Here is a 114080-nt window from a genome sequence, read left to right as displayed (position 1 = left end):
GCGTGTCGGCGCGCCTGCGCGACACCGCCATCGAGCACATCGACCAGACCCACGAAAGCGATGCGGCCTTTCTGCGCCGGCTGGGCAGGAAATACGACGCGGTGGCCACCGTCAAGAACGACACTTTGCTCTTCATCCCCATCAACCAGAGCCGCACGGCCAGCGGCAAGGCGCTGCCCGTCATCCCCATCACGCGCGCCCTGGGCGACGGCCACCGCTACCACAGCGCCGAGAGCGACGCTTACACTGGCGTGCGCGCCTTCTGGCACGACGAGCGCTACGCGCGCCGCCGCAGCGTGGTGGCGGGCGTGCCCGGCAACAGCAAGCGCCTGCGCACCACCTTCGCCAATGAAACGGACGCGCGTGCGGCGGCCGTGGCCGAATGGCAGCGCATCCTGCGCGGCCTGGCCACCTTTGAAATGAGCCTGGCCCTGGGCAACCCGACCGTGTTCCCGCAATCGCCCGTGACCGTACAAGGCTTCAAGCCCGAGATTGACGCCACCGAGTGGCTATCGGTCAAGGTTACGCACAACCTGGGCGGCAACGGTTTTACCACGCGCGTGGAGTTTGAAACGAAGACGGAAGCGGTCGAGGCCGAGCGCGAGGACGAAAAAGACCCGGATGAAGGCGTCACGGGCGTGGTGGCCAAATGGAAGGACGTGGCGGCGAAGAAGAAAAAGGCGGGACAGGAAATAGCCGGGGCCGCAGGCACTCTCAAGACGTTAGAGCATGTTTACAAGAGCAAGCAGGCCGCCAAACGGGCGGCCCTGCATGCGTGGAAGCATATAGAGGAGGTGCGGGAAATCATCCGCGAAAACCGCGAAGCACCTTAGAATCCAACGCAAGCCGGCGCAGAAGCCGCATGAAAGTGCGAAATTTTACTTCAGTTCATCAGTCGGGAAGTTCTTTGAATACATCGACATCCTATTTCCATCCAAAATTTAATGCGCGATCGAAAACTTTAATCTTATAAAATAAATCCTTTGAGTTTTTAAGAAAATTTTGATCCGCCTATTAAATACAAAATAAATTACACCAGCGACCACTGGTCGAATTAATTTCTGCCGATAGCAATCCAAACCAACACGAGCCTAAATCAATTTTTAATCTAACACCGTTTTAGGTCCCTATACAACTCTGGATCTCTCATTGCGTGCCGAATCAAGGACTGAGTGGTAATTCTTAAAAATTCATTGGCCCGCTTTTCGTCTTTCAATAACTGGTGGGCTCCCTTGAAATCCGGCTGCCCTCCGTGGGCAATCGCGCTACGATATGAATACAAGGTATTCCAAACTTTTTCTGACGACACATTTCCAAAAAAATCCTCATAAGGGAGAAATCTATCAAACCTTTTGGATAAAAATGGAATTTTAGATCGCATCTGATGTGTAATACTATCACCTCGATCCTCAAGCTTTGGGTTGTGTGTTATCAACATCTCAATAATTGCAAAATAGCCAATCACGTGAAAACTTGAATTCGGAGGAATAAGATCAAGTTCAGATAGCATGTGCAATGCACGATTAAGCTCTGGATACGGCTCTAAAGCCCCGACGCTACTGGAGTTCGACCGTTTAATCTCATACAACTCCGTTATCTCGTGTAAATTTTCGATCGTTACTATGGATGTAATTTTATGACCCTGGTAGGTATAAAGCCCAAGAATTCCATATGGGCTACAACTATGTCCAAAATTATGCAAGCAGATCGTTGATAAGTTAAGACAAGCTTCTGATATCAACCCCACCAAATGCAAATCATAATTTATAGAACCACCATCTGGCGATCGAACCACGTAATAACGCCAGTCCGGCTCATCCAAAGGAAATGAATCATGATAACCACTCCCATCCTCCCTACATTTCAGTTCCAATTCGTAAAATGAGAAAGGTCCAGATAACGCAGAATTCCCAACCACCTCATTAAGCATTTCTTTTATTCGGGCAATTTCACTCTTGGTAGCACGGTCAAATTCAACTCCAGGAGCAATTGAGAAAGGGAGTTGACGATCGTCCGAAAATCTTATCGGGTTCGCAACAAGTGCAATTGTTGAATGTGATGGCGGCAATACATTTTTTTCAATATCGATACTATTACCAGCGGAGGCATTGGGATCATTCATTTGAAGTCTTTCTCGCATTAAGAAAATTTCTTAAAATAAAACTTGAGAGCAGCTATGAGCAGTCAAGGTATAAAAATTTACCGAATCAAAAAAAATAAAAATCATTATTACCAATCACATATCGTCACACTTTTCCGTCAGTTCATTCTGTTGTCAATTTTCCGAGATTATTTTTTTAAAATCTGACTCCGCAATTACGTCGATCCCCATGGACTCCGCTTTGCTCAGTTGTACATGCCCTGCAAGCGGACCAGCGATCAAAATATCCACCGAAGTCCTAAAACCCTTGCGCACCTGCCAGCCTGCAGCCCTCGCCATTGCCTCTAATTCACAGCGCTTAGCATCCCGAAAACCTACAAAATATGCCACTGTATGTCGCCGCGTTCGATTGCCATTACCTTTTGGATAATCCTTGATACGAACCGGGGGACGAGCGATACCATCAATAGCATTTCGCTGATTTATACTGCGATGCCGTTCACTCGCCCACCTCCCAACGCTCTGAATTTCTCCAGTCGTCAACGAAGTCAACTTGCCACGAATACGCTGCAAAGAAAAGGTTCGCTTTCCCTGTCCTGCATGGCAAAAACCTTCCAAAGAATCCGCATCAACCGCCCAAACCGTGATACGCCGAGTTGCATAGCCAGTGCCATGGCGATTTGGGTACGAAAACTGAATTTCGTCATCGGTCACTGCTTCGCGTCGAAACTCTCTCTTGGATTTTTTCTTGGTGCGAGGCGGGGCTTGAGCGGCATGTACCTCAGCTGCGACTTGCTCGATTTGTGGAATATTTTCGCTTTTCAAATGCAATGGTTGTGGAGCGGCGATCCGCTCCACTAGGCATGAAGGCTTTCTCACCCTCGGGCCAGATATGCATCGTTGAATATGATGCCACCGAAAGCTGCTCGGCTCGCCCGCTTCAGGCGCTCGCTTCCGAAGATTCCAGCTGCTGAAAATTATGCAGACAAAACAAGCAGCAATTACAATAAGCATAAGAAGGTAAATCATTTGCAGACTATTTTTCCTTTTTTCGTCCGCTGCCGGCCACATTAAAAGTCTGCGGCCCAATGATATTCCCTACGAAATTTTGCCCAATTTTGCCGTGGGTTTCAACGTGTGCTGCATTCCCCACGGAAGATGCCGAGGGCGCAGGCAGGCGCATGCCGCCAATCATTCCAAGTACACCTGCTCGTCCACGCGCATCCAGGTTCCGGAAACCAGAAACTAGTTCACTTTCATCCGCACTGAGTACCGCAGCAGACACACTACCAGTCATCACATACCACACGTCTACGCCAATCTCTAACAGCGCACATAGGTAGACAGCATCCGGAGACCGCTCATCTTTTTCATATGAAATTTGAGCGCGTTTTTTTACCCCGCCAACAGCTGCGAAGTCGTCTTGGTTCATACCCAAACGTTGACGCTCTTGCTTTAATCTTTCACCAAACATGCTCATACTCACATCTTTTTGTTGACTAGTGCGCTTTTGGACACTATAGTTACGCCATCCTGTAGCGATTACACATCATAACATTATGAAAAACGTATCCAATGCCAGGCGTACTGCCAAAGGCATCACTTCTAAGCCGCTTGGCGTCCGTTTGACGTCTAGCGAGGTAGCCGAAGTCGAAGGCTACGCAGAGAAACTTGACCGGTCCCGCGCCTGGTTCCTCCGCTTCCTGATCCTGCGCGGCCTGGCTGACTACAAGCGCGAAATCGCTTCCCAATCCACCCACTAAGGACAACGTCATGTACCCCGATGCAAAACGTATCCGCAGCCATAAAGTCATGCTGCGCCTGGACGATTATGAGCACCAGCTCGTTTCCTCGATTGCCAACTACCAGGGCGAAGAAATAGCAGTACTGGTGCGCCAAATCGTCATGCGTGAAGCCCTTGCCGCCATTGCTGCAGACGACATCGACAGCGTACAGCGTCGCAGCGCTTAAACCGAGTCCCTGAATAGTAACTTTTGAGTAACTGAAAAGCTGCCGAACATGCCCGATCACGAAATTCATATCAACGACGAAGAACTTGCAGCGCTGGAAGTCGTTCGTCAACGGCAAGGGCTGGCAAGTATCGAGCAAGCGGCTGAATGGCTCGTCAAGTCGCGCTTACGCAAGCAGTCGAAAAATATGACAGGTCGCGGTCGCGCCCTGTACCAAGTGGAAAGAAAGCTGAAATGAGAGTCATCGGCCTGCCCTGCCCGCATTGCGAATACACCGTCCGCGCCGTCAAGAGCCGCACGATGTCCGCCATGTTCAAGGAAATCACCTACATGTGCCAGAACCCCGAATGCGGGCACTCTTTCGTGGCAGGCCTGGAAGTACTGCGCACCCTCTCGCTGTCCGCCATGCCCAAGCCGGATATCCGCATCCCGATGTCCCAGCATGCACGTACTGCGGCCACCAGCCAGCTGGCCCTCGACCTGACGGCGGGCTGCTGATGAACACCATGCCGATCCTCGCGCCGCCGTAGCCCGGCCGCCGTAACTCCCCTCTTTTGCTGTGCCCTGCTGCGCTCCTTTTTGAGCGTGCGGGATTCGTTCAACCTGAAATAAGGAAAACCGATGGAAAACACGCTGCACGCCGCCAGTCATGCCGACAAATCCATGGCATCAAGCACGATCCGCCCGACCTTGCAAAATTGCATTGTCCCCGTGGCACCAACGTGTTTTCTGCTGCAAGCCAGTGCGGGCATCGGCATCGCGGCGCTGACCGCCCGCATCCATGAGATCGCCAAGACCTACCACGCCTATGGCGCGGCCAATCTGACCTTCATCGTCAGCGATGCGCAAGCACTGGAGCGTGACGGCTTTTTCGCGCCAGCCAAGCAACGCGCCCTGATCGGCAAGCTGCCCATCGAGGTGAACTACATTTTTGCCACCGAAGCGGGTTCCCGGCACTGCTGCGGCACATCGCACACGCTCCCTTACTGGGCAGAACATTTTCTCAAGGCAGGGGCACGCTGATGCTGCGCCTGGCCAAAACCTGCGGCATCTGGCTGCTGTCGCTCCTGATCGTCATTACCCCTGACGTGCTGCGAGCCATCGGCGCCATCAAGGACTGAACCATGCCGGCGTCCCTTATCGACAACCACCTGTCCTTCCAGCCTGCCGCCGAAATTCTGGCCGCGCGCGACAAGGACATGCCGACGCCACCGGGCGCCGGGCATGCGCTGGCCGCCATCGCCGAGGCCAAGGCCCAGCTGCGCAGCATCAAGCCGCGCAATCTGGCGCCCTTCATGGCCCAAGCCTGGGGATTGTCGCCGCGTGGCGCGCGTCGCTCCGTGTTGATCGCCGCCGGCCTGGACGCCGACCGCTGGGAGTCGCCCATCCACTCCTTTACCGAGGAAGAGCGCATCGAACTGCGCGCTGCCACCTCTGCCGCTATCCGTGTCTACGAAAGACTGTTGAATGCAATCTAAACAAATCCTGCTGCCTACCCCGCAACGCCACGAAGCCTTCCTGCGCTCCGCCCGGTTCGCGCCCGAGCTGGCCCGCATCCCGTTCAAGTGGCGCAACCGCGTCATCACGGCCGCCATGGCAAAAATGGCCTGGTCGTCCTGGTACAAAGTCTATGAATCCGTCGCCACCGGCTTTGTGCGCGAATTCGCCGAACAGTACGTGCCGGCCGGCGTCGACCTGTCGCAAAGCGATGCGGACATCGTGGCCACCGCCGAGCGCGCGGCGGCCGGCGTGACCAAAATGCTGTGGATGGCCTTGTCCGACACGCACGCCCTGCAGATCATGGAAGACGAATGCGCCTCGTATGGCATTGAGCTGCCCGAGTTCGACACGCTGGCCGACACCATCGCCCGCCTGGTGGATGCCCGCTGGTGGCGCCGCCAGTTGCGCAAGAAGGTCAAGCGCGCCTTTGAAGCGGGCAATATCCGTCTGGGGTACGTGAACTATCGCGGCGAACCCTACGCCAGCAATGACGCCGTGCTGTCTCGCCTGGCGCAGAACCGCCGCAACGCGGCAGCGCTGGCCGCCACACTGGTGCAGAACGAGAACGGCCAGCAATTCAGCATCGCCGAGCTGGCCGAGAAAACGACCGCCAACAAGGCCATCCGGCGCGGCGAGCTGATGTTGCGCATCAACGGCTTTGAGCAGATCGCCCGCGAGTGCGGCGACCAGGGCATTTTCATCACCTGGACGTGCCCATCGCGCTTTCACGCCATGCAGCACAGCGGCAAGCCAAACGACAAGTTCGACGGTTCCACGCCGCGCGAGGCAAACGCCTACCTGGGCAAGATGACGTCGCTGTGCCGCTCCGCACTGGCGCGCCGTGGCATCGGCCTGTACGGCTTTCGCATCGCCGAGCCGCATCACGATGGCTGCCCGCACTGGCATTTGCTGCTGTTCGTGCGCCCCACGGCGAAATACAAGACGGCCCACCTGCAAGACGTGGCGGGCCGCGCCATCCGCATCATGAAGCGCTACGCCTGGCGCGCGGACCGTGGCGAGCCGGGCGCCTTCGCGCGCCGCCTGGACGTGAAACGCATCGACTGGGCCAAGGGCAGCGCCGCCGGCTACATCGCCAAGTACGTGGCCAAGAACATCGACGGCGTGGCCGAGCACAAGACGAAAGAAGGCTATGTCGTCACGGCCGACACCGAAGGCGATGTCGAGCTGACGCCATCGGCGCGCGTCGAGTCCTGGGCCGCGTGCTGGGGCATCCGTCAATTCCAACAATGGGGCGGCGCGCCCGTCACCGTCTGGCGCGAACTGCGCCGCATCGAGGAAAGCATGCTCAACGAAGCGCCGGCCGCCATGCGCCGCGCCTGGGACGCCGTGCAAAAGATCGACGGCGAAAAGCGCGCCTGCTGGGCCGAATACCTGCGCGCCCAGGGCGGTGCCCTGGTGCCGCGCAAGGAACTGGTCGTCACCCTGGCCAAGGACGAAAAGACCGTGATCGGCCGCTATGGCGAAACCCTGCGCACCACGCCCTACGGCGTGCGCTGCAGCGACCTGATCGGCGTGGTCTTCAAGTCCGTGCGCCATACGTGGACGCCGGTACAGGCCACAGGCGGGCGCGGGGTAGCTGTTGGGGTTGCCGTTCCTCGGACTCGTGTAAATAACTGTACGCACCCCGTCGACGTAATTCCAGCCACGCCCATTTCTGCGCCCCCATTCGTCTATAGCGACATCGACCAGAACGCGCTTTTGTGTTCCTGGGCGCACAACCTGGCCTGTCCGTTCCCCCGAATTCACGGAGACGAACAAAAAATCGCACTGATCCACGAAATGGCCGCAATAGGAGCGTGTCCATTCCCGCAGGTGATTGCCACAGACACAACACCAATGAAAGGAAATGGCACATGAGCACCTATGCCGTGATCGTTCGCACGCAAACCGAACGCTTTGAATACGCCGCGATTGCCGCTTCCAGCGGCGACGCGATCCAGGCCGCCCTCGACCACTTCGGCGTGTGCGGCGTTACCGCCAAACTGAAAGGAGCACCGCAATGCTGACCACCCTGACCGATTCACCGCGGCAAATCGCCCTGGGCGACCGCGTGACGTTCGATACCGACGAGGGCTACCAGGCCGGCACCGTCAACGACCTGCGCCGCGACGTGGGCAATGGCGAGCTGCATGCGTGGGTGGAGCTGGACCACCAGTGGCCGGGTATGTTCCGTGCGGTGCCGCTGGCGGCCATCGAGGCGGTCAAGAAGGCAACCGCGCCTGTCGGGTGCCCAGCATGACAGCGGAACGCTCATTACCTGCCGTGGCGGCCCTGTTCGTGCGCGCCAATTCGATCTACAAAACCATGCCGGCGGTGGACGCCTGGGATGCGGAGCGCGACGCCCGCGCCTGGCCTGGTGGCGTGCCGGTGGTGGCGCATCCGCCTTGCCGCTCCTGGGGTACGCTGCGCCACCTGGCCAAGCCGCGCCCGGACGAAAAGGAACTCGCGGTGTGGGCCGTCGCCCAGGTGCGCAAGTTCGGCGGCGTGCTCGAGCACCCGAAGCGCTCGACCCTCTGGCCACACTGCGGCTTGCCAGCGATCGGCGAGCGGGACAAATTTGGCGGCTGGACGCTGCCGATTTTCCAAAGCTCCTTTGGCCACCGCGCCGAAAAGGCCACCTTGCTGTACATCGTCGGCTGTGCGCCGGCGCAAATACCGGCCATGCCCATCGTCCTGGGCGACGCCTCGCATGTGATCGCCCCGTCCGGCCGCAACCGCGCCGGCGAGCGGCGCCGGAAAGGGGACCAGGGCTGGCGGCCGGAATGCGGTAAGGCGGAACGCGAGCACACGCCGCCCGAGCTGGCGCATTGGCTGGTCTCCCTGGCGCGACGCTGCATGGTGCCCGCATGAACAGCCCATTCCTGTTCGACGGCCCGGGCGTCATTTCGTTCAGCGGCGGCCGCACCAGCGGCATGATGCTGTGGATGACGATTCAGGCCTACGGCGGCACGCTGCCGGCCGACGTGGTGGTGTGCTTCGCCAACACCGGCAAGGAAGAGGAAGCGACCCTTGAATTCGTGCGCGACTGCGGCGACCGCTGGGGCGTTCCCATCGTCTGGATAGAAAACCGCCCTCGCAATGAAGCGCGCGGCAAGGAATTTGCCATCGTGGACTTTGCTACGGCCAGCCGCCGCGGCGAGCCGTTCGCCGATCTGCACGACGAAAAGAAATTCCTCCCGAACCCAGTCGCGCGCTTTTGCACGGCGGAACTCAAGGTACGCCCGATGCAGCGCTACTTGAAGTCGATAGGCCTGCTGGAGTGGACCACGTTTATCGGCATGCGCGCCGACGAGCCCATGCGCGTGGCGCGGCTGGCGAATCAGGATTATGGCAAGCACGAAGTGAAAGAGGCGCCCTTGGCGGCGGCCGGCCTAACCGTGGCCGATGTCAGCGCGTTTTGGGCAGCACAAGATTTTGACCTGGGCCTGCCGAATATGAACGGCAAGACGATGCACGGCAACTGCGATCTGTGCTTCCTGAAAGGCGGCAACCAGGTGCTATCCCTGATCCGGGAAAAGCCCAGTCGCGCCCTGTGGTGGATACAGCAGGAAAAGAACGCCCAGGCGTCCGGATCTGGTGCTGGCGGCTGGTTCCGCAAGGATAGGCCCAGTTACCAGGCGATGTATGACATGGCAATGAATCACGGGGAGCTGTTCCCCTTCGATGATGCCTTAACCGATTGTGGATGCACGGATTAGATGGAGATTACGAAAATGGACCAATACAAAGAATTTTGCCGCCTTCGTGACTATCGCAAGCACGGTGCAGAAGTCCCGCAGCGCACCGAGGCCGAAGCGTTCGCTTTGGTGATTGCCGGATACGCGGATCAGAAATACATGGCCCTGGCCGCGCGGCATGAGTCGGTACTCGATGGCGCAATTCTGATGGCTGAGGAATTTGCCGAAGCGCGCACCCCGGACGAGGGTGGCAACGCATTTCGAAACTATGCCGAAATCCTGCGTGCTTTAAAAAATGAGCATGCGCTGTTCGCCAGAGTTACAAAAGAACAACACCTTGTCACAGCATTGCCGAAGAACCTTACAACTATCACTGCCGGTACGGCGGCCAGGAGCACACAATGAATATGAACGAAACGGAATTCGTCGCCAAACTGGCTCTGGCCATCGATAAATTGCAGCGCCCCGCCATTCCGCTGGCGATTGACCTGTGGGACATCGCCACAATCGCGCAGTACTTAAAGCGGGAACCGGGAACCGTGCGGGAACGCATGGCGTGCCTTCCAAGCTTCCCGAAAGCCATCCGGCTGCCAACGTCGAAGGGGCATGCGCAGCCCCTGTATAATGCAAAGGAGGTGATCGCCTGGGCCGAATCGTACCGAGAAAAGAATTAATTTCGTTTACGCCAAAATTACGCCAACACCCCGGAAAGCCGCATTATTCAATAGGTTGAGTTTCCGGCTCCGGGCACCAGCGCACAGAATTCAGAAACATCAAAAAAACCATTTAACCTCAATAAATCAGCGGGTTAGTGGCTTTTTTTACGTCCGGGCATTTCTCTTAATCTCAATTAAACCCGACAAAAACCTCTAGCGGTTACGCCAGATTTACGCCGTGATTACGCGAGCGACGCCGGCGCCGGCGCCATCATGGTGGCCCTGCTCGCCTGGCTGTAAGTTCACCAGCTCGACCTGATGACCAATGAGAAAACGCGCAAGCACGGCATCGCCTTCAAGTTCGAATTCAACAACCGTGAAACAGTCGATATCTCGATCAAGCTGAACCTGACCGAGCGCATCGCGGTCAAACCGGCGAGGCCGGTTGCCTGGACATCCAGCATCCGGCCGAGATAAAGCACATGCCGCCCTACCGGGACAAGTTCTGACAGCAGTACGACGTCCCCCCTGCTGAAATGGGCCGCGCGGCACGCTGACAGCACGCCCGCCTAGTCGGTGCGGACCATGGGCGAACAGTTGATCGTCTTTTCCCGAGAGACCACCTAACGCGCGGCGTGATTACGCGGCGATGTATCCGCAAGCGTCTGAGGCACGCGAGTCCGACGACACTATCCACACGAAGCATTACCCCGACGGCGACGTGATGGAGTACGACCATGAGGACGACGCCCTGCCCCCTGCCCCGGCGTGATCGCCGCCATCACCGCCCACAGAGTGACGTCAAACGCTCTCTAGAAAAGCGGCTGACCATGGCCGTGCGGCGGCGATAAAAGCCAGCGAGGACGAGCTGGCGAGCACCATCAGCTTGTTCAAGCAGCCTCACGGCGGCGTCAAGGCCGGCGGTGCCATTCGAATCCAAAAAAATGAACCTAATTAGCTCTCTGCTGACTAATAGAGAGCCAATCTTAACAATCTATCAAAAAGAAAATTATATACAGTCACAGTTTCAAAAAACTGATGACGGAATGAAATTTAATTTAGCATCAAATTGTCAGATTGAGAAATTTACTCAGCCAATTAAGGAAGACGCACCGAAGCAACCAATAGAATCAGGCACCATTTCTTATACCGATGAAATACAAAAATACAAAAATACAAAAATACAAATTATCACACAATTTCATAAGCGCGTTTCGCACACTCTCACCTGCTCGACCTCATCGCCAGAGGAAAAAAATATTCGTAATGCTTAGGGATCTGTCCGCTTTCCAGCAAGAATCCTAAGCATGAATTCAAAGATGGTTCATACTGGAGAAATTATCATGCACAACAAAAATGTTTATTGGGACGAGACCATGATGCAGAACGATTTTCATCAGCCGTCAATATTGGCAATCGGCGACAGCTGGTTCTGGTATCCTCTTCCTGGTGGCTCATTATTAAGCAAATTAGGAAATTTGGTTGAAAAAAAGGAACATTACATTCTAGCTCACGGAAATAACGGTGCCGAAGCCTACGATTATGTTTACGGAACCTATAAAAGAAGAATCCAGACCGCATTACAACTACATGGGGATTCTTTGTCGGCTGTTTTCATAAGCGGTGGAGGGAACGACTTCGCCGGCCTATCCGATATGCGCCCGCTACTGCTAAAAGACTGCTCCGCCTGCACTTCGGCTGAAGCTTGCTACCGATCCGGTGATGACGAGCAAAGCCTGAACCGATTTTTAAATAAAGTTACGGGAAGCTTCATCGCTCTTATCGACAAGATAATTGGTGCAACTTGGAATACGACGCAAAATGCAACCGGACCAACGAAGATCTATTTACATAACTACGACTATGCTCGGCCAACAGGTATCGGCATCTTTGGTGCCGAAAGCAAATGGCTGCGAGCATCGCTAGTAGTCGCAAACGTGCCTACCCACCTGCAGGATTCCTGCATCCGTTTTTTGATCGACGAGTTCACTTTGCGGTTGAAGGGGTTGGTCGCTCGTTATCCCGGCCGCGTTCGTCTTGTCGATAGTCGCGGCACCTTAGGTGACGACGACTGGGCTAACGAGCTTCATCCAACGTCGACGGGTTTCGAAAAAATTGCGCACAATGTGTGGCTACCCATATTGCAAGGCGATGGACTTGCACCTAAGTGATAACTAGTTCAAGAAAGGTATGGAGGCTTCCTCAATTCCAGAAAATCCTCTTGTATCTTGCCCAATAGCATGTGCTGGCCGAGGTGCGGCATCTACGCGTAACTCTTCCTTGTCTGTAAATTCCGACACCTCCATCACCTCTACTTCTTCACCTTGCCGCGACTGTCATCACGATCAATTCCCACACCCGGGCTAACCTGCTCCCACTGACGTTTTTACAACACCCCGCCCCCCCTCTCCCTCCTCCAAAGCCCCCTACTGATATAATACTTACAATCAAGTAATATTCCGAAATGTGCGCCTCCAGGCTCCCGCAACCGTCTGTGTACTGCTAGCCCATGCGCTCTCTTTTCGACCACGAGATCATCAAACAGCTGCACAGCGGTGTCCGCTCACGGGTTTACCGTGCCAGGGCTGCCGATGGCACCGCGCTGATCGTCAAGCAACCCAATCAGCAGTTCCCCTCCTTTCAGCAACTGGCGCAATTCAAGCGCGAGTATGCGATCGCGCGCCGTTGCCGCCATCCTGGCGTGGCGCATCCGCTGGCGCTGCAGCTGCACGGCGGGTGCTGGACGATGATCGTGGAAGATTGCGGCGGCCAGGCGCTCGACCAGGTGTTGCGTGCGCAGGTGGCGGCGCGCAGGATGCCGTCGCAACCCGCCTTGGCGCTGGACGATTTTTTCGACATCGCGCTGCAACTGTGCGCGGCGCTGGACGAGGTTCATCGTCAGGGCGTGATCCACAAAGACATCAATCCCGCCAATCTGGTGTGGAATGGCGGCCGGCGCCTGCTGCAGCTGATCGACTTCGGCATCGCCTGCGAACTGCCGTACGAAAGCCATGGCATCGCCAATCTCCAGACGCTGGAAGGCACGCTGCGCTACATGGCGCCGGAACAGACCGGACGCATGAACCGGCGCGTCGATTGGCGCGCCGATTTCTATGCGCTGGGCGCCACCTTCTACGAGCTGCTGGCCGGCCAGGCGCCGTTCGAGACGGGCGACGAGATGGAACTCGTGCATTGCCACATTGCGCGCAGTCCCGACTGGTCGCACCCGGCGCTGGCAAGCTTGCCTGGCCAGCTGCTGCCGATCATCCAGCGGCTGCTGGAAAAAAATGCCGATCAGCGCTACCAGAGCTTGCAGGGCTTGCGCAGCGATCTCGAAGCATGCCGCGCGCAAAAGCCGGCGCAGACGCTCAAGCTGTCCGACCACAACGGCCATTTCCTCGTGCCGCAAACGCTGCACGGGCGCGAGGATGCCATCGCTGTGCTGCTGGCGGCATTTGAACGCAGCGCCGCGGGCAGGTGCGAGATGCTGCTGGTGGCCGGCCATTCGGGCATCGGCAAGTCGGCGGTCGTCAACGAAGTGCAAAAGCCCATCATCGCGCGGCGCGGCTGCTTCCTGTCCGGTAAATTTGACCAGCTCCAGCGCGACGTGCCGTATGCCCCGCTGATCCAGGCCTTCCAGGAGCTGGTGCGCCAGCTGCTCGGCCAACCCGAGGAAACGCTGCGGCAGTGGTCCGCCAAACTGCACGAGGTGCTGTGCAGCGGCATCGGCATGCTGATCGAACTGATTCCCCAACTGGCGCTGATCGTCGGCCCCACGGACGCAGTGCCCGCGTCGGACCCGGCACAGGCCCAGCTGCGCCTGGACCGCCTCTTCCCCCGCTTCGTTGAAGTGTTCGCCTGCGCCGGGCATCCGCTGGTGCTGTTCCTCGACGACCTGCAATGGGCCGATGCGGCCACGTTGCGAATGATCGAACTGCTGATGGTCTCCTGCGACAAGAGCTGCATGCTGTTCATCGGCGCGTATCGCGACAACGAGGTGAGCGCCGATCATCCGCTGATCGCGCTGCGCGACAAGCTGCTCGCCCGCGAGGTACGCCTGTCGACGCTGTTACTGAGCGCATTGACCGAGCCGCAGGTGGCGCAAATGGTCTCGGCCACCGTGCGCGTGGCAACCCACGATTGTGCGCCGTTGACCAGTATTTGCTACCGCAAGACGGCCGGCAATCCCTTTTTCCTCAACCAGTTCCTCGCTTCGCTCAATGAGACGGGCCATCTGCGCTATCGGGCCGCCGACGATTGCTGGGACTGGGACCTGCCCGCGATAGAACAGGCCAAATATACCGACAATGTGGTCGAGGTGCTGCTGGAAAAAATCCGCCGCCTGCCCACGGTGACGCAGCATCTGCTGCAACTGGCCGCCTCCTGCGGCAACCGCTTCACGCTCGATACGCTCGCGCTGGCAATGGACCGCGCTCACCGCAAAACGCAGCAAGACCTGTGGCCGGCGCTCAGGGCAGGCTTGATCCAGCCACTCGACGAACGCTATAAGTACGTCAGTGGCGACAGCGATGCGGCCAACAGCGGCGTCGCTTACCGCTTCCTGCACGACCGGGTGCAGCAGTCCGCCTACCTGGTCGCCGACGACGCTAAGCGCGTGGCCAACCATCTGCTCATCGGCCGCTTGCTCCTGCGGCATACGGCGCCGCAGCACCAGGACGCAACACTGTTTGAAATCGTCGAGCAGCTCAACGCCGGTCGCGCGCTGATCAAGGATGCGGACGAGCGCGTGCAGCTGGCGACGCTCAATCTCCAGGCCGGCGTCAAGGCACGGCGTTCCGCCGCGTTCCAGTCCACCCTGGAACACATGCGCATAGGTCTCGAGCTGCTGCCGGAGCACGCATGGAGCGTCCACGCCAGCCTTTGGCTCGACCTGCAGCTGGGCGCGGCCGAAGCGGCTTACCTGTGCGGCCAGTTCGATACGGCCGAGGCGATCTATCCACTGGTGCGCGCCCGCTCCCTGAGCTCCTTGCAGCAGGTGCGCTGCATTGCCATCCAGGCGCACCAGTATCAATTGCAGGGCCGCCTGCTCGACGCCATTGCCGTGCAGCGCGACGGTCTGGCGCTGCTGCACATCGACATCCCGCACGATGTGGCGCAGATGAAGGCGCGCTTCAGCGACATTCTCGCCGACATCGGACAGCAGCCTGGCGCGCACGCGCCCGACACCCTGCTGGCGGCCGATGACATGTGCGAGCCGGACGCCGTGGCCGCGATGCAGATGATGCAGGGCCTGTGGATGGCCAGCTACTACGCCGGCCAGCAGGATCTGAGCGCGCTGATGGTGGTGTCGATGACGCGGCTGTCGATGCAGCGGGGGAACAGCGATTTCAGCGCTGTCGCCTATGTCGGCTACGCGATGATGCTTGCGCTGTACAGCGGCGACATCGCGCGCGGCTACGCCTTCGGCGCGATGGCGATGGCGCTGGCCAGGCGCCGTGCCAACCTGCAGACGCGCACGCTCACGGGCCTGATGTTCGGCGCGCTCAGCAACCACTGGACGCAGCCGCTGCGCAGCTCCGACGCCCTGTACGAAGAAGCGTTTGGCTGGGCGCTGGAAATCGCCGACTTCGTGCAGGTCGGCGTGGTGGCGGCCGTGCGCGCCACCGACCGTATCATCCTCGGCGACTACCTGCCGCACCTGATGCACGACATCGAGCACGACCTGGCGCTGATGCGCGCCAACGGCCAGCAGGCGATGGCCGATTGCTGCGTCGCCGCCGCGGTCCAGCCGATCAAATGCCTGATGGGTCTCCTGCCCCGTCACGACAGCTACGACGATGGGGCCTTCAGCGAGGCGCGCTTCCTCGATCAGTATGGCGGCTCGCAGCTGTACCGCGCCTACTTCCTGCAGGGGAAAATACGCAACGCCTACCTGTTCGACAGCGCCGACGCCGAGCCGCTGGCCGGCCAGCTTGGCATCGTCACCCAGATCATGCGCGGCCAGGCCAAGGTTGCCGAGTGCAGCTTCTACGCCGCGCTGATCCTGATCCGCGCCTTGCGGCGCGATCCTGCGCGTGCCGATGCGGGCGATATGCTGGCCGTGGTCGGCACGCTGCAAACGAGCCTCGCCGAGTGGTCCAGGCAAGGCTCGGACAATAGCGACGCCAAGCATCTGCTGGTGATGGCCGAGATGGCACGCTACCGGAAAGACCTGCAGCTGGCCACGCGCTGCTACCAGCAGGCGATCGACGCGGCCGGCCTGGCGGGCTACGTCAACATACAAGCGCTGGGCAATGAACTGTGCGGCGAATGCTGGTTCGATCAGGGACAGGCGCGCGTGGCCGGCATCTTCATCCAGGACGCCATTGCGCACTACGGCCAGTGGGGCGCGCAGGGCAAGGTGGTGCAGCTGCAGGCGCGCCATGGCGCACTGCTGTCAAGGATGGATGGCCGCGGCGCACAACGTCATTCCGTCTCCCACACGCACGGCAGTTCAGCGCTCGACCTGGCGTCGCTGCTGAAAGCGTCGCAGATCCTGTCGAACGAAGTGGGCCTGCGCAGCGTGCTGACGCGCCTCATTACCATCGTGTGCGAAAACGCCGGCGCGCAGGTGGCGCGCCTGCTGCTGCTGTCCGAAGGCAACTATCAGCTGGAGGCCAATATCGATGGCGATGTCGTCACTGTCCTGCAATCGCGCCAGTTCGACCTGAACGCCGCCAGCGACCCGCAGTTCCCGCTGTCGCTGCTGCGCTACGTCATTCGCACCGGCGCCGAGGTGATCGAAGACTGCATCACGGGCGCCTCGCGCTTTGCCGCCGATCCGTACGTGCAGTTGCACCTGCCGCGCGCCGTCATGTGCCTGCCGATACGGCACGGCGGCCAGATCGGCGGCATCCTGTATTTCGAGAACCGGCTTGCAGAAGCCTCGTTCACGGAGGAACGCGTGGCGTTCCTGCGCATGCTCGGCGCCCAGGCGATGATCTCGATCTCCAGCGCCAGGCTGCATGACAGCCTTGAACGGCGCGTTGCCGAACGCACGGAACAGCTGGAAGACGCCAACCGCAAACTGGCGACCTTGTCCATCACCGACGGTCTGACCGGCCTGGCGAACCGGCGTCATTTCGACGACGTATTGCGTGCCGAATGTGCGCGTGCCACGCGCGTCGGCCGGCCGCTTGCCGTCATCATGCTCGATGTCGACTACTTCAAGCGCTTCAACGACAGTCACGGCCACCAGGCCGGCGACGCATGCCTGGTCCGGGTCGCGCATGCGCTGGCGGCCGGCATGCGGCGCGCGGGCGACCTGACGGCGCGCTATGGCGGCGAAGAGTTTTCGATCGTGCTGCCCAACACCGGCGCGGACGAGGCGCGCCAGATCGGCGAAGCACTGCGGCGGGCGATCGAAGATCTGGGTATCTCCCACGCGAACGCGGAGGCGCGGCAGGTGACGATCAGCGTCGGTATCGCGGTCCAGCCGGCACCGGGAGCCGCCGATCCGGACGCCCTGCTGCGCCTGGCCGATGCCGCGCTGTACCACGCCAAGGATGAGGGGCGCAATTGCGTGGTGCTCAGGGTGCTGCCGCCTGGCTGACCGGCAGCGCCGCGCACCGCATTCACGGCGCCGGCGGTGCCTCAATCGCTGCCATGGCTGTTCTCGCGCGCCTGCTCCCGCGCTTTTTCGCTTGACGCCAGCCCGTTGAAGAACAGATTGAGCAGCACGGCAACGATGGCGGCCAGCAGGATGCCGCTGTGCAGCAACGGCGACATGACTTTCGGCATGTGCTGCGCATATTGCTCGGCCACCAGCGGCAGCATGCCGAAGCCGATAGCCAGGGCCACGATGAACAGGTTGTTGCGGTTGCTCTTGTAGTCGACGCCGGCCAGAATGCGGATGCCCGTCGCGGCGACCATGCCGAACATCACCAGCCCCGCCCCGCCCAGCACGAACGCCGGCACGGCTTCGGCCGTCTGCGCGATCTTCGGGATCACACCCATGATGAGCAGGAGGATGCCGGCCGCCACGCAGACCCAGCGGCTGCGCACGCCCGTCACGCCCACCAGTCCCACGTTTTGCGAAAACGACGTGTACGGGAAGGTATTGAAGATACCGCCGATCAAGGTCCCCAGACCATCGACGCGCAAGCCGCGGCTGATGTCGGCCTGTTCGATACGCTTGCCCGTCATCTCGCCCAAGGCCAGGAACATACCGAGCGACTCGATCATGACGACGATCATCACCAGGCTCATGGTCACGATGGCAACCAGGTCGAAAGTCGGCATGCCGAACTGGAACGGCGTAACGATGGCGAAAGCCTTGGCGCTGGCCACCTTGGCGAAGTCGGCCTTGCCCAGCGCAAACGACAGGGCCGTGCCGGCGATGATGCCGATCAACACGGCGATATTCGACAGGAAACCACGGCCATACTTGGCCACCAGCAAGATGACGGCCAGCACGAAGAAGGCGATGCCCATGTTGTCCAGCGCGCCGTAGCCGGGGTTGGCGATCAGGGGCACGGGGCCAGGCGGCGCGGGCAAGCCGGCCGCCGTGGCGGCAGCGGCCATCTTGAGAAAAGCGGGATCGGCGATCTGCGCCATGGCGGGCGGCCCGCCCATGGCCCAGTTCACGCCCACGCGCATCAGCGACACGCCGATCACGGCGATGATGCTGCCCGTGACCACGGGCGGAAACAGGGCCAGCAGGCGGCTGATGAAGGGCGCGATCAGCATGGAAACGACGCCGGCGCCGATCACGGCGCCAAAGATGCCGGTGATGCCCAGGGCCGGATTGTTCGCCATGGCCAGCATGGGACTGACGGCGGCAAAGGTCACGCCCATCATGACGGGCAGACGGATGCCGAAATGCTTGCCGATTCCCAAGGACTGAATCAGGGTCACGAGGCCGCAGCAGAACAGGTCGGCACTGATCAGCGCCGCCACCTGCTCGGGCGGCAGCTTGAGCGCGCGGCCGACGATCAGCGGCACGGCGATGGCGCCCGCATACATGACGAGTACGTGCTGCAAGCCCAGGGTGAACAGTTTCCCGGCCGGCAGCACTTCATCGACGGGGGACGGAGCGGCAGGCGTGGTACCGGACACGCCGCGGTGGATGGATTTCAGACGGGGAGAGGCCATTTACGCTCCATTTCCTGGGTTACCGCGGCACGGATGGGTGCAGGTGAAAAGGAAAAGCAAGACAGAAACGGGACGACAGAAACACACCAGCGGCCGATGATGCATGCGAAGCTCCTTGGATGGAATGACCGAGGTAGCCATGCACGCTTCGTGCCAGGTGATTGTATACAGAGATTGTGCCGAAAGTCACCAGAAATCAGCTAATCAGGCGGTGAATGCACCGTTTTCTCGCATGCGGCCCCGCATCTGCACCAGAAGGCGGCGGCGCTGGCAGGCCACGGGTGAATGGGGACTGCTGCCTGGAACGCCTGTCAAAAACCAATGCGCATCGTCATTTGCGGCCGGCGATGCTCACTGCCTCGGCGGCACGCTGCTTCGTGCAGTGGCGTTTCTCGGGCCAGCGGGACGCCGGGCCTTCCTTGCGCCCGTCACGGTTTTGGTGGGCGCTATCAGGCGCAGTCAGGCGCAGTCAGGCGTTGTTAGCCGCCCGCACAGGCATCAAGCAGCGCTTCCAGCTGACGCACATGGGCAGCACGCAATTGCTCGCGCGCCAGCAAGGCTTGCACTTGCTCGAAGATGCCGTGGGCTGGCACCGCAGGCAAGGCGGGCGAGGCGGGGCGCGTGGCGATGCATGGCGCGCTCACCGGCCAAGCTTGCACCTGCGATGCTGGCCCCCATGCCGCACAGCCGGTCAACAAGCTTACCAGCAATAAACGGGCTAAACGGTTGGCGAGGCTGCCGGCATGCCTTCCGGCACGTTCGCCTGGCGACCTCATGGCATTTCTCTGGCGATCAAGGCCTCGGCGGCACGGCAGGCGTCGCCTTCGGGCGGCAGCGCGAGGATGCGCGCTGCCGCCGCTTGCGCCTCTGCCTGCCCGGTGTGCGCCGTGGCCAGCGCCTGGCGTACCCGCGCCGACCGGCGTGCGCCCTCTTCCCGCATCGTGTCGAGCGCCTGGCTCTGGCGCCGCAATACGGCTTGCACTTCGAGTACTTGCGCCGCGCACGCGGCACGGCCCGTTTCGCGGCCCCAGCGCTGGGCGCAAAACACGGCTGCCCCCAGCAACAGCAGCATGGCCACAATGCTCCAGGACGGCTTCATGCCAGCACCTTGCGCGCAGCCTGGTACAAGGCCAGGCGTTCGGCCAGGCCGTTCACGCCGCCGTTGATGCGGCGCGTCACCCGTTCCTGGTCACCCGCGTCGGCCAGGCGGTTCAAGCCGCGCGATTGCCAGAACCAGCCCGCCGAGCGGCACGCGAAAGTCGTCTGCTCCAGCAACTGCGGCGCCGCCAGCAAGTCGATATCCAGCGCCACGCCGCACGCCGCGTAGTTGGCGCGCCCCGTCACCTGCAGCAAGCCGCGCCCCTTGAAGCGCACGCCATCGCCAGCGACCACATTACCCAGGTCCACGCGTCCTTCATAGGCAGTGCCGCTGGCCAGCTCGCGCACATAACGCAACTGTCCCGATTCGTGCCCCACCTGCGCCAGAAACGCCGCCTGGCGCAGCGGCGTATCGATGCTGAACTCGCTCATCGCCGCATTCAGCGGAGCCAGGAACAGCGTAGCGCGGCGGCCGGCCAACGGCATGATCTGCATCAATTGCGCGCCTGTCACAGCATGCCCCGCACATCCTTGACGGCAGCGGCCGCATCGGCCGCCAGTTCGCCGATATCCTTGCCGCGCCGCTTGTCGAACCAGCGCACGCAGGCGCCCAGTACCCACCAGGCAGGCAAGCCGGCCGCCACCATCAGCGGCGCGGCGATAAATAAAAATCCCGTGGCCGGGTCGCCGCCATACAGGCCCGCCACGGTTTTCGCACTGTCGAACAGGCTGGGCCACCACGACAGCACGGCGGCCACCAGCACGGGGCCGAGAAAGGTGGAAATGATGATGCTGGAACAAAAACGAATAAATGCCTCCTTGGTGGTTTGGGGCCACATGAACATGAAGCCCAGCGACGTGGCGGCGGCGCCGGCCAGCACGGGCACGCCAAACAGTTTGATCAATGCGCCGCCGGCGGCGGTGGTTTCGAGGGCCATGGTTGCCTTTCAGGTGGTGGAAATGAAAAAACCCGCCGAAGCGGGTTTGTGGTGACGATGAATGATATGGACTAGGACGCCTCGAGCGCAGCAAGGCGCGCCTCTGTTCTGGAGATACGAGCCACGAGGCCACGGGCGATAAACAGATTGAGCTGATCGTTGCGCAGGGAATACAGACTACCTGCCTCCCTGATGACCACTTGCGTTGCCTCCACGGCCTCAGCTGCAGGAACAACGACATTCCCATCGGCATCGGTAAAAGCAGGCTGAGGGGGCACGGCCGGCAGATAACCCAGCTCCTCCTGCCACTGGTCGAAACAGATGAATCCGTATTCGAACGGATCGAGTCCATGCTGCTCCATGATGGCAATGATGCCCTGGACCGTGCCGCCGACGTGCCGGCGAGCATCCGCCCCTTTGGCCTGGATCGACTCCAACCACTTGTAAGTGCCGACACTTTCAGCGATGGTCTCCGCCGCACTGATCTCAGCGTCTGTCATTGGGCGGATAGGTGTCTTCATCCTGGCGTCCGAGGTATTGATGGCGCCTGTAACGGCATATACGGTGGTGTATCTGGATGCGGGCGCGCCAAGGGACAACACGCTATCTGACGTTGGGTACAACTGTTGCGGATTAATGGCGACGATATCGCTTAACACGCCACCTTTTCGCAACTGAAATGCGAACGTAGAATCCACGGCACTGTTATTGCATAACATCCGCCCACACAGGCCATTGGCGTTATACGAATCCCATATTGAGGGATTCAGGCCCGAGGCCTTCGCAGAGAAAACGCCGTATCCGTTTTGTCCCTGGGAGATAATTTCAGTTGACCCCCCGGATGTTACCGTCAACGTAGGAGAATTCATCGCTACTGAAACTAAATTGCTGAACGTCATCACCCCGGTATCCGCTACACGGAATCGCTCAACCGAATTTGTAATCATTGACAGTGTGCCTGCTACAGGCGAGTACAGGCCATACCCGCTGGCACCGATCAGGTACCCGACAGTCGACCGCACTGGTCCTGTGAATGAAGGGTTGGACTTCGGAGCCAGTAAATTCATTGCCTCCTGCTGGAGAATACTCACGGGTTTGTTAGCATCAGATGTATTGCTCACTTTATCCAGGGACGCTGCATTTGCCTTGAGGTCCAGCGCTTCCTGCTGCAAAAGGCTGATCGGTTTATTCGCGTCGGCTGTATTGTCCACTTTACTCAGGCCCACATCGTTTTTGCTGCCTGACGTGGCCACCGCCGCAAACTGTGGTTTACCAGTAATGCTGCCCCAGGTCGGCACATATGAGCCCGGCAGGGCGTCAGTAATGCCATAGCCAGCCAGCGTCGTCGCGCGTGCCGCTTTTTTGGTATCCAATTCGGCCAGAGCCGCCTGCACGTTTGTCGCAACGATGCCACCCGCCGGCGTGCTTGCAACTTGCGACGCCACGTTCGTCGGAATCGTCACCCAGGCGCCAGCCTGGAATACGCGCAGGCAGCCGCCGTTCAGCACCGTGTCCCAGTAGGTCGCGCCGGCCAGCAGCGCACCGCCATTATTGTCAACGTCCGGCGGAAGCGCCTTGGCGCCAAGATAGCGCACTTCAAGCGATTTGAGCGCTGCCTCCGCCTTTGAGGCAGCGATGGCAGCAGTACCATCCGACTCTGCCGCCGCAGCGGCTGCAGCCGCCGAAGCAGCAGCGCTCGCGGCCGCCGCCGCGGAATTCTGCGGGATATCAACAATATCCTTCGCCTTGGCCAACTGGTTCAGCTGATAGATCAGATCCTGCTGGCCGTATTTAAAAGCATCAGTCATTACAGCTCCTCGACTTCAATGGTAGTGGTATATGCCTGGAAAGATGGCGTGGTGATGGCGGCCAAGTTGGCCAGGCGCCCATACACCTGGTGAGTCTGCTCGAGCTCGACGTCGTCGCTGTCCGGAAACAGGCTGACAAATAGCGGATGCGACAGACCATTCCCGCGCACGATGCGCCACAGCTCGGCTCGATCCAGTGGCGTCATGTGGTCGAGAGAAATCGACAGTTTTCGGTACAACGCACCGCGCTCGACTTTCTGCTCGCCGGCGCCATTGCGGTACTGACTGCTGGTATCGCCTGGCGTGACGCCGGCGCCGTAAGATGCGTTCTGCTCGGGGCTCCACCAGGCGCCGGCCACCAGGCGCGCAGCCTCAATGTAGCCGGCGGGGTTGTCGGGGTCGACCAGGTCGATCACCAGTTTTTTGACGCTGCGCATCTGGAACCAGCTGCGGCCATACGTGCCACCTCCGTAGCTGAATGCATTCACACCGAGGGGCAGCGCCCCCCAGTTCCACATGCCCAGTCGCGCGTACTCGCATGCCGGCACGGTGCCGATATCGAAATCGGGTACGGCATCCCCTGGCTCGACGTAGCCGCGCACGCGAATCGTCGCCGTCGGCGTCAGGTTGCAAAATGGCAGAACCACGCCGCCGATGATCTCGGGCGTGGGCCAGGTGGCCGTAATGGTCAAGGCCTGACCGAGCGAACGCAGCACGTCATACTTGCCCTCGTGCTGCAGGTTGGCCGGCCCCAGCGCGCCAGCCTGGCTGGACGCGGTCAGCACCGCCCGGTCGCCGGCGTTGTCATGGATGATGCGCAAGTTGTTCATACGTCACTCCGCGCTGGCCAAACAATGGCCTCAAGTTCTTCAAAGGAATTCGCTGCCGCGATCTGCTGGCGCAAGTGAAGGCCAATGGCGAATGCCTCGGCAACTTGCGCCCCCAGAGCTGCGCCAACGGCGATCATGCCGGCAGCATCGAGCGTCAGGTGGGTGTTATTTGATAAGGTCCAGTCAATGCTGTATGGCCGGCCGGCAGCCTGCGCCATCAGGGCCAGCTGCGTCGCACCAACTATGCGATCCTTGTCTGCCTGGTACACGACGCCATCGCACGCGAAATCCGCAGCTTCAGCCATACAGCGTGCCGCCTTGATGCGATCCCAAGTGCGCGCTTTGACGCCATCCAGCGTTCTTGCATCTATCCACATGTCTGCCGCCACATCATATTCGTGATATTCGCTGGGCTGGGGCGGTATCGTTTTTCCTGTGCGCTCGTTTGTTTGAGTGCCGTCACTGTTAATAATTATTGTTCCCATTAAAAATTCCTTGCGATCACAATCGCCTGACATTGTTTAACATAAAGCTTGCCCATATTCGCAGCGGTAAGGTATGCATTGGTGCCGGAAACACCGAACTGCACGGTGTCACCCACGTTGATATCCAAGGTAAGTCCGTAGACCGTTGCGGCAGGAGCATCGCCATCCTGCCGCTCCTGGACTCCGCTCAACCAGAGCCAGTTCCCGCTATTGATGCGATACCAGATGCTCAGTTGATCGTCGACCACCGCCGTGCAAACGATTGAAAAAAAGACTCTGCCAGAGCGGATACGGAGCGCGGCAGGCCACCCTGGAGCGTTGTGCTTGAACAGCACTTCCAGATTCGTAAATACGGCAGCAGAATTGAGCGACGAAGCTTCAACAAATACTCCGGATGCGGACGATTGCAGGGAAATCGATGGATAACCGGGTTCGAAAAATGCCGTTGCAGCGGAGGCAGTGCCAACAGACACACGTGCAGACGAAAGATCGCCAGAGAATGTACCTTTCACAGCGTCCAGCTCACCGGAAAATTTTCCTTTGGCTGCATCCAACACACCGGCAAAGCTGCCCTTCGCCGCTTTTAACTCACCGGTGAAGCTCCCATCGACACTGTCCAGATTGCCGCTGAAAACGGCGCGGCCATTAATGATGGAAAAGCCAGGCGCATAGATATTGCCTGCCGCATCGATCTGCACATACTTTCCCAGGCCCGGATTGCCAAACAGCAATCCACTCTCGCTCAGATGAAAACCGCTACCGCCATTGCTTGGCCATGCATAGGCATTGTTGGGATAACCACTACCGCCGTGCAGCGTCGCGCTGTAAATATCGCCGGCAGTAACTTTGCCGAGATCGGCGGAAATCGCACTCAACTGCCCCACCTTCAGCGCATTCAGATACGGCGCCGCCCACTTGGTCGTGCCGCTGGCCGGATTGAAAATACCATCGGACCGGTACAACGATTCACCTGCGCCAAACAGCGGCGGCGAACCCTCCCACACCGTGCCGGCGCCCCAGGTGTCAATTGGCGGGAAAGATGCATCGCCCTGCGTGCTGAGCGTCACCGGGGCGCTGGCCAGCGACAGCAGCGTAGTCTTGCTGTAGGCAACGCGAGCAGAATTGCCCGTCACGCCATCGAAAATCTTGCTCACCGTCTGGCTGGCCGTGTAGGTCAAACCGTCAGCCACAATGGTCGCCGTGATCGTCACGCTGTCGCCCACCATGCCGGCATACGCCAGGCTGGCCACGTTGCCGACGCGCGTCAGCACGCTGGCATTGCTGGCGGTGAACGCCACCTGGCCCTGCATATTCACCAGGCCAGCCGTGAAATCGATGCTGGCAGGAGCGGCAATAGTCGTGGCGGCCACCTTGAACGCCTGTGCAGTCGCCGCCAGCAGCAGCACGCGGTCGTTGGCCGGTGCGAAGCGCGGCACGGTACTCATGATCAACCTGTCGCGCTCCCCCACAATCGCGCTCATACGAGCACCCCCACCGTCACCCGGCCCGTCAGCCAGAAGCGCGACAGCAGCACCACCACGCCCGGCACGCCATCCTGCAAGCCAAAGCGCTCGGCGCGCAGTTGTACGGGCTGCCCCAGTTCCAGCATCATCATTTCGGGTTCTCCATCGAATTCGTAAATGGTCCGCGGCACCTTGTTCAAGGCCAGGCGCCGCTGCGCTTCCGCGCGGGCGTCGGCCCGCGTCTTGAGGCAGGTATCGATCTGCGCCGGGTCGTCGGAAAGGCGGTAACGTGTGCGCACGGCTTCATCGACCACCGTTTCGGTCAGCCATTCCGTGGCATACAAATCCGCATGCGCGGGCGGAATGCTGGTCATCAGGCCGGCCTGCAGCGTGTAGTTGCGGTCAAAGCCGATCTTCACGGCCGCCGTCACGGGCAAACGCTGAGCGGGACGCAGCGAGCGTTCGCGCATCTGCTCCAGACCGATCGCCACCGGCACGCCGGCGGCCGGCAATGCGATCTGCACCAGGCGCAGCTGGCCGGTGCGCGACATCAGCGCTTGCGCGCCCACGCTCGCCGCCAGCTGCTGGATGGCCTGCGCCTGGTTCGTGCGGTCCGCAACATACAGCCCCACTGGCTGCGGGTGGGCCGCATCGAAGGCAGCCAGGTTGTCCATATCCAGGTCCGCCACGGTAAAACGGTCGGCCGCCTTGCCGTAGGCCGTGGCGATGCGCTGCACCAGCGGGGCGATGCGCGGCGCATAACCGCCGCCCTTGTCGCCCTGCACGCTGGCCGTGATCGTGGTGGAAAACGGGTCAGTCGTCAGATTGAAGCGCCCCGTCTGGTCATTCAAGCCCACGGCAATCGGCTTGCCGTTCGTGCGCACCTCGAACGTCGATTCGACCGCGCCGAGAAAACCATATTCCAGGGTGGCGGGATTGGTCAGCAAGGGCGCCACGTTGTGGCACTCGCCAAACGGTATCGGCAGGATGGCGTCCTTGTTGGGCGTCGTGCCGCCCAACTTGGCTTCGGAGATCGGCGTATTCAGGCGCTGCAGCTTGTCGCGCAGCACCAGGTTGACCGACTCGCGCCCCGCACTGGCGACGTCGGCGATGATGCCGTCGAAGACCAGCTGGAAGTCGGCCCGCGGCCAGGAAGGATCGCCGGCCCAGGCCTTGATCGGCCGGTTCATCCAGACGTCATCCAGCCAGCCATCGAGAGCCCCGTCGGCGTTATCGAGTTCGATATCGCCGCCCGACAGCCCCGCCTCGCCGGACAGGCTGACCTGTTCCGTGAAGGCCAGGCCGCCCTTGGCCAGCGGCAGGTACGCAGTATTTTCCGGCACCTCCTGCGGGCCGGTCACGTAGGGCCGCGAAGCGATATACCGCGTCACTTCGCTGCCGGCCATATTCACTTGCGCCTCGATCAGCACCATGCGGATGGCCGACGGGCTTTGCAGCCATTTCTGAAATTGCGCATCGGTCATGCATATTCTCCTTTCACCGCATTGGCCCAGGCGGATGCCCGGGACGATTTGTCCACGCCATCGACCACCGTCCTGGCGGCATTGGCGTTCGATTCAAAGGTGGCCTGGATGGTGGCGCCCGTTTGCGCCCGCTGGTCGGCGCGCAAGCCTTCCAGTTCCACGCGCATGGCCTGGTTGTCTTCGCGCAGGCCGCGGATTTCGGCGACCAGGACGTCGGAGCCGACGTTCGCCGCCGACGAGTAGCGCGCGGGGTCGAAGACTGCCGCTGCAACAGGGGAAGTCATCGCTGCCAGCGCGGCGATGACGGGAGGATTACCGAGTTGCACACCCAGATCCGCCGCACCGCCCATCGCCGCCCGCAGGCCGGCAATGGCCTGCGCCACCTTCAGCACGCTGTCGTTAATCGTGATCAAGCCCGATACCTGGGCATTGAGTGCATCGAGGCTGGCCTGCTGCACGTTGACCTGCGCCGCTGCCCATTTCAACGCTTCCTTGTTCGCTTCCACCACGCGGGCATAATCGGCCGCATAGCGGGCGTCGGACGCATTGACCACTTGCGATGCCGTCAAAAACGCCTGTTCGGCGGCAGACAAGCCCGATTGCGCCGTCGCGTCGCCCGCATTCGCGGCCGCCAGTGTCTTCTCGAACTGCGCCCGCGCCTCGGCGTACTTCTGCTCCGGCGTCAGCGTCGACTGGGCGCCCAGCGCCAAGCTGGAATTGAGCCCGTTCAAAGTCGTCACCCACGATTTCGACTTCTCCAGCGCCGACTTGGCCGCCGCCGATTCCGTCTCGTAGGCTTTGGCCAGCGCATCCTTCGCGCTGGTCACCGCCTTGACGGCCTGTATCTGGTCGAACAGCCCCCGATTGACTTCGGCAACGCTGCTGCGTTGAGCAGCCAGCAACTGCGCTTCCGTCTTCGTCATTTCGTTCAACTGCTGCTGCATATCCTTGCGCTCGCTGGCGATATCGCTGGCTGTCTTGCTCACTTCGGCGAGCTCGCCGGTGGCGGCGCTGAGGTCGGCCGCATAGTCGGCCGCCTTTTTGAACGGCTCGGCGATGGCAAGCAGCTGCACATACATGTTCTGGCCGGCGACCGTGTTCAAGTCCTGTGCCAGCACCAGCGCCTTGAATTGCTCGCTCGTCGTCACGCCGGACTGTCCCATCGCCGCCATCGCGCTGCGCACCGATTTGGTGATGGGATCCATCTGCTCGGCTTCGCTCAGGAAGTTCTGCACGAAGAAGCTGGTGCCGCTGGTCAGGGTATCGAGATCGCCAGCCGCGTTAATCAGGCTTTCGCTCAGGGCCACGGCGGCAAGACCGGAGCTGTTGAACGACTTGCCCAACACGGCCAGCACGTCCGTCACCTGCATGTAGTTGTTGGCCACACGCGCCAATGTTTCCAGGTAGCCCTCGCCCACGGCCTGGTATTTCTCCAGGCCGCCCACGCCGAACTTGGCCATGTCGTCGCCCAGCTTCGAAAAAGCCGCTTCCAGCGCCTTCTGTACTTCTTCGCCCTTCAAATCCTTCAGGCTGATCTTGCCCAGGCTGACGACGAAGGAATTCAAGCGCGCCGTGAAGGCATCGCCGCCAATACCCAGCAAGTCGGCAGCCGAAACGATGCTCGTGCGCAGGCCCAGCACGATTTTGGTAAACTGATCGTTCGTTTCTGCGCCCATGGCCGTGAGGTTCGTGGACTTCTTGTCGCTGGAAAACCAGCCGCCGGACTTCTTGATGTCGACATAGGAATTCACATTGAAGCCGGATTTTTCCAGCGCGCCAAGGCTTGACGAGTTGGTCACGATGCCCACATCCTGCACCGTGGTCTTGCCGCCAAAGATGCTGCTGACGACATTACCGATGAAGCCGCCGCTGGAGCTGCCTTTGGTTCCCAATGCGGACGTCAGGATGTCCGAGCGTACCAGCAAGCTGCCAAGACCACCGATCCCCGACACGATCTGCTTGAGCGAGACCACCATGGACGAGGAATACGCCAGGCCTAGGCCGGAGTTTTTCTCCATGATTTCCAGGCTCTTGGCGATCGATGCCGATTTCGCGGATGAATCGCCGAGCACGGTGCCAGTGCCGTTGGCGGCCTGGCGATCCTTGGCCGTCGTGTCGACGCCGCCACCGCCGCCGCTGAAGGCGCCGCCCAGCACGGCGGCAATCGCCGCTGCCGCTGCAGCATAGCCCCACGGCCCCATGGAGCTCATGAAGGACATGAACACGCCGGGTACCTTGGCCGCATTCTGCGCGGCCTGACCAGCCATTACCGCGCCGGTCTCTGTCGCCTGCCCGACAACCACGCCAGCGGCGGACGAACCCGAGACAAACAGGCTGGTGGCCAGTTTTTGCAATTGGCCGGCCATTTCCACCGCCCGAAACGCTTTTTCGGCCCCTTCCATCAGCTTGTAGCCCGCGCTGTTTTCCTTGAAAAATCCCTTGGCCGCACCCGCCATGTCACGATAGCCCTTGATTTGCGCCTGCGCGCCATCTTCGCGGGCCTTCGCATACGCAGCGTCTTTTTTGGGTTCATCGTTGCCGGCGTCCTTGAGCCCTTCTCCCAAGGTGCGCTGAACATCACGCTGGGCCTTCTGATAATCGGCAAAGGCCGTGCCCAGCTTGCCTACCGCCGCCCCAGCCTTGCCGAAGGCTTTTTCCAGCGCGTCGCCCATGGCCTTGGCGCCATCGACCATGTCTTTCCACGTTTTTTCATCCGCCGCCTTGGCATCGGCACGGTTCTTGGTCTCTTTTGCCTTGGCCTCCTCATCGCGTTTCTTCGCCGCCGCTTCTTTTTCCTGGCGCGCCGTTTCCTCCAGTTGCGCCAGATCGGCGTTGACTTGCTGCTGCACGCGCACCTGCGCCGCGCCTGCTTCGGCGATCTTGTTGGCGTTTTCCTGGCGGCCCTGCGCCGTCTTCGCCTGAAAACCTTTTAATACGTCGGCTTGCTGCTGGTAGGCCGCCACCTCAGCCGCACCACGCGCGCTGATGGCCATGCGGCGGGTCGCAAAAAACTCATCCTCGCTCAAGGCGCCGCCCTTGCGGCGCGCTTCATCGAGCTTGGCCTGCTGGTCATAACCTTCGGTCTTGATGCGCAATGCGCTTTGTATCGCCTGCAGCTCACCTGCCAGCACGGCGTCGCGGGGATCCGAGCCAGCCGCAGGGGGCGCGGCAACCTTGGCAGATCCCGCAAACGAGGCGTGCACTTTCTGCCGCAACTCTTTCTCCTTTTCGGGAGAGACGGCGACACCGCCGGCCCTGGCATTGGCAAAGGTTTCCTCGAGCTTCTTTATTTCCGCGCTCTCACGTTCCGCCTTGGTGACATAGCGCTTCTGCATTTCGTCCAGGTCCTTCACAGCCTGCTTCGAGTCGGCATTGCGTTTCGATTCCGCCTGATCAGCCTTCGCCTTTGCTTCCAGCTGCGTCTGCTTGCTCATTGCCACTGCCAACGCCTTGGCCTGCTCCTGCTCGAACTGTTGCATCTGCTCGCCAGTCAGACGTGCCGCCGGGTGCGTGCCGGGAACCAGCTGGCCGGTACGGCGCACGTCGGCCGTGCGTTTTTTGATTTTTTCAATTTCGTCTTCCGGCGTCTCCTCGCGTCCGATGGAACGCATGCCATCCATGAAGCTGGACCAGAGATTCTTGCTGCCTTGCAGCAAGGTGCCGATCATGCTGAGCTTTTCAGCCCGTTTTTGCAGACCCGCGTTGATCAAGTCGCTCGCCACGACCATGGCTTCCTGCGTCTTGCCTTCCTTTTCCAGCGCGGCGATATGCGCATACTGCGCGCCCGTCAGGATGTTGTAGTTCTTATCGTGCGTATCGACCCAGTTGGTCACGCCATCGGCCATCGCCGCGAAGTCTGCAGCCACGGCGCCGGCCGATTGGCCATTCATTTGCGCCATCGTGACGGCCGCGGCACCTACGGAATTAAGCGCTTCACTGGTAAACTGCCCCGTTTCCACCAGAGTCTGCAAGACCACGCGCGTATCACCCAGGCCGCCCTGGCTGGCATCGGAGACCGACGCCACCATGGTGTTGAACTGACCTTCCGTGATGCCGGCGGCATTGCCGGTCAGTTCCAGGGCACGGGAAAACTTGTCCGATTCCAGCTGGCCCTGCACGAAGGCCTCCGCCACGAACGCCGCCACGTCGGCGGCCATCTGCAGCACCAGCAGCGGCCCCGCGCCCAGGCGCTTCATGGCCAGCTCCGTCAAGCCGGTGGCATTGGCCATCTCGCCCAGGCCATCCTTTATTTGCCCGATGTCGGCGTTCAATCCCCCTGCACCGATCTTGGCCGAGGCCTTGGCAAAGCCATCGACCGCCTCCATTGCCTTGAGCAAGCCGTCCGCAGCATCGCTGCCACCTTTGCCCATGGCAACGTTCATCTCGGTCGCCATGCGGGCCGCTTCAGCCTGCGCGCGCACCCGTGGTTCGAAGTTGCGAAACTTGGTGCTGGCTTGCTCGGCCTGTTCGCCTGTCTGTTTACTGGCGGCAGCCAGGTCATTCACCGCCTGCGTCCCCGTCTTTATCTCCGCCGTATTCACGGCAATCTTTAACTCAGTTATCTCTGGCATGTTTGGCCCATAAAAAAAGCCGCGCATGGCGGCCGGGTTGAAAAATGCGGGTCAGCCCACCGCATGCTGGTGCGACAGGAACAGCGCGTCGAGCTGGTCCAGCAGCTGGTGCTCGAACGGCTCGATGGCGATGCCGTGGCGCGCCTGCCAGGCGAGGATTTCCGTGCTGGCGATGGGGTTGACGGCCATGCCGTTCTGCCGCTTGCGGTTCAATTGCGCGAACCATTCCCACACGTGGGCCAGCTCGAACGGCATGGGCGGCGCAGCTTCCTCGGGCGGCGCGCGGAACAATGGATGGCGCCGGGCCGCATCGATATGCTCCCCCTTGGCATGGCCATCGGCCGCCCGCGCGCCGCGCTCGAACTGGTGCCCGGCGTAGCGCAGCAGGCTGGCCGTCAGAGTTTCAAAAAATTCGACTCGTTTTCCAGCGCCGTGGTCACTTTTTCCTGCCAGGTCGGGTATTTTTCAAAGGCCGCTTCCAGCAGCGCCGGATCGAGGGGTACCGGTGCGCCGTTGCTGGTGAAGCCGTACCAGCCCGTGACCACGGCCAGCGCCAGGCGTTTCTGGTTGCCGTCGATCGCTTGCACCAGCAGTTCCGCGCCTTCGTCGGTGGAGGCATCGATGGCCGTCTTGCGGCGCGCCGATTTTTTATAACCTTCGGCGCGCACGGCGTTGTTGGCCAGACGGTATTGCTCGCTGTTCTTGCCGACGATGGTCAGGCCGGCCACCGCTTCGCCGTCCGCGTCGAAGATGACGGGCACGTCGAACGTGACGGGCGTGGCAGCCGCATGGATATTGCCGATGTCGAAACCTGCCTGGATTTTTTGTGCGTTGTTCATGTGTGCTGCTTTCTGTATGAAGTAAAAAGTAAAAGGCCGCCCTCACGGCGGCCCCGGGTCAAGCGTCAGCCGCTTACAGCGCGCTGTCCTGGATGCTCAAGGTGGTCGCTTCATGCTGCGCATCGGCGCCCTTGTAGCGCAGGACGTCGAAGGCGCAGGTGACGATTTTGTTTTTCTCGCCATCGTCGATCTTGGCCGACGTGATCTTGATGCGGCCCATGGCCAGCGCCAGCACGTCGGCGGTTGGCGCCGTGCCCGACGCCATGGCGTAGGCCAGCGGGATTTCCATCTCGGACTTGAAGTAGTCGAGGTAGGTGGCGTCCTGCAGCAGCACCGTGAACTGGCCCGAGCCCATCACCTTGCCGCGCGAGGCGGCCGTGGCGTACTTCGAGCCGATCACCGGGTCGACCTTGACCTGGCCGTCGAGCGAGACGGACATGCCGGTGCAGATCTGCGACGGGATGCCGTTCACGGACAGCATCGCCGTGGCGCCCGAGAACTTGCCGGTGCCCGGCGCGGCCAGCGGCGTGGGGAAGTACGGCACGGCCGTGGTCGGGCCTTCCGCCTTGCCCATCAGGGTGAAGTCCAGGCTGGTGATGCCGTTCGGCTGCACGGCGATGTCCATCTTGCTGACCAGCTGATCGACGAAGCTGCGGTGCACGCCGATCTTCGGGTCCTGCACTTCGGCCGTGAACCAGTCGGTGGTGTGGCCGCTCAAAGGGGTGAAGCTGCGCTTGCCCACGGCCGCCAGGCCGACCGAGTCGCCGGCCGCCTTGACGATCATGGCCGAACCGTCCATGAACTGGCCATTCAGGTTTGTCGCCGTCACCGACGTGACGAAGAAGTTCTTCGCGTTGTTGGCGGCGGCCGGCGCCGTCATGCCGGTGATGCGCACCACGCTGCCGGCGCGGAAACCCTCGGCCAGCCAGGAACCGGCGCTGCGCGTCAGGCCGGAGGCGGCGGCAGCGATGGTGGTTTGCGCGACAGCGACGCCGCCGGCCGTGAAGTCGCGGCGCAGCAGCGCTGCCATCAGCGGCGCGTAGGTGCCGCACGCCGCTTCGGCCTTGATGGCACCCGTGGTGCGGAAATTGCCCAGGCGGGTATCGCCCTGCTGCTGGCTGGCGTCGATTTCGGCGCTCGCGTATTTGTCCGCTTCCGTGTCGAAGGTGGCCGTCACGCGGGGATAAATCTGGCCGCCGCCGGCGGCGGCCTTGCTGCCTTCGGCGCTTTGTTTGCTGATAACGATCAAGCTGTCGATGCCGTTTGCTGTCGATGCCATAAGTAATACCTTTCGTGGGATGAAAACCGCCGGGGCGGTCTTGTGGGAGAAACTGAAAAATGGGAGATGAAACGAAAAAGCCCGCACGCGGTGAGGCGGCGGGCTGGCGTCCGGATGGCATGGGGCCATGCCGGACGGAAGATGGGCGAAGGGGCCATGAAGGCGGTTCGCTGCGCTGATTTCTCCTATCGGTGTCGCGCCGAAAGCGCGTCTATTACGAGTGGAGAAGCATGTGGTCCTGCGGTGTTGCCGGTGTTGCGGTGTTGCTGTTGCTGCGTGATCGAGACTCTATTGTAGGGGCATTTTTTTCAGCGTCAGGCATATTGCAAAAAACTTTTCAGTGACCCAGGCGGCGCATGGCGCGGGCCCCGTGCGACTGGAAGATGCCTTCCAGCTCGCTGACCATATCCTTGATGCGTTCGAGCTCGAAGCCGCCGGAGCAGCTGATGGCCGCTTCGCCGGCACCGTGGCACGCCTTGCAGACGACCGGTGCGCCCGCCTGCATGGCGGCGACGACGCCCGTGCCGTGGCAAACCTTGCATTTGCTGTCGAGCCAATGCGCGAGCGACGCTTCGGCCACGCGGCGGTACAAGGTATTGGCGGCCTGCGCATCCCAGGCCGTCTGCGCCTTGACCCAGCGCCGCGCGCGGCCCTTCTGCGTCACGGCCGCCGTCCAGGCGCGCAGCAGCTGCGCCAGGTTGCCGGCATTGCCCTCGAACAAGCGGCTGACGGTGCCGTCCGCGTATTTGACGCGGCACAGCAAGGCGCCCATGTCGCCGGCCAGCGCCGCGGCCGCGATCACGTCCAGGTCGTGGTGGACGGCATCGTCGCGCAGGTTCTGCGACGACAGCGATGCGATGAATTTTTCTGCAAACCCCATGATTTTCTCCTCGTTGATTCTTGTCTTAGTTTTCCCGCGCCGGCCCGAACAGGGCCGCCACCAGCGGATCGCGGCGCGCCGCACCGCGTGGCCAGCTGGCCGTGCGGCGCACCTGCGGCGGCAGTTCGGCCCAGCCGTCGACCTCGTCGTCCTGCTCGCCCAGCGCGTACAGGGCGGGCCGCTGGCGTCCCGGCTCCGTGCAATGGCGCTGCGCCAGGTGGATCTGCCCCATGCCGCACATGTGGCGCAAATAGCGGCTCATGGTGCCCGCGTCGAGTCCCAGCAAGGCGGACAACTGCGCCGCGCTGGCCTGGCCCTGCTCGCGGATGTACTGCGCGATGCGGGCGATATGCAGCTGCGACTTCTTGCTGCGTCCCTGTAACTGGCGCCCCTGCCGCGGCGCCGCCCTGCTTTCAACCGACTGACTGCTGTTCAACATCTGCCTGACCTCCCGTGGTGTCGCCAACCGGCAAACGCTGTAGTGCGTTTGCGACAGGCAACGAGTGGACTTTATCAATCGCTAATGTTAAAGTCAAGCATTTGGTAATTTATCAAACGGTAAATTTCAGGTTTAATGTGGAGATGAATATGTATCAATACAGACGCGACCGCCTGCTGGCCCTGATCCGCGAGCACTACGACAACACGCGCAAGAAAATTTCCGACGTCAGCGGCTGGAGCGAGGCGCGCATCTCGCAAATCCTCTCGCCCACCTACCGCGAGGGACGCGCGTTCAGCGAAAAGATCGCGCGCAAGCTGGAAGCGGATCTGCAGCTGGACAGCATGTACTTCGACCAGGGCGCGGCGCCCGACCAGGCGGCCATGGCCGCGCGCGCGCTGGCCGGCGTGCAGCCCGTGGTCGTGGAAGATGGCGAAGATGAACGCTTCTACCCGATCCGCAAGGTGAAGCTGCGCCTGTCGGCCGGCATCACGGGCTTTGCCATCGAACCGGAAACGCACGACGGCAGCACCATCAGCGTGCCGCGCAGCTGGGTCGAGCGCAATGGCTACCACCCTGAAAAACTGGTGGCGATCAAGGTCAAGGGCGAGAGCATGGAGCCAGCCCTGTACGAGGACGATGTGGTGATCATCAATACGGCCGACAACCGGCCGGCCGACGGCATCGTGTTTGCCATCAATTACGAAGGCGAACCGGTGGTCAAGCGCATGGCGCGCGACATCGGCGAATGGTGGCTGACATCGGACAACCCCGACCAGCGCAAATACCACCGCAAGCTGTGCCGCGGCAATGAATGCCTGATCGTCGGCAGGGTCGTGCGCAAGGAAAGCGACCGGATCTGAGAACGAAGTTTATCGATTGATAAACTTCATTATCATCATGGCGCTTAAGCCAGCGCTGCCTGGATCTGCTGCAGCGATGCCGGGTCATCCATCGACGTCAGGTCGCCCGGGCTGCGCCCTTCGCAGATGGCCTGGATCGAACGGCGCAGCAGCTTGCCCGAGCGCGTCTTCGGCAGCTGCACCACGAACAGCACGCGCGCGGGCCGCGCCACGGCGCCCAGCTGGCGGTCGACCACGGCCATCACTTCGCGTTCCAGCGCCGTTTTCGCCTCGACGCTGTCGAAACCCCGCGGGTCCTTGAGGATCACGAAAGCCATCGCCACCTGGCCTTTGAGCTTGTCTTCCACGCCCACCACGGCCACTTCCGACACGTTCGGATGGCTGGTGATGCTTTCCTCGATTTCGCGCGTGCCCAGGCGGTGGCCGGCCACGTTGATCACGTCGTCCGTGCGGCCCAGAATAAAATAATAGCCGTCCGCGTCGCGCACGCCCCAGTCGAAGGTCGAATACACTTGCCGTCCGCTGAAGGTGGACCAGTAGGTGTCGACGAAACGAGAGTCGTCGCCGTAGACCGTCTGCATGCAGCCGGGCGGCAGCGGGCCTTCCAGCACCAGCACGCCCTTCTCGTTGGCGCCGCACTCCTCGCCCGTCGCCTCGTTGAGCAGCTTGACGCGGTAGCCGTACATGGCCTGGCCGGGGCTGCCCAGGCGCGTCGGCATGTCGGCAATGCCCTTGGCCACCGAGAGAATGGGCCAGCCCGTCTCCGTCTGCCAGTAGTTGTCGATGATGTCCACCTTCAGTTCGTCGGCGATCCACTGCGAGGTGGTTTCATCGAGCGGCTCGCCCGCCAGGTACAGGGCCTTCAGGGAAGACAAATCGTATTTGCGCATCAGTTCCACCGGGTGCTTGCGCAGCACGCGGATGGCCGTCGGCGCAGAGAACATGCGCGTGACCTTGTATTTTTCAACGATGCTCCACCAGATGCCCGCATCGGGACAGATGGGCAAGCCCTCGTACAGGATGGTGGCCATGCCGGCGATCAGCGGGCCGTAGACGATGTAGGAGTGTCCCACCACCCAGCCGATATCCGAGGTGGCAAAGAAGGTTTCGCCGGGCTTGCCGCAGAAGTTGTACTGCATCGACGACGCCAGCGCCACCGCATAGCCGCCCACGTCGCGCTGCACGCCCTTCGGTTTGCCCGTCGTGCCCGAGGTGTACAGCACGTACGACGGCTCGTTCGATTCGAGCCAGGCGACGGGCACCTGCGCGTCCAGGTGCTGTTCGCGCAGGGCCGCGTAATCGACGTCGCGGCCAGGCGTCCGTTCCATCGGCACCAGTTGGCGGTCGACCAGCAGCACGTGCTGCGGCTTGTGCGCGGCGATGCGGATGGCTTCGTCGAGCAGCGGCTTGTAGGCAATCGCCTTGCCATTGCGCGAACCGGCATCGGCGGAAAATACCATCTTGGGCTGCGCATCGTCGATGCGGCTGGCCAGGCTGTTGGCGGCAAAGCCGCCGAACACCACGGAATGCACGGCGCCGATGCGGGCGCATGCGAGCATGGCAAACGCCGCTTCGGCGATCATCGGCATGTAGATCAATACCCGGTCGCCCTTGACCACGCCCAGCGACAGCAAAATGGCGGCGCAGCGCTCCACTTCGCGCTGCAGCTCGCTAAAGCTGTAGCTGCGTTCCGTGTTCGTTTCGGTGGAAATGGCGATCAGCGCGGCGGCATCGCCCTGGCTGTCCACCCAGCGGTCGACGGCGTTGTGGCACAAATTCGTAGTGCCGCCGACGAACCATTTGGCGAAAGGCGGGCGGGAATAATCGAGGACCTGCGAAAACGGGGTATGCCAGTCGATCTTGTCGGCTTCCTCGCGCCAGAAAACGTCAGGCGTGTCGATCGAGCGTTGATAAAATGCTGCGAAATTCATGTCTCCTCCGGTAGGCGTGCAATCTGTGTTTTTTTGTTCGTGCATGTTCTGCTTATCTGTTCATCTGCTTCCTCCAGTGTGGCTATGCTGTGTGGCGAGCAGCTGCCTTGAAAACAATGCCGGCTGCGCCGCCGCGCAACTGTTGCGTTCCTGCGCGATCCGCGCGCGGTTTTCCTCGAGGCTGGCGTCATCGAGCGGCATGCCAAACTGCCCATCGCCAGGCGCATGATCCTGCGGCGACATCACGCGCTGCAGCACGATATCGCCCAGCGCCTTCTTGAAATGTCCGGCCTCCCAGTACCAGCGCGTGGCCGTGCCGCGCTCATTGGCGGCGGGTATCGGCTCGCAGTTGTATGCGCCATAGCCGCTGAAATCAGTGAGGGAAATATGCGCGTGCGGGTAGCGCGCCTTGACCGCGCCAATTTCCCGCACCAGCTGTGCTTTCCATACTTCGAACAGGGGCCACAGCCCGGCAGCCTCGAACATGGCCAGCATTTGCGCGTGATACGGATAGATCACCAGCTTGATATCGGCCTCGGTGGCCGCCATCGCCAGCAAAAAGGTGCGCAGCAATCGAAAGTCTTCGGTGGCAAGGCTCCGCGTCGATTTGCGGCGCAAGCTGGCGGCGCTTTCCTGCGCCCGCTGCGTGAACATCTTGTGGTAGCCATCCCGGCGCGCATGGGCGCCGTACTCCAGCAAGGGATTGAAGCCATCGGCCGACAAGGTGGCCGCCTCATCGTCGTGCTGAATGCGCAGCGTGTGCACGGCATCCTTGACGGAGGCCAGCGAAAAGAGCGCATCGAAGCGCCAGAACGCGCGGCCATGCGCCGGCGCGGCGGCCGCTGGCGCCGGACGTGCGGACGGTGCGACGGCGGGATTGAGAAAATCGATGAATTCCATGCCCACGATGACCGTGCGCGGCTTGACGCCGGCCTGGCGCAGTTGCGCAAACTGGCTGGCGGATGTCGCCAGGCCCGTGCCCGGAATCGCCAGATTGTAGCCGGCGCCCAGCGCCGACAAGGCGCTGGCGCGCGGATCGAAGCCGATCTCCGCGCGCGAATTGCCGAGGATGATGAAGCGCGGCTGCCTGCGCAGCGCATGTTCCTGCTTGATCTGGTTCTGGTAGCGGCTCAGGCCCGGCTTGACGGCATTGAAATTATCGCGCCGGACGACGCCATACAGGCCATAAGGGTCGACAACGAAAACGAAGGCGCCCACCAGCACGGCGCCCCCCGCCAGCACCAGCGCCAGTACGGCCAGATAGGATTTGAAAGGGGATGCCGTCATGATGCGCCCTCTCTAGAATTGAAAATACAGGAATTCAGCGGGCCGGTTCAGGGCCAGCATGCTCGCCAGCGCGAGCACGGCGATGGCGGCCGCCCACGCAGGCGAGGCGCGCCAGGTGAGCCAGGCGCGCAGGTGTCGCCCACCGGCAGGAAAATCCAGCGCCGGATCAAAGTGGCGCATGATCTGCTGCGTATTCGGCATGGAAAAAGTAATCAGCGCTGCCACCGCTATCCACGTCCAGCTTTCAATGAACACCGTGCCGCCGCCCAGGTAATAGCCCATGCCCATGGCGGCCAGCACAGACTGAAGCGGCAGCAAATGGGGAGCCAGCGCATCTGGCAAATCCAGGCCAAAGCCGCCCGCCATGCCTTGGATGATTGTCAGGGCGGTTGCCATGTCGGGTGCGCGAAAGAAGACCCAGGCGACGCAGACGGCAATGAAAGTGAGGACCGTCGCCAGGATGTTGCCAACGCGCGTATCGGACGGCAGGTGCAGCTTGCGCGTCACCGTGCTCCAGGCCTTGTGGATCGCCAGGTAAGCGCCATGCAGCGCGCCCCAGACGATGAAATTCCAGCCGGCGCCATGCCACAGGCCGCCCAGCACCATGGTGATCATCAGGTTCAGGTAGCGCCGCACGGGCCCACAGCGGTTGCCGCCCAGCGGGATATACAGGTAGTCGCGCAGGAAGCGCGACAGGGTCATGTGCCAGCGGCGCCAGAATTGCGCGACATTGCGCGCTTTATAGGGCGAAGCAAAATTCAGCGGCAGCCGCACGCCAAATAATCTCGACAAGCCGATGGCCATGTCGGAATAGCCGGAGAAATCGAAGTACAGCTGGAAGGCATACGCGAGCACGCCAGCCCAGGCGATCAGCAAGGATGGCGCGGCGGGATCACTGAACAAGGGCGCCGAATAGGCGCCGATATTGTCGGCAATCAGCACCTTCTTGGCCAGGCCGATGAAAAAAATCGTGCTGCCGATGGCGATATTGCTGGCCGACAGGCGGAAGGTACGCCGGTCGGCGAATTGCGGCATCATTTCCTTGTGATGCAAGACAGGACCGGCAATCAGATGCGGGAAATACGTGACGAACAGCAGATAGTGGACGAAGCGGCTTTCCTGCGCCTTGCCCTTGCAGGTGTCGACCAGGAAGGCGATCTGCGTAAACGTGAAAAACGAGATGCCGACCGGCAGAATCACGTGCAAAGCGGGAATTGGCTGCGCCAGCAATTGCGCCAGACTGGCAACGAAAAATCCCGCGTATTTATAGTAAGCAAGCAAGCCGAGGTTGGCGGCAATGGCGGCAGCCAGTATCCATTTCTTGCGCGGCCGGGGGCTGGTCGCCAGCCAGGCCGCGCAGCCATAGTTAAAGACGACGGAGCCCAGCAACAGCGGCAGGTAGCGGTAATCCCAGTACGCGTAGAAGAACAGCGACGACGACGCCAGCCAGGCGGCAGCCCATAATTCGCTGCGCCGTCCCAGGATGAAAAAACCGGCCACTGTGATGGGCAGATACGCGAACAGGAAGACGTAAGAGTTAAATAACATCAGTTCACCCGTCGGGAAGTATGGGAGGTCGCCAGCGTCTGCGCTGCACGCATCGCGGCTGACGCTCCCCCATTTTCCTTGTCGCTCAGTTTCTTTGCTAGCAGAAATATCAACTGATCTGCCTGCGCATCGGCCTACCTGGCCTTAAAACGCGTCGCCGGGAATGCGCACGCTGCCTTCCATCAGCACGCGCGCGCTGCGGCTCATGATGGCCTTGGTGACGCGCCATTGGCCATCGACCTGCTGCGCTTGCGCGCCCACCGTCAGGGTGCCCGACGGGTGGCCGAAGCGCACCGAGTTGCGGGGTCCGCCGCCCGCTGCCAGGTTCACCAGGGTGCCGGGAATAGCCGCCGCCGTGCCGATGGCAACTGCCGCCGTGCCCATCATGGCGTGGTGCAGCTTGCCCATGGACAGAGCGCGCACGAGCAGGTCGATGTCGCCCGCCTCCACCTTTTTTCCGCTCGACGACACATAGCCGGCCGGTTTGGCGACAAAGGCCACCTTCGGCGTGTGCTGGCGCTTCGCCGCTTCATCGAGATGGGAAATCAAACCCATGCGCAGCGCGCCATGCGCGCGGATGGTCTCGAAGCGGGCCAGCGCGGCCGGATCGCCATTGACGGCGTCCTGCAGTTCCGTGCCCGTGTAGCCGATGGCGTCCGCATCGACGAAAATCGTCGGGATGCCCGCGTTGATCATCGTGACTTTCAACACGCCGATGCCGGGCACGTCGAGGTCATCGACGAGATTGCCGGTAGGGAACATGGCCGAGCTGCCACCATCGCCGCCCTCCTCGTCCGCGGCCGGATCGAGAAATTCCAGCTTCACTTCGGCGGCCGGGAAGGTCACGCCATCGAGTTCGAAGTCGCCCGTTTCCTGGACTTCGCCCTGCGTCATGGGCACGTGGGCGATGATGGTCTTGCCGATATTGGCTTGCCAGATGCGCACCGTGGCGATGCCGTCGGCAGGCACGCGGGCGGCGTCCACCAGGCCGCTGGCGATGGCGAACGAGCCGACGGCGGCCGACAGGTTGCCGCAGTTGCCGCTCCAGTCGACAAAAGGCTTGTCGATCGAGACCTGGCCGAACAGGTAGTCGACGTCGTGCTCCGGCTGCGTACTTTTCGCCAGAATCACCGTCTTGCTGGTGCTCGACGTGGCGCCGCCCATGCCGTCGATCTGCTTGCCGTAAGGGTCGGGACTGCCGATCACGCGCAGCAGCAAGGCGTCGCGCGCCGCGCCCGGCACTTGCGCGCTGGCGGGCAAATCCTGCAGACGGAAGAACACGCCCTTGCTGGTGCCGCCGCGCATATAGGTGGCGGGGATCTTGATTTGGGGTACGTGGGTCATGAATTTTCCTGGAAGAGGTAGGTCGGATTAGCGTGGCTTAGCCACGCGTAATCCGACACATTGTTGGCGCGTTTCGGCAGATAAGGTCGGATTACGCGCAAGCGCTAGTCCGACCTACCGTTACGCGGCTTTCGAAGATTCGAGGAAATCCTGCGCGAATCGTTGAAGAACGCCGCCCGCCTCGTAGATCGACACCTCTTCCGCCGTATCGAGGCGGCAGGTGACGGGCACTTCGACCTTGTCGCCGTTCTTGCGGTGGATGACGAGGGTCAAGGTGGAGCGCGGCGTGCGCTCGCCCACGACGTCGTAGGTTTCGCTGCCGTCCAGGCCCAGGGTCTTGCGGTTCACGCCAGGCAGGAATTCCAGCGGCAGCACGCCCATGCCCACCAGGTTGGTGCGGTGGATGCGTTCAAAACCTTCGGCCACGATGGCTTCCACGCCCGCCAGGCGCACGCCCTTGGCGGCCCAGTCGCGCGAGGAACCCTGGCCATAGTCGGCGCCGGCGATGATGATCAGGGGTTGCTTGCGCTCCAGGTACACCTCGATGGCTTCCCACATGCGCGAGATTTTTCCTTCCGGCTCGATGCGCGTGAGCGAACCGGCCTTCACTTTGCCGTCCTCGATGACCATCTCGTTCTTCAAGGTCGGATTGGCGAACGTGGCGCGCTGCGCCGTCAAATGGTCGCCCCGGTGCGTGGCGTAGGAATTGAAGTCTTCCTCGGGCAAACCCATCTTCGCCAGGTATTCGCCGGCCGCGCTGTCGAGCATGATGGCGTTCGATGGCGACAAGTGATCCGTCGTGATGTTGTCGCCCAGGACGGCCAGCGGACGCATGCCTTTCAAGGGGCGCGCGCCTGCCAGCGCGCCTTCCCAGTACGGCGGACGGCGGATATACGTCGTCTGCGGACGCCAGTCGTACAGCGGGCTGACCTTGATGCCGTCATCCGCCTGCGCGGCGAACATGGGGATATACACCTTGCGGAACTGCTCCGGCTTGACGCTGGACGCGACGATGGCGTCGATTTCCTCGTCCGACGGCCAGATATCCTTGAGCAGAATCGGCTTGCCATCGGCGTCATGGCCCAGCACATCCTTCTCGATATCGAAGCGGATGGTACCGGCGATCGCGTAGGCCACCACCAGCGGCGGCGAGGCGAGGAAAGCCTGCTTCGCGTACGGGTGGATGCGGCCGTCGAAGTTGCGGTTGCCCGACAGGACGGCCGTGGCGTACAGGTCGCGCGATACCACTTCTTCCTGGATCACGGGGTCGAGCGCGCCCGACATGCCGTTGCACGAGGTGCAGGCGAAAGCCACGACGCCAAAGCCCAATGCTTCGAGTTCCGGCATCAGGCCCGCTTCCTGCAGGTACAGTTCCACGGTTTTCGAGCCGGGCGCCAGCGACGATTTGACCCACGGCTTGCGCGTCAGGCCCAGGCGGTTCGCATTGCGCGCGATCAGGCCGGCCGCGATCATGTTGCGCGGGTTGTTCGTATTGGTGCAGCTGGTGATGGCGGCGATGATCACGGCGCCGTCCGGCATCTTGCCCGGCTCGTTTTCCACCACGCCGGAAATCCCGCGCGCGGCCAGTTCCGACGTCGGCACGCGGTTGTGCGGATTCGACGGCCCGGCGATATTGCGCACGACGGACGACAGGTCGAAGCTCAAGACGCGCTCGTACTGCGCGTCCACCAGGCTGTCTGCCCACAGGCCCGTCTCCTTGGCGTACAGCTCCACCAGTTTCACCAGTTCGTCGTCGCGGCCCGTCAGCTTCAGGTACTTGATGGTTTGCGCGTCAATGTAGAACATGGCGGCCGTGGCGCCGAATTCCGGCGCCATGTTGGAAATCGTGGCGCGGTCGCCCAGGGTCAGGTGCGATGCGCCTTCGCCGAAGAATTCCAGGTAGGACGAGACGACCTTCTGCTTGCGCAAAAATTCCGTCAGCGCCAGCACGGTGTCGGTCGCCGTGATGCCCGGCTGTGGTTTACCCGTCAGCTTGACGCCGATGATATCGGGCAGTCGCATCCACGAGGCGCGGCCCAGCATCACGCTTTCCGCTTCCAGGCCGCCCACGCCGATGGCGATCACGCCCAGCGCATCGACCATCGGTGTATGCGAATCCGTGCCCACCAGGGTGTCGGGATAGGCCACGCCATTTTGCACCTGGATCACGGGCGACATGCGCTCGAGGTTAATCTGGTGCAGGATACCGTTACCGGGCGGGATCACGTCGACGTTTTTAAACGCTTTCTTGGTCCAGTCGATGAAGTCGAAACGGTCTTCGTTGCGGCGGTCTTCGATGGCGCGGTTCTTGGCGAAGGCGTCGGGGTCGAAACCGCCGCATTCGACGGCCAGCGAATGGTCCACTACCAGCTGCGTGGGAACCACCGGATTGACCAGGGCCGGGTCGCCGCCCTGGGCCGCGATGGCGTCGCGCAGGCCGGCCAGGTCGACCAGGGCCGTCTGGCCCAGGATGTCATGGCAGACGACGCGGGCGGGAAACCACGGAAAATCGAGGTCGCGGCGGCGTTCGATGAACTGGCTCAGCGAGGCGTTCAGGGTGGCCGGGTCGCAGCGGCGCACGAGGTTTTCGGCCAGCACGCGCGAGGTGTAGGGCAAGGTGGCATAGGCGCCTGGGGCGATCGCATCGACGGCGGCGCGCGTGTCGAAGTAGTCCAGCCCTGTTCCCGGCAAGGGTTTGCGGTACAGGGTATTCATGGGGGTACTCATTGCGGTGCTCATTATTTACGGTCCTTGATTGGCACGAATTCCAGGTCTTCCGGGCCGACGTAGTTGGCGCTCGGGCGGATGATCTTGTTGTCGATGCGCTGTTCGATGATGTGGGCAGCCCAGCCCGAGGTGCGCGAGATGACGAACAGAGGCGTGAACATCGCCGTCGGCACGCCCATCATGTGGTAGGACACGGCCGAGAACCAGTCCAGGTTCGGGAACATGTTCTTGATTTCCCACATGACCGATTCCAGGCGCTCGGCGATGTCGAACATCTTGGTCGATCCCGCTTCCTGCGACAGCGAACGCGCCACTTCCTTGATGACTTTATTGCGCGGGTCCGAAATCGTGTAGACGGGGTGGCCGAAGCCGATCACCACTTCCTTGTTGGCGACGCGTTCGCGGATATCCGCTTCCGCTTCGTCGGCATTGTCGTAGCGCTTCTGGATGTCCAGCGCCACTTCGTTGGCGCCGCCGTGTTTCGGGCCGCGCAGCGCGCCGATGGCGCCCGTGATGGCCGAATGGATGTCCGAACCCGTGCCGGCGATGACGCGGCTGGTGAAGGTCGACGCGTTGAATTCGTGTTCCGCATACAGGATCAGCGACGTGTGCATGGCTTTTTCCCACGACGCCGACGGTTTTTCGCCGTGCAGCAAGTGCAGGAAGTGGCCGCCGATCGAGTCGTCGTCCGTTTCCACTTCGATGCGCTTGCCGTTATGGCTGTAGTGGTACCAGTACAGCAGCATGGAGCCGAACGACGCCATCAGGCGGTCGGCGATGTCGCGCGCGCCCGGTGCGTTATGGTCGTCTTTTTCCGGCAGGGTGCAGCCGAGCACGGACACGCCCGTGCGCATCACGTCCATCGGGTGGGCGGCGGCGGGCAGCGCTTCCAGCGCCGCTTTCACTGCCGATGGCAAGCCGCGCAAGGATTTCAGTTTGGCCTTGTAGCCTTTCAGTTCGGCGGAAGTCGGCAGCTTGCCGTGCACCAGCAGGTAGGCGATTTCCTCGAATTCGCAGCTGTCGGCCACGTCCAGGATGTCGTAGCCGCGGTAGTGCAAATCGTTGCCGGTCTTGCCGACCGAGCACAGCGCCGTGTTGCCGGCGGTGACGCCGGACAGGGCGACGGATTTTTTAGGCTTGAAAGTGGCGGCTTGCGGTGCGGTCATTGTATTCTCCAGATTGAATAGTCTCGGGTGCGTCACTGCGGGACCGGCATGCGGTCCCTGTTTCTTTACTTATTTCTTTTGCGCGGCGAACAGCGCGTCGAGTTTTTGCTCGAAATCATGATAGTTGATCGATTCATACAGCTCCATGCGCGTCTGCATGGTGTCGACGACATTCTTTTGCGTACCGTCGCGGCGCAGCGCCTGGTAGACGTTTTCCGCCGCCTTGTTCATGGCGCGGAAGGCGGACAGCGGGTACAGGGCCAGGCCCACGTGGGCGCTGCGCAGTTCGTCCAGCGTGAACAGCGGCGTGGCACCGAATTCCGTGATGTTGGCCAGGATCGGCACGTTGACGGCCTTGGCAAACGTGGCGTACATGTCCAGGTCCGTGATGGCTTCCGGGAAGATCATGTCGGCGCCCGCTTCGACGCAGGCGACGGCGCGTTCCAGTGCCGCTTCCAAGCCATCGACGGCCAGCGCATCGGTGCGCGCCATGATGACGAAATTCGGGTCCGTGCGCGCATCGACGGCCGCCTTGATGCGGTCGACCATCTCTTCCTTGCTGACGATTTCCTTGCCCGGACGGTGGCCGCAGCGCTTGGCGCCCACCTGGTCTTCGATGTGCAGGCCGGCCGCGCCGAACTTGATCATCGATTTCACCGTGCGCGCCACGTTGAAGGCGGAGGAACCGAAGCCCGTGTCCGCGTCGACCAGCAGCGGCAGGTCGCATACGTCGGTGATGCGGCGGATGTCGGTCAGCACGTCGTCCAGGCTGGAAATGCCCAGGTCTGGCAAGCCCAGCGAGCCGGCCGCGACGCCGCCGCCGGACAGGTAGATGGCCTTATAGCCGGCGCGCTTGGCCAGCAAGGCGTGGTTGGCGTTGATGGCGCCGACGACTTGCAACGGGGATTCTTCCTGGACGGCCTTGCGGAATGCGGCACCTGCTGAGTATTGAGTCATGTGTTCACCTTATGGGTTTCGGATGGTCCCGAATGTTTCATGGAGTGGCTATGAGCATTGGTATTGCAAATGCCGTGCCAGCACCATGCGCTCGCGCGGAAAATGCGCCACGGCACAGTGAAAACCAGGGAAATGGCCACGTATCGGCGCTGCACGCGTTGTCACGCCAGGGAACAGCGATGTCACGATTCAGGCCAATGATGTTTCAAATATGTTTCAATCATTCCATTTGAAACATTGAAACATGAAATATGAAACATATGAGACTGCCACCGGCGACGCGCATAAAAAAACAGCCGGCGGGCGCCGGCTGCAGATTTGCCGGAAATTCAAGGACTAGGCCAGCCGCACCAGCGGATTGGCGATGATGTTGTCGATCTGGCGCACGGCTTCTTCGCAGGCGGCGGCAATGGCGCCCTCCTCGTCGTCGCGCACGAATTGCATGGTCGAGCCTTCGAACACCTCCAGGCCTTCCGCCGTGGCGCGTTCGATGTCGCAGCTGGCCGACCATTTGCCATCGGTGGTGGGCACGGCCAGGGGAACGATTTCCCAGCCTTTATAGTGAATTTTAGAACTGCTATTCATGGGGTGCCTCCTTTGACTGACTCAATACTGGAAATCGTAGCATGAAGCGTGACCGCTAGCGACGTGTTTCACGCGCCGGCGCGCGGTCAGGCCGACTTTCAGGCTAAACGATTTACGCTGGCTCAAGGACGCAGCAGATTATCCACTTCCGTCCTGGCCACTTCCAGGCCCGCCGTGCAGGCGGTCTCGGGCGCCGCGTAGCCGCCCAGGGTACGGCTGCGCGTGATCGCCTGCGCTTCCGGCTCACCGTCGCGCTGCAGGCGGTAGGTAAAATCCCATAAATCGTCGTTATCCTTTTGCGGGGTCACGGAAATCGTAAAACCGCGGTACTGTTCGCTGCGTGCAGTGATATCGTTCATGAATTCCTCCTTGGAAGAATGAGGTTACCATGCTGCAAGCGCGAGCGTGCGCACGGCTGCGACGGAGGCATGCATGCCTGCTTATCTGTTTTCCGCATGTCAAATGTCAATTTGCAGCATTTTTTTAGCGAACTCTGGCGATATAATGCCATTCCCTTGCCCGTCCCTTGCCGCCGCGATGACTCCACAAATCCAAGCCTTCTTCGACCCGACCACCGCCACCGTCACCTACGTTGTCTACGAAGCGGATGGACGGGACTGCGCCATCATCGATTCCGTGCTCGACTACGACCCGAAGGCGGGCCGCACCTCCACCGCCTCGGCCGACAAGGTAATCGCCTTCGTGCGCGAACACGGCTTGCAGTGCCGCTGGCTGCTGGAAACCCACGCGCACGCCGATCATCTTTCCGCCGCGCCCTACCTGCAGCAGCAGCTGGGCGGCGACGTGGCCATCGGCGCCGCCATCCAGACGGTGCAGCAGGCCTTCGCGGCCGTCTATCACCAGGACGGCGCCAAAGCCGACGGTTCGCAGTTCGACCAGCTGTTCGCGCCAGACCAGGTGTTTCATATCGGCAAACTGGAAGTACGCGCCCTGCACGTGCCCGGCCACACGCCGGCCGACTTGGCGTACCAGATCGGCGACGCCGTTTTCGTGGGCGACACCTTGTTCATGCCGGACGTAGGCTCGGCCCGCTGCGACTTCCCCGGCGGTTCCGCTACCCTGCTGTACCGCTCCGTGCAGCGCTTGCTGGCCCTGCCGCCGCAGACGCGGCTGTTCATGTGCCACGATTACCCGCCCAACGGCCGCGAGGCGCGCTGGGAAGTGACGGTGGCCGAACAGCGCGCCAGCAATATCCACTTGCGCGACGGCATCACGGAAGAGCAATTCGTGGCCATGCGCACGGGCCGCGACGCCACCCTCGACATGCCGACCCTGATCCTGCCTGCCATCCAGGTCAATATCAACGCAGGCAAGCTGCCCGAGCCGGAAGACAATGGCGTGCGCTACCTGAAGATTCCGCTCAACGCGCTGTAATTTCGCGGGGCCACGCTCCGCCCCCTCCTTCCCGCCTCATCGCACCTCCCCCTGGCGCCGCCTGCCCGCGCGCCAGCGCGGCATGCGCCCCTGCCTCCCCAAGCATCAGGAATCGTGAGCCGCGCGCTCAGTATTTACGATTTGCTTCGTCCTTCGTGGCGGCTTATCGTGTATCCGCAATCGCCTGGCCCTGCCTTCCGGGAGCCCGGGCACTTGCCAGCCGGCGCCGGCCCTGTTGCCATGCACTCCACTTTCCCCCTTCCTTTGCCTGGACAGGCACCACGATGACTTACTTGACCTATGCCAGCCCCCTGCCGCCTGCGCCGCCCTTGCGCCGCATCGATGCCGCCGCAGCCAGCCAGTCCGACGACATTCCCGGCGTGTGGACGCAGGTGCGCGGCATGGCGCAGCAGCTCGCCAAGCTGATACTGCCGCGCGACAGCCCCGCCGGGCTGCCGCCATCTTGGCACAGCGCCTGGGCGCGCGCGATATGCGCCCGGCCGTGCTGCGGCCCCTGTTCGAGGACAATCCAAGCACGCAGCCGCCCATCCTGGCCAGCATCACGGCCGACCTTGCGGCCATCGCGCAGCGCGATCCCGCCTGCCCCGACAGCCTGCACGCGCGGCTGAACCTGAAGGGTTTTCACGCGCTGCAAACCTGCCGCATGGCGCACCATCTGTGGACGGCGGGCCGCAGCGAGGCCGCCTTTGCCCTGTCCAGCCATGCGGCCGGCGTCTTCGGCATCGACATCCATCCGGCCGCGCGCATCGGCGCGGGCATCATGCTCGATCAGGGCAGCGGCATCGTCATCGGCGAAACGGCCGCAGTCGACGACAACGTTTCCATCCTGCAGAACGTCACCCTGGGCGGCACCGGCAAGGAGCATGGCGACCGCCATCCGAAGATACGCTCGGGCGTGATGCTGGGCGCGGGCGCCAATATCCTCGGCAACATCGAAATCGGCACCATGAGCAAGGCGGCAGCCGGCAGCGTGGTCCTGCAGGACGTGCCCGCCCATTGCACGGTGGCCGGCATTCCCGGGCGCATCGTCCGCTGCCACCTGGCCGACAGCCCGCCCGCCTTCGAGATGGGCCAGATGCTGCAGCGGCGCCCACGCACCAGACATGGCGTCAAACGCAACAATATAGTGCAAATGATGCGTCTTCCGCCATGCCAAATCCCTCGCTACCATGGAATGACTCTTATTGGATGGACAAGCCACCTTATGAATTCGCCGTCAAAACCCCTACCTCCAAGCCAGCAGACCACCCCGGCCGGCACCGCCACGATGCCCGTGCGCGGCGCGCTTGCCAGCCTGTCCCTGTCAATGCTGCTGCCCGCGCTGGGCACCAGCATCGCCAACGTGGCCCTGCCCGACATGGCCAGGGCCCTGCATGCGCCGTTCCAGGACGTGCAATGGATCGTGCTGGCCTACCTGCTGGCCATCACCGCGCTGATCGTCAGCGTGGGCCGCCTCGGCGACATGATCGGCCGGCGCCGCCTGCTGCTGGCCGGCATCGCCCTGTTCGCCGCCGCCTCCATCCTGTGCGCCCTGGCGCCCACCCTGTGGCTGCTGGTCGCCGCGCGCGCCCTGCAGGGCCTGGGCGCGTCCGTCATGATGGCGCTGACCATGGCCTTTGTCGGCAGCACCGTGCCCAAGGCCAGGACGGGCAGCGCCATGGGCCTGCTCGGTACCATGTCGGCCGTCGGCACCACGCTCGGCCCCGCGCTGGGGGGCCTGCTGATCGCCCGCTTCGGCTGGCAATCCATCTTTCTCGTCAACGTGCCGCTGGCCGGCGTGGCGCTGCTGCTGGCCTGGCGTTACCTGCCGGCTGACCGGGGCGGCGCGCACGCCAGGCGGCCCGTGTTCGACCACCGCGGCACCTTGCTGCTGGCGCTGACCCTGGCCGCGTACGCGCTGGCCATGACCCTGGGGCGCGGCCATTTCGGCATGCGCAACGCAGCCCTGCTGCTGGCCGCCTGCGTGGGCGGCGCCCTGTTCGTCCGCGTCGAACTGAAGGCGCCGGCGCCGCTGATACGCCTGGCCATGCTGCGCGCGCCCGTGCTCAGCGCGGGCCTGGCGACCAGCATGCTGGTGTCGACGGTCATGATGTCGACCCTGGTGGTCGGTCCCTTCTACCTGGCGCGCGGCTTGGGCCTGGGCACGGCCGTCACCGGCATGGTGCTGGCGGCCGGGCCGCTGGTGGCGGCGTTCTGCGGCGTGCCGTCCGGCTGGCTGGTGGACCGCTACGGCGCGCAGCGCATGGGCGGCGCGGGCCTGTGCGGCGCGGCCGCCGCCTGCCTGGCGCTGTCCCTGCTGCCGGCCAGCCTGGGCATCCCCGGCTACGTCGCACCGATCATGCTGCTCACGGCCAGCTATGCGCTGTTCCAGGCGGCCAACAATACCGCCGTGATGGGCGACATCGCTGCCGACCAGCGCGGCCTCATCTCCGGCATGCTCAATCTGTCGCGCAATCTGGGCCTCGTCACGGGCGCCTCCGTGATGGGCGCCGTCTTCGCCGCCGGCGCTGGCGATATCGCTGGCGCCCGGCCTGCCGCCATGATCCGTGGCATGCACGCCACCTTTGCCGTCGCCAGCGCGCTGATACTCGCCGCGCTGGCCATTTTCGCGCTCGGCCGCGCCCTGGCCAAGCCCCCTACGTCTTCTGGAGACCCCGCATGATGCGCCCCCGTCCGATCCCGTCCCTGCCCTTCCCACTGCTGCTGGCCCTGGCCTGCAGCGCCACTTTATCCGGCTGCGGCCGTTCCCAGGCCGCGCCTGGCGGCCTGCCGCCCAAGCCCACCGTGTCCGTGGCCCTGCCCGAATCGTCGATGGTGCAGGCAAGCCTCGACTACACGGGCCGCATCGAACCGTCGCAGCGCGTGGAAGTGCGCTCGCGCGTATCGGGCTACTTGCAGCAAATCGCGTTTCGCGATGGCCAGCAGGTCAAGGCCGGCGATGCGCTGTTCGTCATCGACCCGCGCCCCTTCGCGGCGGCGCGCGACCGCGCCCGGGCCAGCCTGGCCCAGGCCCATGCGCGCAGCAAGCTGGCCACGGCCCAGTTCGAACGCAGCAGCCGGCTGCAGCAGACGGGCGCGGCCAGCACCGAGGAGCTGGAAAGGGCGCGCGGCGAGCTGGAAGGCGCGCAGGCGGCCGTCATGCTGAGCCAGGCGGAATTGCGCAGCGCCGAACTGGAACTGTCCTTCACCACCATGCGCGCGCCCATCGCCGGCACGGTGTCGGACCGCCGCGTCGACGTCGGCAACTACGTGGCCGGCGGCGCCGCGCAAAGTGGCGTGCTGACCACCATCGTCGCGCACAGCCCCGTGCGCGCCACGGTCGACCTGTCGGAAGCGGATTTCCAGCGCCTGCGCCAGCACAGCAGGCTGCCGTCCAAGGTGCAGCTGGCGCTCGACGGCGGCGGCCCCGCCCAGGAAGCCAGCGTCGATTTTATCGACAACGAGATCAGCGTCCGCTCGGGCACGGTGCGCCTGCGCGCCAGCCTGGCCAACGCCGACCACGCCGTCATGCCGGGCAGCTTTGCGCGCGTGCGCATTCCCGTCGGCGCGGCGCAAGAGCGCCTGCTGGTGCCCGACGCCGCCATCCTCAGCGACCAGAACAAAAAGATGGTGTTCATCGTGGACGCGGCGGGCAAGGTGGCGCCGCGCAAGCTGGAACTGGGCGGCCTGCAGGGCGACAAGCAGATCGTGCTGTCCGGCCTCGGACCGCGGGAGCGGGTCATCGTCTCCGGCGCGGCCAAGGTGCGCCCGGGCGACCAGGTCCTGGTGGCGACTCCCCGCGCCAGCGGCGCATAAGGAGCAAGCATGCGTTTTTCCCAATTTTTCATCCGCCGTCCCGTGTTCGCCATCGTGCTGTCGATCCTCATCACCCTGGTGGGCGCAGTGTCGGCCATGCGCCTGCCGATCTCGGAGTTTCCCGAGATCGTGCCGCCCACGGTGACGGTGAAGGCCAGCTACCCGGGCGCCTCGGCGCAGGAAATCGCCGATACGGTCGCCGCGCCGATCGAACAGGAAATCAACGGCGTCGACGGCATGCTCTACATGTCCTCGCAATCGGTAGGCGACGGCAAGCTGACCATCAGCGTGGTGTTCAAGCCGGGCACCAACATCGAACAGGCGCAGTCGCTGGTGCAGAACCGCGTGGCGGTGGCCGAAGCGCGCCTGCCCGACGCCGTGCGCCGGCTGGGTCTGGCCGTCAAGAAGGCCTCGCCCGACCAGCTGATGGTAGTGCTGTTCGATTCGCCGAAAGGCACGCGCGACCAGCAGTACATCTCCAACTTCATCGGCACCGCCGTCAAGGACCAGCTGGCCCGCATCGAAGGCGTCGGCGACATCTACACGCGCGGCGCGCGCGACTTCTCGATGCGCATCTGGCTCGATCCGGCGCGCGTGGCCTCGCTGGGCCTGAGCGCGCCGGAAGTGATAGCGGCGGTACGGCAAGCCAACTCGCAGGTCGCCGCCGGGGTATTGAACCAGCCGCCCGGCGGCAGCGATGGCGCCTACCAGGTGCAGGTGCAGGCGCAAAGCCGCTTGCGCGACGTGGCCGAATTCGAGGCCATCATCGTCGCCGCCCATGCCAAGGGCGGCGTGGTACGCCTGCGCGACGTGGCGCGCGTCGAGATGGGCGCGCAGGATTACGCGGAAAGCGGCTTCGTCGACAACCGCACGGCCATCGCGCTGAGCATCAGCCTGCTGCCCGGCTCGAACGCGCTGGCCACCGGCGACCGCGTGCTGGCGCTGCTGGCCAAAATGGAAGCCGATTTCCCGCAGGACGTCGCCTACCATGCCTATTACAATCCGACCGAATTCATCCGTTCCTCGATCGACAAGGTGCGCGACACCATCTTCGAGGCGGCACTGCTGGTGTGCCTGGCCATGCTGCTGTTCCTCGGCTCGTGGCGCGCCGCCATCATTCCCATCCTGGCCATTCCCGTGTCCCTGGTCGGCACCTTCACGGTGCTGGCCGCGATGGGCTATTCCCTCAATACGCTGTCGCTGTTCGGCCTGGTGCTGGCGATCGGCATCGTCGTCGATGACGCCATCGTGGTAGTGGAAAACGTCGAGCGCCACATGGAGGGCGGCATGAGCCCCGTCGCCGCGGCGCAGCGCAGCATGAACGAGGTGGGCTTCGCGCTGGTCGCCATCGCGCTGGTGCTGGTGGCCGTGTTCGTGCCAACGGCCTTCATCGATGGCATCTCCGGCATGTTCTACCGCCAGTTCGCCGTCACCATCGCCACCTCCACCGTGATCTCGGCACTGGTCTCGCTGACGCTGTCGCCGGCCCTGGCCGCGCTGCTGCTCAAGCCGCAGCACGATGCCAACAGCCTGGGCGCGCGCTGGATGGCCATCTTCAACCGCGGCTTTTCCCGCCTGACGGGCGGCTACGTGCAACTGACCGGGCGCATCCTCTCACGGCGCTGGCTGATGCTGCCCGTGTACCTCGTGCTGGCGGGTCTGACACTGTGGCGCCTGGACGCGACGCCACGCGGCTTCGTGCCGCAGCTGGACCGCGGCTATGCCATCGTCTCGATCCAGCTGCCGGCCGGCTCGACCCTGGCGCGCACCAGCGCAGTGGTGCAGGACGTCACGGCACGCCTGATGAGCCACCCCGGCGTGGCCCACACGGCCGCCTTCGTCGGCACCGACGGCGCCACGTTTACGTCGGCGCCCAACACGGCCGTCATCTTCACCATGTTCAAGGACTTCGGCGCGCGCGCCAGCAGTGGCCTGGACGGGCCGGCCATGCTGGGCGCCCTGCGCGGCAAGCTGGCGCCCATCAGCGCGGCGCGCGTGATGGTCATACCGCCGCCTTCCGTGCGCGGCATCGGCACCGGCGGCGGCTTCAAGCTGATGCTGCGCGACACGGGCGGCCTGGGACCGCAAGCCTTGCAGGTGGCCGCGCGCGGCATCGCCGAGGAAGCGGCCAGGCTGCCCTCGGTGACGGGCGCCTTCACGCCGTTCAACGCCATGAGCCCGCAGATCAAGGTTGAACTGGACAGCACCAGGGCCGAATACCTGGGCGTGCCGCCGCTGCGCATCAACGAGACCCTGCAAAGCTACCTGGCACCCGTGTTTGTCAACGACATGAACCTGATGGGCCGGGTCTGGCGCGTCACCGCACAGGCGGACGCGCCCTACCGGCGCAGCGTGGCCGACCTGGCCGCACTCAAGACGCGCGCCGCCAGCGGCGACATGGTCCCGCTGGGCAGCGTGGCCACCTTCAGCGAAGGAACGGCGCCGTTCCGCGTGCCGCACTACAACCTGTATCCTGCCGCCGAAATCCAGGGCAGCACCAGGCCCGGCTACTCGACGGGGCAGACCATCGCCGCGATGGAAGAACTGCTCAAGGCGCGCCTGCCGGCCGGCTTCGACTACGAGTGGACGGAACTGGCGCTGCAGGAAAAACACGCGGGCGCCAGCACCGGCATGGTGCTGGGACTGGCCGTTCTGCTGGTGTATCTGCTGCTGGCGGCCCTGTTTGAAAGCTGGCTGCTGCCCCTGTCCGTCGTGCTGATCGTGCCCAGCTGCGTGCTGGCCACGCTGATCGGCGTGTCGTGGCGCGGCCTGGACAACAACGTGCTGACGCAGATCAGCATCGTGGTGCTGATCGGCCTGGCCGCCAAGAACGCCATCCTGATCGTCGAATTCGCGCGCCAGGCGATGGCGGCCGGCGCCGATGCGCGCGCAGCGGCCATCGCCGCCGCCCGCACGCGCTTGCGTCCCATCCTGATGACGTCGCTGGCTTTCCTGCTGGGTGCGATACCGCTGATGCTGTCTTCCGGTGCGGGCGCGGAAATGCGCCAGTCGATGGGCACGGCCGTCTTCGCCGGCATGCTGGGCGTGACCTTGTCGGGCCTGTTGTTTACACCCTTGTTTTTCACTTTGCTGAGCAGGCGCCGCGCGGCGCCAGCCACGCACACGGTCGCGCTGGGAGAGGCCGCATGAGCCGCATGACACACTTGAACACGCGCCGCGCCGCGCCGCTGCTGGCGGCGGCCATGCTGGCCCTGGCCGGCTGCAGTGCCGGCACGCCCACGGCAACGCGGGCGCTCGAGCCGGCGCAGCTGCCGGTCCTGCCCTCGGCTGGCGACCCGGAACTGCAGGCCGGGGCGCCGCCGGCGCTGTGGTGGCAAGCACTGGGCGATGCCAGGCTGGCGCAGCTGGTGCAACGCGCCTGGCAAGACAACTACGACGTGCGCATCGCCGCCGCGCGCCTGGTCAGCGCCCGCGAGTTCGCGCAGGCCGCGCGCGGCGCCCGCCTGCCGGCGGTGGATCTCGACGCCCAGGCCGGACGCGCGCGCCTGGCGGCGATCGAGAGCCGCGGCGGCCAGCCGCACATCGCCTCGCCGTTGCAGTGGAGCGCCGTCTTCAGCTGGGAGCTCGACCTGTTCGGCCGCGTGCGCCACAGCATCACCGCTGCCGAGGCATCGGCGGACGAACGCGCCGCCGTGCGCGACGATGTGCGGCGCCTGATCCTGGCGCAGGTGGTGGACGCCTACCTGGTGCTGCGCGGCGCGCAGCAGATGCGCGCCAGCCTGCAGGAGCAGCTGTCGAACCAGTCCGGCACCCTGCAACTGGTGCGCGAGCGCGAAAGCGCCGGCCGTGCCGCGCCGGCCGAGCGCATGCGCGCCGAGGCGCAGATGCGCCTGGCCAGTGCCCGCCTGCCCAGCCTGAACGCCGAAGAACGCCTGGCGCGCAACCGGCTGGCGACGCTCACCGGACAGCGTCTCGATGCGCCGGAACTGGCGGCGCTCGACCAGCCGATGCCGCTGACGCTGCCGCAAACCTTGTTGACGGATGAGCCGGCTCACCTGCTGCTGCGCCGGCCCGACGTGCGCGCGGCCGAACGGGCGCTGGCAGCGGCCAGCGCGCGCGAAGGCGCCGCCATCGCCGAACGCTTCCCGCGCATCAGCCTGGGCGCGCTGTTTGGCGCCTCCGGCGTGGCCGGCGACTGGAATGGCGGCGATGCGGCGCGCTGGCATGCGGGCGCCGCGTTTTCCCTGCCGCTGTTCGATGGCGGCACGCGCCGCGCCCGCGCCCGCGCGGCCGGGGCCGAGGTGCAGGCCGCGCAGGCCGGCTTCGACAAGGCGCTGGCGCTGGCGCTGGAGGAAACCGACAGCGCCATCGCGCAATGGGTGCAATTGCGCAACCGCCAAGCGGAACTGCGCGAGGCGCACCGGCTGGCGCAGGAAAGCGCGCGCCTGGCGCGCGTGCGCTATCAGGAAGGCGCAGAAAGCCTGCTCGGCGTGCTCGAAGCGGAACGCATTGCGCTGGCCGCGCAGGAGCAGCTGGTGACGGCGCACCGCGACGTGGCCATCGCCACGGCGCGCGGCTATACTGCCATGGCCGGCGGCTTCGACGGGCCCGTGCAGCAGGCCGCTGCCGGCGCCATCAGCCGGCGCTGATCCGGGCCGCGCAGGCGTCGACCACGCAGCCGCGCAGCCAGCGGTGGGCGGGGTCGGCATCCATGCGCGGATGCCACATCAGCGACACGGTCAGGTCCGGCATGCCCAGCGGCAGCGCAAAGCTGAACATGCCGGCACGCAGATTGCCCGTATGCCGTTCCGGCACGGTGGCGATCAGGTCGGAGCCGGCGGCCAGCGCCAGCGCCGCCGTAAAGCCGCCGACGATGCTGGCGATCGTGCGCTGCAATCCCAGCGCGGCCAGCGCGTCGTCCATCGGTCCCGTATCCTGGTCGCGCCGCGCCACCAGCACGTGCTGGCCGGCCGCATAGCGCTCGGCGCTGATCGCTCCTTGCGCCAGCGCATGGCCGCTGCGCACCACACCCACGAAACGGTCGCCGAACAGCCTGCGCGTGCGCACTTCCGGGCTGGTGAGACTGCCGATCACGCCCGTTTCCAGGTCGATGCTGCCCTCGCGCAGCTGCACGCTTTCGCGGTCGAGCTTTTGCACGAAGCGCAGGCGCACGCCAGGCGCCTGCGCGCCGATATGCGCGAGCAGGGCCGGGCCGAAATTTTCCACGAAGCCGTCACTCGCACGCAGCGTGAACGTCTGCGCCAGCTGGCGCGGATCGAGCGCTTGCACCGGTCCCAGCACGGCCAGCGCCTCGCCCAGCAGGCGGCCCACCCGTTCGCGCAGCTCCAACGCGCGCGGCGTGGGCACCAGTTCACGCCCGGCGCGCACCAGCAGCGGATCGCCGGTCGTCTCGCGCAGGCGCGCCAGGGCGCGGCTCATGGCCGATGGACTCAGACGCAAGCGCCGCGCCGCGCGCGTGACGCTGCCTTCGGCCAGCAGGACATCGAGGGTGATCAACAGGTTCAGATCGGGTAGCGACATTGGCGCTTACTCGCCCTGCTCCGGCGCGCGGCCGATCTCGCCGTCGATATTGGCCAGGAACCACGCCAGCGACGCCATCAGCGCCACGTTGCGCTTGAGGTTATCCGGGTCGACCTTGTCCAGCGTGTCGGCCGGCGTGTGGTGGTAGTGGAAGTAGCTGTGGCTGTCGACGAGCGGCTCGAAGCTGGGCACACCGCCCGTTTCCAGCCGGTGCAGGTCGCCCGTGCCCAGCGCATCGCGGCGCGTGAACGCGTGCGCGCCCATCGGCAGCAAGGCAGCGCGCAGCGGTGCGAACAGTTTTTCCGACTTCGGCCCCACGCTGGCGAGGATGCCGAACGGGCGGCCGGCGCCGCTGTCCATCTCGATGGCCGCGTATTGTTTGCCGAGCGCCTGCTTGTGGGCCTCGAAGTAGGCCTGGCCGCCACGGCCGCCGTTTTCCTCGTTCATCCAGGCGATCACGCGGATGGTGCGGCGCGGGCGGTAGTCGAGCTTCTTCAAGGTTTCCACCACGCCCATGGCCGCCACGACGCCGGCACCGTCGTCGTGCGCGCCCGTCGCCAGATCCCAGGAATCGAGGTGGCCCGAGACCACCACCACCTCGCCGGCCTTGTCCGTGCCGGGCCAGTCGGCGATCACGTTGTAGCTGTCCGCTTCCGGCAGATTTTGCGGCGTCAGGGTCAGGTGCATTTTCAAGGGCCCGCGCGCGGCCAGGCGGCCGATCAGCAAGGCGTCTTCCACGGTGACGGCGGCGGCCGGAATGCGCTTGTTGTCATCGAGGCCCGTGGCGCCCGCGTGCGGGATGCGGAAGTTCGCGCCGCCCACCGAGCGCACCAGCGCGGCGACCGCGCCCAGGTCGGCCGCCGCCTTCGGCCCGAGGAAGCGCGCGCGCGAACCCTGGCCGTAGGTAACGCCGGCCAGGCCCCGCTCGGCCATCTCCTGGTCGAACGGCGTGTCGATCAGCACGATGGCGCCCTTCACTTCCGGCGCGCGCGCCTTGAGTTCGTCCAGGCTCTTGACGATGATCACGGGTGCCGTCAGGCCGGCGGCCGCAGTGGCGCCCGAGCCGCCCAGGGCCGTGAGCACCACGCGCTGCGAGACACCCTGCGGACGGCCCGCATAGTCGACGATTTCCGCCGTTTCCACGCCGCGCACCCAGTGCGGCACTTTCACGGGCTGCAGGGTGACGGTGGCGCCCAGCTGGCGCATGGCGTCGGCCACCTGCTGCACGGCGGCGGCCGCGCCTGCGGAGCCGGACAGGCGCGGGCCGATCAAATCCGTCATGTCGGCCAGGCGGGCGTAGGCCCAGTCGCTTTGCAGCGCCGTGTCGCGCACCTGCGCCAGCGCTTGCGGCGTATTGCCCGGTGCGGCGGCAAAGGCGCCGGCGCTGACGATGCAGCCAAGGGCGATGGATAAAACGGAACGGCGCAATGGCGCGCCAGTCAGGATGATTTGCATGTGATGTCAGTTCCAGTCAACGAGGTCGAAGCGGGTACGCCGTGGCCATGGGCAAGGCGCGGCTGTCTACGATAGCGTATTTGTTCTGTCATTGCAGCAACTTTTACGGGACCGATTGCCTCTTGCCCCCAGAGTCGATTACCATGAAGATTCGTGATCGCTACCGGAAACCGACATGCTCAAGGGAACCCTCTGCACCATCCGGCATTTGCAGGCTGCCGACCTGAATACCTATATTTCCCTCGTCAACGACCTGCCCTCGCGCGGCGAGTTTTTCTCCATGCAATTCAAGTCGCCCGAGGCCATGCGGCGCGACTTCCTGCAATCGGGCTTTGTCACCGAAGACAGCGAATTGTTCCTCATCGAAGATCACTCACAGCACATCATCGGCACGATCACGCACTTCAAGAGCCGCACGCCAGCCTCGCGCGAAATCGGTTACCGCCTGTTCGACCGGCAGCGGGACGGGCGCGGCTACATCAGCGAAGCGACGCGCCTGGTGGTCGATTACCTGTTCAGCGCCTATCCGTATCACCGGCTCGAGCTGCTGATGGACCCGCTGAACATCGGCTCCGAGCGCATCGCGCAAAAGAACGGCTTTACCCAGGAAGGCTTGATACGCCAGGCTTTCTTTATCAACGGCGTGATGCGCGACGCCAAAATGTACAGCCTGCTTCGTCCAGAATGGCAGGCGCGCCGGCGCTGACTTGTTACCGCCCCGCCCCGATTGTAATAAGTTGTATTAGACGTGGAACAAGCTTGCGGCAGCAGATATAGTCCAGTTCATGCAGATCATTGTGATCTCGCCGGAATGGAAGGAAATGCCATGTTGAACAAGAAACTCCTGGGTGCGGTAATGGTAGCGGCAGTGGCTGTGTCTTCGGCCGCAGTCGCCGGTGACCGCGACTTCAATACCGTTGCAGGCGCCGTTGTCGGGGCGGCCATTGGCAACAGCACCGGCGGACGCAATGGTGCGATCGTCGGTGGCGTGCTGGGCGCCGCAGTCGGCAACAGCATCAGCACGAATGACCGCTACTACGACCGTGGCGGCTATCGCGGCGGCTACCGCGAAACCTATTACGCGCCTGCGCCGCAACCGGTGTACTACGCCCCCGCGCCGCAGCCCGTGTACTACGCGCCGCCACCGCGCTACTACGGCCCGCCGGCTGTCGTCTACGTGCAACCGGGCCGCGGCTACTACCGCGACCATGGCCGCTACGACTACTATGACCGTGGCCACGGTCACGGCCACGGCTGGGGCCATCGCCGTTAAGCGACACCCGCCACCACATAAAACCTGCGCCAGCCTGCTGCCGCAGGTTTTTTTGCGAAACAGGCAAGGTATCGCCCCCGCACGATTTCGGCTAAGCTGTGTCCTACGATCAACATTGCTGGCCGCCTGGACCGCACCAACCGATGCATTTAATTAAAGACGCGCTCGACTTTGGCCCCTGGCTCGATGCCGCCGCCGGCACCAGCGTGGGCGCCGGCCCGATGCCCCGGCGCGAGAACCAGGACAACTTCCTGCTGATCGATGCCAGCGGCCACGCCGTCTGCCTGTCGCGGCAGGCGCCGTTCCACTGCCAGGTGCCGGGCTGGCCGCGCGGCCACGTGCGTGCCGCCGTGCTCGACGGCATGGGCGGCCACGGCCATGGGCGCGAAGCGGCGGAAGCGGCCGTGCAAGGCTTGCTTGCCGTACCCGCCTGCCTCGACACGGCCAGCCTGGCAGCCAAACTCGACCAGTTGCACACGCGCTTGCAGGATACCTTCGCCAGGACGGCGCCCGCCCAGGCGCGCCCGCCGGGCACCACCCTGACCTTGCTGGAAGTGCCGCCCGGCGAAGCCCCGCTGCTGTATCACGTGGGCGATTCGCGCCTGTATGAAATTGCCGACGGGGTTGCCAGCATCCTCACCGTCGACCACGTGCCGGCCACCGTGTACGCCATGCGCGGCGCGCTCGACGAGACGCGCTGGCGCGCCGCCGTGCACGGCGAGCACCATCCGCAAATCTCGCAGGCCTTCATTTTAGGCAACGCCATCAGCGACAGCTTGCAGCTCGACAAGCCCTTGCGCGGCCTCGATGCGGCCACCTTGCCGCCCTTCCTCGCGCACCTGGGCGACCGCCGCGTGCTGCGCGTGCGTCCCGGCGCCCACTATCTGTTGGCCAGCGACGGTTTCTGGGCCTGCGAGGATCCGCTCGCCCTCACCGCCCGCTGGCCCGCCTTGTGTGCCGGCAAGACTGCGGCTCAGGCCGTCAGCGACCTGTTCGACGACTTCCTCTTGCATCCGCCAAAAGGCTTGTATAGCGATAACATTACCGTGGTGGCGCTGCGCTTCGATGCGGCATTCACCGTCCCAGGCGGCTAGCGGCCAGGTAGCCGGCCGTGGCCGACACGGCCGACAGCACGGTGCCCCAGGCCATGTCGATCGCCGTCAAGGCCAGCGGCCAGTCGCGCAAGGTCGCATAGTTGCTCAAATCATAGGTGCCGTAGGCAAGCAGCCCCAACAGCGCGCCCAGCGCCGCCGCCGTGCGTCCGCGGCGCGCCCGCAAGCCGGGCAGGATGGCAAAGACCAGCAGTCCGGCCACGTACAGCAGATAAAACAACACGGCCGGCGCCCAGCGGGGCGTGTCCGCCAATAGCGGCCCCAGCGCCGCGGCGTACACGGGTTTCATCAGCACCGCCAGCCACAGGGCGTCGATGGCCAGAAATACGCACAAGGCGGCGCCATAGGCAATGGCAAGCTGGAACGGACGTTGGGCAGGCATGGTCATCTTTCGGCGTCAGGCGGCGTTGAGGGCAACAGTTGCGCCAGCATAATGCAAAATGCCGCCACGCTCACGACAGCCTGTATAAATGAACCATGCCCATGGCGCGCGGTCTGACGAAAGGATCTCTCCAACGTCACAGGAGCATGCCATGAGCAACACCCTTCCTACACCGCAGGCCGGCGCCGCCGGCGCGCCCGACTACGCCGCCATCAAGCAGCGCCAGCAAGCAGGCTGGGCCAGCGGCGACTTCGCCGTCATCGGCGTGACCCTGCAGCCGGTCGGCGAGTCGCTGGCCGAGGCTGCCGATATCCGCGCCCACGAAGACGTCATCGACATCGCCGCCGGCAACGGCAACGCCACCCTGGCGGCGGCGCGCCGCTTTGCCCGCGTCGTCTCCACCGATTATGTGCCGGCGCTGCTGGACAAGGGGCGCGCGCGCGCCGAGGCGGAAGGGCTGGCCGTGACCTTCCGCGTGGCCGACGCCGAAGCCCTGCCCTTCGCCGATGCCAGTTTCGACGCAGCCCTGTCGACCTTCGGCGTCATGTTCACGCCCGACCACCGGCGCGCGGCCAGCGAAATGCTGCGCGTGCTGCGTCCCGGCGGACGCATCGGCATGGCCAACTGGACCCCGGACGGCTTTATCGGGCAACTCTTCAAGACCATCGGCAAATATGTGCCGCCCCCGGCGGGCGTGGTGTCGCCGGCCCGCTGGGGCGAGGAAGCGTATGTGCGCGACCTGTTCGGCCAGGCGGCAGAGCAGGTGCACAGCCAGCGCAAGGTCTTCAATTTCCGCTACGCCTCCGCTCACCACTGGGTGCAGGTCTTCCGCGATTATTACGGCCCCGTCCACAAGGCCTTTGCCGCGCTGGACGCACCTGGCGCCGAGGCGCTGGAGCAGGAGCTGTTCGCCCTGCTCGAACGCCTGAATACAGCGGGCACTCACTCGCTGGTGGTGCCGGGCGAGTATCTGGAAGTCATCGTCAGCAAACAGCGCAGCTGAACGCAGCTGGACTGGCGATATCAAAATAACATATCTGGAAAGACATAAAATGTGTTTTTGAGCAATAGTTTCCATGACATGTATGGCAAGGTGTGACCAAGGGGATGAATTTGGGCAAAAAGAGCGCATTCAAGCGCCGCGAAAGTTGCCAAGCAGGCGCAAAAGCGCGTAAGCTCTCATGTAGAACAGAGGGCGCAATGTCCCCGCTCGATTCGAGTCAGAATGTCATGAAAAAATGCAGCAACCCGGAGCACCCGCACTGTACGTTCTGGGTCTTGCCTGGGGAAACAGTCTGCGCGGGCAACCACCCGCAAGCGACGAATGCCCCCAGCAGCTACGACCTGTTGACCGCACTGCGCAGCGCCCGTTCCGAACCATCGGCAACGGCGCTTCCGCACGCCCGTGCGCATGATGCCGGGCTGCGCGATGCGGTGATACGCGATGCTGCTCAAGCGGTGACCAGCCTGACCAACCCCATGCCAGCCTCGCCCCCCGCCAGCCTGCCGGCATTTACCCCAGTGCCCGCCGCACAGCCGGCCACTGCGCCCGCCTACCAGCCGATACATGCCCACCTGCACATCAGCGGCTTCGATCCCCGCGCGGCAGGCGGACGGCAAACGCTGAAAATGGAATTGCGCGGCATGAGCGCCGCCTGCGCGCCGCAGCTGACCTTGCGCCTGCGCTCGGACCTGATCCCGCGCGGCGCCGTCCAGCATGATTTCGTGCGCACCACGCGCGGCGACTGGCGCCCCGTATTTGTCGAGTTTTCCTCGCGTAACAAGGAGCACGGGCAATACCAGATCGAGGTCGAAGTGCACAGCCACGTCGACGGCGCCGTGGCGCAGAAATGGGTATGCACGTTTGTCATCCTCGTACCGCGCCGCGACGCCACCCTGACGGAAATCCACCAGATTTTCCTCAGCACGCACAAGAACGTGCGCGTGATGGCCGACGACGCCTCGATTGCCCGCGTGACGGGCGGCGACGGCTGCAACCTCGACGTCACCGCGCGCAATGCCGGCATCGCCCACGTGGATTTGTCTGCCCCGCAAGGCAAGATCGACATGGGCTTTACCACCATCGCCTGGGACGAGGAATTGATCGAAGTCGACCTGCCCGCCGCCAGCCACTGCCATCCGCACCCGAGCCAGGCTGCCTGCCTGGTCAATGCGGCGCCGGAAGCGGGCGAGCAGCGCCAGATCCGCCTGTTCGCGCTGGAAGAATGCATGCTGGGACGCTTCGAGCTGGTGGACCCCGAAGCCGATGTGCTGCTCAGCCATTTCAGCCCCGACGGCCAGGACAACAATGGCTTGACGCGCCGCCTGTCGGGCCGCCACGCCATCATCCGGCGCAGCCAGCAAGGCTTTGAAATCGAGGACGTGTCGCGCTACGGCGTGCTGCTCGACGGCGTCTGGCCGGGCAAGCACAAGCCCGTGCCGCTGCGCCTGGGCATGCGCATCGAATTGTCCGCCAGCATCAAGGGCATCGTCGTGCTCAGCGTCACGGCCATCCTCGCGCACGGCGTGATCCTGCACCGCATCGACCACGGCGCCCGCGCCGAGTGTTTTTACCTGCTGCTGCCCGACACCCAGCCCACGCCGGCAAGCCACCTGGCCACGCCGCAGGCCAGCTGCCTTCCCCTGCTGTTCCACCGCAACGGCGGTTTCTGGCACCTGGACACGGCCAGCGGCAAGGAAACCGCACTGGCCCCGGCCACACCGCTCGACAAGCTCAGCGGCTTCGCGCGGCACAACCGCTTCGCCAGCGAACCGTATCCGGAATGCTGGATCATCCGTACCGAAGGCGCGGCGCTGTGCGATAGCACCATGCAAACTGCATAAGAACACTGTTGTAAATCTGCAGTTATCCGCAAGGCACTAGCGTGGTATCAGTACGAGAAAAATCATCGACAAGCCCAGAATAAACACCGCTTCCAGCGTAAACACGATGGCGGGAATCTGCAATTCGCGCGGGATTTTCATGGCGACACCTCTTAAAACGTAAGACTGCTTTCAGCATAGCGCGCCCTGCGCCAAATGCATTATCAGCCACACAACACACTTGGCCGGCCGGCATCAGGCGCCGAGTCCGCCATCACGTCCATCCCGACACACAATTTAACACTTTAATAGCAGATATTGCGCAAATAGCCCACAGCGACGCCCTTGCGTACTGTATATTCATCCAGTTAATATCCATGACATTTCACAAAGCGCCTGCGCGGCGTTTTACATTTCCTATGGCTTCCAACAAAGCGCATCATGCGACCGGTTGGGCTGCCGGCGTGATCGCCGCGGCCCTGGTCGCGCACGCTGGCGCCGGCGGCCCCTATCAAGTGCTGAGCATGCTCGCCTTTGTCATGGGGGCGCTGGGCGGCACGGCGCCGGACTGGCTGGAAGTGGCCTGGTGGGCGCGCACGCACAAGCTGTGGATCACGCACCGCACGTGGACGCACTGGGGCCTGGCCTGGATCGCCCTGCTCGTCTACACGTACCTGCAATTGCCGCACCACCTGTGGGCGCCGCCCCTGTTCGGCTTTGCCGCCGGCGGCATCATGCATCTGCTGGCCGACTGGCCCAATCCGCTGGGCGTGCCGTGGATTTTCCGCCGCCACTCGCTGCGCTGGTGGAAAAGCGGCCGCCACGACATCATCGTCATCATCGCCGCCTGGCTGGCCGCCACCATCGTGGCCGACCACGTGTTTTTCGACGGCATCCACTGGCAGCGCACCGAGCTGGCGTTCGACGGCCTGCTGCACTGGTCCGCCACTGCCCTGCAGCAAGCCTGGGCGGATCTGCAACAGTGGCAGGAGCGCTGGCGCCTCGGTGGCGGACAGTAATTGACGCCGCCCGCATGGCAATGTGATAATGAGTATCATTCTCAAACAGCCCAGCCAGCCGGCACCCCGCGTTCCGTCAGCCCAGCCCTACCCTTGCCTGGAGAACGCAGTGAGTACCGTCAGTCCCACCCATGCCAGCCACCTGAGCACCTTGTACCGCGAACACCATGGCTGGCTGTATGGCTGGCTGCGCGGCAAGCTGGGCAATCGCGCCGAGGCGGCCGACCTGGCGCAGGACACTTTTTTACGCCTGCTGGGCAAGCGCGAGGTGGCACCGCTGGCGCCGCTGCGCGAGCCGCGCGGCTACCTGGCGACCATCGCGCGCGGCTTGCTGATCGACCGCTACCGGCGCCAGGCGCTGGAACAGGCCTATCTGGAAGCGCTGGCCCAGCAAGCCGAGCCGATATCGATCTGCGCCGAAACGCACGCCATCATCATCGAAACCCTGCTCGCCATCGACCGCCTGCTCGACCGCCTGGGCGCGCGCACGCGGGCCATCTTCCTGCTGGCGCAAATCGAAGAACTGAGTTACGTCGACATCAGCCGGCGCCTCGGCGTGTCCCTGCCCACCGTGAAAAAGCACCTGGTGCGCGCCTACACGGAATGCCTGATGCTGGCGGCCGCCTGATGTTTTCCCCTTCCACCCCGCAGTCAGCGCCCATCCCCCGCAAGGTGCTGGCCGCCGCCGCCCATTGGCATGTGGAACTCCAGTGCGGCAGCGCCGACCCGGCCGCCCTGCAGGCATGGCGCGACGCCAGCGCCGAGCATGACCGGGCCTGGGCGCTGCTGCAACGCATGGACGGCCAGCTGGCCATCATACCGCCGGCGCTGGCAATTCCTGCCCTGCAGGCGGCGCAGCAGCGACGGCGCAGCGCCGCGAAAGTGCTGGCCATGCTGGTGGCGGCCGGCGGCGGCATCATGCTGGGCCAGGCGGGCTTGCAGTCCGCCCCCTGGCAAGCGTGGACGGCGTCCTTGCGCACGGTGCCGGGCCAGCGCCGCCACGTGGCGCTGGCCGATGGCGGGCAGATGGAGATGAATACGGACAGCGCCGTCGACGTCGATTACAGCGCCGCGCGCCGCCGCATCCGCCTGCATCACGGCGAAGTCATGGTCACGACGGCGCCCGATGCGCGCCCCTTCCTCGTCGACACACCGCACGGCGTGATCCGCGCGCTGGGCACGCGCTTCGGCGTGCGCTGCGATGACGGTGGCAGCGTCGTCAGCGTCTTCGAACACGCCGTGGAAGTACGCGGCGCGGCGCGCCCGGACGCCGTGCGTCGCCTGGAAGCGGGGCAGCAGCTGCGCTTTGGCGGCACCGGTCTGGAAGCCGTGCTGGCCATGCCCGCGCACCAGGACAGCTGGCTGCGCGGCATGCTGGTGGCGGCAGACTGGCCGCTGCAACGGCTGGTGCAGGAACTGTCCCGCTACCGGCGCGGACGCCTGGCCTGTGACGCGAGCGTGGCGCAACGCCCCGTCACGGGCACTTACCGGATCGACGATATCGACGCCGTGCTGGAAAGCCTGTGCGCCTCGCACGGACTGCAAGTGACCTACTTCACGCGCTACTGGGCCACGGTGGCGGCCCGTTCAAGCTAATTATTTTCAGTTTTTTTTGCGCCAGGGGTTGGTGTTTCGCTGCGCTGCTTCGGCTTGACAGGTAAGAAGCCGATTCATCCACCATAGCCCTTACCCTGAGCAGAAAGACCGAGCATGCAGCTGACCACCCCCGTCCTCCATCCCGCCGCGCGCGCCATCCGCCTGGCCGTCCTCGCCATGGCGTGCGCCGCCCCCGCCGCCTTTGTCGCCGCGCCCGCGCTGGCGCAAGGCCAGGCCGCCGCTTCAAGCGCTGCGCCGCAAGCCTACGCCATTGCGGCCGGCCCGCTGGCCACCGCTTTGAACGATTTTGCCGTCGCCGCCGGCGTCAGCCTGTCGACCGATCCCGCGCAGACGCGCGGCCTGCGCTCGCCCGGCGTGCGCGGCAGCCACAATGTGGCGCAGGGCTTTGCCCAGGTATTGGCCGGCAGCGGCCTGGAAGCGGTGCAGCTGCCGAACGGCGCCTACGTGCTGCGCCAGGCGGCGCCCTCCTCCGCGCCGGCGGCCGGCGTGGAAAAGACCATGGCGCCCGTGGTCGTGAACGCCAGCATGGAGCGCGACCCCGTCAGTGAACACAGCAACTCGTATGCGGCGCGCGCCGTCACCGTCGGCAAGGGCGTGCAGACCCTGCGCGAGATTCCCCAGTCCGTCAGCGTCGTCACGCGGCAGAAGATGGATGACCAGAACCTCAACACCATCGACGCCGTGCTGGCCAACACCACCGGCATCACCATGTACGACAGCCCCATGGGCGGGCGCTATGTGTATTCGCGCGGCTTCATGGTCGACACGTACCAGTTCGACGGCGTCAACCGCGCCATGTACTACCCGCAGGCGAACAGCTTCACCAGCAATACGGCCATGCTCGATCGCGTGGAGATCGTGCGCGGCGCCACGGGCCTGCTGCAGGGCACCGGCTCGCCGGGCGCCGCCATCAACATGGTGCGCAAGCGTCCGCTGGCGGAAAAGCAGGTGCAGCTGGCACTCAGCGCGGGCCGCTGGAACGACGTGCGCGGCGAAGTCGATGTCACCGGCCCCTTGAACGAATCGGGCAGCATCCGCGGCCGCGCCGTGGCCGCGCATGACCAGCGCGATTATTTTTATGACGTGGCCGACAGCCGCACGGACGTGCTGTACGGCGTGCTGGAATTCGACCTGGCGCCGGGCAGCAAGCTGACGACGGGCGCCAGCTACGAAAAACTGCACGCGACGCCCTTCTTTTCCGGCATGCCGCGCTACCGCGACGGCAGCGATCCGAAACTGCCCCGCGAGACTTTCCTCGGTGCCGACTGGAACCGCTGGGCTAGCCGCCAGACGGCCGTCTTCGCCGAATTCGAGCACCACTTCGACGCCGACTGGTCGCTCAAGGCCAGCGCCAACTACACGCGCGAGCGGCATGACGTGAAATACATGTTCAGCCAGGGCGCGATCGACCCCGCCACCCTGGCCGGCATGATGATGTATGGCGGCGTGTTCGACTACGGCAGCACTAACAAGGGCCTCGACCTGTCGCTCGACGGCAAATTCAACGCCTTTGGCCGCCGCCACGGCTTCAGCGCCGGCATCAGCACGAACCGCCTGGAAAGCGACAGCGATTTCAGTCTGGCCCTGCTGCAGCAAGCGAACAATCCGCTGCAGCCGAATCACAGCGTGGCCGAACCGAGCGACGCCTGGTTCCGCGAACACAGCTACCGGGGCGACCCCAGCGTAACAAAAATGACGCAGACGGGCGCCTACGGCGTGGCCCGTTTCAGCGTCAGCGATCCGCTCACCGTGGTGGCGGGCGCCCGCGTGTCGAACTACAAATGGAGCAGCGTGTACCGCGACACGGGCGAGGTGTACATCGACCCGTACCGCGAAAACGGCGTCGTCACGCCGTATGGCGGCGTGATCTACGCATTCGACAAGCGCTGGTCCGGCTACGCCAGCGTCTCCGACATCTTCCAGCCGCAAAACCAGCGCACGGCCGATGGCGCCCTGCTCGACCCGCTCAAGGGCCGCAACCTGGAAGTGGGCGTCAAGGGTGAACTGTTCGACGGCAAGGTGAACACCTCGCTGGCGCTGTTCCGCATCGAGCAGCGCAACCGCGCGGAACTCGACCTGGCCAATACCTGCTCCAGCGGCACGGAGTGCTATTTCTCGACGGGCAAGGTGCGCAGCGAAGGCCTCGATGCGGAAATCAGCGGCGAAGTGGCGCCGGGCTGGCAGCTGTTCGCCGGCTACACGCTGAACAATTTCAAGTACCTGGAGCAGACGTCGAACGCGGGCGTGATGTTCGCCAGCACCTACTCGCCGCGCCACATGCTGCGCGCGTGGAGCGACTACCGCCTGCCCGGCGCCTTGCAGCAGTGGAGCGTGGGCGGCGGCGTGAACTTCCAGACGGAGAGCTCGCGCGTCACGCGCGACGTGACCGTGGCGCAGGGCGCGTATGCCTTGTGGAGCGCGCGCGCCGCGTACCAGATCGACCGCAACTGGACGGCGTCGCTGTCCGTGACGAACTTGCTCGACAAGCGCTACTACCAGACGGTGGGCGCGCCGGCCTGGGGCAATTTCTACGGCGAGCCGCGCAAGGCGCAACTGACCTTGCGCGCACGCTTCTAAGCCAGCTTATGCCGGAGGACGCAATGGCGCCTTCGGCAACGGGATGAATTCCGTCTCGCCCGGCACTTGTCCCATGCGCTGGGCGCTCCAGTCGTCAGCCGCCTGCGACAAGCGCTCCTTGCTCGACGAGACGAAATTCCAGAACAGGTAGCGGTGGCCGTCCAGCGGTTCGCCGCCGATCACGACGAACTGCACCGGCCCGCCGCCTGTCGTCACCACGGGCACGTCGCCTGCCTCGAGCAGGGCCATGGTGTGCGGCGCGAGCGCCACGCCGTCGAGCCGCACCTCCCCGCTGATCGGATAGATCGCCGCTTCCGGCGGCAAGCCCTCCAGGCGCAATTCGCGCCCCGCCTGCAGCGCTACATCGAGGTACAGCGTGGGCATGTAGGTGCGCACGGGCGAAGTCTGGCCAAACGCCGTGCCAATGAGGACTTTCACCACGGCGCCATCGCGCGTCACGACGGGAATGTCGGCCTGCGGCGTGTGCGTGAAACTCGGCGCATCCTCTTCGTGCGCCTTCGGCAGCGCGGCCCACAGCTGCAAGCCGTGCGTGCGGTGCGGCTGCCCGGCCAGGTCGTGCGGCGTGCGCTCCGAATGCACGATGCCGCGCCCGGCCGTCATCCAGTTGATGGCGCCCGGTTCGATGCGCTGGCAGGAACCGATGCTGTCGCGGTGGTCGATCGCGCCCTCGAACAGATAGGTGACGGTGGCCAGGCCGATATGCGGATGCGGGCGCACGTCGTGGTTGGCGTCCGGCGCCACGTCGATGGGGCCGAAATGGTCGAAGAAGATGAAGGGGCCGACGGCCTGTTTGACTGCGGAAGGCAGCAGGCGCCGCACGACGAAGCCGCCGCCCAGGTCTTTTTCGTGGCTTTTCAGGATGGCCGCGCTCATGCCAGCACCGTCGTGATTTCCGTGGTGACGGCCGTCATCAGCTTGTGGATCGGGCATTTGCCGGCCACGGCCAGCAATTCCTGGCGCTGCGCATCCGTCAGCTCGCCCGTCAGGTGCAGGGTGGCGGCCAGGCGGTACACGCCCTTGCGCTCGTCGCTGGCATCGCGCTCGGTCGACACTTCCACGTGTTCCAGCGGGATGCCCTTGTGTCTGGCGTACCAGACGACGGTGAGCGCCTTGCAGGCCGACAGGGCCGCATCGTACAAGTCGTGCGGCGAAGGGCCGGCGTCGCCGCCGCCCTCCTCCACCGAGGCGTCGGCGGAAATGATGTGATCGCGCACGTGCACGATGTGGCGCATGGGTTGCGACTGGTCGCGGATGGCTTTGATGGTCATGGCGTTCCTTGGTGCGTTTGGAAAGCCACAATTTACACCGTTTGCCCGCTTGGCGCAGCCCGCTCTCCTGCCAACTTGCCTAATCGAGCGTGCGCGCCACCCGGAAGCCCACGATGTCGTTCGACAGCACGGTGGAAAAACCGTTGCGCAGGGCCGAGCGCAGGTAGCGCGGGTGGTACAGCCACGAGCCGCCGCGCAGGATGCGCCGGCTGCTGTCGCTGCCCTCTTCCCATGCGCTGCCATCGACGGGCGCGCCTTCGTAATTGTCGTGCACCACGTCCTGCACCCATTCCCACACATTGCCATGCATGTCGAACAGGCCCCAGGAATTCGGCGCGAAGGTGCCCAGCGGGCTGGTGCCGCCCCGGTACACGCCGCGCGGGCCGCCGTTGTACACATACAGACCGTCGTAGTTGGCTTGCTCGGTGCTGATCGTATCGCCCACGTTGAAGGCCGTGCGCGTGCCGGCGCGGCATGCGTATTCCCATTCCGCTTCGCTGGGCAGGCGGTACTTGCGCCCGGTACGCTCGCTGAGCCACCCCAGATACAGCTGCGCGTCATTCCAGCTCACGCCCACCACCGGGTGCTGGTCGTTCTGCACGAAGCCGGGATTGTCCCAGTCCGTCTCGGAACCGCCCGCCCAGCCGGTCGCCTTGACGAAGGCGCGCCATTCGCCCACGCTGACGGGATGCCGGGCCAGCGCGAACGGGCGCGAGATGCCGACCCAGTGCTGCGGCATCTCGCGCTCGAGCCAGGCCTGTTGCGAGCCGGCCTGGATGGCGGCCTTGTGTTCCGTCTCGTGCGCGCCCATCTGGAAACGGCCGCTGGGAATGAGCACCAGTTCCGGCCCCTGTCCCGAGCCATCGAGAAAATCGTCGCGCAAGACGCCTTCCGCATTGGGCACCGGTTCCACGTGTTCCGCTTCCGGCACAGGCGCGGATGCCGGCGCGGGGGCAGCGGCTGCGGCGGCGCGGCTGGCCTCTTCGCGGCGCGCGCGTTCCTGCTCGGCGCGGTAGGCTGCCTCCGCCTTGGCGACGATGGCCTTGCGCTGCAATTCCTGGTGTTCCTGCAAGGCGGTGGCGGCATCGGCTTCGCGGCGCGCGCGCAGCTGGCCGCGCAACGCTTCCTTGCGCAGCTTGCGCGCCTCTTCCGCTTCGAAATGGCGCTGCGCCTCCTGCTCGCGGCGCAGTTTGTCCAGTCGCTGCTTTTCCAGCGCGGCGGCCTGGATTTCCGCCTTGCGGCGCTGGTCCAGTTCTTCCTGGCGCGCACGTGCCTCTTTGAGCGCCGCCTCGCGGGCCTGTTCGGCGGCCAGCGCCGCCTCCTTTTGCTGCTGCGCCGCGCGCGCCTGCTGCTGGCGCGCCTGCTCCGCCAGTTCTTCGGGCGACGGCCCGGCCGCGCGTTCCAGGTTTTCCAGCAAGGCTTGCACCGATTGCGGACGCAATTCCGGCGTCAGCGAAAACCCGTTCTGCAGCACCTGCCACTGCTGCGCGTTGAGCGCTTGCGGCGCCGACGGCAGATGGCTGGCGCTGCGCGCGTCGTCGAACGGCATGCGCCCTTCGAGCATCTGGTAGATCATCACGGCCACCGCATACACGTCCAGGCGCGGGCTGGGCTGGCGCTGGTTGGCGCCGGCCTCGGGCGCCCGGTAACCGTGCGTGCCCGCATTCGGCATGTCCAGCGCCAGGCTGCTGTCCGCATTGCGCACGCGCGAAGCGATGCCGTAGTCGAGCAGCTTGACGTCGCCTTTCGCCGTCAGGAAGACATTGCCCGGCTTGATGTCGCGGTGCACCAGCTTGTGCTTTTCCCACGCATACGACAGGGCGTCGGCCACCGGCTGCAGCAGTTGCTGCACCGTGGACAGAGGCAGCGCGCCCTCGCGCGCCAGATAATGCTCGAGGTCTTCGCCATCGAGGCATTCCATGATGATGAAATAGCTGGCCGTGGCCGGGTCCTGCGCCCACTCGTAGACGCGCACGATGTTTTCATGCGCGAGCTTCCTCGCCTGGGTCGCTTCCTCGATCAGCAACTTGGCATGCGTGGCGCTTTGCGTCAGCTGCGGCGGCAAGATCTTCAGCGCCACCATTTCGCTGCTGCCCAGTTCCGCGTGCGTGGCCAGGTCGGTCGCTTGCCACACCTGCCCCATGCCGCCCGTGCCGATCAGCCGTTCGAGCCGGTAGCGGCGGTTCTGCGGGCCGATTTCCTGGCCCGTCATGAAGCCCAGCTCCGTGCCCTGGCGCACGGGCAACGGCGCGGCCACGGGAGCGGCGCCGGGCGGCGCGTACTCGGCGTCGAGGATGGCGTTCTTGCGGCGTTCAAATTCCTGCTCGCTGAGCAGCCCGTCGTCGTGGAGGGCGCGCAGTTCCCGCAGTTTGTCTCGTGCTTTTTGCATCATCTGGGGTGAAACGCTTCCATCAAGGCTGCAGGGCGACACCGCAGGCGGCGCAGAATTTATCTTCCGGGTGACCCGCGCGCTGCGCATGGCCGTTCTTGCAGCGGGCCGGCGCCGATGCCGGCGCGGCGGAAGCTGCACCAGGCTGCAGCGCCTGCGCCACGGCCACGCCCAGCTGCGCCTGCGCCGACAGGCCGTGCGCGTGCGCCGCGTTCTGCAGGTTGATCAGGTCGAGCTGCTGGCGCCGTTCGCGTTCCGCCTGGCCTTCCAGGTAGCTGCGCTCCTGCGCCACGCTGTCCTGCGCCATGCGCAGCGCGTCCAGCGGCGCGACGCTGTTCTCGGCCGCCGCCAGCGCCGCCAGCGCGTGAATCTGCTCGGCGCTCATGCCCGCCTGCAGCTGCACTTTCAGTACTTGCGCCAACGCGGCCGCGTTCTGCCCGGCGGCCATGGCCACCTTGCCCGTGTCGCTCAGGGAGCCGATTTTCTCGATGCGGTCGATATCGATGCGCGCCAGTTCGGCCGCATGCGCCTGCTGCGCCAGCAGGGCTTCATATTCTCCCTTCCAACGCGCGTAATCGCTTTCGCGCTGCTGCGCCATGGCCAGCAAGTCGCGCTGCCATTGCGCTTCCTGTTCCAGCTGGCGCAGCTGCTGGCGCTGTTCCTCGATGGCCAGCGCGTCGAGCTGCGCCAGCTGCGATTGCTGCTGCAGCTGGCGCGCGTGCACGCCGTCTGCCTCGATGGTGCGCAGCAGCTTTTCCTGCTGCGCGATGGCGTCCTCGCGCGCGCCGCCGCGCCGCAGCGCCGCCACCTTTTCCGCGATCTCCGCCGCCTGCACCTGGGCCGCTTCATCCTTGTGCGCTTCGGCGCGCAGCAGTTCGCGCTGGCGCGCCAGCTGCATCTGGTCTTCCCACTCCTGTACCCGCTCGGCCTCGCGCTTGCGCGCCGCGTTCGCTAGCATCAGGCCCTGCCAGGCCGCCTGGTGCTGCTCCGCCTCCAGCTGCGCCTCGCGCTGGGCGGCATCCGCTTCCGCCTGGCGCAGGCGCGCCAGCTGGGTGCGGCGGCCCGTCTCGTCGTCGATCAGCAGCGCGCTTTCCACTTGCTGCGCGATCGACTGCAAGTGGACCTGGTGGGTAAAGCGCTGCTGCGCCATCTGGATCTGTTCGCGTCCATGCAGCTGCGACAATTCCAGCTCGCTGCGCATCTTGATGGCGGCCAGCGCGCGCACGTGTTCCCAGTTGGCCGCCTCATCGGCGCGCTGCGCGCCCTTTTGCGCCAGTTCCTGTTCCAGCTCGCCCAGCGCCAGCGCGGCGCCATGGTCGAGCGCCTGGCGCCGCGACTTCGCTTCCAGGATGCGGCCATACAGGTCGATCTGGCGTCCGCGCAGCGCTTGCAGGCGCTCCGCTTCCTGATGGCCCAGCTCGGCCTTTTCCAGCGTCGCGTCCTGCCGCAGTTCGGCGCGCCGGTGCGCGTGGCGCGCCGCCAGTTCCTCGCGGCGGATGCGCTGCCATTCTTCCTCGTCATACAGCTGGTCGAGCTGCTTCATGCGCTCCAGGCTGTGCTGTTCCAGTTCCTGCGCCGGCAAGCCGCCTAGCCACAGGGTGCCGATGCTGGCGGCGGCATCGCCCTCGCCCGCGCGCTTGTCGTGCCGCAGGCTGAGCGTTTCCACGCGCGCCACGGCCAGGCCGGACGGCGCCAGGCGCTGCGTCAGGGCCGATTGCAGGCGCTCGTTCAATTCGGGCCGCAGGTCGGCATTCGCGTCCATCTCGCGCAGCGCGCGGCTGCCGATGAATTCCAGCGCGATCTGGCGCACGGACGGCAGCAGCAAGGCGTGCAGGTGAGCGCGCGTGACGGCGCCCGGCGCGCGCATGAACTGGCGCGCGAACGCATCGGGCTGGCCCAGCGCGATATCCACGCGCAGCGCGGCGGCGACGTCCAGCAGCTCCGTGCTGGCCAGGCCGGGCAGATCGAATTCCAGGCTGACGGCGTCGGCGCGCGCGATCAGCACTTCGGCCGGGCGCGCCGGCAGCAGCGCCGGCAGGCGCGCGAAGAAGGCGGCGCTGTCGTAGTCGCCAGCCGGTATCAAGGTGAAAGCGTCCGATTGCACGATCCAGGCACGCGACTCGGCGGGCACCTGCAGGCGGCGTGCGGCACTGCCAAACAGCGAGGACAGTTCGCGCACGCCAAAGAACAGGGCCAGTTGCCCATCAGCAAGATGCCATTGATTGGCATGCAGCACCGCGTCGCTGTCGGGAGCGCCCAGCGACAAGCCGCATCGCGCGCAATAGCCGGCGGCAGCGCCGTTCTTGTGCTCGCAGCGCGGGCAGCGGGCGCCGCCAAAACCAAACAATTGGAACATGTGTGACTCCTGATGAGAATGATTGCGTGCGCGCTGGCTACCGTAGCGATTCTAGCAGGAGCGCCGGCGGCGCACGCTACACCGCGCAGTATCAAATAATGCCACGCGGCAAGTACATTCATATGCACGGATACAGGGCTAATTAGGCCTCAATTCAAGCGGTCGCCCGCCGGCCCCGTGCGCAGGCATTTCAGCGCCGTTTTTTTGCAGGCCATCCCGCCAAAACCACGGCTGGTCGCATGCGCATGGCGGGCGGGCGCGCGCTTGGCTACAGTGCATGCATACCCACCCGCCACCGAAAGGAACGATCATGAAAGCCTTGAAAAACATGGAAGCCATCTTCACCGTCGCCGTCGCCATCGCCTGCGGTGCCAGCTATGCCAGCTTCACCAGGCCACAGGCGGCAGAAACCGGCAATACGGCGCAGGCCCGCGCCATCCCCGTCGTCGTCGTCAGCGCCAAGCGCCTGACGGAACAGGAAAAGAAAATTTCGCTGATCGAGGAACGCCAGGCCTTGCTGGGCAACACCACCGCCAGCGCCCTGTGAGTCACCGATGCTGCCCCCACGCCGCCTGGCGCCAGTTTGAACACGACCGCGCCAGGCCGCCATTTGTATCGGCCACGGATACACGGACACACAGCATTGTGTCAATTGTAATAAGTTGAATCAAAGGCGAAAAACCGCCGGCAAGCGCCTATAGTCCATTTCACGCAATCACCGAAATGGAGCACATCATGAAACCCATCACACTCTACGCAGCAGCCATGCTTGCCATCAGCGCCGCAGCCTTCCTGCCCGCGCAGGCCATGGCACAGAATCAGCTCGGCGTCAGCATTGTCGTCGGCAACGCCCCGCCTCCGCCACGGTTTGAAAGCGTGCCGGCACCGCGCGCCGGCTATGTCTGGGCGCCAGGCTACTGGAACTGGGATGGCCAGCGCCATGTGTGGAACGACGGAGAATGGCTGCGCGAACGCGGCGGCAACCAGTACCGCCGCGCCGCCTGGATACAAGAGAACAACCGCTGGCGCCTGGACCGTGGCGGCTGGGTCGCCGCACAGGTGCAGCCGGTGCGCTATGACGACATCCGCATCGCTCCGCCGCCGCCGCGCCGCGAAGCCATCCCGCGCGCCCGCCACGGCTACGCCTGGGTGCCCGGCCACTGGGAATGGCGCAGCCAGCGCTACGCCTGGACGCCTGGCGTATGGATCGCCGAACGCCCCGGCTACGTGTATGCGCCGCCCGCATGGAACCAGCGCGACGGCCGCTGGCAGATGGAGCAAGGCCGCTGGTCGCCACGCGGCCCGAACGGCGACCGCGACCACGACGGCATCCCCAACCGTTATGACCGCGACAATGGCAACCGCCACGACCGTGACGGCGACGGCATCCCCAACCGCTATGACCGCGACAACGGCAACCGCCACGACCGCGACGGCGACGGCGTTCCGAACCGCGACGACCGCCGTCCCGATAATCCCCATCGCAATTAATATGCAGCCGTAGTCCGGACAAGGCCACCCATTGCGGTGGCCTTGTCATTTTCCGGACACATCTGTGTATTAACATCGCGCGACGATCAATCACACTGCGCGAGAAAGATTCACGATGGCGATGGAAACTGCCGGTTTCACCTACGGCTCGGACACCTCGGGCCTGGTCTGGGGCTTCCTGTTTGGCCGCGCGGCGCAGCCGCTGGCGCTCGACTCGACGGCCGCGCTGGCCTGGCTGGCCGATGGCGCGGCGCGGCCGGCGCAGGAATTCGTCTGGCTGCATTTTAATTTATCGCATGCGGCCAGCGAAAAATGGCTGATGACGCACACGCAGCTGGCCGACGAATTCTATGAAACCCTGCACCAGGGTTCCCGGTCCACGCGCATCGAGCAGGCGGAAAACACCCTGATCGCCGTGGTCAACGATGTGGTGCACAATTTCTCGTTCGAAGCGTCCGACATTTCCACCATGTGGGCCAGCGTGGCGCAAAACCTCGTCATCACGGCGCGCCGCGCGCCGCTGCAGTCGATCGAACGGCTGCGCCAGGCCGTCATCAAGAACCACGAACCGATCCGCTCGTCGGTGGAACTGCTGATCCACCTGCTGCGCGACCAGGCCGACGTGCTGGTCAACATCGTGCGCGATGCCGTGGCGCGGGTCGACGATATCGAGGATCACTTGCTGGCCGGGCGCCTGGTGCCGAAACGCGAAGACCTGGGCGCCATGCGGCGCGTGCTGGTGCGGCTGCAGCGCCTGCTGGCGCCGGAACCGGCCGCCCTGTTCCGCCTGCTGCAGCGTCCGCCCGCATGGGTGTCGGAACTGGACAGCCTGGAACTGCGCCAATCGACGGAGGAATTTTCGGTGGTGCTCAGCGATATGTCCTCGCTACAGGAACGCATCAAGCTGCTGCAGGAAGAGATCGCCGCCAGCGTCAACGAGGAAAACAGCCGCAGCCTGTTCGTGCTGACCATCGTCACCGTACTGGCCTTGCCGATCAATATCATCGCCGGCATGCTGGGCATGAATGTGGGGGGTATTCCGCTGGCCCAGCATCCGCAGGGCTTCTGGATCATCGTCGCCATCATCGTCACATTTACGGTCGTGGCGGGATGGCTGGTGGTGCGCGTGCAGCGAAACAGTTAATTTCCGTCCCGGCACGGCCTGGCAGGCGAACGGCAGGCGCCGTCCGCCGTCATTGCTTATCGGTGGTACTCGCCGGCCCGTTCAGGCTGATAGACGATTTCCTCGATCTTGACCTTCACCACGCCGCCCGGCATGGGCCAGGCGATGCTGTCGCCCACGGACAGGCCCAGCAGCGCGCTGCCGACGGGCGCCAGCACGGAAATGCGGTCGGCCTGGCCTTCCACATCCTTCGGATATACGAGCGTGAGGCAGAATTCCTCCTTGTTTTCCACCGTGAAGCGCACGGTGGAATTCATCGTCACGACGGTCGGGGGAATCTCTTGCGGTTCGAGCACCTCGGCGCGGCCCAGCTCATCGAGCAAGGCGGCCTTGTCCGGCGATAAGTTATTACCCAAGGCATACAACAACGCTTCCAGTCGTTCCAGGTCTTGTGACGACAAAATAATTTTTGGTTTTTTTTCCAAGATATCCTCACTATTGATCATTAGGGCGGCGTCCGGTTTTGCTGGCGGCGACTTGCTTGGCCGCGGCAGACAAAACAAACAGCATCAGAACGTCCATCATCAGCGGATTATGGACGAACTCGCGAAGCAAGGCCATAGCGTTCGCGCATTCTTCATTAAAATTTATTAAAATCAATGACTTGCAATGGCCGATACAGTCAAAAAGTTAATCCGTGCCGGAATGGCCGGGCACATTGAAGTTATTCTTGGCGGTATTTTGTTTACCTTCAGCATGTTTTTAGAGAAAAAAACCGGCAGGCAAAAAAAGGATTAAACTTCAGTATGTATTATTATTAGAAAGACACGCCCGCCTTTTCCGCCTGTCTTGTCGCCTTGTCTGCCGCCAGCGGTGCCCGGCATGGATACTAAATTGCCGCACGCCCTGTACTTTCACGCTGCAAAATGACAATATGTCGGCCTTAGCAACACTTAGCAACACGTTGAGAGTTCCGGCTCACTTCGGTTTTCTTCAGACTGGAACGTAAAGTATGGCAGGGCGAGGCGCGATCACACGGGGCGGCGGCAAGCGGGGCCGGCAGGAGGAAGCGTCATGATGACGCCATTGATACTGCCGTCCGTGCAATTACGCGGCGACCGGATAGCCCGGCTGAACTTGCTGGCCGCGGCGGCCATGCTGGCCATGGCCAGCCTGCTGCTGATCCTCTTCCAGTTGTTTTCCCTCCAGGCATCCCTCCAGCGCAGCCTGCAGATCCAGGCCGACATGCTGGCGCCCGCCACCACCGAGGCCATGCGCCAGGACAATCGCCTGGCGGCGCAACAACTGCTCGCTCCCCTCGCCGCCGCCCCGCATATCCGGCAAGCCCTGCTCTACAGTCCCTATGGCGCGCCGTTTGCCCGCTATGCGCGTAGCAGCGTCGATAGCGTGCCTGCGGCGCCGCGCAACGGCGTGCACCTCGATTACCTGGACGGCAGCGCCGCCATCCTCAAGACCTTGCCCGGCGGCGGCGCCCTGTACCTGCGCGCCAGCCTGGCGCCGCTGTACGCCAGCCTGGCACAATTTGCCGCCTTCACCCTGCTCGTCTGCCTGTGCGCATTCGGCCTGACGTTCCTGATGGTGCGCCGCACGCGCACCGCCGCCCAGCATGCGGAAAGCCACTTGCACTACCTGGCCCACGTCGACTCCGTTACGCAGCTGCCGAACCGCCATGAATTCAACGACGCGCTGGCCTACGCGCTGGCGCGCGCCGACCGCCAGGACAGCAGCGTGGGCCTGCTGCTGCTGGACCTGGACAACTTCAAGATCGTCAACGATACGCTGGGCCACCACTGCGGCGACCAGTTGCTCAAGCTCGTCGCCGAGCGCCTCGTGGCCATCCTGCGCGGCACCGACATCATCTGCCGCATCGGCGGCGACGAATTCGTCGTCATCGTCGAACCGGCCGACGACGCCTCGGAAATGGCCAGCGTGGCGAGCAAGATCCTCGCCGTGCTGGCCGAACCGTTCGACCTCGAAGGCCACCAGTTGTATGTCAGCGCCAGCATCGGCGTGAGCCTGTACCCGTTCGACGCGCAGGACGTGGCCACCCTGACGCGCAATGCCGATACGGCCATGTACCACGCCAAGCACCAGGGCAAGAACCGCTACGCCGTGTTCAAGGCCGAAATGGAATTGCGCGCCCAGCGCCGCCTGCGCATGGAAGCGAACCTGCGCCGCGCGCTGCAAAACGAGGAACTGTATCTGCACTACCAGCCGCAGATCGACTTGCGCAGCGGGCGCATCGTCGGCGTGGAAGCGCTGGTACGCTGGAACTGCCGCGAGATGGGCCAGCTGAGCCCTGCCGAATTCATCCCCGTGGCCGAGGAAAGCGGCATCATCGTCGATCTGGGACGCTGGGTGCTGCAAAGCGCCTGCCGCCAGGCTGCCGTCTGGTGCAAGGCGGGGCTGCTCGACTCGCTCGAGCACGTGGCCGTCAACCTGTCGGCCTGCCAGGCGCGCGACCCGGGCCTGATGGACGACATCCGCGCCATCCTGCACGAAACGCAGCTGCCGCATGGCTTGCTGGAGCTGGAAATCACGGAAGGGGTCTTGATGGACAACGTCCACGCCAACGTGGAACTGATGCGGCGCCTGCAGGAGACGGGCATCCACCTGTCGATCGACGATTTCGGCACCGGCTATTCGTCGATGTCCTACCTGAAGCGCCTGCCGATCGACCAGCTGAAGATCGACCGCAGCTTCGTGCACGACCTGCCCGGCGAGGGCGAAGCCATCGTCACGGCCATCATCGCCATGGCGCACAGCCTGCACCTGAAAGTGGTGGCCGAAGGGGTGGAGACCTTGCAGCAGGTGGAATTTTTAAGAACAGCGGGCTGCGACAACGTGCAGGGCTACTTCTTTGCGCGACCGATGACGGCGGCGCAGTTGACGGCATTGCTGCTGGAGCGGCGCGACTGGAGCACGCGGACGATTTTGCCGGCTTGAGTTGCTGCCAACGATGGTGTCGGATTACGGCCGTTGGCCTAATCCGACCTACGCCATGCACAGGCAGGTCGGCGTAGGTCGGATTAGCGCAAAGCGCTTAATCCGACATCACCAGCTACATCAAGCCAATTTCGCCGAATGCTCGCGCGTCGCGTGGAATGTCAATTTCGGCCAGCGCTCTTCCGTCAGGCGCAGGTTCACGCCCGATGTGGCCAAATAGGCCATGTTGCCGGCCGCATCATAGGCCACGTTGTGGCCCAGCGCGTTCTCGAAATCCTGCAGAACGCGCTTGTCGTCGCAGCTGACCCAGCGCGCGCTGCTGATGCTGGTGCCTTCGAAGACGGCATCGACGCCATATTCGTTGAGCAAACGGCTGGCCACCACTTCGAACTGCAGCACACCGACGGCGCCCAGTACCAGTTCGCCGCCCTGCACCGGCTTGAAGACCTGTACCGCGCCCTCTTCGCCCAGCTGCTGCAGGCCCTTGTGCAACTGCTTGATCTTCAGCGGATTACGGATGCGCACGGAACGGAAGAAGTCCGGCGCGAAGTACGGGATGCCGGTAAAGGTCAGCATCTCGCCTTCGGAAAAACTGTCGCCGATCTGCATGTTGCCGTGGTTCGGCAAGCCGATGATGTCGCCCGCGTACGCCTCTTCCACCTGTTCGCGCGAGGAGGCCATGAAGGTCACCACGTTCGACACCTTGATCTCGCGCCCCAGGCGCAAGTGCTTGACCTTCATGCCGCGCTCGAAACGTCCCGAACACACGCGCAAAAAGGCGATGCGGTCGCGGTGCGCCGGGTCCATGTTCGCCTGGATCTTGAAGACGAAACCGGTGAATGGCTGCTCGGTCGGATCGACGGAACGCACGGTCGCGTCGCGCGGGCGCGGCGCCGGTGCCCAGTCGACCAGCGCGGAAAGAATCTCGCGCACGCCGAAGTTGTTGATGGCCGAACCGAAGAACACGGGCGTCTGCACGCCGGAGAGGAATTCCTCCAGGTTGAACGGGTTCGACGCGCCGTGCACCAATTCGACTTCCATGCGCAACTGGTCCATCTCCAGCGGGAACATCTCCTGCAGGCGCGGGTTGTCGATGCCCTTGATGATTTCGAAGGCGCCGTCGGCCTTCTCTTCACCGGCCTTGAACAGCATGATCTCGTCGTTCAGCAGGTGGTACACGCCGCGGAAGTTCTTGCCCATGCCGATAGGCCAGGTGACGGGCGCGCACTGGATCTTCAGCACCGATTCGAGTTCGTCGAGCAGGTCCAGCGGATCGCGCGTCTCGCGGTCCATCTTGTTCATGAAGGTGACGATGGGCGTATTGCGCATGCGGCAGACGGCCAGCAGCTTGATCGTCTGCGCTTCCACGCCCTTGGCCGCATCGATCACCATCAGCGCCGAGTCAACTGCCGTCAGCACGCGGTAGGTATCTTCCGAGAAGTCCTGGTGGCCCGGGGTGTCGAGCAGGTTGACGACGTGGTCGCGGAATTCGAACTGCATCACCGAGGAGGCGACGGAAATGCCGCGCTGCTTCTCGATCTCCATCCAGTCCGACGTCGCGTGGCGGCCCGACTTGCGGGCCTTGACGGTACCGGCCATCTGGATCGCGCCCGAGAACAGCAGCAGTTTTTCCGTCAAGGTGGTTTTACCCGCATCCGGGTGGGAAATGATGCCGAAGGTGCGGCGGCGCTGCACTTCGCGCGCGATCACGGCCGGCGCCTTGCTGCTCGCCGGCGCTGCGGCGTTGTCCGCATTGTCGCTGGAATCGGGGGTAGTGATGTCGTTCTCGTTGGCCATATTGGTGACCATAATATGGCCCTCGCAAAAAACCCTCGATTTTACAGAAGGATCGGCCTTCCGTGTGAACTGCTTCACTGTGGAGAAAAGCAAAATCGCCCGCTTCATCAAGGGGTCACAATCCGCAGGCAACATTGCACTGCAGAAATGTTGTCACCCTACCCTGGAAACCCGATGAAAATGCTCCTCACCCCCGCCATCCGACTCATGCAGCGCTTGCGTCTGCTGCCCAAATTCATGCTTGTCTGCCTGGTCTTCCTGCTGCCGCTGGCGCTGGCGACCACCCTGCTGATCTCGGAGCTGGGCAAGTCGCTGGCCCAGGCGCAGGATGCGCAGCGGGGCGTGGCCTATGTGCGCCAGTTGCAGGAAGGCACGCGCCTGCTGCAGCAGCGGCGCGGCCTCGAGCACTTGCGCCTGAGCGGCAAGGCAGGCATGGACAACACGGCCCTCAACGCGCGCATCACGGCTTCTCTGGCGGCCTTGGCGCGTTTGCCGGCGGGCGCCGGCCTGCCCCAGGCGGCCGAACTGACGAAACAGTGGCAAGCCCTGCTGGGCCGCCAGGCGGGCCTGGCGGCGCGCGACAGCTATGCGGCGCACACGGCGCTGCTGCGCCAGGCGGCCAAACTGGGCCAACTGGTGGCCGACCGTTCGCACCTGAGCCTGGACCCGGACGCGGGCGCCAACCATCTGAGCGCCGTCTTCACCGCCACCCTGCCCGACCTGGCCGAAAGCCTGTCGGACATCGGCGGGCGCGGCGCCGCCTACATCGACACGGGCCTGTTCGAAGCGAACGAAGATCAGCTCGTCAACGCCAATGCCCTGATCGCGCGCCACGAACTGGAACGCCTGCCCTCCCGTTTCGACGAGATCCTTGCCGCCAGGCCGGAACTGCGCGCCAGCCTGCAGCCGGCCCTGAAAGCCGTGCCGGCCGCGCTGGCCTTCCTCGAACGCACGAAAAATGAAGTGACGAATTCCTACGACCAGACGTCGGGCGCGCAATTCCACGCGGCCGGCATGCAGGCGATCGACGCCCTGCACGCGCTCTCCGGCGCCTCCGCCACCGCGCTGGACGACTTGCTGGCGCAGCGCATCGCCCGCGACGAGGCGCGCCGCGCCCTGATCCTGGCGGCCATGCTGCTGGTGCTGCTGGCCGCCGCCTACCTGTGCGCAGGCTTTTATACCGCGTTCGCGCGCGACGTGACGCAATTGCGCGTGGCCGTCGGCGCGGCGGCGGCGGGCGACCTGTCGCAGCGCATCACTTCGCAGGCGCACGACGAGATCGGCGACCTGGTGCGCGACTTCGGCGCCATGACGCACGGCCTGGCCGCACTGGTGCAGGAAATCCGCGGCGGCGCGGCCGTCATCGCGGCGGCCGGCGCCGATATCGCCCAGGGCAACGCCGCCCTGTCCGGCCATACGGCCACGCAAGCGGACGCGCTGGGCGCCACCGTGGACTCGATGCGCGAACTGACGGCCACCGTGGGCCGCAACGAAGCCCACGTAGGACAGGGACGCACGCTGGTGGCGACGGCGGCCGACGTGGCCCTGAAAGGCGGACAGACCGTCGGCGCCGTGGTCGAGACCATGGCCTCGATCAAGGCCAGCTCGCACAAGATCGTCGACATCATCAGCGTCATCAACGGCATCGCCTTCCAGACGAATATCCTGGCCCTGAACGCGGCCGTGGAAGCGGCACGCGCGGGCGAACAAGGACGCGGCTTTGCCGTCGTGGCATCCGAGGTGCGCAGCCTGGCGCAGCGCTCGAACGAGGCGGCGCTGGAAATCAAGCGCCTGATCGGCGATTCCGTCGCCACCGTGGATGCGGGCGGCGACCTGGTCAATGCAGCCGGCAGCACCATGCGCCAGGTCGTCGATGCGGTGCAGCAGGTGGCCGTGGTGATCGGACGCATCAGCAACGCCGGTGCCGAGCAGAATGGCGAGATCGCCCGCATCAACCAGGCGTTGGCGCAGATCGACGACATGACGCGCCAGAACGCGGGTCTGGTCGACGAGGCGCGCGCCGGTTCGCAGCGCCTGCACCAGGAAGGCGAAGCGCTGACGCAGGCCGTCAGCCGCTTCCGCCTGGGCGAACACGAGGCGCCAAACGCGCGCCAGGCGCCCGCCGCGACCGTGCGCGACGGCTTACCCAGCGTGCGTCCGGCCGGCCTGTGGAGCGCCAACAAACCGCGTGTCATATCACAAAATCGCGCAGAACGGCGCAAGGCTAGCTAGTCAAAAGTGTGCACGTAGGACAAGGACTACAATTTCGCCTCAAAAGAGACTACAAAGTGGCGACTGCTAATCTTATGTTCGCCACTTACATAAGCTCTTAAAGTAGCTACATCGCGATCTGCACCGCGCGGTCGAAAAAAACGCCGTTATCACATGAGTACGGCAGCTTCTTTGACCAGCAACGCGGCAGTCGCACTCCGATGTAAAAAGAAAAAGCCTGTGAGGAATACTATGAACCAAACTCAACTTAGCACCCCGGTCCAGAAGAACCAGTTGCTGCCGCGCGCCATGCCGGCGGCCGGACGGGAAATCAAGCTTGCGTCGCGGGTTAGCCTCAGCAGTGCCCAACAGAATGAATTGCTGGCCGCCCTGCCGCGCGCCGCGCTCGAATCGCTGTTCGAAGACCTGGAACTGGTTGAACTGCCGTTCGGCAAGGAATTGTATGCCTATGGTAACAACCTGGAATATAGCTACTTCCCCACCACCGCCATCATTTCACTGCTGTATGTCATGGAAGACGGCGCCACGACGGAAATCGCCGTGGTCGGCCATGAAGGCGTGGCCGGTGCCTCGCTGCTGGCAGGCGAGCGCGCCATGTGCACGGCCGTCGTGCAAAGCGCCGGCTACGGCTACCGCCTGAAAACGCAAAGCCTGCGCGACGCCTTCAATCAAGGCGGCGCCCTGCCCCAGCTGCTGATGCGCTACACCAACGCCCTGTTTGCGCAAATGGCGCAGAACGCCGTCGGTGGCCGCCACAGCTCGATCGAGCAAAAGCTGTGCCGCTGGCTGCTGGACCGCCTGGACCGTTCGCCATCGAATGAATTGAAAGTGACGCAAGAGCTGATCTCGATCATGCTGGGCGTGCGCCGCGAAAGCATCACGGCCGCCGCCGGCAAGCTGCAGGAAGAAGGCTTGATCCACTATCGCCGCGGCAATATCACGGTGCTGGACCGCGCCGGCCTGGAATGCTATGCGGGCGAGTGCTACAAGGTCGCCAAGACGGAATACGACCGCTTGCTGCGCGACGTTTCACGCTGCTGATCGGGCAAGATAGTTAGCAAAATGGCCGGGCTGCATGCCCGGCCATTTTTTTATCTCAAGGAAAATTATGCTTCGGCATCCGCATCGATATCTTCCAGCTCCGGCGTCAGCGGCATGGGAATCACGGCTTCCACACACGTCCCCTTGCCTTCCGGCCCCTGGCGCACGGTAAGCGTGCCACCCAGCAGCAGGGCCCGCTCGCGCATGCCCAGCAAGCCGTGCGACATCGGTTTTTGCAGCGCATCTTCCGTGATGCCGATGCCGTCGTCGATCACGCGCAGCACGAGGCCGTGCTCGTTGCGTTTCAAGGTCACGCTGACCATGCCGGCCCGTGCATATTTGAGGATATTCGTCAGCGATTCCTGCACGATGCGGAACAGGGCGATCGTCAAGGTCGCTTCGCGGTTATCGATATTGATGGCCACATCCGTTTCGCAGCGCACCGAGCTCATGCGCGCAAAATCCTCGCAATAGCTTTCGATGGCGGCGCACAGGCCCAGGTTGTCCAGCAGACTGGGGCGCAGGTCTTCCACGATGCGGCGCTTCAGTTCCACCGTTTCCAGCAAGGTCGCCTTGGCATGGCGCAGCTGCGCGGCCAGTTCCGGCTGCGTATGCGCCAGTTGCTGCGTGACGGCGCCCAGGTCCATGCTGATCGAGGTCAAGTTGGCACCCAGTTCATCGTGCAGCTCGCGCGCCAGGCGCGCTTTTTCCACTTCGTTGACACTGATCAAATGACGCGACAGCACGGATAACTGCTCCGTGCGCTTGCTGACCGTCGATTCCAAGGTGTCGTTGGCATTTTGCAATGCATACTCGACGGCTGCCCGGTTCTGGAAGCTGCGCCGCACCAGCTGGTAAAACATGATCAGCACGAGGATGGCCAGGGCATTGATGCCGATGCCGAGCAGCACGGCTTTCTGGTACTCATGATAAAAGGCGGCGCTGCCGGTCGACAGCGCTTCATTCTGCTCGCGCGTCATGATCACCACCTGCAGACGAATCTCGTCCATGGTGGCGCGGTCATCGGTCACGCGGGAAATGTTGACGATCTCGGCCAACCCGCCCTGCTTGTAGACGTCGATAGACTGTTGCAACATCGACATTTTTCGGCGGATCAGGCTTTTCAGCTGGCCCAGGTTTTTCAACTGGGTGGGACTGCCCGCGAGCAAGGTTTGCAGCTCGTTGAATTCGTTGTCGATTTCGGTGGCAGCGGTCTTCGACGGCCCCAGATAGGTTTCGGAGCCGGAAATGAAATAGCCGCGCAAGCTGCTTTCCGCATCGAGCACGAGCACGTTCAGATACTGCAGGCGGTCGGCCACGCGGGCGCTCTGGCTGAGCAAGGCATTCGTGCCCTTCAGCGACTCCAGGTTATGGTAAAGACTGAAACCATTCAATACAAGCAACAAGGCGCACGTCACGCACAGGATCGTCTTGTACAGGGGCAGGCGGTGATTCGGGGCCGGTTGAGCGGTGAAATACATCCTGGTGTGCATCCTTAGCAAGGTTCGGCGCGGGAGAGAGCGCCGGCGCCGGCCAATTATAGTCCTCGCCACAAACTGCTGCACTGCACAACATCAAGTCGTGCCCGGTTAGCTGGCTGAGCGATCATGTTTCCATGATCGCACCGCAGCGCTAGTCAAGCAAATTGTTTTTCATTGCGTAATAGGTCAAGTCGCTGTTCGATTGCAAGCCCATTTTTTCCATGATGCGCGTACGGTAGGTACTGACCGTCTTGATGCTCAGCGACAAGGCCACGCCGATATCGGACACGGTGGCGCCGCGCGCCAGGCGCAGGAAGACCTGGAACTCGCGGTCCGACAATTCCGTATGCAGCGCGGCATTCGTGTCGCGGTCGAACGACTGCGCCAGCAACTCGCCCACGGTGGAGCTGACATAGCGGCGCCCCTGGAATACGGTGCGCACGGCCGTCATCAGCTCGTCGGCTTCGCATTCCTTGTTCAGATAGCCATTCGCGCCCATCTTGAACAGATTCAGCGCATATTGCTGCGCGGGATAGCCGCTGAGGATCAGCACGGGCAATTCCGGCTGGCCCTGGCGGATCGTGCGCAAGGTATCGATGCCGCTCTGATCGGGCATGGCGATATCGAGCAGCAATACATCGCAAATTTCGCGGCGGGCGATATCGAGCGCTTCGCGCCCGGTACCGGCTTCCGCCACCACACTGAAGTCGCTTGACGACGAAAAAATCTGTTTGAACCCAGCTCGTACTATTTGGTGATCATCACAAATGGCAACGCGTATCATTGTTTCCCCTTAAATTTTCCTGGCCTGGGAAAGACTACCGGAACCTGAACGCTGCTCCGGCTTAGCGTCACTAACAAAAACGCAACATTAACATTATATTCAAAATATGGCGCGCCGTACGGTAGCGTCAGCACCAAGGCGGAGCGCCCATGCAGTATAGTCAACTTAGTCAACCGCTACCGGACAACCCGACCTATATTGGTACAAATCTTATTTTAGCAAGTTTAAAATCGCAATTAATTCATTGCGTATCCACACGCGGTCCAGCGGCGCTTCCTGCGGCACGGCAGGCATGGCCGGCAGCACTGGCAGCTCGTCGGCGATGGCATGCGATGCGCCACGGCTGTCGAGCTTGTTGCGCGCGCCGCTGATGGTAAAGCCCTGCTCGTACAGCAATTCGCGGATGCGGCGTATCAGCAGCACCTCATGGTGCTGATAATAACGGCGGTTGCCGCGTCGTTTGACCGGCTTGAGCTGGGAAAACTCCTGCTCCCAGTAGCGCAGTACATGCGGTTTGACGCCGCACAACTCGCTCACCTCGCCGATCGTGAAATAGCGTTTCGCCGGAATGGGCGGCAAGGGGGCGATCAACTCGGTTTTACTGATGCGCTCGTTCATCGCCACTCACTCAGGCAGCACGTGCCAGCGGACTGGTCTCTTCGACCATGCTTTTCAGCTTCTGGCTCGCATGAAAGGTCACGACACGGCGCGCCGTGATGGGAATCTCTTCACCCGTCTTCGGATTACGGCCCGGCCGCTGCGGTTTGTCGCGCAACTGGAAATTGCCGAAACCGGACAGCTTGACGGCTTCGCCACGCTCGAGCGCATTGCGGATCTCGTCGAAAAAGGTCTCGACCATATCCTTCGCTTCGCGCTTGTTCAGGCCCACTTGCTCGAACAACAGTTCGGCCAGTTCCGCCTTGGTCAAGGTGGGTAAATCTTTTTCCGCTTCCTGGCGCACTTTGGCAACCAGCATGGCCCGATGCAAATCGGCGGCCAGTGCGGATTGCAGTACGGCGGAATCAACGTCGCTGTTATTAATTTTCCTGCCCTGCCTTTTCTGTGCGCCCGAGCCCGCCACATGGCAAGCTCGTCTACGATTGACGACGGAAAGGCCGTCACGCAAAAAGCGACGGCCAGTCCGGTAATTACGAACGCAGTTTCGCGTCGTGGCCCTGCTTGGCGGCATCGATCAGGACAGCCATCAGGCCATCGACGACATCGTCTTGCAGGGTGTTTTGAGTATCTTGCAAGCTAATCCGGAAAGCAAGGCTTTTTTCATCCGCTTCCAGACCTTTTCCACGATATTCATCAAATAAAACAATGGCTTGCACGATACGCGCCGCCGGGCTTGCCTTGGCGGCGGCATGGAAGCTGTCGAGCAGATCCTGCACGGCCACCGATTGCTTGACGACCACGGCCAGGTCGCGGCTGGCGCCAGGGAATTTCGAGATTTCCTGGTACACGGGCACGACTCTTTGCGTCAGGGCAGCGGCATCGACTTCGAACAGCACGGGCGCCAGCGGCAAGTCGTACTTTTGCATCCAGCGCGGGTGCAATTCACCGATGAAACCGATGACCTTGCCATCGAGTTCCACGTTGGCCGAACGGCCCGGATGCAGAGCCGGGTGTTCCGCCTTGCTAAAACGCAAGACCAGCGGCGCGAACAGCGCTTCCAGGTCCGCCTTCACGTCGAAGAAGTCGACCGTACGGGACGGCTGGCCCCACTGCTCGTCCGCCACCGCGCCGTAGGCCATGGCGGCAACGCGCTTGGGCTGGGCATAGCCGGCCACCGACAAGGGGCCGTTTTGCACGCTGTCGTCGCGCTGGTAAATGGCGCCCACTTCGAAGATGCGCACGCGGTTCGTCTTGCGGTTCAGGTTGTAGCGCACGTTGGCGATCAGGCTGCCGATCAGCGAGGAACGCATCACGCTCATCTGGCTGGCGATCGGGTTCTGCAATTTGATCGGATTCGTGTTGCCCGAGAAATCGCGCTCCCATGCCGTATCGACAAAGCTCATGTTAACCACTTCCTGGAAGCCCAGGTCGGCCAGCTCATGACGTACCGCAAACAAGGAGCGGGTATTTTCTGGTGCAATCTGCATCACGTTCGCTGCCACGGGCGGCAAGGTCGGGATGTTTTCGAAGCCGTACACGCGCGCCACTTCCTCGATCAAGTCTTCCTCGATCTCGATGTCGAAACGGTAGCTGGGCGAGGTCACGGAAAACACGCCGTCGGCCAGGGTGAACGGCAGGGCCAGGCGCGTGAAGATATCGGCGATCAGCTCATCCGTGAGCGGCACACCGATGACTTTTTGCGCGCGCGCCGTGCGCATGGTCACGGGCTGGCGTTGCGGCAGGTTCACTACATGGTCGTCGACGGGGCCGACGGTGGTGGCCGGCGTGCCGCAGATTTCCACGATCAGGGCCGTGATGCGCTCGATATGCTCGACGGTGGTGGCGAAATCGACGCCGCGCTCGAAGCGGTGCGCCGCATCGGTCGAGAAATTCAAACGGCGGGCGCGGCCCTGGATGGCGTTCGGCCACCAGAATGCCGCTTCCAGGTAGATGCTGTCCGTATCGTCCGACACCGAGCTGGCGTCGCCGCCCATGATGCCGGCCAGCGATTCGATTTCCTGCTCATCGGCAATGACGCCGATCCACTCGTCGACGGCAACGGTGTTGCCATTGAGCAGCTTGACGGATTCGCCCGCCTTGCCCCAACGCACGTCGAGGCTGCCGTGGATCTTTGCCAGGTCAAACACGTGGCTGGGACGGCCCAGTTCCAGCATGACATAGTTGGAAATGTCGACCAGTGCCGACAGCGGACGCTGGCCGCTGCGCTCGAGGCGCTGCTTCATCCAGTCCGGCGTGGCGGCACGGGCGTTCAGGCCGCGGATGACGCGGCCCGTGAAACGGCCGCACAGGTCCGGCGCGCTGACTTTTACGGGCAGGATTTCATCGCTGGAAACCGGCACGGTGCGGAACTGCGGCGCATGCAGGGGCACGCCCGTCAATGCCGACACTTCGCGCGCCACGCCCAGCACGGACAGGCAGTCCGCCTTGTTCGGCGTCAACTTGATGGTGAATTTCAAGTCGTTCAAAGCAAAGTAATCGCGGAAATTCTGGCCGATCGGCGCGTCGTCCGGCAATTCCATCAAGCCGGCGTTTTCTTCCGACAATTTCAATTCGCGCGCGGAGCACAGCATGCCTTGCGACTCGACGCCGCGCAGCTGGCCCACCTTGATTTCAAACGGCTTGCCATCGGCGCCAGGGGGCAGCACGGCGCCCGCCATTGCGCAGACGACTTTCAAGCCCGGACGCACGTTCGGCGCGCCGCAGACGATGTTGAGCATGGTGCCCGTGCCGACATCGACCTGGCACACATTCAGGCGGTCCGCGTTCGGATGTTTTTCCATCTCCAGGACCAGGCCCACCACCACGTTCGAGAACGGGGGCGCGACAGGATCGACGTCCTCGACTTCGAGACCGGACATGGTCAGCAGATGGGCCAGTTCGTCCGAAGTCATCTTCGGATCGACCATGGTACGGAGCCAGTTTTCGGAAAATTGCATAATCAAGCCTTCAAATGGTCAAAGCTCACAGCGCGAGCGCACGGGCGCTCCAGCGCCATGAATCAAACGGAACAACGCTTAGTTGAATTGCTTCAGGAAACGCAAGTCGCCTTCATAGAACAGGCGCAGGTCGTTGATGCCATAGCGCAGCATCGTCAAGCGTTCCAGGCCAGAGCCGAAAGCAAAACCGATGAATTTCTCGGGATCGAGGCCGAAGTTCTTCACCACGGTCGGATGCACCTGACCGGCGCCCGACACTTCCAGCCAGCGGCCCTTCAGGGGGCCGGAGCCGAAGGCGATGTCGATCTCGGCCGACGGTTCCGTGAACGGGAAGTACGACGGGCGGAAGCGCACCTGCAGGTCGTCCGTTTCGAAGAAGGCCTTGACGAAGTTCAGGTACACGCCCTTCAGGTCGGCAAAGCTGATGTCTTCGGCGATCCACAGGCCTTCGACCTGGTGGAACATCGGCGAATGGGTGGCGTCGCTGTCGACGCGGTAGGTGCGGCCCGGCGCGATGACCTTGATCGGCGGCGTATGCGTGCGCGCATAGCGCACCTGCATCGGGCTCGTGTGCGTGCGCAGCAGCAAGGGCTTGCCGTCGGTGTCGTTGCCATCGATGTAGAACGTGTCTTGCATGGAACGGGCTGGGTGGTTTTCCGGGCTGTTGAGCGCCGTGAAATTGGTCCAGTCGTTCTCGATTTCGGGGCCGTCGGCCACGTCGAAGCCGATCGAGCGGAAGATTTCCTCGACACGCTCCCACGTGCGCATCACGGGATGGATGCCGCCGGGCATGCGGCCACGGCCCGGCAGGGTCACGTCGATCGCTTCGGCGTTCAGACGGCCTTGCATCTGGGCATCAGCCAGCGCATCACGGCGCGCCGTCAGCGCGTCTTCGATCTGCACTTTGACGGCGTTGATCAGGGCGCCCTGCGCCTTGCGCGCGTCCGGGTCCAGTTTGCCCAGGCCCTTCATCATTTCGGTAATCTGGCCAGTCTTGCCCAGGTAGCGGGCTTTGGCGTTTTCAAGTGCGGCAGCGTCTGCGGCGGCGATAAAGTCAGCCTGGGCCGAGACGACGAGTTCTTCTAGGGAGTTCATGCGGCTTTTCCTGTTTTGGAAATCAATCCTGGATTTAGTAATCTAGAACCCAACAATCAAAAACGGAAACGGGGCATAAGGTTCACACCCCTGCCCCGCTCTTTATAACGTCACCCTACGGATGACGTTGTGCAATGACCGATGCTTACGCAGCGATTTTTGCTTTCACTGCGTTGACAATCGCAGCGAATGCTGGCTTGTCCATCACAGCCATATCGGCCAGGACTTTACGGTCCAGTTCGATATTTGCTTTTTTCAAGCCGTTCATGAATACGCTGTACGTTACGCCATGCTCACGGGAAGCGGCGTTGATACGGGCGATCCACAGGCGGCGGAAAACGCGCTTCTTGTTGCGGCGATCGCGGTAAGCGTATTGGCCAGCGCGCATAACTGCTTGCTTGGCAACACGGTATACACGGCTGCGGCGACCACGGTAGCCTTTAGCTTGAACAAGAATCTTTTTATGACGGGCACGAGCTGTAACCCCACGTTTTACTCTAGGCATAGTAACTCCTTAAATTGAGTGTGAGATTAAGCAGTCGGCATCATGCGCATAACGGATGTGACATCCGATGCGTTGATGTTACGGGTACCGCGCAACTGACGTTTGTTCTTGGTGGTCTTCTTGGTCAGGATGTGGCGCTTGAACGCGTGACCCGACTTGACAGTTCCACCTGGACGCACGCGAAAACGTTTTTTCGCGGAGCTTTTGGTCTTCATTTTAGGCATAGCAATCTGTCCTCTTACGGACAGCTCCATTTATAACAGGATTGCAGGTGGCAACACGACGCTGCGCTTAGATGCCTGCTTTCACATGTTGTGCAGCGGATGCGAGTCCGCTACAGTTCACGCGGCCCGCACATTGCTGAGCGGGCCGCGCAAATTCTGCCTGGGGTTTGACGCCGCGCCAATGCTGGCACGCGCTGTGTCCACCCACAGTAAAACGCTATTGTAACTTACTTCTTCTTCTTAGGCGAAAGAACCATGATCATTTGGCGGCCTTCCATCTTCGGGAACTGCTCGACCTGGCCGTACGGCTCCAGATCGGCTTTCAGACGTTCCAGCATGCGGAAGCCAATATCCTGGTGCGCCATCTCACGACCGCGGAAACGCAAGGTGATCTTGGTTTTATCGCCATCTTCAAGGAACTTGATGAGATTACGCAACTTGATATTGTAGTCACCATCATCAGTCCCCGGACGGAATTTGACTTCCTTCACGAGGATGATCTTTTGCTTCAATTTGGCTTCGTGAGCTTTCTTTTGCTCCGAATACTTAAATTTGCCGTAGTCCATCAAACGGCACACCGGTGGCTGCGCGGTAGGCGCAATTTCCACCAGGTCGACGTTTGCCTCTTCCGCCAGGCGGAAGGCTTCAGCCAAACTTACGATACCGAGTGGCTCGTTATCGACCCCGCTTAAACGCATTTCAGGGGCAGTGATTTCGCCATTGATGCGATGTGACTTGTCAGTAGCTATTGTAATTTCCTTTAAAAATCTTGTAAGACGGTCGTGCAGCGAGTTTCCTCGTCAGGCCTTGGTGTCGACTTCATGTTTGAGTCGCTCAATCAGGGCATCGACGGACATGACGCCCAGATCGACATTGCCCCGCGCCCGCACGGCCACTGTATTCGCATCCCGCTCTTTGTCGCCAATTACTAAGATGTAAGGCAATTTTTGTACGGAATGTTCACGTATTTTATAGGTAATCTTCTCGTTACGCAAATCAGCCTGTACGCGCAGCCCCGCTTTGCGCAGTTTTGTTGTTACTTCTTGTACATAATCAGCTTGGGCGTCGGAAATATTCAACACTGACACTTGCACCGGCGACAGCCACAACGGCATGGCACCCGCATAGTGTTCGATCAGGATGCCGATGAAACGTTCCAGCGAACCCACGATCGCGCGGTGCAACATGATCGGCACCTGGCGCGTGTTGTCCACGGCCACGTATTCGGCACCCAGGCGGCCCGGCATCGACGGGTCGATCTGCACGGTGCCCACTTGCCATGCGCGGCCCAGACTATCCTTCAGGTGGTATTCGATCTTCGGACCATAGAACGCGCCCTCGCCCGGCAATTCCGTCCACTCCACGCCGCAGGCGCGCAAGGCCGAACGCAGGGATTCCTCGGCGAAATCCCACGACTCTTCCGTGCCGATGCGGTTATCGGGACGCAAGGCCAGTTTCACGTCGATATTCGTGAAGCCGAATGCCGTGTACACATCCATCGCCTGCTGGTGGAACGCCGTCACTTCGCCGGCGATCTGCTCTTCCAGGCAGAAGATGTGGCCGTCATCCTGCGTAAAACCGCGCACGCGCATCATGCCGTGCAAGGCGCCCGACGGTTCGTTGCGGTGGCATTGACCGAATTCGCCGTAGCGCAATGGCAAGTCGCGGTAGCTGCGCATGCCATTGTTGAAAATCTGGATATGGCCAGGGCAATTCATCGGCTTCAGCGCATAGGCGCGGTTTTCCGATTCCGTGATGAACATGTTTTCACGGTAATTATCCCAGTGACCGGTCTTTTCCCACAGGCCACGGTCGAGGATTTGCGGCGCCTTGACTTCCTGGTAGCCGTTGACCTGGTACACATTGCGCATGTATTGCTCGACCTGCTGCCAGATCGACCAGCCTTTCGGGTGCCAGAAGATCAGACCCGGCGCCTCTTCCTGGAAATGGAAGAAATCGAGCTGCTTGCCCAGCTTGCGGTGGTCGCGCTTTTCCGCCTCTTCCAGGTTGTGCAGATACAGTTCCTGGTCTTCCTTCTTGGCCCAGGCCGTGCCATAGATACGCTGCAGCATCTCGTTTTTCGAGTCGCCGCGCCAGTAGGCACCGGCCAGCTTCATCAGCTTGAACACTTTCAGCTTGCCCGTCGACGGCACGTGGGGACCGCGGCACAAGTCCGTGAACTTGCCTTCGGAATACAGCGACACTTCCTGGTCGGCCGGGATCGACCCGATCAGTTCAGCCTTGTACGCTTCACCGATGCCCTTGAAGTAGTCGATGGCTTCGTCGCGCGCGACAACCTTGCGCGTGACTTGCTCATCCTTCTTGGCCAGTTCCGCCATTTTCTTTTCGATCGCGACCAGATCTTCCGGCGTGAACGGACGCTTGTAGGCGAAGTCATAGTAAAAGCCGTTGTCGATCACGGGACCGATGGTCACTTGCGCGTCCGGGAACAATTCCTTGACGGCATACGCCAGCAAGTGGGCCGTCGAGTGGCGGATCACTTCCAGGCCATCGGCGTCCTTGTCCGTGACAATCGCCAATTCCGCGTCTTGCTCGATCAGATAGGAGGTATCGACCAGCTTGCCGTCGACCTTGCCCGCCAGGGCAGCCTTGGCCAGGCCGGTACCAATATTGGCCGCAACCTGGGCCACGGTGACCGGACCGTCAAATTGACGGGCGGAACCATCGGGAAGTCGGATTGTAAGCATATTGATCTCCATATCGGCGCTGGCGCCAGGTAAAACTGCAATGAATGGTGTGGACTGAAAAACTGAAAGGAAAACGCAGACGCAAAAAAACGCGGACTAGCCGCGTTTTTCACTTTTTTGAGACAAAGGAAACCCGTTCGACTAGCGTCACTCCCAAAGCTTGGTAGTAGTTCGCGGTGTCATAACCGGCTTTACCTTTCTCTCTAACTGCATTCTGGTGGGCGGTGAGGAATTCGAATCCCCGACCCCTTGGATGTCGACCAAGTATTCTAACCAGCTGAACTAACCGCCCGTAAAACTTTTGTTGATCATTGTATTTCAAATGACCGCTTGCGGCTTGCGCCAGCTTAAAACTCTTTAAAACCACTTACTGCCAAATTCTGGTGGGCGGTGAGGAATTCGAATCCCCGACCCCTTGGATGTCGACCAAGTATTCTAACCAGCTGAACTAACCGCCCCGAAGACCAGCATTATAGAGAGGCTTTCCCAGAATGACAAGGGCTGTTTTACAGGAAACTTTAATCTGTTTTTCATCCGCTTCCCGGGCGTCAGCCTCCTTTATATAGAGTCGGCCCGGCATGCCCGGAATGCCGCTAGAATCGCGGCATGAACTCCACCCTATTCGCCTGGCTGAAAACCCTGAGCCGCATCTGCGGTTTTGAAACGGCCGACTCCTTCCCGCCCAATCATCCCTATGCGCGCACGCGCTGGGAAGCCGCGTACTTCGATATCGCCTCCGACGTGAAGCCCGACGAGATCGAACGGCGCATCTGCGCAGCCATCGCCAACACGCCGAGCGTCTTCGCCTACATCAGCAATCCCACGCCGCGCATGCAGCGCGCGCTGCTGAACGTGATCCACGACCGGCTGCGGCGCCAGCCCGGCGCGGGCGCCACGGACCTGGTCTTGTTACTGATCAATGCCTACGCCAGCCCCCACATCACGGAAGCCGTGCCCGGGCTGCGCACCTTGATCTACAACACGGAACACGAAGACACGAATCTGCGCGTGCATGCGATCCTGGAATTGCTGGTCGGCACGCCACGGGGGCTGGACGTGATCGACATGTAATCGTCATGCATGATTGGCGGGAACGTAGCGCGCCCGCAAGCGCATGAATGGCGTTTCCACAACTCTATACAAAAGCCAGCCCGTCAAGATGCTGACGGCGGCACTGAGCAGTATCGCCGGCGCGCCGTCCGGCCCATAACCGAGATCCTGCAACACCGGCCGCAGCAGGATGCACAGCTGCTTGTGCAACAGATAAATCGCATACGACCACAGGGCCAGGCTGGCCGCGCCCGGCACGCGCAGTTTATATAGCGTACTGCCGGGACTGAGCGCGGCGACCAGCAATAAAGTAAAACTGGCGGCCAGGGCCGGATAGCCGAACACGGTCACCGTATAGCCATAGTGATCGGTGAGAAACACGTAAAACATCAGCGCCGTGCCCGCGATTCCCGCCAGCAAGGTACGGTTGCCGTGCGATGTCAGGCGTGCCCAGGCGGTCGGGTGGTAATTCTTCAGCAGCGCCAGCGCCACGCCCGCCACCAGTTCGTCGAAGCGGCACCACGACGCGTAATAAATATACTTGTAGTAGCCAAGCCCGCCGCGCGGCAGGTGCACATATTCATCCCACAGATAGGCGCGCACCAGCATGCCGACGATCAAGCTGGCGGCCACGGCCAGCCACGCCCACAGCAGCGACTTGCGGCAGGCGGCGATCAACAACGCCACGGCCGGCAGCAGCACGTAGAACTGCTCTTCCACGCACAGCGACCACGCATGGGAAAACGCCGTGCCCGGCGTCAGATTGATGTTTTGCGTAAACGTCAGGAATTTCCACAGGGGCAGCAGCGCGCTGTCGCCGCGAAACGCGGGCCACACATAATACAAAGCCAGCACGACATAGAAATTGGGCAAGGTACGCAGGAAGCGCCGCGCATAGAACCGCGACAAGGAAAAGCCGTGCTCGCTGCGCAGGGCCGCAAAGATCTGGTTGCCGATCAGATAGCCGCTGAGGGCAAAGAACAGGTCCACGCCCACCCAGCCGATTTCGCCCCAGAAACCGAACGCCCCGCCCTCGCTGACGAACAGCAGATAGTGGTTCATGAAGACGAGCACGATGGCCAGCGCGCGCAAGGTATCGAGGCCATACAGGCGGGAAGGATGGGACGTACTGGACATGGAATCGGCAAGGGAAAACAACGGTGGCGCCGATCATGCCACGGCGCACCTTGCCATGGCCAACTTTTTGCAGGCGTGCACGGCGAATCCCGCTAAAATATGCCGACCCCGCTTTCCCTTCCCGCAACAGCATAGGATATGTCCAGCATGAGCAGCGCACTCCACTTCAAATCCATCAACTACACGGGCCAGGGCAGCGGCCCGCGCCTGATCGTCACCGGCGCCGTGCACGGCAATGAAACCTGCGGCACCAAGGGCATCCACCGCGTGATGGCTGAACTCGACAGCGGCGCCCTCTCGATTCTGGCCGGCAGCGTCACCTTCGTGCCCATCACCAACCCGCTGGCCTACGCCAAGGGCGTGCGCAGCGGCGACCGCAACCTGAACCGCAATCTGTTTCCGAACGACAATCCGCAGGATTTCGAGGACCGCATCGCCAACTGGCTGTGCCCTTTGCTGGGCCAGCACGACGTGCTGCTCGACTTGCACTCGTTCAATGCCGACAGCCAGCCCTTCGTCATGGTGGGGCCGCGCAACAACGATGGCCCGCTGCAACCGTTTCAACATGAAGACAAGGAACGCGCGCTGGCGCGCCGCCTGGGCGTGCGCCGCTTCGTCGATGGCTGGCTGCAAACGTATGGCGCAGGCGTGCAGCGCCGCCTGGGCAGCAGCGACCAGGTAGGCATGGTATTGCGCTATGGCGTGGGCACGACCGAATACATGCGCTCGACGGGCGGCTACGCCCTGACCCTGGAATGCGGCCAGCACGCGGACCCGGCCGCGCCGGACGTGGCCTACCGCGCCATCATGAACACCTTGGCCTTCCTCGGCTTTATCGATGCACCGCAGCCGGAGCCGATCGCCGACGCCGACATGGAAGCGCTGAACATGGTCGTCGTGCACGACAAGCTGCATGCAAGCGACCGCTTCATCAAGACCTGGTCCAGCTTTGACAAGGTCAAACAGGGCGAGCAGATCGGCGTGCGCGCGGACGGCACGCCCGTGACGGCCGAATTCGACGCCTACATCCTCTTCCCGGACGTCAACGCGCAAGCCAATGCCGAGTGGTATTACCTGGCGCGGGTGGCCAGCAGCTTCTGATCAATGCCCCACTGATTTGGAGAAAAGATTAATCACCAGCACGCCGGCAATGATCAGCCCCAGGCCGATCAGGGCCGGCGTATCGAGGCTTTGCTTGAACCAGAACCAGCCCACGGCGGAAATGAGCACGATGCCCACGCCCGACCAGATCGCATACACGATGCCGGTAGGAATGACTTTCAAGGTCAGCGACAAGCACCAGAAGGCGATGCTGTAGCCGACCACGGTGATGACACTGGGCCACAAACGGCTGAAGCCCTCGGATGCCTTCAGGGCGCTGGTGGCGATGACTTCGGCGATGATGGCGATGGCCAGGTAGAAATACGTCATGGTGAGACTCATGCTGGCATCCTTTATTGCGGGCTGAGCAATTTCAAGCCCAGGATGCCGGAGACGATCAGGGCGATGCAGGCGATGCGCGCGGCGCTGGCCGGTTCGCCCAGCACCATGATGCCGAAGATGGCCGTGCCCACGGTGCCGATGCCCGTCCAGATGGCGTAGGCCGTGCCCAGAGGCAAGGTGCGCAAGGCCAGGCCCAGCATCACCACGCTGCCCAGCATGGACACCGCCGTCAAGACGGAGGGCACGAGACGGGTAAAACCGGCGCTATATTTGAGGCCGATGGCCCAGCCGATTTCCAGCAAGCCCGCCAATACCAGAATGATCCACGCCATCTATTTCTCCCGAGGCGGCAGGGTCGTCCCCGCCATGCAGCCCCCACATCGAGCGGGGTCGTCCCCACAGGAGCAAAAGGAAAAGTATACCATCGGGTGAAAACTCTTGCCGCCAGAACATTTTTTCTGCTGCTATTGCCAAAAGATATGCTGATGGCAGCATAATTGGGCATCCACTCACTCCCGGGAACAATGATGCTACTGCTGGCCCAAATCCTTACCGCCCTCATCCTGCTGCTGCACGTCTATATCGTGCTGCTGGAAACCGTGCTGTTCGATGCGCGCGGGCGCAAGGTGTTTGGCTTGTCCAAGGAAAAGGCGGAGATCGTGCGCCCCGCCATGTCGAACCAGGGCTGCTACAACGGCTTTCTTGTCGCCGCGCTGGCGCTGGGCTTTTTTCACCCGGACGCGGCCATCGCCCATGCATTCACCGTCTTCGGCCTGACCTGCATCGCCGTGGCCGGCGTGTGGGGCGCGGCCACCGTCATGACGCGCATTCTCTATCTGCAAACGGTGCCTGCCGTCATCGCCCTGCTGCTGTTCCACTTCGCCTGATACCTGCCGGGGCGGCCGACCGGCCGGCGCTGGCACCCGCCCCTGCCTGATAAATCCACCGGCCAGCACATTTTTTATTTATATCGTAAAATTCCGATATTGAAATTCATAAAAGACGATACATATATCGCTTGAAGACGAACATCGACCAGGAGAAACAGCATGGACATCGACGCCATTCACAAGGCGCTGGCCAATCCCGTACGGCGGCAGATTTTGCAGTGGCTGAAGGAGCCGGAGCAGTATTTTTGCGAACAGGACCATCCGCTCGACTTTGGCGTCTGCGCCGGCCTGATCGACCGGCGGCTGGGGTTGTCGCAATCGACGGTCTCGGCGCACTTGGCCACCCTGCAAAAGGCCGGTTTAATTTCCGCCAGAAAAGTTGGCCAATGGAGCTTTTTCAAGCGCAATGAAGCCACCATCCAGGCCTTTCTGGACCACATGCAGCAAGGTTTGTAACAGCACCCCCCATCCATATCGCCGTTCGCGGCATTCTCGACAGGAAAGATAGCAACCATGGCAACTTTATTCGACCCCATCACCATAGGCAGCCTGCAACTGAAAAATCGCATCATCATGGCGCCGCTGACGCGTTCGCGCGCCGGTAATCCGGGCCGCGTGCCCAACGCCCTGATGGCCGAGTACTACACGCAGCGCGCCTCGGCCGGCATGATCATCTCGGAAGCAACGGCCGTCACGCCGCAGGGCGTGGGCTATGCCGACACGCCCGGCATCTGGTCCGACGAGCAGGTGGAAGGCTGGAAACACATCACCAAGGCCGTACATGACGCGGGCGGCCTGATCGTGCTGCAACTGTGGCATGTGGGCCGCATTTCCGCCCCCGTCTTCCTCGATGGCGACCTGCCCGTGGCGCCCAGCGCCGTCAAGCCGGCCGGCCATGTCAGCCTGGTGCGCCCGAAACAGGAATACGTCACGCCGCGCGCGCTCGATGCGGAAGAAATTCCCGGCATCGTGGCAGCCTACCGCCTGGGCGCCGAAAATGCGAAAAAAGCGGGCTTCGACGGCGTGGAAATCCATGGCGCCAATGGTTATCTGCTCGACCAGTTCCTGCAAGACAGCACCAACTTGCGCACCGATAACTACGGCGGCTCGATTGAAAACCGCGCCCGTTTAATGCTGGAAGTGACGGACGCGTGCATCGAAGTATGGGGCGCCGACAGGGTCGGCATGCACCTGGCGCCGCGCCGCGATGCGCACGACATGGGCGATTCGAACCCGCGCGCCACCTTCGGCTATGTGGCGCGCGAGCTGGGCAAACGGGGCATCGCCTTCATCTGCGCCCGCGAAGCGCTCGGTGCAGACCGCCTGGGCCCGTACCTGAAGCAGGAATTTGGCGGCGTGTACATTGCCAACGAGAAAATGGACAAGGCGGCGGCCGAAGCCTTGCTGGCCAAGGGCGAAGCCGATGCCGTGGCCTTTGGCCTGTGGTTCATCGCCAACCCCGACCTGCCCATCCGCCTGCGCAGCGACGCGCCGCTCAACCCGCTGAACCCGGACACCCTGTACGCGCCGGACGCGACCGGCTATACGGACTACCCGGCACTGGCGGCACACGCCTGAACAGCGCCCTGAGCACGAGCGGCTCTGCGCCGCTCATTCCCCCACGCGGCGGGCGCAACGACACCAACGCAGTTCGCTGCGCAATGATCGTGGCGGCCGCCGTTTTTGCCTGTCTTTCAGCGCCATCGGCGCCGTGCCGGCCGGGCCGGGCGGCGCGCCTGCACGCTACTGAAGACGCGGCGTATCACTTCGGCCGGTACCGCATGCTCGCGCAAATAGGCCGTCGCCACCGTCCGGCCCAGGGCGTGATGAAACGCCACGCCACGCTCGACGAGCTCGGCCATCACTTTGTCCGTTCGGACATTATTTCCGTGTACATCATCGACACTGTTTTTCATGCCATGGCTCCCTATCGGGTGAATCAACCCTGTATCAAGTTTTGACCACATACCGTGCATTTAGTGCCCGGCACAGGAAGCAAGCATGGTTAAAATGGCAGTACAAACGGCGCCGACACCGCATGGATAGCGGCCTCGGCTGCTTGTCGCCACCGCCAGCCCCGTATAAAATGCCTGCGCAGAATTTTTGCTTCAAGGAAAATGGCCACCAGCGCCATCCCATTAAAACAGTGTCACTGAAGGGTATCGATGGACGATTTATTTGTACAAGCGGGCGACTTGCCGACCTGGCACCAGCGCTGCGCGCTGCGCGTGCTGCACCTGTTCGGCTGGCGCCTGCGCTTCCGCCCCTTGCCGGGGCCGCGCGGCATCGCCGTCGTCTACCCGCACACGTCCAACTGGGATTTCATGGTGGGCCTGTTCGGCAAATGGGCGCTGTCCTTGCCGTTCCGCTGGCTGGCCAAGGATTCCTTGTTCCGCGGCCCCATGGGCAAGGTGCTGCGCTACCTGGGCGGCGAACCCGTCGACCGCAGCACCACCAGCGGCACGATTCAGCGCCAGGCCGAACGCATGCTGGCCGCCGACTGGTACTGGCTGGCCATCACGCCGGAAGCGACGCGCAGCTACCGTCCGAACTGGAAAAGCGGCTTCTATCACCTGGCCGTCGCCGCCAAGGTGCCGCTGTTGCTGGTCTACATCGACTACCCGAACAAGGTGCTGGGCGTCGTCGACCATTTATACTTGACGGGCGACAAGGAGGCCGACATGGCGGCGATTGCCGCCGTGTATGCGGGCCACCAGGGCTTGCATCCTGAAATGGCGGCGCCCATCGTGCTGTCCGACAAGCGCCCCGGCGCTTAAGCCGCTCAAGCAACCCCCATCAGCACCACGCCGGCGGCCGTCAAGGCCACGCCGGCCACACGCAGCACGCGCTCGGCCAGCACCTGGCCGACGACACGTCCCGCACACAGCAGCATGGCCGAGGCCAGCATGAAGCCGCACGCGGCCGAGGCGGCCGGCAATTCCTGGCCATGCGCATTGCCATGCGCGAGCGCAAATACGCCCACCAGCCCCATGCCGAGCCAGTTCGGCAAGGCCAGCGCCAGCGCGATGGCCAGTCCCACCAGCGCCACCGTGGCGGCGATGCCCGTTTCCAGCCCGGGCACCGTCAAGCCTGCCATGCCGGCAAGCGCGCCGAGCAGCATCATGCCGAGAAACGTGGCGGGCTGCCCCCAGCCACGGCGCTGCTGGCCGCCCCAGAGACCCACGCCCAGCATGGCCAGCAAATGGTCGATGCCCGTGAACGGATGGGCGAAGCCGGCCAGAAAGCCCACGCTGTCGCCGTGACCGGGATGGGCCATGGCGGGCAAGGCCAGCAGGCACAGTGCCGCCACGGCGGCTGTTTTCTTCATCAGTCTTGCGCTCATTGCAGCTCCTTGCCTGGTTGATCGAGCAGACCTTGCTCGCGGATAAAATCGATAACGACCTGCACGCCGTCGCCGCTGCGCAGGTTGGTAAACACGAACGGGCGCTCGCCGCGCATGCGCCTGGCATCCTGCGCCATCACGTCGAGGTTGGCGCCCACATACGGCGCCAGGTCCGTCTTGTTGATGATCAGCAAATCGGAGCGCGTGATGCCGGGCCCGCCCTTGCGCGGGATTTTTTCGCCGCCGGCCACGTCGATCACGTAGATCGTCAGGTCCGACAGTTCCGGGCTGAAGGTGGCGGCCAGATTGTCGCCGCCCGATTCGACCAGGATCAAATCAAGATGCGGAAAATCTGCCTGCATGCGCGCGATGGCTTCCAGGTTGATAGACGCGTCCTCGCGGATCGCCGTGTGCGGACAGCCGCCCGTCTCCACGCCCATCAGGCGTTCGGCCGGCAAGGCGTCGGCACGCAGCAGGATTTCCATGTCTTCCTTGGTGTAGATATCGTTCGTGATGACGGCCATGTCGTAGCGCTCGCGCATGCCCTTGCACAGCATTTCGCACAGGGCCGTCTTGCCCGAGCCGACGGGGCCGCCTATGCCCACGCGCAAGGGATTGGAGGTAATCGATGTCATGTTTGCTCTCTCATTGAATAGTTCAGGAACGGTACAAGCGGCTGTACTGCACTTCGTGCCGCATCGACAGCAGCGACAGGCCTGGCGCCCAGTTGCCCATCTCGTCGTCTGGCAAGGTTTGCGCCGCGAGGGCCGCCGCTTCCAGGTCCGGCCGCAGCGACAGCAGCAAGCGCTGGCCCGCCACCTGCCCCAGCGGCACGGATTTCACGCAGACGAGCACCTGGTTTTCCGCCCAGGCGAACAGCATGGCCAGCAGCGCCTCTTCGCGCGGAATGGCCAGCGCCGCCACGGCGCAGGCATACGCGGTGGGTAAAGCCACTTCCGGTTCGCCCTGCAGCATGTCGATCAAGACGCCATCGGCCACGCCCAGCTCGGCCAGCAGCTTGGTCAAGGAATAGCCCATCTGGATGGTTTCGGCGCGAAATTCCGCCGTATCGCGCGAAGCGATGAAGCGCTCGCTCCAGCGCTGCACGGCGCGCAGATCCTGCGCTGCAAACGCCTGCATCAAGCGCCAGCACAGGGGCGCCTCCCAGCGCGCCACCACCTGCGCCAAGTGTTGCGCGATCCATGCGCGCGCCGTGGCCGCGTCGTGCACCAGGCTTGACTCGAGCGCCGCTTCCAGCCCCTGCGAATAGCTATAAGCGCCGATGGGCAAAGCCGGGCTGGCGAACTGCAGCAGATGCAGCAGGGCCGACGCCTGCATCACGCAGTGTCACCGGGGCGGTGGATTTTCTGCCGCAGCGGCACGGGCGCCAGCAAGTGCTGGCCGTGGCCGTCGTGGTGGCCATGGCCGCCGCCATATGCGCCCGCTTCCGGTTCGAACGGCGCGCTTTCTTCCGTCACGGTCGCCCGCAAGCCTTCGAGCATCTCCTTGAGCACCACGTCCTTGCGGATGCGCAAAAATCCGTCGCCCACCTGCGCCTGCGTGTGGCGGTTCCCCAGATGGAAAGCGCAGCGCAGCAGGGTATGGGCATCCGCGCAGCGCACCAGATAGGTCGGTTCGCGCGCGGCGACGATCTGCACCACCTGCCCGCCCGGCCCCGTCATGCGCTCGCCGTCGCGCAGCACCGTGCCGCGCACGGTGAACACGGCCACATCCTCGCCATCCGACAGCACGGCGCGCAGCCGGCATTTTTCGCGCTGGTCGTAGGGCAGCACGAGTTGGGCAACGGCGGCGCGAGGATCGTCAGCCGCCAGTTTGGTATGCAAAGTCAGCATGATGTCTCTCGCTTAAAATAGAAAATAGCGCTGCGCCATGGGCAGCACGGCCGCCGCCTCGCACACGAGCAGCTGGCCGTCGGCGCGCACGGCGTAGGTTTCCGGGTCCACTTCCATGTGCGGCGTGGCGCCGTTGTGGATCATGTCGTGCTTGCGCAAGCCGCGCATGTTTTTCACGGCGATGACGGATTTATTCAGTTTGAGCTGGTGCCCGATATCGAGGTCGTAGGCCGCCTGCGAGACAAAGGTGAACGACTTTTTCAGGCCGCCGCCGAAGGCGCCGAACATCATGCGGTAATGCACGGGCTGCGGCGTGGGAATCGAGGCGTTCGGGTCGCCCATCTGCGCGGCGGCGATCATGCCGCCTTTTAAAATCATCGACGGCTTGACGCCGAAAAACGCGGGTTTCCACAGGACGATGTCGGCGATCTTGCCCGCCTCGATGGAACCGACCACGTGCGATATCCCGTGCGTGATGGCCGGGTTGATCGTGTACTTGGCGATGTAGCGCCTGGCGCGGAAATTGTCGCTGCGCGCCGTGTCGGGCGCCAGGGCGCCCCGCTGCACCTTCATCTTGTGCGCCGTCTGCCACGTGCGCATGATCACTTCGCCGACGCGGCCCATCGCTTGCGAATCGGACGACATCATCGAGATGGCGCCGATATCGTGCAAGATATCTTCGGCGGCGATGGTTTCGCGGCGGATGCGCGACTCGGCAAAGGCCACGTCTTCGGCAATGGCCGGGTCCAGGTGGTGGCATACCATCAGCATGTCCAGGTGCTCGTCGAGCGTGTTGACGGTGAAGGGGCGCGTGGGATTGGTCGACGACGGCAACACGTTGGACTGGCCCACGGCGGCGATGATGTCGGGCGCATGGCCGCCGCCCGCCCCTTCCGTGTGAAACGTGTGGATGGTGCGGTCCTTGAAGGCGGCCAGGGTGTGCTCGAGAAATCCGCCCTCGTTGAGGGTGTCGCTGTGCAGCGCCACCTGGATATCCATGCGGTCCGCGACGGACAGGCAATTGTCGATGGCGGCCGGCGTGCTGCCCCAGTCCTCGTGCAGTTTCAGGCCGATGGCGCCCGCGCGCACCTGTTCTTCCAGGGGCAGCGGCAAGCTGACGTTACCTTTGCCCATGAAGCCCAGGTTCATCGGAAAGGCGTCGGCGGCCGTCAGCATGGCGTGCAAGTGCCACGGTCCCGGCGTGCACGTGGTGGCGGCCGTGCCCACGGCCGGCCCCGTGCCGCCGCCCAGCATGGTGGTCACGCCGCTCATCAGCGCTTCCTCGATCTGCTGCGGGCAGATGAAGTGGATGTGCGTGTCGACGCCGCCGGCCGTGACGATCATGCCTTCGCCAGCGATGATTTCCGTGGCGCCGCCGATGGCCAGGGTGACGCCGGGCTGGATGTCCGGGTTGCCCGCCTTGCCGATGCCGAAAATCAGACCGTTTTTCAGGCCGATGTCGGCCTTCACGATGCCCCAGTGGTCGAGGATGACGGCATTCGTGATGACGGTGTCCATCACCTCGGCCGCGCAGCGCTGCGACTGGCCCATGCCGTCGCGGATCACCTTGCCGCCGCCGAATTTCACTTCTTCGCCGTAGATCGCGTAGTCATGCTCGATCTCGATGAACAGTTCCGTGTCGGCCAGGCGGATGCGGTCGCCCTTGGTGGGGCCGAACATCTCGGCATACGCGCCGCGGGGAATGCTGGCCATCTCAATCCTTTCCCGGTGGTGTGTCTTGCAGTTCGCCCATCACTGCGCCATTGAAGCCGAACACCTTGCGCTCGCCCGCCAGCGCCACCAGTTCCACCGTACGCTGCTGGCCCGGCTCGAAGCGCACGGCCGTGCCGGCCGTGATGTTCAGGCGCATGCCGTAGGCGCGCCAGCGCTCGAAGGCCAGCGCCGGGTTGACTTCAAAAAAGTGGAAGTGCGAGCCGACCTGGATGGGCCGGTCGCCGCGGTTGGCCACCACCACGGTGGCCGTGGCGCGCCCCGCGTTCAAGCTGATTTCGCCTTCTTCCAACTGGTATTCGCCTGGGGTCATGAGGGGCTCCTTCGCAAAAAAAACTACGGTATCGGGTGGTGCACGGTCACCAGCTTGCTGCCATCGGGGAAAGTCGCTTCCACCTGGATGTCGGGGATCATCTCGGCGATGCCGTCCATGACGTCGGCGCGCGAGAGTATCCTGGTGCCGTCCGACATCAGCTGCGCCACCGACTTGCCGTCGCGCGCGCCCTCCATGATGGCGGCGCTGATCAGGGCCACCGCTTCCGGGTAATTCAATTTCAAGCCGCGCGCCAGGCGCCGTTCGGCCAGCAGCGCGGCCGTAAAAATGAGCAGCTTGTCTTTTTCGCGGGGAGTCAGGTCCATGGTTTTCCTTGCGCTTCTTTCCTGATTAAGTGTTCCAGATGCGGGGCACGACGGCGTCGCGTCCCAGCATGGCGGGGCGCAGCAACTGCCAGGCGGCCAGCATGATGCGGCGCGCCGCCTCGCTGTCGCCGCACAGCAGGCGCACCACCACCAGCGATTTCATGTGCGTGGCGCCAAACGCGGCGCCGGCCGGCACGGCGATGTCGCGCACGGCCGCCAGCACGGCGGAAGAAACGGGCCGGCCGACGGCGATCAGGGTGGCGCATACCGTGTGCCCGCCCAATCCCAGCGGGCTGGCCATCAGGGCGCCGCCGGCGGCCAGCACGCCCTGCTCCCACCACAGCAGCTTGCCGCCGCGGCGGATCTGCACCTGCTGGCTGATGCTGCCCGTATTAAAAATTTCGCCTGCGGCGCTGCGGCCCAGGCAAACGATGTCGCAGCCGATGTAGCCGGCGTCCGCCGCCAGGTCCACCTCATGTCGCAGGCGCACGCAGGCCTGGTCGAAGAAGATGCTCTCCTGCGGCAGCCACTCGATGGCAGCGCCGCTGCCTGCGCGCAGCACGATGTGCTGGCCCGAGACATGGCCGTTGGCGCGGTACCATTTGGCGGCGCCCGGTGACGTGAGCAAGGCGTGCGCGCCCTCGCCCGCCGTGGCGTCGACGGCCAGCTGGTCGCCGCCCACCACGCCGCCGGGCGGATGGATGATGATGGCGTGGCAGACGGCATCGCCTTCCGGATACAGGGGCTTTTGCACGCGCAGGGGGCCGCTGTGCGTGCGCTCGACAAGGCGGCTGACGCCATCGTGCAGCGCGAAGCCCAGGCGCAGGTGCGCCTGCCAGGCGCCGTGTGCGCTGGCTGGTGGAGGCATGACTGGATGGCTGCTGTCTGGCATGCGGGGCAATCGCGTAAATAAGCGATTACCTAAGCAGGATATGTGCCAGCATCAGGTGAAGGAAACGTGAGAATCGTGCACCGCGTTGCAGCGAATGCACCGGCATGGTGCAGCGACCGCACCGCGGCGCTTATGCCTGGGCCATGGCCAGGGTGCGCCGTTCGCGCAGCAAGGCCGTAAACAGTGCGGCGCCCAGGGGGCGGCTGAAATAATAGCCCTGCATTTCATCGCAGCCGTGTTCCGTCAGGAAGGCGACCTGCTCGCGCGTTTCCACGCCTTCGGCGATGACGCGCATGTCGAGGTTGTGCGCCAGCGAGATGACGGAACGGGCGATGGCCGCGTCGCTGCTGCTGGTGGTGACGTCGTCGACAAAAGATTTGTCGATCTTCAGCACGTCGATGGGAAAGCGCTTCAGGTAACCGAGGCTGGAATAGCCGGTGCCGAAGTCGTCGAGCGAAATGCCTACGCCGATGTCCTTCAGGCGCGTGAGGGCCGCCACGGCCTTGTCCGGGTCGCCCATCACCGTGCTTTCCGTGATCTCGATGCCCAGGCAGGCGGGCGCGATGCCGTACTTGCGCAGGGCCGCCTCGACGAAGGGCACCGTGCGGTCCTGCGCGAACTGCTTGCCGGACAGGTTGACGGCCACCTTGATGCTGCCCAGGCCCGCATCGTGCCACACACGGATCTGCGCGCACACGCTTTCAAGCACCCATTCGCCGATGGCCGTGATCAAGCCATATTCCTCGGCCAGCGCGATGAACAGGCCGGGCGGCACCTTGCCCAGCACAGGATTATTCCAGCGCAATAACGCTTCCGCACCCAGCATGGCGCCCGTGCGCAAGCACATCTGCGGCTGGTAGTGCACTTCAAATTCATCGCGGCCGATGGCGCCGCGCAGCTGCTGCTGCATGGCCAGGCGGGCGCGGATATCGCTGCCCATGCGCTCCGTGAAGAAGGCGTAATGGTCGCGCCCCATTTCCTTGGCGCGCACGAGGGCCGTGTCGGCGTGGCGCAGCACGTCGTCGAGGCTGTCGCCGTCTGCCGGGCACATGGCGATGCCGATGCTGGTGGTCAGCGCCAGGCGCTCGCCGTCAACACTCAATTCTTCGCGCAAGCCGGCCAGGATGGTTTGCGCCAGCCCCAAGGTACGTCCCAGCAGGGCATCGTCCTGCAGCAGGATCTGGAATTCGTCGCCGCCCTGGCGCACCACAGTGTCGCCCTCGCGCACGCAGCCGGACAGGAAGCGCGCCACCACTTGCAGCGCCTTGTCGCCGACGGCCTGGCCGTGCGAATCGTTGATGTTCTTGAAGCGGTCCAGGTCCAGGCACATCAGCACCACCTGCTGGCTGTCGCGCACGGCGTTCGCGCGCGCCTGTTCGAAGCGCTCGCGCAGCAGCACGCGGTTCGGCAAGCCCGTCAGCGCGTCGTGGTAGGAGAGGAAATCGATCAGATGCTGCTCGGCCTTGCGCTCGCTGATGTCGAGGAAGACGCCCACATAGTTGACGACGGCGCCATCGGGCCCGTGCACGGTGGAGACGCTGAGCAGGCAGGGATAGGTGTCGCCGCTCTTGCGCCGCGTCTGCACCTCGCCCGACCAGCAGCCGCTGCTGCGCAAGCCCTGGCGCAAGGCCAGCAGCACCGCTTCGCCCGTGTATTCGGCATGCAGGCGCATGATGTCCGTGCCCACCACTTCCTGCGCCGCGTAGCCGGTGATGCGGGTAAAGGCGGGATTGGCCGTGACGATGATGCCGGCCGGATCCGTGATCAGGATGGCGTCCTGGGTGGCTTCGAAGACCTGGCCCGACAGGCGCAGCAATTCTTCATTGGCGCGGCGGATCTGCACTTCGCGCGCCAGCGTGCTGGCCACCTGTTCCAGTTCGGCCGTGCGTTCGGCCACCCGGCGTTCCAGGTTGGCGCGCTCCTGCGCCAGCTGCAGCTGCGCCCGCGCCAGACGCACATGGGCATCGGTGCGGGCGAGGATTTCCTCGGCCTGGAAGGGCTTGGCGATGAAATCGACGGCGCCCAGCGCAAAGCCGCGCACCTTGTCGTCCGTATCGTACTGGGCCGACAGGAAGATCACCGGCACCTGCTGCAGGGACGGTATCTCCTTCAGGCGGCGGCACACTTCAAAGCCGTCGAGGCCGGGCATGCGCACGTCGAGCAGGATCAGCTCCGGCGGGCGCGCCTGGGCCGTCCACAGGGCCAGTTCGCCGTTCGGCGCCTGGCGCACCGCGTAGCCGGCGCCGCCCAGCAAATCGCTCAACAGCTTCAGCGAAGCCGGCGTATCTTCAACGATCAGTACTTCGCCCTTCGAATTCACTTCCGAAAAATCGCGGTGCATGTAGCAGTTCTCTCAGCTTTGGATGAGGCGCGGCGGTCCGTTGCCACGCTGGACAAGACATTTTCTTTGCGATGAACTACGTACTATCATCATAATCTTTATTGCAATTTAGCACCATCCATCGGCCCTACTTAGTCCGTCTTTTCAGCGAAACCGATGTTGTCAGCCCACACTTTTACGTGTGCGCCAGCGCCCCCTCATTTTCCAGCAAGCCGCACAGCTGGCGGTACTGATGCTGGTCGAGCATGGCCTGCAGCGGCGCCAGCAACGGCGCCGCCACCGCTGGCAAGGCCGCCAGCAGCAGGGCCACCCTGGCCAGGTTCAATTCGCGCAGCGCCACCAGCAAGGCGGCGCGTTCTTCCCCCGTCAGCAGCAGCAAGTCTTGTGCCCGCAGTGCCGGCAACGCCTCGGGCGCCTGCGCCACGGGCAGCGGCACAGGCGCCGGCACGGGCGCTTCGGCCGCCTGCGCGGGGATGCTGAAGCGGAAGGTGGCGCCCTGCCCCGGCGTCGACTCCACCGTCAGTTCGCCGTTCATCAGCTGCACGAATTCGCGCGAGATGGCCAGGCCCAGCCCCGTGCCATCCTTCGGTCCCGCGCTGTCGGCCTGCACGAAGGGCTCGAAGATGCGCTGCTGGTCCTCCGGGGCGATGCCGATGCCCGTGTCGCTGACGGCGAACGACAGCCCCCATTGGTCGCCAGCGCGCCGCTCGCCGCGCACGCGCAGGGTGACTTCGCCGCCGCCGGCGAACTTGACGGCGTTTGACATCAGGTTCAGCAGCACCTGGCGCAAGCGTGTCGCATCGAGCACCACGGCCGCCGGCAGGTTCGCGCAGTCGAGGCGCAGGGCCAGCCCCTGCTGCTCGGCGCGCATGCCCAGCATGTCCATCACTTCCTGCAGCAGCGGCGCCAGCGCCACCACGGCCGTCTGTGCCTGCAGGCGCCCCGCCTCGCCCTTCGACAGTTCGAGAATTTCATTGATCAGGGTGAGCAAATGGTTGCCCGAGCGGTGGATAATGGCCAGATTGCGCTTCTCATCGTCCTGCATGTTCGGCGAGGCGGCCATCAGGCGCGAAAAGCCGATCACGGAATTCAAGGGCGTGCGCAGTTCATGGCTCATGTTCGCCAGGAAGGTGCTCTTGGCGCGGTTCGCCGCCTGCGCCTGGCTGACGGCCACCGACAGGGCGCTCGTGCGC

At 63.3% G+C, this 114080-nt stretch carries 107 protein-coding genes and 2 tRNA genes (2 of these 109 only partly in view); 47 read left to right on the top strand and 62 right to left on the bottom strand.

Features of this window, described 5'->3' with window-relative positions:
* A protein-coding gene (locus AC1RBA_RS00810) for a phage late control D family protein (RefSeq protein ID WP_492416036.1) crosses the window boundary here: on the top strand, positions 1-833 show its 3' portion. 400 nt of this gene lie to the left of the window's left edge; only the last 833 of its 1233 coding nucleotides appear in the window; the start codon falls outside the window, past its left edge; the stop codon is at positions 831-833.
* A 275-nt stretch (positions 834-1108) separates the two neighbouring features.
* Here AC1RBA_RS00810 and AC1RBA_RS00805 read toward each other — a convergent pair whose 3' ends face one another.
* The 3 genes from AC1RBA_RS00805 to AC1RBA_RS00795 form a co-directional block, all read right to left on the bottom strand.
* On the bottom strand, positions 1109-2122 hold the full coding sequence (locus AC1RBA_RS00805; RefSeq protein WP_492416035.1) for a hypothetical protein: 1014 nt from the start codon (positions 2120-2122) through the stop codon (positions 1109-1111).
* A 153-nt stretch (positions 2123-2275) separates the two neighbouring features.
* A complete protein-coding gene (locus AC1RBA_RS00800; protein WP_492416033.1) occupies positions 2276-2926 on the bottom strand; it encodes a BRCT domain-containing protein in 651 nt (216 codons plus the stop codon).
* Positions 2927-3137: 211 nt separating this feature from the next.
* On the bottom strand, positions 3138-3581 hold the full coding sequence (locus AC1RBA_RS00795; protein WP_492416031.1) for a helix-turn-helix domain-containing protein: 444 nt from the start codon (positions 3579-3581) through the stop codon (positions 3138-3140).
* Between the two features lie 79 nt (positions 3582-3660).
* Here AC1RBA_RS00795 and AC1RBA_RS00790 point away from each other — a divergent pair, with 79 nt between their 5' ends.
* The 17 genes from AC1RBA_RS00790 to AC1RBA_RS00710 all read left to right on the top strand — a co-directional run bounded on the left by AC1RBA_RS00790 (position 3661) and on the right by AC1RBA_RS00710 (position 17477).
* Positions 3661-3864, top strand: a complete 204-nt coding sequence (locus AC1RBA_RS00790; protein WP_492416029.1) for a hypothetical protein — start codon at positions 3661-3663, stop codon at positions 3862-3864.
* 10 nt (positions 3865-3874) lie between these two features.
* Positions 3875-4072: a hypothetical protein gene (locus AC1RBA_RS00785; RefSeq protein ID WP_071322622.1), complete on the top strand. Its 198-nt coding sequence runs from the start codon at positions 3875-3877 to the stop codon at positions 4070-4072.
* A gap of 48 nt (positions 4073-4120) precedes the next feature.
* Complete coding sequence (locus AC1RBA_RS00780) at positions 4121-4309, top strand: hypothetical protein (protein ID WP_086138170.1); 189 nt, start codon at positions 4121-4123, stop codon at positions 4307-4309.
* Positions 4306-4569 (top strand): Ogr/Delta-like zinc finger protein, encoded by a 264-nt coding sequence (locus AC1RBA_RS00775; protein WP_070300963.1) that lies wholly within the window; start codon positions 4306-4308, stop codon positions 4567-4569. Before AC1RBA_RS00780 ends, AC1RBA_RS00775 begins: the two co-directional genes overlap by 4 nt.
* A 123-nt stretch (positions 4570-4692) precedes the next feature.
* Positions 4693-5094, top strand: a complete 402-nt coding sequence (locus AC1RBA_RS00770) for a hypothetical protein (protein WP_492416028.1) — start codon at positions 4693-4695, stop codon at positions 5092-5094.
* 101 nt (positions 5095-5195) lie between these two features.
* Positions 5196-5549 (top strand): hypothetical protein, encoded by a 354-nt coding sequence (locus AC1RBA_RS00765; protein ID WP_035820917.1) that lies wholly within the window; start codon positions 5196-5198, stop codon positions 5547-5549.
* Positions 5539-7449, top strand: a complete 1911-nt coding sequence (locus tag AC1RBA_RS00760) for a replication endonuclease (protein WP_492416027.1) — start codon at positions 5539-5541, stop codon at positions 7447-7449. Before AC1RBA_RS00765 ends, AC1RBA_RS00760 begins: the two co-directional genes overlap by 11 nt.
* The gene (locus tag AC1RBA_RS00755) at positions 7446-7598 is read left to right on the top strand and encodes a hypothetical protein (protein ID WP_162995787.1); all 153 of its coding nucleotides are present in this window, start codon (positions 7446-7448) and stop codon (positions 7596-7598) included. The genes AC1RBA_RS00760 and AC1RBA_RS00755 overlap by 4 nt, the downstream gene beginning before the upstream one ends.
* The gene (locus AC1RBA_RS00750) at positions 7592-7831 is read left to right on the top strand and encodes a hypothetical protein (protein WP_492416026.1); all 240 of its coding nucleotides are present in this window, start codon (positions 7592-7594) and stop codon (positions 7829-7831) included. Before AC1RBA_RS00755 ends, AC1RBA_RS00750 begins: the two co-directional genes overlap by 7 nt.
* Positions 7828-8442 (top strand): hypothetical protein, encoded by a 615-nt coding sequence (locus AC1RBA_RS00745; protein WP_492416025.1) that lies wholly within the window; start codon positions 7828-7830, stop codon positions 8440-8442. Before AC1RBA_RS00750 ends, AC1RBA_RS00745 begins: the two co-directional genes overlap by 4 nt.
* Positions 8439-9290 carry a phosphoadenosine phosphosulfate reductase domain-containing protein gene (locus tag AC1RBA_RS00740; protein ID WP_492416023.1) on the top strand — a complete coding sequence of 284 codons (852 nt, stop codon included), beginning with the start codon at positions 8439-8441 and terminating at the stop codon, positions 9288-9290. The genes AC1RBA_RS00745 and AC1RBA_RS00740 overlap by 4 nt, the downstream gene beginning before the upstream one ends.
* A gap of 15 nt (positions 9291-9305) precedes the next feature.
* Positions 9306-9674: a hypothetical protein gene (locus AC1RBA_RS00735; protein ID WP_139143778.1), complete on the top strand. Its 369-nt coding sequence runs from the start codon at positions 9306-9308 to the stop codon at positions 9672-9674.
* Complete coding sequence (locus AC1RBA_RS00730; RefSeq protein WP_227741996.1) at positions 9671-9943, top strand: hypothetical protein; 273 nt, start codon at positions 9671-9673, stop codon at positions 9941-9943. Before AC1RBA_RS00735 ends, AC1RBA_RS00730 begins: the two co-directional genes overlap by 4 nt.
* Positions 9944-10240: 297 nt before the next feature.
* Positions 10241-10402, top strand: coding sequence for a phage tail protein (locus AC1RBA_RS00725; protein ID WP_275528109.1), 162 nt, complete (start codon positions 10241-10243; stop codon positions 10400-10402).
* Between the two features lie 467 nt (positions 10403-10869).
* Positions 10870-11199, top strand: coding sequence for a hypothetical protein (locus AC1RBA_RS00720; RefSeq protein WP_492402735.1), 330 nt, complete (start codon positions 10870-10872; stop codon positions 11197-11199).
* A gap of 33 nt (positions 11200-11232) precedes the next feature.
* Positions 11233-12096: an SGNH/GDSL hydrolase family protein gene (locus AC1RBA_RS00715; protein ID WP_205602260.1), complete on the top strand. Its 864-nt coding sequence runs from the start codon at positions 11233-11235 to the stop codon at positions 12094-12096.
* Positions 12097-12434: 338 nt separating this feature from the next.
* Positions 12435-17477, top strand: coding sequence for a diguanylate cyclase domain-containing protein (locus tag AC1RBA_RS00710; protein WP_492416021.1), 5043 nt, complete (start codon positions 12435-12437; stop codon positions 17475-17477).
* 41 nt (positions 17478-17518) lie between these two features.
* Here the strand turns inward: AC1RBA_RS00710 and AC1RBA_RS00705 are convergent, their stop codons facing one another.
* The 16 genes from AC1RBA_RS00705 to AC1RBA_RS00630 form a co-directional block, all read right to left on the bottom strand.
* On the bottom strand, positions 17519-19018 hold the full coding sequence (locus AC1RBA_RS00705) for a nucleobase:cation symporter-2 family protein (protein ID WP_492416020.1): 1500 nt from the start codon (positions 19016-19018) through the stop codon (positions 17519-17521).
* A gap of 479 nt (positions 19019-19497) precedes the next feature.
* Positions 19498-19677: a hypothetical protein gene (locus AC1RBA_RS00700; RefSeq protein WP_070220915.1), complete on the bottom strand. Its 180-nt coding sequence runs from the start codon at positions 19675-19677 to the stop codon at positions 19498-19500.
* Positions 19678-19790: 113 nt separating this feature from the next.
* Positions 19791-20117 carry a hypothetical protein gene (locus tag AC1RBA_RS00695; protein WP_492416018.1) on the bottom strand — a complete coding sequence of 109 codons (327 nt, stop codon included), beginning with the start codon at positions 20115-20117 and terminating at the stop codon, positions 19791-19793.
* Positions 20114-20611 (bottom strand): glycoside hydrolase family 19 protein, encoded by a 498-nt coding sequence (locus tag AC1RBA_RS00690; protein WP_070289677.1) that lies wholly within the window; start codon positions 20609-20611, stop codon positions 20114-20116. Before AC1RBA_RS00690 ends, AC1RBA_RS00695 begins: the two co-directional genes overlap by 4 nt.
* Before the next feature lie 14 nt (positions 20612-20625).
* On the bottom strand, positions 20626-21054 hold the full coding sequence (locus tag AC1RBA_RS00685) for a hypothetical protein (RefSeq protein ID WP_070313495.1): 429 nt from the start codon (positions 21052-21054) through the stop codon (positions 20626-20628).
* A 71-nt stretch (positions 21055-21125) separates the two neighbouring features.
* Positions 21126-22862 (bottom strand): tail fiber domain-containing protein, encoded by a 1737-nt coding sequence (locus AC1RBA_RS00680; RefSeq protein WP_070289672.1) that lies wholly within the window; start codon positions 22860-22862, stop codon positions 21126-21128.
* Positions 22862-23692 (bottom strand): hypothetical protein, encoded by an 831-nt coding sequence (locus tag AC1RBA_RS00675; protein WP_070289671.1) that lies wholly within the window; start codon positions 23690-23692, stop codon positions 22862-22864. The genes AC1RBA_RS00680 and AC1RBA_RS00675 overlap by 1 nt, the downstream gene beginning before the upstream one ends.
* Positions 23689-24177 (bottom strand): DUF4376 domain-containing protein, encoded by a 489-nt coding sequence (locus AC1RBA_RS00670; RefSeq protein WP_070220928.1) that lies wholly within the window; start codon positions 24175-24177, stop codon positions 23689-23691. The genes AC1RBA_RS00675 and AC1RBA_RS00670 overlap by 4 nt, the downstream gene beginning before the upstream one ends.
* Positions 24177-25658, bottom strand: coding sequence for a hypothetical protein (locus AC1RBA_RS00665; protein WP_492416017.1), 1482 nt, complete (start codon positions 25656-25658; stop codon positions 24177-24179). The genes AC1RBA_RS00670 and AC1RBA_RS00665 overlap by 1 nt, the downstream gene beginning before the upstream one ends.
* Positions 25655-27124: a hypothetical protein gene (locus AC1RBA_RS00660; RefSeq protein WP_492416016.1), complete on the bottom strand. Its 1470-nt coding sequence runs from the start codon at positions 27122-27124 to the stop codon at positions 25655-25657. The genes AC1RBA_RS00665 and AC1RBA_RS00660 overlap by 4 nt, the downstream gene beginning before the upstream one ends.
* The gene (locus tag AC1RBA_RS00655; RefSeq protein WP_492416014.1) at positions 27121-31695 is read right to left on the bottom strand and encodes a phage tail length tape measure family protein; all 4575 of its coding nucleotides are present in this window, start codon (positions 31693-31695) and stop codon (positions 27121-27123) included. Before AC1RBA_RS00655 ends, AC1RBA_RS00660 begins: the two co-directional genes overlap by 4 nt.
* Positions 31696-31746: 51 nt before the next feature.
* A complete protein-coding gene (locus AC1RBA_RS00650; RefSeq protein WP_492416013.1) occupies positions 31747-31986 on the bottom strand; it encodes a phage tail assembly chaperone in 240 nt (79 codons plus the stop codon).
* Positions 31987-32090: 104 nt separating this feature from the next.
* Positions 32091-32534, bottom strand: coding sequence for a hypothetical protein (locus tag AC1RBA_RS00645; RefSeq protein ID WP_070220938.1), 444 nt, complete (start codon positions 32532-32534; stop codon positions 32091-32093).
* 73 nt (positions 32535-32607) lie between these two features.
* Entirely contained in the window at positions 32608-33813 is a 1206-nt protein-coding gene (locus AC1RBA_RS00640; protein WP_492416011.1) for a phage tail tube protein, read from the bottom strand.
* A gap of 337 nt (positions 33814-34150) precedes the next feature.
* The gene (locus tag AC1RBA_RS00635; protein WP_034783962.1) at positions 34151-34693 is read right to left on the bottom strand and encodes a DnaJ-like cysteine-rich domain-containing protein; all 543 of its coding nucleotides are present in this window, start codon (positions 34691-34693) and stop codon (positions 34151-34153) included.
* Between the two features lie 25 nt (positions 34694-34718).
* The gene (locus AC1RBA_RS00630) at positions 34719-35132 is read right to left on the bottom strand and encodes a FeoC-like transcriptional regulator (RefSeq protein WP_070289663.1); all 414 of its coding nucleotides are present in this window, start codon (positions 35130-35132) and stop codon (positions 34719-34721) included.
* 149 nt (positions 35133-35281) lie between these two features.
* Here AC1RBA_RS00630 and AC1RBA_RS00625 point away from each other — a divergent pair, with 149 nt between their 5' ends.
* Entirely contained in the window at positions 35282-35995 is a 714-nt protein-coding gene (locus tag AC1RBA_RS00625; RefSeq protein WP_070220944.1) for a S24 family peptidase, read from the top strand.
* A 44-nt stretch (positions 35996-36039) separates the two neighbouring features.
* On the opposite strand, the gene AC1RBA_RS00620 is transcribed toward AC1RBA_RS00625, so the two are convergent.
* The 9 genes from AC1RBA_RS00620 to AC1RBA_RS00580 form a co-directional block, all read right to left on the bottom strand.
* The gene (locus AC1RBA_RS00620; protein WP_492416010.1) at positions 36040-37926 is read right to left on the bottom strand and encodes a propionate--CoA ligase; all 1887 of its coding nucleotides are present in this window, start codon (positions 37924-37926) and stop codon (positions 36040-36042) included.
* Positions 37927-37986: 60 nt separating this feature from the next.
* Positions 37987-39213, bottom strand: a complete 1227-nt coding sequence (locus tag AC1RBA_RS00615; protein ID WP_492416009.1) for a hypothetical protein — start codon at positions 39211-39213, stop codon at positions 37987-37989.
* 12 nt (positions 39214-39225) lie between these two features.
* A complete protein-coding gene (locus tag AC1RBA_RS00610; RefSeq protein ID WP_492416007.1) occupies positions 39226-40761 on the bottom strand; it encodes an MBOAT family O-acyltransferase in 1536 nt (511 codons plus the stop codon).
* A 144-nt stretch (positions 40762-40905) separates the two neighbouring features.
* On the bottom strand, positions 40906-42105 hold the full coding sequence (prpF, locus tag AC1RBA_RS00605; protein WP_409028396.1) for a 2-methylaconitate cis-trans isomerase PrpF: 1200 nt from the start codon (positions 42103-42105) through the stop codon (positions 40906-40908).
* A gap of 120 nt (positions 42106-42225) precedes the next feature.
* Complete coding sequence (gene acnD, locus AC1RBA_RS00600) at positions 42226-44820, bottom strand: Fe/S-dependent 2-methylisocitrate dehydratase AcnD (protein WP_492417154.1); 2595 nt, start codon at positions 44818-44820, stop codon at positions 42226-42228.
* 23 nt (positions 44821-44843) lie between these two features.
* On the bottom strand, positions 44844-45998 hold the full coding sequence (gene prpC, locus AC1RBA_RS00595; RefSeq protein ID WP_070313487.1) for a bifunctional 2-methylcitrate synthase/citrate synthase: 1155 nt from the start codon (positions 45996-45998) through the stop codon (positions 44844-44846).
* A gap of 69 nt (positions 45999-46067) precedes the next feature.
* Positions 46068-46955: a methylisocitrate lyase gene (gene prpB / locus AC1RBA_RS00590; RefSeq protein WP_086136626.1), complete on the bottom strand. Its 888-nt coding sequence runs from the start codon at positions 46953-46955 to the stop codon at positions 46068-46070.
* Between the two features lie 336 nt (positions 46956-47291).
* Positions 47292-47540 (bottom strand): hypothetical protein, encoded by a 249-nt coding sequence (locus tag AC1RBA_RS00585; RefSeq protein ID WP_034751890.1) that lies wholly within the window; start codon positions 47538-47540, stop codon positions 47292-47294.
* A 122-nt stretch (positions 47541-47662) separates the two neighbouring features.
* Positions 47663-47899, bottom strand: coding sequence for a hypothetical protein (locus AC1RBA_RS00580; protein ID WP_070220955.1), 237 nt, complete (start codon positions 47897-47899; stop codon positions 47663-47665).
* Positions 47900-48077: 178 nt separating this feature from the next.
* On the opposite strand from AC1RBA_RS00580, the gene AC1RBA_RS00575 reads away from it, so the two are divergent.
* The 5 genes from AC1RBA_RS00575 to AC1RBA_RS00555 all read left to right on the top strand — a co-directional run bounded on the left by AC1RBA_RS00575 (position 48078) and on the right by AC1RBA_RS00555 (position 57361).
* Positions 48078-48935, top strand: a complete 858-nt coding sequence (locus AC1RBA_RS00575) for an MBL fold metallo-hydrolase (RefSeq protein WP_230504756.1) — start codon at positions 48078-48080, stop codon at positions 48933-48935.
* Positions 48936-49398: 463 nt separating this feature from the next.
* Complete coding sequence (gene epsC / locus AC1RBA_RS00570) at positions 49399-51618, top strand: serine O-acetyltransferase EpsC (protein WP_492416004.1); 2220 nt, start codon at positions 49399-49401, stop codon at positions 51616-51618.
* Positions 51615-52751 (top strand): efflux RND transporter periplasmic adaptor subunit, encoded by a 1137-nt coding sequence (locus AC1RBA_RS00565; RefSeq protein WP_492416002.1) that lies wholly within the window; start codon positions 51615-51617, stop codon positions 52749-52751. Before epsC ends, AC1RBA_RS00565 begins: the two co-directional genes overlap by 4 nt.
* Before the next feature lie 9 nt (positions 52752-52760).
* Positions 52761-55901, top strand: a complete 3141-nt coding sequence (locus tag AC1RBA_RS00560) for an efflux RND transporter permease subunit (protein ID WP_492416001.1) — start codon at positions 52761-52763, stop codon at positions 55899-55901.
* The gene (locus AC1RBA_RS00555; RefSeq protein WP_492415999.1) at positions 55898-57361 is read left to right on the top strand and encodes an efflux transporter outer membrane subunit; all 1464 of its coding nucleotides are present in this window, start codon (positions 55898-55900) and stop codon (positions 57359-57361) included. The genes AC1RBA_RS00560 and AC1RBA_RS00555 overlap by 4 nt, the downstream gene beginning before the upstream one ends.
* On the opposite strand, the gene AC1RBA_RS00550 is transcribed toward AC1RBA_RS00555, so the two are convergent.
* A complete protein-coding gene (locus tag AC1RBA_RS00550) occupies positions 57348-58253 on the bottom strand; it encodes a LysR family transcriptional regulator (RefSeq protein ID WP_070224663.1) in 906 nt (301 codons plus the stop codon). The genes AC1RBA_RS00555 and AC1RBA_RS00550 overlap by 14 nt on opposite strands.
* A gap of 6 nt (positions 58254-58259) precedes the next feature.
* The gene (locus AC1RBA_RS00545) at positions 58260-59708 is read right to left on the bottom strand and encodes a M20/M25/M40 family metallo-hydrolase (protein WP_121669886.1); all 1449 of its coding nucleotides are present in this window, start codon (positions 59706-59708) and stop codon (positions 58260-58262) included.
* Positions 59709-59883: 175 nt separating this feature from the next.
* On the opposite strand from AC1RBA_RS00545, the gene AC1RBA_RS00540 reads away from it, so the two are divergent.
* From AC1RBA_RS00540 to AC1RBA_RS00530, 3 genes are all read left to right on the top strand, one after another.
* Positions 59884-60414, top strand: a complete 531-nt coding sequence (locus tag AC1RBA_RS00540; RefSeq protein WP_070224661.1) for a GNAT family N-acetyltransferase — start codon at positions 59884-59886, stop codon at positions 60412-60414.
* A gap of 168 nt (positions 60415-60582) precedes the next feature.
* Positions 60583-60981, top strand: coding sequence for a glycine zipper 2TM domain-containing protein (locus tag AC1RBA_RS00535; protein WP_409028391.1), 399 nt, complete (start codon positions 60583-60585; stop codon positions 60979-60981).
* A 143-nt stretch (positions 60982-61124) separates the two neighbouring features.
* Complete coding sequence (locus tag AC1RBA_RS00530) at positions 61125-62075, top strand: PP2C family protein-serine/threonine phosphatase (protein ID WP_492402699.1); 951 nt, start codon at positions 61125-61127, stop codon at positions 62073-62075.
* On the opposite strand, the gene AC1RBA_RS00525 is transcribed toward AC1RBA_RS00530, so the two are convergent.
* Positions 62056-62475 (bottom strand): DUF2177 family protein, encoded by a 420-nt coding sequence (locus tag AC1RBA_RS00525; protein WP_492415996.1) that lies wholly within the window; start codon positions 62473-62475, stop codon positions 62056-62058. The genes AC1RBA_RS00530 and AC1RBA_RS00525 overlap by 20 nt on opposite strands.
* A 151-nt stretch (positions 62476-62626) precedes the next feature.
* Here AC1RBA_RS00525 and AC1RBA_RS00520 point away from each other — a divergent pair, with 151 nt between their 5' ends.
* From AC1RBA_RS00520 to AC1RBA_RS00495, 6 genes are all read left to right on the top strand, one after another.
* Positions 62627-63478, top strand: coding sequence for a class I SAM-dependent methyltransferase (locus tag AC1RBA_RS00520; RefSeq protein ID WP_492415994.1), 852 nt, complete (start codon positions 62627-62629; stop codon positions 63476-63478).
* Between the two features lie 227 nt (positions 63479-63705).
* Entirely contained in the window at positions 63706-65319 is a 1614-nt protein-coding gene (locus tag AC1RBA_RS00515) for an FHA domain-containing protein (RefSeq protein ID WP_492415992.1), read from the top strand.
* Positions 65320-65717: 398 nt separating this feature from the next.
* A complete protein-coding gene (locus AC1RBA_RS00510) occupies positions 65718-66317 on the top strand; it encodes a metal-dependent hydrolase (RefSeq protein ID WP_492415990.1) in 600 nt (199 codons plus the stop codon).
* Between the two features lie 109 nt (positions 66318-66426).
* The gene (locus tag AC1RBA_RS00505; RefSeq protein WP_492415989.1) at positions 66427-66945 is read left to right on the top strand and encodes a sigma-70 family RNA polymerase sigma factor; all 519 of its coding nucleotides are present in this window, start codon (positions 66427-66429) and stop codon (positions 66943-66945) included.
* The gene (locus AC1RBA_RS00500; protein WP_492415987.1) at positions 66945-67913 is read left to right on the top strand and encodes a FecR domain-containing protein; all 969 of its coding nucleotides are present in this window, start codon (positions 66945-66947) and stop codon (positions 67911-67913) included. Before AC1RBA_RS00505 ends, AC1RBA_RS00500 begins: the two co-directional genes overlap by 1 nt.
* Positions 67914-68027: 114 nt before the next feature.
* A complete protein-coding gene (locus AC1RBA_RS00495; RefSeq protein WP_492415986.1) occupies positions 68028-70511 on the top strand; it encodes a TonB-dependent siderophore receptor in 2484 nt (827 codons plus the stop codon).
* 6 nt (positions 70512-70517) lie between these two features.
* On the opposite strand, the gene AC1RBA_RS00490 is transcribed toward AC1RBA_RS00495, so the two are convergent.
* The 4 genes from AC1RBA_RS00490 to AC1RBA_RS00475 form a co-directional block, all read right to left on the bottom strand.
* Positions 70518-71405 carry a pirin family protein gene (locus AC1RBA_RS00490; RefSeq protein ID WP_070313473.1) on the bottom strand — a complete coding sequence of 296 codons (888 nt, stop codon included), beginning with the start codon at positions 71403-71405 and terminating at the stop codon, positions 70518-70520.
* Positions 71402-71800: an OsmC family protein gene (locus AC1RBA_RS00485; protein ID WP_099411573.1), complete on the bottom strand. Its 399-nt coding sequence runs from the start codon at positions 71798-71800 to the stop codon at positions 71402-71404. The genes AC1RBA_RS00490 and AC1RBA_RS00485 overlap by 4 nt, the downstream gene beginning before the upstream one ends.
* Positions 71801-71879: 79 nt before the next feature.
* Positions 71880-74192 carry an SUMF1/EgtB/PvdO family nonheme iron enzyme gene (locus AC1RBA_RS00480; RefSeq protein ID WP_492415985.1) on the bottom strand — a complete coding sequence of 771 codons (2313 nt, stop codon included), beginning with the start codon at positions 74190-74192 and terminating at the stop codon, positions 71880-71882.
* A gap of 19 nt (positions 74193-74211) precedes the next feature.
* A complete protein-coding gene (locus tag AC1RBA_RS00475; RefSeq protein ID WP_492415984.1) occupies positions 74212-76545 on the bottom strand; it encodes a coiled-coil domain-containing protein in 2334 nt (777 codons plus the stop codon).
* A gap of 310 nt (positions 76546-76855) precedes the next feature.
* Between AC1RBA_RS00475 and AC1RBA_RS00470 the strand changes: the two genes are divergently transcribed.
* From AC1RBA_RS00470 to AC1RBA_RS00460, 3 genes are all read left to right on the top strand, one after another.
* Positions 76856-77092, top strand: coding sequence for a hypothetical protein (locus AC1RBA_RS00470; protein WP_070313469.1), 237 nt, complete (start codon positions 76856-76858; stop codon positions 77090-77092).
* 188 nt (positions 77093-77280) lie between these two features.
* Positions 77281-78036, top strand: a complete 756-nt coding sequence (locus AC1RBA_RS00465) for a YXWGXW repeat-containing protein (RefSeq protein WP_343216318.1) — start codon at positions 77281-77283, stop codon at positions 78034-78036.
* 115 nt (positions 78037-78151) lie between these two features.
* Positions 78152-79180, top strand: a complete 1029-nt coding sequence (locus tag AC1RBA_RS00460; RefSeq protein WP_492402677.1) for a transporter — start codon at positions 78152-78154, stop codon at positions 79178-79180.
* Between the two features lie 56 nt (positions 79181-79236).
* On the opposite strand, the gene rnk is transcribed toward AC1RBA_RS00460, so the two are convergent.
* On the bottom strand, positions 79237-79644 hold the full coding sequence (gene rnk, locus AC1RBA_RS00455) for a nucleoside diphosphate kinase regulator (protein WP_162835757.1): 408 nt from the start codon (positions 79642-79644) through the stop codon (positions 79237-79239).
* Positions 79645-79828: 184 nt separating this feature from the next.
* Between rnk and AC1RBA_RS00450 the strand changes: the two genes are divergently transcribed.
* Together AC1RBA_RS00450 and AC1RBA_RS00445 are read left to right on the top strand one after the other, a co-directional pair.
* Complete coding sequence (locus tag AC1RBA_RS00450) at positions 79829-79957, top strand: hypothetical protein (protein ID WP_256267358.1); 129 nt, start codon at positions 79829-79831, stop codon at positions 79955-79957.
* 276 nt (positions 79958-80233) lie between these two features.
* Positions 80234-82126, top strand: a complete 1893-nt coding sequence (locus tag AC1RBA_RS00445; protein WP_121669895.1) for a putative bifunctional diguanylate cyclase/phosphodiesterase — start codon at positions 80234-80236, stop codon at positions 82124-82126.
* 120 nt (positions 82127-82246) lie between these two features.
* Here AC1RBA_RS00445 and AC1RBA_RS00440 read toward each other — a convergent pair whose 3' ends face one another.
* Entirely contained in the window at positions 82247-83935 is a 1689-nt protein-coding gene (locus tag AC1RBA_RS00440) for a peptide chain release factor 3 (protein WP_373633058.1), read from the bottom strand.
* A 162-nt stretch (positions 83936-84097) separates the two neighbouring features.
* On the opposite strand from AC1RBA_RS00440, the gene AC1RBA_RS00435 reads away from it, so the two are divergent.
* Together AC1RBA_RS00435 and AC1RBA_RS00430 are read left to right on the top strand one after the other, a co-directional pair.
* Entirely contained in the window at positions 84098-86155 is a 2058-nt protein-coding gene (locus AC1RBA_RS00435; protein WP_492415982.1) for a methyl-accepting chemotaxis protein, read from the top strand.
* A 231-nt stretch (positions 86156-86386) separates the two neighbouring features.
* A complete protein-coding gene (locus AC1RBA_RS00430) occupies positions 86387-87196 on the top strand; it encodes a Crp/Fnr family transcriptional regulator (RefSeq protein WP_034751913.1) in 810 nt (269 codons plus the stop codon).
* Positions 87197-87261: 65 nt separating this feature from the next.
* Here the strand turns inward: AC1RBA_RS00430 and AC1RBA_RS00425 are convergent, their stop codons facing one another.
* The 12 genes from AC1RBA_RS00425 to AC1RBA_RS00370 all read right to left on the bottom strand — a co-directional run bounded on the left by AC1RBA_RS00425 (position 87262) and on the right by AC1RBA_RS00370 (position 98026).
* Positions 87262-88677, bottom strand: coding sequence for a sensor histidine kinase (locus AC1RBA_RS00425; RefSeq protein ID WP_070289321.1), 1416 nt, complete (start codon positions 88675-88677; stop codon positions 87262-87264).
* Positions 88678-88828: 151 nt separating this feature from the next.
* A complete protein-coding gene (locus AC1RBA_RS00420) occupies positions 88829-89461 on the bottom strand; it encodes a response regulator (RefSeq protein WP_034783185.1) in 633 nt (210 codons plus the stop codon).
* Positions 89462-89671: 210 nt separating this feature from the next.
* Positions 89672-90079 carry a MerR family transcriptional regulator gene (locus AC1RBA_RS00415; protein WP_070217963.1) on the bottom strand — a complete coding sequence of 136 codons (408 nt, stop codon included), beginning with the start codon at positions 90077-90079 and terminating at the stop codon, positions 89672-89674.
* Between the two features lie 10 nt (positions 90080-90089).
* Entirely contained in the window at positions 90090-90437 is a 348-nt protein-coding gene (locus AC1RBA_RS00410) for an integration host factor subunit alpha (protein WP_010399205.1), read from the bottom strand.
* Positions 90438-90609: 172 nt separating this feature from the next.
* A complete protein-coding gene (gene pheT, locus AC1RBA_RS00405) occupies positions 90610-93036 on the bottom strand; it encodes a phenylalanine--tRNA ligase subunit beta (protein WP_492415980.1) in 2427 nt (808 codons plus the stop codon).
* 78 nt (positions 93037-93114) lie between these two features.
* Positions 93115-94131: a phenylalanine--tRNA ligase subunit alpha gene (gene pheS / locus AC1RBA_RS00400; protein WP_034751917.1), complete on the bottom strand. Its 1017-nt coding sequence runs from the start codon at positions 94129-94131 to the stop codon at positions 93115-93117.
* Between the two features lie 145 nt (positions 94132-94276).
* A complete protein-coding gene (gene rplT / locus AC1RBA_RS00395; protein WP_010399214.1) occupies positions 94277-94636 on the bottom strand; it encodes a 50S ribosomal protein L20 in 360 nt (119 codons plus the stop codon).
* 26 nt (positions 94637-94662) lie between these two features.
* Positions 94663-94860, bottom strand: a complete 198-nt coding sequence (gene rpmI, locus AC1RBA_RS00390; protein WP_038493025.1) for a 50S ribosomal protein L35 — start codon at positions 94858-94860, stop codon at positions 94663-94665.
* Between the two features lie 227 nt (positions 94861-95087).
* Positions 95088-95648 carry a translation initiation factor IF-3 gene (gene infC / locus AC1RBA_RS00385; RefSeq protein WP_205711303.1) on the bottom strand — a complete coding sequence of 187 codons (561 nt, stop codon included), beginning with the start codon at positions 95646-95648 and terminating at the stop codon, positions 95088-95090.
* A gap of 12 nt (positions 95649-95660) precedes the next feature.
* Positions 95661-97568, bottom strand: a complete 1908-nt coding sequence (gene thrS, locus AC1RBA_RS00380; protein WP_071326353.1) for a threonine--tRNA ligase — start codon at positions 97566-97568, stop codon at positions 95661-95663.
* Positions 97569-97783: 215 nt separating this feature from the next.
* A tRNA-Val gene (locus AC1RBA_RS00375) sits at positions 97784-97860 on the bottom strand.
* Between the two features lie 89 nt (positions 97861-97949).
* Positions 97950-98026 (bottom strand) — tRNA-Val (locus tag AC1RBA_RS00370).
* A gap of 148 nt (positions 98027-98174) precedes the next feature.
* On the opposite strand from AC1RBA_RS00370, the gene AC1RBA_RS00365 reads away from it, so the two are divergent.
* Positions 98175-98639, top strand: a complete 465-nt coding sequence (locus tag AC1RBA_RS00365; protein ID WP_409028374.1) for a hypothetical protein — start codon at positions 98175-98177, stop codon at positions 98637-98639.
* Between the two features lie 3 nt (positions 98640-98642).
* Here the strand turns inward: AC1RBA_RS00365 and AC1RBA_RS00360 are convergent, their stop codons facing one another.
* Positions 98643-99755: an acyltransferase family protein gene (locus AC1RBA_RS00360; RefSeq protein ID WP_492415977.1), complete on the bottom strand. Its 1113-nt coding sequence runs from the start codon at positions 99753-99755 to the stop codon at positions 98643-98645.
* Between the two features lie 138 nt (positions 99756-99893).
* Between AC1RBA_RS00360 and AC1RBA_RS00355 the strand changes: the two genes are divergently transcribed.
* Entirely contained in the window at positions 99894-100856 is a 963-nt protein-coding gene (locus AC1RBA_RS00355; protein ID WP_492415975.1) for a M14 family metallopeptidase, read from the top strand.
* Here the strand turns inward: AC1RBA_RS00355 and AC1RBA_RS00350 are convergent, their stop codons facing one another.
* Together AC1RBA_RS00350 and sugE are read right to left on the bottom strand one after the other, a co-directional pair.
* On the bottom strand, positions 100857-101186 hold the full coding sequence (locus AC1RBA_RS00350) for an SMR family transporter (protein ID WP_070217979.1): 330 nt from the start codon (positions 101184-101186) through the stop codon (positions 100857-100859).
* Between the two features lie 23 nt (positions 101187-101209).
* On the bottom strand, positions 101210-101530 hold the full coding sequence (gene sugE, locus AC1RBA_RS00345; RefSeq protein WP_070217981.1) for a quaternary ammonium compound efflux SMR transporter SugE: 321 nt from the start codon (positions 101528-101530) through the stop codon (positions 101210-101212).
* A gap of 192 nt (positions 101531-101722) precedes the next feature.
* Between sugE and AC1RBA_RS00340 the strand changes: the two genes are divergently transcribed.
* The 5 genes from AC1RBA_RS00340 (at position 101723) to AC1RBA_RS00320 (ending at position 104865) form a co-directional block, all read left to right on the top strand.
* Positions 101723-102085, top strand: a complete 363-nt coding sequence (locus AC1RBA_RS00340; RefSeq protein ID WP_070289319.1) for a DUF1304 domain-containing protein — start codon at positions 101723-101725, stop codon at positions 102083-102085.
* Positions 102086-102247: 162 nt separating this feature from the next.
* Complete coding sequence (locus AC1RBA_RS00335) at positions 102248-102544, top strand: ArsR/SmtB family transcription factor (RefSeq protein ID WP_070217983.1); 297 nt, start codon at positions 102248-102250, stop codon at positions 102542-102544.
* Positions 102545-102601: 57 nt separating this feature from the next.
* Positions 102602-103666 carry an alkene reductase gene (locus tag AC1RBA_RS00330; protein WP_492415974.1) on the top strand — a complete coding sequence of 355 codons (1065 nt, stop codon included), beginning with the start codon at positions 102602-102604 and terminating at the stop codon, positions 103664-103666.
* Positions 103667-103749: 83 nt separating this feature from the next.
* Positions 103750-104049, top strand: a complete 300-nt coding sequence (locus AC1RBA_RS00325) for a hypothetical protein (RefSeq protein ID WP_492415973.1) — start codon at positions 103750-103752, stop codon at positions 104047-104049.
* 204 nt (positions 104050-104253) lie between these two features.
* A complete protein-coding gene (locus AC1RBA_RS00320; RefSeq protein ID WP_070313465.1) occupies positions 104254-104865 on the top strand; it encodes a 1-acyl-sn-glycerol-3-phosphate acyltransferase in 612 nt (203 codons plus the stop codon).
* Between the two features lie 5 nt (positions 104866-104870).
* Here AC1RBA_RS00320 and AC1RBA_RS00315 read toward each other — a convergent pair whose 3' ends face one another.
* From AC1RBA_RS00315 to AC1RBA_RS00270, 10 genes are all read right to left on the bottom strand, one after another.
* On the bottom strand, positions 104871-105431 hold the full coding sequence (locus AC1RBA_RS00315) for a HupE/UreJ family protein (RefSeq protein ID WP_492415972.1): 561 nt from the start codon (positions 105429-105431) through the stop codon (positions 104871-104873).
* Positions 105428-106066, bottom strand: coding sequence for an urease accessory protein UreG (gene ureG, locus AC1RBA_RS00310; protein WP_100873508.1), 639 nt, complete (start codon positions 106064-106066; stop codon positions 105428-105430). The genes AC1RBA_RS00315 and ureG overlap by 4 nt, the downstream gene beginning before the upstream one ends.
* Before the next feature lie 22 nt (positions 106067-106088).
* Positions 106089-106769, bottom strand: coding sequence for an urease accessory protein UreF (locus AC1RBA_RS00305; RefSeq protein ID WP_492417152.1), 681 nt, complete (start codon positions 106767-106769; stop codon positions 106089-106091).
* The gene (gene ureE, locus AC1RBA_RS00300; RefSeq protein WP_230504708.1) at positions 106769-107284 is read right to left on the bottom strand and encodes an urease accessory protein UreE; all 516 of its coding nucleotides are present in this window, start codon (positions 107282-107284) and stop codon (positions 106769-106771) included. The genes AC1RBA_RS00305 and ureE overlap by 1 nt, the downstream gene beginning before the upstream one ends.
* 12 nt (positions 107285-107296) lie before the next feature.
* Positions 107297-108997 carry an urease subunit alpha gene (gene ureC / locus AC1RBA_RS00295; protein WP_492415970.1) on the bottom strand — a complete coding sequence of 567 codons (1701 nt, stop codon included), beginning with the start codon at positions 108995-108997 and terminating at the stop codon, positions 107297-107299.
* 1 nt (position 108998) lies between these two features.
* Complete coding sequence (locus tag AC1RBA_RS00290) at positions 108999-109328, bottom strand: urease subunit beta (protein WP_219306870.1); 330 nt, start codon at positions 109326-109328, stop codon at positions 108999-109001.
* A 23-nt stretch (positions 109329-109351) separates the two neighbouring features.
* A complete protein-coding gene (locus AC1RBA_RS00285; RefSeq protein WP_070313463.1) occupies positions 109352-109654 on the bottom strand; it encodes an urease subunit gamma in 303 nt (100 codons plus the stop codon).
* A 25-nt stretch (positions 109655-109679) separates the two neighbouring features.
* On the bottom strand, positions 109680-110522 hold the full coding sequence (locus AC1RBA_RS00280; protein WP_492415969.1) for an urease accessory protein UreD: 843 nt from the start codon (positions 110520-110522) through the stop codon (positions 109680-109682).
* 154 nt (positions 110523-110676) lie between these two features.
* Complete coding sequence (locus tag AC1RBA_RS00275; protein ID WP_070313461.1) at positions 110677-112887, bottom strand: EAL domain-containing response regulator; 2211 nt, start codon at positions 112885-112887, stop codon at positions 110677-110679.
* A gap of 175 nt (positions 112888-113062) precedes the next feature.
* Positions 113063-114080 carry the 3' end of a sensor histidine kinase gene (locus AC1RBA_RS00270; RefSeq protein WP_121669904.1) on the bottom strand. The gene runs 1148 nt beyond the window's last position, so 1018 of the gene's 2166 nt are visible here — the last part of the coding sequence; the start codon falls outside the window, past its right edge — the gene reads right to left on this strand; the stop codon is at positions 113063-113065.

It is taken from the genome of Janthinobacterium sp. GW823-FHT03B06 (genome assembly GCF_058796955.1).
The sequence above is the reverse complement of the archived record's forward strand: the minus strand, read 5'-3'. Positions and strand labels throughout refer to the sequence as shown.

Bases quoted from the DNA above. Each gene is read 5' to 3' on its own strand.
- AC1RBA_RS00280 (WP_492415969.1), bottom strand. From the start codon at position 110,522: ATGCCTCCACCAGCCAGCGCACACGGCGCCTGGCAGGCGCACCTGCGC.
- AC1RBA_RS00515 (WP_492415992.1), top strand. From the start codon at position 63,706: ATGAAAAAATGCAGCAACCCGGAGCACCCGCACTGTACGTTCTGGGTC.
- AC1RBA_RS00710 (WP_492416021.1), top strand. From the start codon at position 12,435: ATGCGCTCTCTTTTCGACCACGAGATCATCAAACAGCTGCACAGCGGT.
- AC1RBA_RS00470 (WP_070313469.1), top strand. From the start codon at position 76,856: ATGAAAGCCTTGAAAAACATGGAAGCCATCTTCACCGTCGCCGTCGCC.
- AC1RBA_RS00365 (WP_409028374.1), top strand. From the start codon at position 98,175: ATGAACTCCACCCTATTCGCCTGGCTGAAAACCCTGAGCCGCATCTGC.
- AC1RBA_RS00550 (WP_070224663.1), bottom strand. From the start codon at position 58,253: ATGTCGCTACCCGATCTGAACCTGTTGATCACCCTCGATGTCCTGCTG.
- AC1RBA_RS00685 (WP_070313495.1), bottom strand. From the start codon at position 21,054: ATGGCCCTCGAAACCACCGCCGCCGGCGGCGCATTGATCAAACTGTTT.
- AC1RBA_RS00665 (WP_492416017.1), bottom strand. From the start codon at position 25,658: ATGAGCGCGATTGTGGGGGAGCGCGACAGGTTGATCATGAGTACCGTG.
- AC1RBA_RS00790 (WP_492416029.1), top strand. From the start codon at position 3,661: ATGAAAAACGTATCCAATGCCAGGCGTACTGCCAAAGGCATCACTTCT.
- AC1RBA_RS00355 (WP_492415975.1), top strand. From the start codon at position 99,894: ATGTCCAGCATGAGCAGCGCACTCCACTTCAAATCCATCAACTACACG.
- AC1RBA_RS00620 (WP_492416010.1), bottom strand. From the start codon at position 37,926: ATGAATTTCGCAGCATTTTATCAACGCTCGATCGACACGCCTGACGTT.
- AC1RBA_RS00640 (WP_492416011.1), bottom strand. From the start codon at position 33,813: ATGGCATCGACAGCAAACGGCATCGACAGCTTGATCGTTATCAGCAAA.
- AC1RBA_RS00330 (WP_492415974.1), top strand. From the start codon at position 102,602: ATGGCAACTTTATTCGACCCCATCACCATAGGCAGCCTGCAACTGAAA.
- AC1RBA_RS00745 (WP_492416025.1), top strand. From the start codon at position 7,828: ATGACAGCGGAACGCTCATTACCTGCCGTGGCGGCCCTGTTCGTGCGC.
- AC1RBA_RS00655 (WP_492416014.1), bottom strand. From the start codon at position 31,695: ATGCCAGAGATAACTGAGTTAAAGATTGCCGTGAATACGGCGGAGATA.
- AC1RBA_RS00755 (WP_162995787.1), top strand. From the start codon at position 7,446: ATGAGCACCTATGCCGTGATCGTTCGCACGCAAACCGAACGCTTTGAA.
- AC1RBA_RS00480 (WP_492415985.1), bottom strand. From the start codon at position 74,192: ATGATGCAAAAAGCACGAGACAAACTGCGGGAACTGCGCGCCCTCCAC.
- AC1RBA_RS00705 (WP_492416020.1), bottom strand. From the start codon at position 19,018: ATGGCCTCTCCCCGTCTGAAATCCATCCACCGCGGCGTGTCCGGTACC.
- rplT (WP_010399214.1), bottom strand. From the start codon at position 94,636: ATGCCTAGAGTAAAACGTGGGGTTACAGCTCGTGCCCGTCATAAAAAG.
- acnD (WP_492417154.1), bottom strand. From the start codon at position 44,820: ATGAATACCCTGTACCGCAAACCCTTGCCGGGAACAGGGCTGGACTAC.
- AC1RBA_RS00315 (WP_492415972.1), bottom strand. From the start codon at position 105,431: ATGAGCGCAAGACTGATGAAGAAAACAGCCGCCGTGGCGGCACTGTGC.
- AC1RBA_RS00670 (WP_070220928.1), bottom strand. From the start codon at position 24,177: ATGGGAACAATAATTATTAACAGTGACGGCACTCAAACAAACGAGCGC.
- AC1RBA_RS00420 (WP_034783185.1), bottom strand. From the start codon at position 89,461: ATGATACGCGTTGCCATTTGTGATGATCACCAAATAGTACGAGCTGGG.
- rpmI (WP_038493025.1), bottom strand. From the start codon at position 94,860: ATGCCTAAAATGAAGACCAAAAGCTCCGCGAAAAAACGTTTTCGCGTG.
- AC1RBA_RS00540 (WP_070224661.1), top strand. From the start codon at position 59,884: ATGCTCAAGGGAACCCTCTGCACCATCCGGCATTTGCAGGCTGCCGAC.
- prpF (WP_409028396.1), bottom strand. From the start codon at position 42,105: ATGACCCACGTACCCCAAATCAAGATCCCCGCCACCTATATGCGCGGC.
- AC1RBA_RS00485 (WP_099411573.1), bottom strand. From the start codon at position 71,800: ATGACCATCAAAGCCATCCGCGACCAGTCGCAACCCATGCGCCACATC.
- AC1RBA_RS00660 (WP_492416016.1), bottom strand. From the start codon at position 27,124: ATGACCGATGCGCAATTTCAGAAATGGCTGCAAAGCCCGTCGGCCATC.
- AC1RBA_RS00430 (WP_034751913.1), top strand. From the start codon at position 86,387: ATGAACCAAACTCAACTTAGCACCCCGGTCCAGAAGAACCAGTTGCTG.
- AC1RBA_RS00425 (WP_070289321.1), bottom strand. From the start codon at position 88,677: ATGTATTTCACCGCTCAACCGGCCCCGAATCACCGCCTGCCCCTGTAC.
- thrS (WP_071326353.1), bottom strand. From the start codon at position 97,568: ATGCTTACAATCCGACTTCCCGATGGTTCCGCCCGTCAATTTGACGGT.
- AC1RBA_RS00520 (WP_492415994.1), top strand. From the start codon at position 62,627: ATGAGCAACACCCTTCCTACACCGCAGGCCGGCGCCGCCGGCGCGCCC.
- AC1RBA_RS00610 (WP_492416007.1), bottom strand. From the start codon at position 40,761: ATGTTATTTAACTCTTACGTCTTCCTGTTCGCGTATCTGCCCATCACA.
- AC1RBA_RS00460 (WP_492402677.1), top strand. From the start codon at position 78,152: ATGGCGATGGAAACTGCCGGTTTCACCTACGGCTCGGACACCTCGGGC.
- AC1RBA_RS00720 (WP_492402735.1), top strand. From the start codon at position 10,870: ATGAACCTAATTAGCTCTCTGCTGACTAATAGAGAGCCAATCTTAACA.
- AC1RBA_RS00360 (WP_492415977.1), bottom strand. From the start codon at position 99,755: ATGTCCAGTACGTCCCATCCTTCCCGCCTGTATGGCCTCGATACCTTG.
- AC1RBA_RS00805 (WP_492416035.1), bottom strand. From the start codon at position 2,122: ATGAATGATCCCAATGCCTCCGCTGGTAATAGTATCGATATTGAAAAA.
- AC1RBA_RS00435 (WP_492415982.1), top strand. From the start codon at position 84,098: ATGAAAATGCTCCTCACCCCCGCCATCCGACTCATGCAGCGCTTGCGT.
- AC1RBA_RS00795 (WP_492416031.1), bottom strand. From the start codon at position 3,581: ATGAGCATGTTTGGTGAAAGATTAAAGCAAGAGCGTCAACGTTTGGGT.
- AC1RBA_RS00495 (WP_492415986.1), top strand. From the start codon at position 68,028: ATGCAGCTGACCACCCCCGTCCTCCATCCCGCCGCGCGCGCCATCCGC.
- ureE (WP_230504708.1), bottom strand. From the start codon at position 107,284: ATGCTGACTTTGCATACCAAACTGGCGGCTGACGATCCTCGCGCCGCC.
- AC1RBA_RS00465 (WP_343216318.1), top strand. From the start codon at position 77,281: ATGAAACCCATCACACTCTACGCAGCAGCCATGCTTGCCATCAGCGCC.
- AC1RBA_RS00555 (WP_492415999.1), top strand. From the start codon at position 55,898: ATGAGCCGCATGACACACTTGAACACGCGCCGCGCCGCGCCGCTGCTG.
- AC1RBA_RS00490 (WP_070313473.1), bottom strand. From the start codon at position 71,405: ATGAGCGCGGCCATCCTGAAAAGCCACGAAAAAGACCTGGGCGGCGGC.
- pheT (WP_492415980.1), bottom strand. From the start codon at position 93,036: ATGCAATTTTCCGAAAACTGGCTCCGTACCATGGTCGATCCGAAGATG.
- AC1RBA_RS00785 (WP_071322622.1), top strand. From the start codon at position 3,875: ATGTACCCCGATGCAAAACGTATCCGCAGCCATAAAGTCATGCTGCGC.
- AC1RBA_RS00615 (WP_492416009.1), bottom strand. From the start codon at position 39,213: ATGACGGCATCCCCTTTCAAATCCTATCTGGCCGTACTGGCGCTGGTG.
- AC1RBA_RS00690 (WP_070289677.1), bottom strand. From the start codon at position 20,611: ATGCAGATCATGCCGTTGGCCGGCCGCCGCGCTACGCTGTTCCTGGCT.
- AC1RBA_RS00475 (WP_492415984.1), bottom strand. From the start codon at position 76,545: ATGTTCCAATTGTTTGGTTTTGGCGGCGCCCGCTGCCCGCGCTGCGAG.
- AC1RBA_RS00340 (WP_070289319.1), top strand. From the start codon at position 101,723: ATGATGCTACTGCTGGCCCAAATCCTTACCGCCCTCATCCTGCTGCTG.
- AC1RBA_RS00445 (WP_121669895.1), top strand. From the start codon at position 80,234: ATGATGACGCCATTGATACTGCCGTCCGTGCAATTACGCGGCGACCGG.
- AC1RBA_RS00335 (WP_070217983.1), top strand. From the start codon at position 102,248: ATGGACATCGACGCCATTCACAAGGCGCTGGCCAATCCCGTACGGCGG.
- AC1RBA_RS00730 (WP_227741996.1), top strand. From the start codon at position 9,671: ATGAATATGAACGAAACGGAATTCGTCGCCAAACTGGCTCTGGCCATC.
- pheS (WP_034751917.1), bottom strand. From the start codon at position 94,131: ATGAACTCCCTAGAAGAACTCGTCGTCTCGGCCCAGGCTGACTTTATC.
- AC1RBA_RS00740 (WP_492416023.1), top strand. From the start codon at position 8,439: ATGAACAGCCCATTCCTGTTCGACGGCCCGGGCGTCATTTCGTTCAGC.
- AC1RBA_RS00545 (WP_121669886.1), bottom strand. From the start codon at position 59,708: ATGCAAATCATCCTGACTGGCGCGCCATTGCGCCGTTCCGTTTTATCC.
- AC1RBA_RS00675 (WP_070289671.1), bottom strand. From the start codon at position 23,692: ATGAACAACTTGCGCATCATCCATGACAACGCCGGCGACCGGGCGGTG.
- AC1RBA_RS00530 (WP_492402699.1), top strand. From the start codon at position 61,125: ATGCATTTAATTAAAGACGCGCTCGACTTTGGCCCCTGGCTCGATGCC.
- sugE (WP_070217981.1), bottom strand. From the start codon at position 101,530: ATGGCGTGGATCATTCTGGTATTGGCGGGCTTGCTGGAAATCGGCTGG.
- AC1RBA_RS00780 (WP_086138170.1), top strand. From the start codon at position 4,121: ATGCCCGATCACGAAATTCATATCAACGACGAAGAACTTGCAGCGCTG.
- AC1RBA_RS00510 (WP_492415990.1), top strand. From the start codon at position 65,718: ATGGCTTCCAACAAAGCGCATCATGCGACCGGTTGGGCTGCCGGCGTG.
- AC1RBA_RS00285 (WP_070313463.1), bottom strand. From the start codon at position 109,654: ATGGACCTGACTCCCCGCGAAAAAGACAAGCTGCTCATTTTTACGGCC.
- AC1RBA_RS00500 (WP_492415987.1), top strand. From the start codon at position 66,945: ATGTTTTCCCCTTCCACCCCGCAGTCAGCGCCCATCCCCCGCAAGGTG.
- AC1RBA_RS00350 (WP_070217979.1), bottom strand. From the start codon at position 101,186: ATGACGTATTTCTACCTGGCCATCGCCATCATCGCCGAAGTCATCGCC.
- AC1RBA_RS00765 (WP_035820917.1), top strand. From the start codon at position 5,196: ATGCCGGCGTCCCTTATCGACAACCACCTGTCCTTCCAGCCTGCCGCC.
- AC1RBA_RS00735 (WP_139143778.1), top strand. From the start codon at position 9,306: ATGGACCAATACAAAGAATTTTGCCGCCTTCGTGACTATCGCAAGCAC.
- AC1RBA_RS00630 (WP_070289663.1), bottom strand. From the start codon at position 35,132: ATGTTGAACAGCAGTCAGTCGGTTGAAAGCAGGGCGGCGCCGCGGCAG.
- AC1RBA_RS00320 (WP_070313465.1), top strand. From the start codon at position 104,254: ATGGACGATTTATTTGTACAAGCGGGCGACTTGCCGACCTGGCACCAG.
- ureG (WP_100873508.1), bottom strand. From the start codon at position 106,066: ATGACATCGATTACCTCCAATCCCTTGCGCGTGGGCATAGGCGGCCCC.
- AC1RBA_RS00290 (WP_219306870.1), bottom strand. From the start codon at position 109,328: ATGACCCCAGGCGAATACCAGTTGGAAGAAGGCGAAATCAGCTTGAAC.
- AC1RBA_RS00450 (WP_256267358.1), top strand. From the start codon at position 79,829: ATGGCCGATACAGTCAAAAAGTTAATCCGTGCCGGAATGGCCGGGCAC.
- AC1RBA_RS00440 (WP_373633058.1), bottom strand. From the start codon at position 83,935: ATGGTCACCAATATGGCCAACGAGAACGACATCACTACCCCCGATTCC.
- AC1RBA_RS00325 (WP_492415973.1), top strand. From the start codon at position 103,750: ATGATCGTGGCGGCCGCCGTTTTTGCCTGTCTTTCAGCGCCATCGGCG.
- ureC (WP_492415970.1), bottom strand. From the start codon at position 108,997: ATGGCCAGCATTCCCCGCGGCGCGTATGCCGAGATGTTCGGCCCCACC.
- AC1RBA_RS00585 (WP_034751890.1), bottom strand. From the start codon at position 47,540: ATGAATAGCAGTTCTAAAATTCACTATAAAGGCTGGGAAATCGTTCCC.
- AC1RBA_RS00635 (WP_034783962.1), bottom strand. From the start codon at position 34,693: ATGGGGTTTGCAGAAAAATTCATCGCATCGCTGTCGTCGCAGAACCTG.
- prpB (WP_086136626.1), bottom strand. From the start codon at position 46,955: ATGACTCAATACTCAGCAGGTGCCGCATTCCGCAAGGCCGTCCAGGAA.
- AC1RBA_RS00410 (WP_010399205.1), bottom strand. From the start codon at position 90,437: ATGCTGGTTGCCAAAGTGCGCCAGGAAGCGGAAAAAGATTTACCCACC.
- AC1RBA_RS00645 (WP_070220938.1), bottom strand. From the start codon at position 32,534: ATGAACAACGCACAAAAAATCCAGGCAGGTTTCGACATCGGCAATATC.
- AC1RBA_RS00565 (WP_492416002.1), top strand. From the start codon at position 51,615: ATGATGCGCCCCCGTCCGATCCCGTCCCTGCCCTTCCCACTGCTGCTG.
- AC1RBA_RS00305 (WP_492417152.1), bottom strand. From the start codon at position 106,769: ATGCAGGCGTCGGCCCTGCTGCATCTGCTGCAGTTCGCCAGCCCGGCT.
- AC1RBA_RS00275 (WP_070313461.1), bottom strand. From the start codon at position 112,887: ATGCACCGCGATTTTTCGGAAGTGAATTCGAAGGGCGAAGTACTGATC.
- AC1RBA_RS00760 (WP_492416027.1), top strand. From the start codon at position 5,539: ATGCAATCTAAACAAATCCTGCTGCCTACCCCGCAACGCCACGAAGCC.
- AC1RBA_RS00575 (WP_230504756.1), top strand. From the start codon at position 48,078: ATGACTCCACAAATCCAAGCCTTCTTCGACCCGACCACCGCCACCGTC.
- AC1RBA_RS00580 (WP_070220955.1), bottom strand. From the start codon at position 47,899: ATGAACGATATCACTGCACGCAGCGAACAGTACCGCGGTTTTACGATT.
- prpC (WP_070313487.1), bottom strand. From the start codon at position 45,998: ATGACCGCACCGCAAGCCGCCACTTTCAAGCCTAAAAAATCCGTCGCC.
- AC1RBA_RS00525 (WP_492415996.1), bottom strand. From the start codon at position 62,475: ATGCCTGCCCAACGTCCGTTCCAGCTTGCCATTGCCTATGGCGCCGCC.
- AC1RBA_RS00680 (WP_070289672.1), bottom strand. From the start codon at position 22,862: ATGACTGATGCTTTTAAATACGGCCAGCAGGATCTGATCTATCAGCTG.
- AC1RBA_RS00560 (WP_492416001.1), top strand. From the start codon at position 52,761: ATGCGTTTTTCCCAATTTTTCATCCGCCGTCCCGTGTTCGCCATCGTG.
- AC1RBA_RS00715 (WP_205602260.1), top strand. From the start codon at position 11,233: ATGAATTCAAAGATGGTTCATACTGGAGAAATTATCATGCACAACAAA.
- AC1RBA_RS00770 (WP_492416028.1), top strand. From the start codon at position 4,693: ATGGAAAACACGCTGCACGCCGCCAGTCATGCCGACAAATCCATGGCA.
- AC1RBA_RS00750 (WP_492416026.1), top strand. From the start codon at position 7,592: ATGCTGACCACCCTGACCGATTCACCGCGGCAAATCGCCCTGGGCGAC.
- AC1RBA_RS00775 (WP_070300963.1), top strand. From the start codon at position 4,306: ATGAGAGTCATCGGCCTGCCCTGCCCGCATTGCGAATACACCGTCCGC.
- AC1RBA_RS00695 (WP_492416018.1), bottom strand. From the start codon at position 20,117: ATGAAGCCGTCCTGGAGCATTGTGGCCATGCTGCTGTTGCTGGGGGCA.
- AC1RBA_RS00415 (WP_070217963.1), bottom strand. From the start codon at position 90,079: ATGAACGAGCGCATCAGTAAAACCGAGTTGATCGCCCCCTTGCCGCCC.
- AC1RBA_RS00625 (WP_070220944.1), top strand. From the start codon at position 35,282: ATGTATCAATACAGACGCGACCGCCTGCTGGCCCTGATCCGCGAGCAC.